The organism is Klebsiella sp. RIT-PI-d (assembly GCF_001187865.1).
GTDB lineage: Bacteria > Pseudomonadota > Gammaproteobacteria > Enterobacterales > Enterobacteriaceae > Superficieibacter.
This window is the reverse complement of the sequence record NZ_LGIT01000009.1, coordinates 749,730-864,821: the sequence shown is the minus strand read 5'-3', so window position 1 is coordinate 864,821 and position 115,092 is coordinate 749,730. Positions and strand designations below refer to the sequence as shown.

General features: G+C 51.4%; 116 protein-coding genes and 1 pseudogene (2 of these 117 running past the window's edge). 46 read left to right on the top strand and 71 right to left on the bottom strand.

The genetic code is table 11. The features are described 5' to 3' along the window. On the top strand, positions 1-549 hold the final stretch of the coding sequence (locus AC791_RS10595; protein ID WP_049840404.1) for an NACHT domain-containing protein. Its footprint begins 4,395 nt before the window's first position; 549 of the gene's 4,944 nt are visible here — the last part of the coding sequence; its start codon lies off the left edge, out of view; the stop codon is at positions 547-549. Positions 550-795: 246 nt separating this feature from the next. Here the strand turns inward: AC791_RS10595 and AC791_RS10590 are convergent, their stop codons facing one another. Continuing rightward, complete coding sequence (locus AC791_RS10590; protein ID WP_049840403.1) at positions 796-1,215, bottom strand: ASCH domain-containing protein; 420 nt, start codon at positions 1,213-1,215, stop codon at positions 796-798. A 248-nt stretch (positions 1,216-1,463) separates the two neighbouring features. After that, a complete protein-coding gene (locus AC791_RS10585; RefSeq protein WP_049840402.1) occupies positions 1,464-2,321 on the bottom strand; it encodes a MurR/RpiR family transcriptional regulator in 858 nt (285 codons plus the stop codon). Positions 2,322-2,568: 247 nt separating this feature from the next. On the opposite strand from AC791_RS10585, the gene AC791_RS10580 reads away from it, so the two are divergent. Genes AC791_RS10580 through AC791_RS10570 form a run of 3 tightly spaced genes read left to right on the top strand, consistent with a single transcriptional unit; the run spans position 2,569 to position 5,956 of the window. Then, positions 2,569-3,654 (top strand): anhydro-N-acetylmuramic acid kinase, encoded by a 1,086-nt coding sequence (locus tag AC791_RS10580; protein WP_199485514.1) that lies wholly within the window; start codon positions 2,569-2,571, stop codon positions 3,652-3,654. Continuing rightward, positions 3,578-4,606 carry an N-acetylmuramic acid 6-phosphate etherase gene (gene murQ / locus AC791_RS10575; RefSeq protein WP_416202304.1) on the top strand — a complete coding sequence of 343 codons (1,029 nt, stop codon included), beginning with the start codon at positions 3,578-3,580 and terminating at the stop codon, positions 4,604-4,606. The genes AC791_RS10580 and murQ overlap by 77 nt, the downstream gene beginning before the upstream one ends. Positions 4,607-4,636: 30 nt before the next feature. Continuing rightward, positions 4,637-5,956 (top strand): MFS transporter, encoded by a 1,320-nt coding sequence (locus AC791_RS10570; RefSeq protein WP_049840399.1) that lies wholly within the window; start codon positions 4,637-4,639, stop codon positions 5,954-5,956. Between the two features lie 60 nt (positions 5,957-6,016). Here the strand turns inward: AC791_RS10570 and AC791_RS20785 are convergent, their stop codons facing one another. Further along, on the bottom strand, positions 6,017-6,343 hold the full coding sequence (locus AC791_RS20785) for a hypothetical protein (protein ID WP_228136915.1): 327 nt from the start codon (positions 6,341-6,343) through the stop codon (positions 6,017-6,019). 27 nt (positions 6,344-6,370) lie between these two features. Between AC791_RS20785 and AC791_RS10565 the strand changes: the two genes are divergently transcribed. From AC791_RS10565 to AC791_RS10545, 5 genes are all read left to right on the top strand, one after another. Next, positions 6,371-7,441: a mechanosensitive ion channel family protein gene (locus AC791_RS10565; protein ID WP_416202293.1), complete on the top strand. Its 1,071-nt coding sequence runs from the start codon at positions 6,371-6,373 to the stop codon at positions 7,439-7,441. A 569-nt stretch (positions 7,442-8,010) separates the two neighbouring features. Then, complete coding sequence (locus AC791_RS20860) at positions 8,011-8,142, top strand: hypothetical protein (protein ID WP_265597048.1); 132 nt, start codon at positions 8,011-8,013, stop codon at positions 8,140-8,142. 236 nt (positions 8,143-8,378) lie between these two features. Then, on the top strand, positions 8,379-8,699 hold the full coding sequence (locus AC791_RS10555) for an ASCH domain-containing protein (RefSeq protein WP_077264623.1): 321 nt from the start codon (positions 8,379-8,381) through the stop codon (positions 8,697-8,699). A gap of 147 nt (positions 8,700-8,846) precedes the next feature. Beyond that, positions 8,847-9,383: an AAA family ATPase gene (locus AC791_RS19770; RefSeq protein WP_077264655.1), complete on the top strand. Its 537-nt coding sequence runs from the start codon at positions 8,847-8,849 to the stop codon at positions 9,381-9,383. Between the two features lie 180 nt (positions 9,384-9,563). Beyond that, positions 9,564-9,956 (top strand): cell envelope integrity TolA C-terminal domain-containing protein, encoded by a 393-nt coding sequence (locus AC791_RS10545; RefSeq protein ID WP_228136897.1) that lies wholly within the window; start codon positions 9,564-9,566, stop codon positions 9,954-9,956. A gap of 81 nt (positions 9,957-10,037) precedes the next feature. On the opposite strand, the gene AC791_RS10540 is transcribed toward AC791_RS10545, so the two are convergent. Further along, positions 10,038-10,664, bottom strand: coding sequence for a Vat family streptogramin A O-acetyltransferase (locus tag AC791_RS10540; RefSeq protein WP_049840398.1), 627 nt, complete (start codon positions 10,662-10,664; stop codon positions 10,038-10,040). Positions 10,665-10,767: 103 nt separating this feature from the next. Then, complete coding sequence (locus AC791_RS10535; RefSeq protein WP_049840397.1) at positions 10,768-11,166, bottom strand: MerR family transcriptional regulator; 399 nt, start codon at positions 11,164-11,166, stop codon at positions 10,768-10,770. 66 nt (positions 11,167-11,232) lie between these two features. Here AC791_RS10535 and AC791_RS10530 point away from each other — a divergent pair, with 66 nt between their 5' ends. Continuing rightward, positions 11,233-11,733: a DUF2938 domain-containing protein gene (locus tag AC791_RS10530; RefSeq protein WP_049840396.1), complete on the top strand. Its 501-nt coding sequence runs from the start codon at positions 11,233-11,235 to the stop codon at positions 11,731-11,733. A 293-nt stretch (positions 11,734-12,026) separates the two neighbouring features. Here AC791_RS10530 and AC791_RS10525 read toward each other — a convergent pair whose 3' ends face one another. Continuing rightward, the gene (locus AC791_RS10525) at positions 12,027-13,235 is read right to left on the bottom strand and encodes an MFS transporter (RefSeq protein ID WP_049840395.1); all 1,209 of its coding nucleotides are present in this window, start codon (positions 13,233-13,235) and stop codon (positions 12,027-12,029) included. A 103-nt stretch (positions 13,236-13,338) separates the two neighbouring features. Between AC791_RS10525 and AC791_RS10520 the strand changes: the two genes are divergently transcribed. Further along, on the top strand, positions 13,339-14,259 hold the full coding sequence (locus AC791_RS10520) for a LysR family transcriptional regulator (RefSeq protein ID WP_049840394.1): 921 nt from the start codon (positions 13,339-13,341) through the stop codon (positions 14,257-14,259). Between the two features lie 262 nt (positions 14,260-14,521). After that, on the top strand, positions 14,522-15,430 hold the full coding sequence (locus AC791_RS10515; RefSeq protein WP_049840393.1) for an alpha/beta hydrolase: 909 nt from the start codon (positions 14,522-14,524) through the stop codon (positions 15,428-15,430). A gap of 311 nt (positions 15,431-15,741) precedes the next feature. Here AC791_RS10515 and AC791_RS10510 read toward each other — a convergent pair whose 3' ends face one another. From AC791_RS10510 to AC791_RS10475, 8 genes are all read right to left on the bottom strand, one after another. Next, positions 15,742-16,878 (bottom strand): alpha/beta hydrolase, encoded by a 1,137-nt coding sequence (locus AC791_RS10510; RefSeq protein ID WP_049840392.1) that lies wholly within the window; start codon positions 16,876-16,878, stop codon positions 15,742-15,744. Between the two features lie 126 nt (positions 16,879-17,004). Next, positions 17,005-18,480, bottom strand: a complete 1,476-nt coding sequence (locus tag AC791_RS10505) for a TolC family protein (protein WP_049841595.1) — start codon at positions 18,478-18,480, stop codon at positions 17,005-17,007. A 14-nt stretch (positions 18,481-18,494) separates the two neighbouring features. After that, positions 18,495-20,408: an FUSC family protein gene (locus AC791_RS10500; RefSeq protein ID WP_072094332.1), complete on the bottom strand. Its 1,914-nt coding sequence runs from the start codon at positions 20,406-20,408 to the stop codon at positions 18,495-18,497. Then, positions 20,395-21,447, bottom strand: a complete 1,053-nt coding sequence (gene mdtN / locus AC791_RS10495) for a multidrug transporter subunit MdtN (protein ID WP_049841594.1) — start codon at positions 21,445-21,447, stop codon at positions 20,395-20,397. Before mdtN ends, AC791_RS10500 begins: the two co-directional genes overlap by 14 nt. A gap of 8 nt (positions 21,448-21,455) precedes the next feature. Beyond that, entirely contained in the window at positions 21,456-21,902 is a 447-nt protein-coding gene (locus AC791_RS20780) for a YtcA family lipoprotein (protein WP_228136896.1), read from the bottom strand. Positions 21,903-22,331: 429 nt separating this feature from the next. After that, entirely contained in the window at positions 22,332-23,363 is a 1,032-nt protein-coding gene (locus AC791_RS10485) for a methionine synthase (protein WP_049840390.1), read from the bottom strand. A gap of 27 nt (positions 23,364-23,390) precedes the next feature. Next, complete coding sequence (locus AC791_RS10480; RefSeq protein ID WP_049840389.1) at positions 23,391-24,368, bottom strand: DUF1852 domain-containing protein; 978 nt, start codon at positions 24,366-24,368, stop codon at positions 23,391-23,393. A gap of 458 nt (positions 24,369-24,826) precedes the next feature. Next, positions 24,827-25,210, bottom strand: coding sequence for a winged helix-turn-helix transcriptional regulator (locus AC791_RS10475; protein WP_049840388.1), 384 nt, complete (start codon positions 25,208-25,210; stop codon positions 24,827-24,829). Between the two features lie 112 nt (positions 25,211-25,322). Here AC791_RS10475 and AC791_RS10470 point away from each other — a divergent pair, with 112 nt between their 5' ends. Both AC791_RS10470 and AC791_RS10465 read left to right on the top strand, forming a co-directional pair. Continuing rightward, the gene (locus AC791_RS10470) at positions 25,323-26,372 is read left to right on the top strand and encodes an NAD(P)-dependent alcohol dehydrogenase (RefSeq protein ID WP_049840387.1); all 1,050 of its coding nucleotides are present in this window, start codon (positions 25,323-25,325) and stop codon (positions 26,370-26,372) included. A 389-nt stretch (positions 26,373-26,761) separates the two neighbouring features. Continuing rightward, the gene (locus AC791_RS10465) at positions 26,762-27,214 is read left to right on the top strand and encodes a GNAT family N-acetyltransferase (protein ID WP_049840386.1); all 453 of its coding nucleotides are present in this window, start codon (positions 26,762-26,764) and stop codon (positions 27,212-27,214) included. A gap of 180 nt (positions 27,215-27,394) precedes the next feature. On the opposite strand, the gene AC791_RS10460 is transcribed toward AC791_RS10465, so the two are convergent. Further along, positions 27,395-28,294: a LysR family transcriptional regulator gene (locus tag AC791_RS10460; protein WP_049840385.1), complete on the bottom strand. Its 900-nt coding sequence runs from the start codon at positions 28,292-28,294 to the stop codon at positions 27,395-27,397. A gap of 117 nt (positions 28,295-28,411) precedes the next feature. Between AC791_RS10460 and gstA the strand changes: the two genes are divergently transcribed. Beyond that, entirely contained in the window at positions 28,412-29,017 is a 606-nt protein-coding gene (gene gstA, locus AC791_RS10455) for a glutathione transferase GstA (RefSeq protein ID WP_049840384.1), read from the top strand. Positions 29,018-29,187: 170 nt separating this feature from the next. On the opposite strand, the gene AC791_RS10450 is transcribed toward gstA, so the two are convergent. The 4 genes from AC791_RS10450 to AC791_RS10435 form a co-directional block, all read right to left on the bottom strand. Then, positions 29,188-29,661 (bottom strand): hypothetical protein, encoded by a 474-nt coding sequence (locus AC791_RS10450; protein WP_049840383.1) that lies wholly within the window; start codon positions 29,659-29,661, stop codon positions 29,188-29,190. A gap of 687 nt (positions 29,662-30,348) precedes the next feature. Beyond that, positions 30,349-30,687: a cupin domain-containing protein gene (locus AC791_RS10445; protein WP_049840382.1), complete on the bottom strand. Its 339-nt coding sequence runs from the start codon at positions 30,685-30,687 to the stop codon at positions 30,349-30,351. Between the two features lie 90 nt (positions 30,688-30,777). Then, the gene (locus AC791_RS10440; protein ID WP_072094331.1) at positions 30,778-31,335 is read right to left on the bottom strand and encodes a histidine phosphatase family protein; all 558 of its coding nucleotides are present in this window, start codon (positions 31,333-31,335) and stop codon (positions 30,778-30,780) included. A gap of 282 nt (positions 31,336-31,617) precedes the next feature. After that, complete coding sequence (locus AC791_RS10435) at positions 31,618-31,980, bottom strand: VOC family protein (protein ID WP_049840381.1); 363 nt, start codon at positions 31,978-31,980, stop codon at positions 31,618-31,620. A 57-nt stretch (positions 31,981-32,037) separates the two neighbouring features. On the opposite strand from AC791_RS10435, the gene AC791_RS10430 reads away from it, so the two are divergent. From AC791_RS10430 to AC791_RS10415, 4 genes are all read left to right on the top strand, one after another. Further along, positions 32,038-32,754, top strand: coding sequence for a helix-turn-helix transcriptional regulator (locus AC791_RS10430; protein WP_049840380.1), 717 nt, complete (start codon positions 32,038-32,040; stop codon positions 32,752-32,754). Positions 32,755-33,027: 273 nt separating this feature from the next. Next, positions 33,028-33,603: a hypothetical protein gene (locus tag AC791_RS10425; RefSeq protein WP_049840379.1), complete on the top strand. Its 576-nt coding sequence runs from the start codon at positions 33,028-33,030 to the stop codon at positions 33,601-33,603. 178 nt (positions 33,604-33,781) lie between these two features. Further along, positions 33,782-34,678: an alpha/beta fold hydrolase gene (locus AC791_RS10420; protein WP_049840378.1), complete on the top strand. Its 897-nt coding sequence runs from the start codon at positions 33,782-33,784 to the stop codon at positions 34,676-34,678. A 324-nt stretch (positions 34,679-35,002) separates the two neighbouring features. Beyond that, entirely contained in the window at positions 35,003-36,607 is a 1,605-nt protein-coding gene (locus AC791_RS10415) for an AAA family ATPase (protein ID WP_072094330.1), read from the top strand. A 310-nt stretch (positions 36,608-36,917) separates the two neighbouring features. Here the strand turns inward: AC791_RS10415 and AC791_RS20955 are convergent, their stop codons facing one another. From AC791_RS20955 to icd, 3 genes and pseudogenes are all read right to left on the bottom strand, one after another. After that, complete coding sequence (locus tag AC791_RS20955; protein WP_072094381.1) at positions 36,918-36,989, bottom strand: DUF4113 domain-containing protein; 72 nt, start codon at positions 36,987-36,989, stop codon at positions 36,918-36,920. 34 nt (positions 36,990-37,023) lie between these two features. After that, a pseudogene (locus tag AC791_RS19760) lies at positions 37,024-37,388 on the bottom strand (DNA polymerase V subunit UmuC); the annotation flags it as partial. A gap of 54 nt (positions 37,389-37,442) precedes the next feature. Continuing rightward, entirely contained in the window at positions 37,443-38,693 is a 1,251-nt protein-coding gene (icd, locus tag AC791_RS10400) for an NADP-dependent isocitrate dehydrogenase (protein ID WP_049840375.1), read from the bottom strand. Between the two features lie 116 nt (positions 38,694-38,809). Between icd and rluE the strand changes: the two genes are divergently transcribed. The 8 genes from rluE (at position 38,810) to AC791_RS10360 (ending at position 46,666) form a co-directional block, all read left to right on the top strand. Continuing rightward, entirely contained in the window at positions 38,810-39,472 is a 663-nt protein-coding gene (rluE, locus tag AC791_RS10395) for a 23S rRNA pseudouridine(2457) synthase RluE (RefSeq protein ID WP_049840374.1), read from the top strand. A 42-nt stretch (positions 39,473-39,514) separates the two neighbouring features. Next, on the top strand, positions 39,515-39,991 hold the full coding sequence (locus AC791_RS10390; RefSeq protein WP_049840373.1) for an NUDIX hydrolase: 477 nt from the start codon (positions 39,515-39,517) through the stop codon (positions 39,989-39,991). Positions 39,992-40,029: 38 nt separating this feature from the next. Then, complete coding sequence (gene mnmA, locus AC791_RS10385; RefSeq protein ID WP_049841592.1) at positions 40,030-41,130, top strand: tRNA 2-thiouridine(34) synthase MnmA; 1,101 nt, start codon at positions 40,030-40,032, stop codon at positions 41,128-41,130. 60 nt (positions 41,131-41,190) lie between these two features. After that, positions 41,191-41,832, top strand: coding sequence for a high frequency lysogenization protein HflD (hflD, locus tag AC791_RS10380; RefSeq protein WP_049840372.1), 642 nt, complete (start codon positions 41,191-41,193; stop codon positions 41,830-41,832). A gap of 3 nt (positions 41,833-41,835) precedes the next feature. Then, positions 41,836-43,206 carry an adenylosuccinate lyase gene (gene purB, locus AC791_RS10375; RefSeq protein ID WP_049840371.1) on the top strand — a complete coding sequence of 457 codons (1,371 nt, stop codon included), beginning with the start codon at positions 41,836-41,838 and terminating at the stop codon, positions 43,204-43,206. Between the two features lie 113 nt (positions 43,207-43,319). Then, entirely contained in the window at positions 43,320-43,994 is a 675-nt protein-coding gene (phoP, locus tag AC791_RS10370) for a two-component system response regulator PhoP (protein ID WP_049840370.1), read from the top strand. Then, complete coding sequence (gene phoQ, locus AC791_RS10365) at positions 43,991-45,457, top strand: two-component system sensor histidine kinase PhoQ (RefSeq protein WP_049840369.1); 1,467 nt, start codon at positions 43,991-43,993, stop codon at positions 45,455-45,457. Before phoP ends, phoQ begins: the two co-directional genes overlap by 4 nt. A gap of 87 nt (positions 45,458-45,544) precedes the next feature. Continuing rightward, on the top strand, positions 45,545-46,666 hold the full coding sequence (locus AC791_RS10360; protein WP_049840368.1) for a cupin domain-containing protein: 1,122 nt from the start codon (positions 45,545-45,547) through the stop codon (positions 46,664-46,666). Positions 46,667-46,718: 52 nt separating this feature from the next. On the opposite strand, the gene pepT is transcribed toward AC791_RS10360, so the two are convergent. Then, positions 46,719-47,957: a peptidase T gene (gene pepT, locus AC791_RS10355; protein ID WP_049840367.1), complete on the bottom strand. Its 1,239-nt coding sequence runs from the start codon at positions 47,955-47,957 to the stop codon at positions 46,719-46,721. Between the two features lie 255 nt (positions 47,958-48,212). On the opposite strand from pepT, the gene potA reads away from it, so the two are divergent. From potA to AC791_RS10330, 5 genes are all read left to right on the top strand, one after another. Continuing rightward, positions 48,213-49,349 (top strand): spermidine/putrescine ABC transporter ATP-binding protein PotA, encoded by a 1,137-nt coding sequence (gene potA, locus AC791_RS10350; RefSeq protein ID WP_049840366.1) that lies wholly within the window; start codon positions 48,213-48,215, stop codon positions 49,347-49,349. Continuing rightward, complete coding sequence (gene potB, locus AC791_RS10345) at positions 49,333-50,196, top strand: spermidine/putrescine ABC transporter permease PotB (RefSeq protein ID WP_049840365.1); 864 nt, start codon at positions 49,333-49,335, stop codon at positions 50,194-50,196. Before potA ends, potB begins: the two co-directional genes overlap by 17 nt. Positions 50,197-50,496: 300 nt before the next feature. Continuing rightward, the gene (locus AC791_RS10340) at positions 50,497-51,513 is read left to right on the top strand and encodes an ABC transporter substrate-binding protein (protein ID WP_049840364.1); all 1,017 of its coding nucleotides are present in this window, start codon (positions 50,497-50,499) and stop codon (positions 51,511-51,513) included. Further along, on the top strand, positions 51,506-52,537 hold the full coding sequence (locus AC791_RS10335) for a FecCD family ABC transporter permease (protein ID WP_049840363.1): 1,032 nt from the start codon (positions 51,506-51,508) through the stop codon (positions 52,535-52,537). Before AC791_RS10340 ends, AC791_RS10335 begins: the two co-directional genes overlap by 8 nt. A gap of 2 nt (positions 52,538-52,539) precedes the next feature. Beyond that, on the top strand, positions 52,540-53,295 hold the full coding sequence (locus AC791_RS10330) for an ABC transporter ATP-binding protein (RefSeq protein WP_049840362.1): 756 nt from the start codon (positions 52,540-52,542) through the stop codon (positions 53,293-53,295). 129 nt (positions 53,296-53,424) lie between these two features. Here the strand turns inward: AC791_RS10330 and AC791_RS10325 are convergent, their stop codons facing one another. From AC791_RS10325 to AC791_RS10315, 3 genes are all read right to left on the bottom strand, one after another. Beyond that, positions 53,425-54,312, bottom strand: coding sequence for a VirK/YbjX family protein (locus tag AC791_RS10325; RefSeq protein ID WP_049841591.1), 888 nt, complete (start codon positions 54,310-54,312; stop codon positions 53,425-53,427). A gap of 74 nt (positions 54,313-54,386) precedes the next feature. Then, entirely contained in the window at positions 54,387-55,481 is a 1,095-nt protein-coding gene (locus AC791_RS10320; protein WP_049840361.1) for a glycosyltransferase family 4 protein, read from the bottom strand. Between the two features lie 3 nt (positions 55,482-55,484). Next, positions 55,485-56,306: a polysaccharide deacetylase family protein gene (locus AC791_RS10315; protein ID WP_049840360.1), complete on the bottom strand. Its 822-nt coding sequence runs from the start codon at positions 56,304-56,306 to the stop codon at positions 55,485-55,487. A 560-nt stretch (positions 56,307-56,866) separates the two neighbouring features. On the opposite strand from AC791_RS10315, the gene potC reads away from it, so the two are divergent. Beyond that, entirely contained in the window at positions 56,867-57,646 is a 780-nt protein-coding gene (gene potC, locus AC791_RS10310) for a spermidine/putrescine ABC transporter permease PotC (protein ID WP_049840359.1), read from the top strand. Between the two features lies 1 nt (position 57,647). Then, complete coding sequence (potD, locus tag AC791_RS10305) at positions 57,648-58,694, top strand: spermidine/putrescine ABC transporter substrate-binding protein PotD (RefSeq protein WP_049840358.1); 1,047 nt, start codon at positions 57,648-57,650, stop codon at positions 58,692-58,694. Positions 58,695-58,733: 39 nt separating this feature from the next. Here potD and cobB read toward each other — a convergent pair whose 3' ends face one another. From cobB to lolC, 5 genes are read right to left on the bottom strand one after another with little or no spacing between them, the layout of a single operon-like run. After that, the gene (gene cobB / locus AC791_RS10300) at positions 58,734-59,552 is read right to left on the bottom strand and encodes a Sir2 family NAD+-dependent deacetylase (RefSeq protein WP_072094329.1); all 819 of its coding nucleotides are present in this window, start codon (positions 59,550-59,552) and stop codon (positions 58,734-58,736) included. A 2-nt stretch (positions 59,553-59,554) separates the two neighbouring features. Then, entirely contained in the window at positions 59,555-60,478 is a 924-nt protein-coding gene (nagK, locus tag AC791_RS10295) for an N-acetylglucosamine kinase (protein WP_049840356.1), read from the bottom strand. A 17-nt stretch (positions 60,479-60,495) separates the two neighbouring features. Further along, positions 60,496-61,740: a lipoprotein-releasing ABC transporter permease subunit LolE gene (gene lolE / locus AC791_RS10290; protein ID WP_049840355.1), complete on the bottom strand. Its 1,245-nt coding sequence runs from the start codon at positions 61,738-61,740 to the stop codon at positions 60,496-60,498. After that, complete coding sequence (gene lolD / locus AC791_RS10285; RefSeq protein ID WP_049840354.1) at positions 61,740-62,441, bottom strand: lipoprotein-releasing ABC transporter ATP-binding protein LolD; 702 nt, start codon at positions 62,439-62,441, stop codon at positions 61,740-61,742. The genes lolE and lolD overlap by 1 nt, the downstream gene beginning before the upstream one ends. Further along, on the bottom strand, positions 62,434-63,633 hold the full coding sequence (lolC, locus tag AC791_RS10280; protein WP_049840353.1) for a lipoprotein-releasing ABC transporter permease subunit LolC: 1,200 nt from the start codon (positions 63,631-63,633) through the stop codon (positions 62,434-62,436). The genes lolD and lolC overlap by 8 nt, the downstream gene beginning before the upstream one ends. 262 nt (positions 63,634-63,895) lie before the next feature. On the opposite strand from lolC, the gene mfd reads away from it, so the two are divergent. Then, positions 63,896-67,342 (top strand): transcription-repair coupling factor, encoded by a 3,447-nt coding sequence (mfd, locus tag AC791_RS10275; protein WP_049840352.1) that lies wholly within the window; start codon positions 63,896-63,898, stop codon positions 67,340-67,342. 87 nt (positions 67,343-67,429) lie between these two features. Here the strand turns inward: mfd and bhsA are convergent, their stop codons facing one another. After that, a complete protein-coding gene (gene bhsA, locus AC791_RS10270) occupies positions 67,430-67,687 on the bottom strand; it encodes a multiple stress resistance protein BhsA (RefSeq protein WP_049841590.1) in 258 nt (85 codons plus the stop codon). Positions 67,688-67,927: 240 nt separating this feature from the next. Between bhsA and AC791_RS10265 the strand changes: the two genes are divergently transcribed. Further along, on the top strand, positions 67,928-68,563 hold the full coding sequence (locus AC791_RS10265; protein ID WP_049841589.1) for a TetR/AcrR family transcriptional regulator: 636 nt from the start codon (positions 67,928-67,930) through the stop codon (positions 68,561-68,563). 57 nt (positions 68,564-68,620) lie between these two features. On the opposite strand, the gene AC791_RS10260 is transcribed toward AC791_RS10265, so the two are convergent. From AC791_RS10260 to hinT, 8 genes are all read right to left on the bottom strand, one after another. Continuing rightward, on the bottom strand, positions 68,621-69,160 hold the full coding sequence (locus tag AC791_RS10260; RefSeq protein ID WP_049840351.1) for a glycine zipper 2TM domain-containing protein: 540 nt from the start codon (positions 69,158-69,160) through the stop codon (positions 68,621-68,623). Between the two features lie 292 nt (positions 69,161-69,452). After that, complete coding sequence (locus AC791_RS10255) at positions 69,453-70,757, bottom strand: NAD(P)/FAD-dependent oxidoreductase (RefSeq protein ID WP_049840350.1); 1,305 nt, start codon at positions 70,755-70,757, stop codon at positions 69,453-69,455. 236 nt (positions 70,758-70,993) lie between these two features. Beyond that, positions 70,994-71,536 carry an alpha/beta hydrolase YcfP gene (gene ycfP / locus AC791_RS10250; RefSeq protein WP_049840349.1) on the bottom strand — a complete coding sequence of 181 codons (543 nt, stop codon included), beginning with the start codon at positions 71,534-71,536 and terminating at the stop codon, positions 70,994-70,996. A gap of 34 nt (positions 71,537-71,570) precedes the next feature. Then, the gene (nagZ, locus tag AC791_RS10245; RefSeq protein ID WP_199485512.1) at positions 71,571-72,584 is read right to left on the bottom strand and encodes a beta-N-acetylhexosaminidase; all 1,014 of its coding nucleotides are present in this window, start codon (positions 72,582-72,584) and stop codon (positions 71,571-71,573) included. A gap of 14 nt (positions 72,585-72,598) precedes the next feature. Next, positions 72,599-73,429: a thiamine kinase gene (thiK, locus tag AC791_RS10240; protein WP_049840347.1), complete on the bottom strand. Its 831-nt coding sequence runs from the start codon at positions 73,427-73,429 to the stop codon at positions 72,599-72,601. Beyond that, positions 73,410-74,057 (bottom strand): penicillin-binding protein activator LpoB, encoded by a 648-nt coding sequence (lpoB, locus tag AC791_RS10235; RefSeq protein ID WP_049840346.1) that lies wholly within the window; start codon positions 74,055-74,057, stop codon positions 73,410-73,412. Before lpoB ends, thiK begins: the two co-directional genes overlap by 20 nt. A gap of 22 nt (positions 74,058-74,079) precedes the next feature. Next, positions 74,080-74,457: a YcfL family protein gene (locus AC791_RS10230; protein WP_049840345.1), complete on the bottom strand. Its 378-nt coding sequence runs from the start codon at positions 74,455-74,457 to the stop codon at positions 74,080-74,082. Positions 74,458-74,461: 4 nt separating this feature from the next. Then, on the bottom strand, positions 74,462-74,818 hold the full coding sequence (gene hinT, locus AC791_RS10225) for a purine nucleoside phosphoramidase (protein ID WP_049840344.1): 357 nt from the start codon (positions 74,816-74,818) through the stop codon (positions 74,462-74,464). A gap of 370 nt (positions 74,819-75,188) precedes the next feature. Between hinT and fhuE the strand changes: the two genes are divergently transcribed. Both fhuE and AC791_RS10215 read left to right on the top strand, forming a co-directional pair. Continuing rightward, complete coding sequence (gene fhuE, locus AC791_RS10220) at positions 75,189-77,381, top strand: ferric-rhodotorulic acid/ferric-coprogen receptor FhuE (RefSeq protein ID WP_049840343.1); 2,193 nt, start codon at positions 75,189-75,191, stop codon at positions 77,379-77,381. A 153-nt stretch (positions 77,382-77,534) separates the two neighbouring features. Further along, positions 77,535-77,963 (top strand): hypothetical protein, encoded by a 429-nt coding sequence (locus tag AC791_RS10215; protein WP_049840342.1) that lies wholly within the window; start codon positions 77,535-77,537, stop codon positions 77,961-77,963. Positions 77,964-78,026: 63 nt separating this feature from the next. Here AC791_RS10215 and ptsG read toward each other — a convergent pair whose 3' ends face one another. The 14 genes from ptsG to yceD all read right to left on the bottom strand — a co-directional run bounded on the left by ptsG (position 78,027) and on the right by yceD (position 90,480). After that, entirely contained in the window at positions 78,027-79,460 is a 1,434-nt protein-coding gene (gene ptsG / locus AC791_RS10210) for a PTS glucose transporter subunit IIBC (protein WP_049840341.1), read from the bottom strand. A 293-nt stretch (positions 79,461-79,753) separates the two neighbouring features. Then, complete coding sequence (locus AC791_RS10205) at positions 79,754-80,548, bottom strand: metal-dependent hydrolase (RefSeq protein WP_049840340.1); 795 nt, start codon at positions 80,546-80,548, stop codon at positions 79,754-79,756. Positions 80,549-80,558: 10 nt separating this feature from the next. Beyond that, positions 80,559-81,563, bottom strand: a complete 1,005-nt coding sequence (gene holB / locus AC791_RS10200; protein ID WP_049840339.1) for a DNA polymerase III subunit delta' — start codon at positions 81,561-81,563, stop codon at positions 80,559-80,561. Next, positions 81,560-82,201 (bottom strand): dTMP kinase, encoded by a 642-nt coding sequence (tmk, locus tag AC791_RS10195; RefSeq protein WP_049840338.1) that lies wholly within the window; start codon positions 82,199-82,201, stop codon positions 81,560-81,562. The genes holB and tmk overlap by 4 nt, the downstream gene beginning before the upstream one ends. Further along, on the bottom strand, positions 82,191-83,213 hold the full coding sequence (yceG, locus tag AC791_RS10190; RefSeq protein ID WP_049840337.1) for a cell division protein YceG: 1,023 nt from the start codon (positions 83,211-83,213) through the stop codon (positions 82,191-82,193). The genes tmk and yceG overlap by 11 nt, the downstream gene beginning before the upstream one ends. Further along, on the bottom strand, positions 83,210-84,025 hold the full coding sequence (gene pabC, locus AC791_RS10185) for an aminodeoxychorismate lyase (protein ID WP_049840336.1): 816 nt from the start codon (positions 84,023-84,025) through the stop codon (positions 83,210-83,212). Before pabC ends, yceG begins: the two co-directional genes overlap by 4 nt. A 115-nt stretch (positions 84,026-84,140) precedes the next feature. Continuing rightward, positions 84,141-85,382 carry a beta-ketoacyl-ACP synthase II gene (gene fabF, locus AC791_RS10180; protein ID WP_049840335.1) on the bottom strand — a complete coding sequence of 414 codons (1,242 nt, stop codon included), beginning with the start codon at positions 85,380-85,382 and terminating at the stop codon, positions 84,141-84,143. A gap of 86 nt (positions 85,383-85,468) precedes the next feature. After that, positions 85,469-85,705: an acyl carrier protein gene (gene acpP, locus AC791_RS10175; RefSeq protein WP_000103754.1), complete on the bottom strand. Its 237-nt coding sequence runs from the start codon at positions 85,703-85,705 to the stop codon at positions 85,469-85,471. 210 nt (positions 85,706-85,915) lie between these two features. Continuing rightward, positions 85,916-86,650, bottom strand: coding sequence for a 3-oxoacyl-ACP reductase FabG (gene fabG, locus AC791_RS10170; RefSeq protein ID WP_049840334.1), 735 nt, complete (start codon positions 86,648-86,650; stop codon positions 85,916-85,918). A gap of 12 nt (positions 86,651-86,662) precedes the next feature. Next, positions 86,663-87,592, bottom strand: a complete 930-nt coding sequence (gene fabD, locus AC791_RS10165) for an ACP S-malonyltransferase (protein ID WP_049840333.1) — start codon at positions 87,590-87,592, stop codon at positions 86,663-86,665. Positions 87,593-87,607: 15 nt separating this feature from the next. Next, positions 87,608-88,561: a beta-ketoacyl-ACP synthase III gene (locus AC791_RS10160; RefSeq protein ID WP_049840332.1), complete on the bottom strand. Its 954-nt coding sequence runs from the start codon at positions 88,559-88,561 to the stop codon at positions 87,608-87,610. Positions 88,562-88,567: 6 nt separating this feature from the next. Beyond that, a complete protein-coding gene (gene plsX / locus AC791_RS10155) occupies positions 88,568-89,602 on the bottom strand; it encodes a phosphate acyltransferase PlsX (protein WP_206742795.1) in 1,035 nt (344 codons plus the stop codon). Positions 89,603-89,733: 131 nt separating this feature from the next. Beyond that, positions 89,734-89,907, bottom strand: coding sequence for a 50S ribosomal protein L32 (rpmF, locus tag AC791_RS10150; protein ID WP_049840331.1), 174 nt, complete (start codon positions 89,905-89,907; stop codon positions 89,734-89,736). 51 nt (positions 89,908-89,958) lie between these two features. Further along, entirely contained in the window at positions 89,959-90,480 is a 522-nt protein-coding gene (gene yceD / locus AC791_RS10145) for a 23S rRNA accumulation protein YceD (protein WP_049840330.1), read from the bottom strand. 145 nt (positions 90,481-90,625) lie between these two features. Between yceD and AC791_RS10140 the strand changes: the two genes are divergently transcribed. Beyond that, entirely contained in the window at positions 90,626-91,210 is a 585-nt protein-coding gene (locus AC791_RS10140; RefSeq protein WP_049840329.1) for a Maf family protein, read from the top strand. A gap of 173 nt (positions 91,211-91,383) precedes the next feature. Here AC791_RS10140 and rluC read toward each other — a convergent pair whose 3' ends face one another. Then, positions 91,384-92,337 (bottom strand): 23S rRNA pseudouridine(955/2504/2580) synthase RluC, encoded by a 954-nt coding sequence (gene rluC / locus AC791_RS10135; RefSeq protein WP_049840328.1) that lies wholly within the window; start codon positions 92,335-92,337, stop codon positions 91,384-91,386. Positions 92,338-92,905: 568 nt separating this feature from the next. Here rluC and rne point away from each other — a divergent pair. Then, positions 92,906-96,262 (top strand): ribonuclease E, encoded by a 3,357-nt coding sequence (gene rne, locus AC791_RS10130; RefSeq protein WP_049840327.1) that lies wholly within the window; start codon positions 92,906-92,908, stop codon positions 96,260-96,262. A 59-nt stretch (positions 96,263-96,321) separates the two neighbouring features. Here rne and AC791_RS10125 read toward each other — a convergent pair whose 3' ends face one another. Beyond that, positions 96,322-97,257, bottom strand: a complete 936-nt coding sequence (locus AC791_RS10125) for a LysR family transcriptional regulator (RefSeq protein WP_049840326.1) — start codon at positions 97,255-97,257, stop codon at positions 96,322-96,324. Between the two features lie 107 nt (positions 97,258-97,364). On the opposite strand from AC791_RS10125, the gene AC791_RS10120 reads away from it, so the two are divergent. After that, a complete protein-coding gene (locus AC791_RS10120; RefSeq protein ID WP_049840325.1) occupies positions 97,365-98,570 on the top strand; it encodes an MFS transporter in 1,206 nt (401 codons plus the stop codon). A gap of 43 nt (positions 98,571-98,613) precedes the next feature. Here AC791_RS10120 and flgL read toward each other — a convergent pair whose 3' ends face one another. The 11 genes from flgL to flgB all read right to left on the bottom strand — a co-directional run bounded on the left by flgL (position 98,614) and on the right by flgB (position 108,478). Further along, positions 98,614-99,567, bottom strand: coding sequence for a flagellar hook-associated protein FlgL (flgL, locus tag AC791_RS10115; protein WP_049840324.1), 954 nt, complete (start codon positions 99,565-99,567; stop codon positions 98,614-98,616). Positions 99,568-99,580: 13 nt separating this feature from the next. Continuing rightward, positions 99,581-101,230 (bottom strand): flagellar hook-associated protein FlgK, encoded by a 1,650-nt coding sequence (flgK, locus tag AC791_RS10110; protein WP_049840323.1) that lies wholly within the window; start codon positions 101,228-101,230, stop codon positions 99,581-99,583. A gap of 76 nt (positions 101,231-101,306) precedes the next feature. Next, entirely contained in the window at positions 101,307-102,257 is a 951-nt protein-coding gene (gene flgJ, locus AC791_RS10105; RefSeq protein ID WP_049840322.1) for a flagellar assembly peptidoglycan hydrolase FlgJ, read from the bottom strand. Beyond that, the gene (locus AC791_RS10100; protein WP_049840321.1) at positions 102,257-103,351 is read right to left on the bottom strand and encodes a flagellar basal body P-ring protein FlgI; all 1,095 of its coding nucleotides are present in this window, start codon (positions 103,349-103,351) and stop codon (positions 102,257-102,259) included. Before AC791_RS10100 ends, flgJ begins: the two co-directional genes overlap by 1 nt. Before the next feature lie 11 nt (positions 103,352-103,362). Continuing rightward, positions 103,363-104,061 (bottom strand): flagellar basal body L-ring protein FlgH, encoded by a 699-nt coding sequence (locus tag AC791_RS10095; RefSeq protein ID WP_049840320.1) that lies wholly within the window; start codon positions 104,059-104,061, stop codon positions 103,363-103,365. A gap of 55 nt (positions 104,062-104,116) precedes the next feature. Then, positions 104,117-104,899 carry a flagellar basal-body rod protein FlgG gene (flgG, locus tag AC791_RS10090; RefSeq protein ID WP_049840319.1) on the bottom strand — a complete coding sequence of 261 codons (783 nt, stop codon included), beginning with the start codon at positions 104,897-104,899 and terminating at the stop codon, positions 104,117-104,119. Between the two features lie 13 nt (positions 104,900-104,912). Next, entirely contained in the window at positions 104,913-105,668 is a 756-nt protein-coding gene (locus tag AC791_RS10085) for a flagellar basal body rod protein FlgF (RefSeq protein WP_049840318.1), read from the bottom strand. 20 nt (positions 105,669-105,688) lie between these two features. Further along, on the bottom strand, positions 105,689-106,942 hold the full coding sequence (flgE, locus tag AC791_RS10080; protein WP_049840317.1) for a flagellar hook protein FlgE: 1,254 nt from the start codon (positions 106,940-106,942) through the stop codon (positions 105,689-105,691). Between the two features lie 13 nt (positions 106,943-106,955). Continuing rightward, positions 106,956-107,642 carry a flagellar hook assembly protein FlgD gene (gene flgD, locus AC791_RS10075; RefSeq protein ID WP_049840316.1) on the bottom strand — a complete coding sequence of 229 codons (687 nt, stop codon included), beginning with the start codon at positions 107,640-107,642 and terminating at the stop codon, positions 106,956-106,958. Between the two features lie 11 nt (positions 107,643-107,653). Next, positions 107,654-108,058: a flagellar basal body rod protein FlgC gene (flgC, locus tag AC791_RS10070; RefSeq protein ID WP_049840315.1), complete on the bottom strand. Its 405-nt coding sequence runs from the start codon at positions 108,056-108,058 to the stop codon at positions 107,654-107,656. 3 nt (positions 108,059-108,061) lie between these two features. Further along, complete coding sequence (gene flgB, locus AC791_RS10065; protein ID WP_049840314.1) at positions 108,062-108,478, bottom strand: flagellar basal body rod protein FlgB; 417 nt, start codon at positions 108,476-108,478, stop codon at positions 108,062-108,064. Between the two features lie 157 nt (positions 108,479-108,635). Here flgB and flgA point away from each other — a divergent pair, with 157 nt between their 5' ends. The 3 genes from flgA to flgN all read left to right on the top strand — a co-directional run bounded on the left by flgA (position 108,636) and on the right by flgN (position 110,221). Next, positions 108,636-109,295 carry a flagellar basal body P-ring formation chaperone FlgA gene (flgA, locus tag AC791_RS10060; RefSeq protein ID WP_049840313.1) on the top strand — a complete coding sequence of 220 codons (660 nt, stop codon included), beginning with the start codon at positions 108,636-108,638 and terminating at the stop codon, positions 109,293-109,295. A 205-nt stretch (positions 109,296-109,500) separates the two neighbouring features. Continuing rightward, a complete protein-coding gene (flgM, locus tag AC791_RS10055; RefSeq protein ID WP_049840312.1) occupies positions 109,501-109,794 on the top strand; it encodes a flagellar biosynthesis anti-sigma factor FlgM in 294 nt (97 codons plus the stop codon). A gap of 4 nt (positions 109,795-109,798) precedes the next feature. Further along, a complete protein-coding gene (gene flgN / locus AC791_RS10050) occupies positions 109,799-110,221 on the top strand; it encodes a flagella biosynthesis chaperone FlgN (RefSeq protein WP_049840311.1) in 423 nt (140 codons plus the stop codon). Between the two features lie 45 nt (positions 110,222-110,266). Here flgN and murJ read toward each other — a convergent pair whose 3' ends face one another. The 4 genes from murJ to rimJ form a co-directional block, all read right to left on the bottom strand. Continuing rightward, a complete protein-coding gene (gene murJ / locus AC791_RS10045; protein ID WP_049840310.1) occupies positions 110,267-111,802 on the bottom strand; it encodes a murein biosynthesis integral membrane protein MurJ in 1,536 nt (511 codons plus the stop codon). 109 nt (positions 111,803-111,911) lie between these two features. Then, a complete protein-coding gene (locus AC791_RS10040) occupies positions 111,912-112,838 on the bottom strand; it encodes a Gfo/Idh/MocA family protein (protein ID WP_049840309.1) in 927 nt (308 codons plus the stop codon). 2 nt (positions 112,839-112,840) lie between these two features. After that, positions 112,841-113,485, bottom strand: a complete 645-nt coding sequence (locus tag AC791_RS10035) for a YceH family protein (protein WP_049840308.1) — start codon at positions 113,483-113,485, stop codon at positions 112,841-112,843. An 8-nt stretch (positions 113,486-113,493) separates the two neighbouring features. Next, entirely contained in the window at positions 113,494-114,078 is a 585-nt protein-coding gene (gene rimJ / locus AC791_RS10030; protein WP_049840307.1) for a ribosomal protein S5-alanine N-acetyltransferase, read from the bottom strand. A 218-nt stretch (positions 114,079-114,296) separates the two neighbouring features. On the opposite strand from rimJ, the gene grxB reads away from it, so the two are divergent. After that, positions 114,297-114,944, top strand: a complete 648-nt coding sequence (gene grxB, locus AC791_RS10025; RefSeq protein ID WP_049840306.1) for a glutaredoxin 2 — start codon at positions 114,297-114,299, stop codon at positions 114,942-114,944. Positions 114,945-115,066: 122 nt separating this feature from the next. Beyond that, positions 115,067-115,092, top strand: partial view of a lipoprotein gene (locus AC791_RS10020; RefSeq protein ID WP_049840305.1) — the 5' portion only. The gene runs 535 nt beyond the window's last position; 26 of the gene's 561 nt are visible here — the first part of the coding sequence; the start codon lies at positions 115,067-115,069; its stop codon lies off the right edge, out of view.

Sequence of the window (115,092 nt, the reverse complement as noted above, 5' to 3'; positions counted from 1 at the left end):
AACGCTGATTTATTAAATCAATTACGAAAAATATTGCATGATTGCGATTATCAATATGGCGTAGCTGCAATGGCTATTTACAGCCCGCACGATTCTAGCCTGGATTGCGTTGCTAAAACATTGTTAAGTGATTTATACACACTTAGAGAGTACGCTGTACCTATAATTTTTGCTGCATCAAGATTTGAAGCAGAGCAACTTGGTGTTCTTGTAAAAAATATGATAAATCGAAGTTATACCTCTGTATGGGATTTTCAGGATAGAATTAACTATGCACTGAAATCTAGGATTGGCAGTGATAGTGAGTTTGTGAGTTTGATCAGTACGTGGCTAATATCGCATCCAACAGAAAGTGAAATTTCTAGTATATCAAGATATTTATCCTCGACAGGTAAGCTAGAAATGGATACACAAGAGCTATGTCTTAATTTACTTAACGAGAGAAATAGAAGCCCAGTAATTCCTGCTCATGGCTTTGATGCGCTATCTACATTTGTGAGACCAGTGGTTCACTCGCTACTTGATGTGCTAGCGGGGCCAATTCATTAAACGTCGGTTAGAAGTATGGCTCTATTTTTAAAATCCCCTCTACCATGAGGGGATTTATACTGTTAGTCAGTTCGACAATTTTACTATGCAGTGTTTTAAATCCTATTTATATCACAATCAGATATTTTTTTGTATTTCTAAAGATATTAATAATCATATGTATTTTTTTTCAGCTATAACGTCTGCTTCCCACTCACAGCAGACCTTACTAAGGTTACACATCCGCTCTGTGCCAGAAGCGGAATTTTACAAAATCTCGGTAAGCTCTAACTCCTCATAGACTAGTTCCATTTCCTCAGAATAAGTACCTTCACGTTCAAAATAACGTTTGTGGCCTTCCTTCCAGTATTCCAGACTTAAATCCCCTTCGCCGTCTTTGCTAGCGAGTTTGCTCGTCATTTCACAAAAGCGAATGTTCTGCAACCTGACAGTCTGAATCACGCACATTGGATGCCAGGTTCCGTCAAGAATGATATTGTAACTTCCAGCGCAGGGAGCTTCGCCTCGTTCATATTCACGCTGAAAAGAATTTTTCGAACAGCAGGTTGCTGTTTTAATCCCACTCAGAACCAGTTGAACGAGTTCGTCAGCAAGTTTTGGGCTATCGCCAAAGTGCCAGACAAGTGTACCAGGATAAATGCTTTTCAATTCCTCGAGCTTTGTCATTGTCAGCCTTTGTTAATTTAATTTTTTAGTAGAAAGTGACCTTTGTCCGATTAATATAAACTATGTAAGACAAACTTCATCTTTGTAACACCACTGCGAGCGTCAGTCCTTCGCCATGTAATACCAATGATCTGAACCGTCAAAGGTGCGCCAGGCCCTGCGCCGCCGACGTCAAATCTGCATGGCGCTGAATAACGGTCTTTTTACGTTGCCGTCCGCTGAATTACGCTGCGCGACAGACGGTACGCTTATAATTTCGGTTTCTTTAATTTTTCTACCGCTTCCCTGCTCTTGCGTACATATTCACCGGCATTCGGCTGACGTTGAGCCAGCTGAATAAACAGCAGATCGATTAACAAAAGCTGGGCATCACGCGCCGTGATTGATGATACCCGCGCTTTTTCTTCATCAGCAACGGTATAGAGACAAATATCCGCTCGTGCGGTCAGTGCGTTTTCAGTGGGTCGTGATAGCGAAATGATTGTCGCCCCCTGTGACCTCGCCACATCCGCTATTTCTATGATTTCACGACTGGCTCCGGAATGGGATAATGCCAGCAATACGTCATCTTCTGTCATTGTAGAGGCGTTAGCTATCTGAACATGACTGTCACGATCGTGAATCGCCACTCGCCCCAGTTTGAGCAATTTGAACTGCAAGTCCCGCGCGACCAGGGAGGAGGAACCTACGCCACAAAGATGAATACGCCGCGCGCCGTCAAGAATATCCAGCGCCTGTAAAATAACAGCGTCTTTATTCAGTTCGATGGTTTCCCGCAGACAATGCAGTTTGCTTCCCAGCAGCTTCAGCGATACTTCGCTCAGTGAATCACTGGCGTTGATGGTCCCGTGCAGACCCTGTTGAGCGGAGACATGTCGTCTGGCAACCGCGTTATTAACGGCCATCTTGAGCTGAGAAAAGCCAGCCAGCCCCTGTTTTTTACTGAACTTAACAATACCTGACTGGCTGGTGCCAATCACTTCAGCGAGTTCACTGGAGGTCAACTGGCAGACGCGTTCTGGCTGTTCAAGTATGAAACGCGCAATCTGTTTTTCATGAAGCGTCATGGTATCCAGCGCGGCAGAAATTCTCGTCAGGATGGTCATTTCTTCCCTCATTTATCCCATTTTAAGCACAGTAGCGTCTTTTGCCCGGCGTCTGAAGAAGCGTTTGAGACAGAGGCAATATTGTCAATGAAATGTGACGATGATCGCAATCACCATACGAATATTATATTACCTGTTGCGAGAATTTAAGAATAATTTATTTTCATTAACACGATAATACATTCAGCAATCTTCACTCTGACAGTGGCAGGTGGAAAAAGTGACCAAAGAACTTTATGTAGGGTTGATGTCCGGAACCAGTCTGGACGGCGTGGACGCGGTTCTGATGGATCTGTCCGCAACAAATCTCACAATGGTGGCCGCAGGTTTCACGGTGATGCCTGACGATCTGCGAACCGAACTCTCAACGCTGTGCCACGATGGCGTAGCATCGTTACAAAAGCTGGGTGAGCTTGATCATCGTCTGGGCGAGCTTTACGCCCGGGCGGTTAATGAACTTCTCGCCGCACAGAATATAAACGCTACAGATGTTAAAGGTATTGGCTGCCATGGTCAGACGGTCTGGCACGCCCCGTGGGGCGAGTTTCCGTTCACCATGCAGATTGGCGATGCCAACATCATTGCCGCCAGGACCGGGATCGTGACGATTGCTGACTTCCGTCGTAAAGATGTTGCTTTCGGCGGACAGGGCGCACCGCTGGTACCCGCTTTCCATGACGCGTTATTCACGCAGCCTGACGGTTTAACGGTTGTTCTTAATATCGGCGGGATCAGCAATATATCCATTCTGGAGCCCGGCCAGCCTGCGCGTGGTTATGATACAGGTCCGGGTAATCTTCTGCTTGATGCCTGGACGGAACAGCATCTTGGCGAGCGTTTTGACCGTGATGCTGCCTGGGCCAGAACTGGAGAAGTGGATCAGCGCCTGCTGGCACACCTGATGGATGAGGCGTTCTTTTCTCAGACGGCACCCAAAAGTACCGGAAGAGAGTTGTTTAGCCCGACATGGCTTAACAATAAGCTGAAAGATTTTCTGCACGTTGCGCCACGGGATGTTCAGGCCACGCTGGTGGAGTTTACCGCAGTGAGCATCAGCCGCGAGCTCGGAAAAATACCGGAAAACAGCACTACCCGGCGGCTGCTGGTCTGCGGCGGCGGGGCAAAAAATCCGTTATTAATGCAGCGGCTGGCCCTGTTACTGCCAGCATGGACGGTGGGCACCACAACCGAAAATGGCCTTGATGTCGATTATGTCGAAGCGGCCGCTTTTGCATGGCTGGCCTTCCGGCGCCTCAATAATTTGCCTGGCAATCTTCCCGGTGTTACCGGGGCTTCGCGGCCTGTTTCACTTGGAGCCATTTATCCGGCGTAATGTTTTCAATCCTCAGGAATGTAAAATGACAGAGACAAATCTGCTGCGGATCCTCGACTCACTGGTTTCCGAAAAGCGTAATGAAAAAACCCGGGATATAGACGATCTGCCTGCGCAAAGCATACTGATGCTGATTAACAACGAGGACGCACAGGTATCTCTGGCTGTAAAAAAAGAGCTGCCCGCTATTGCAGCGGCGGTTGAAAAAGCAGTCCAGTCATTGCGTAGCGGTGGACGTCTTATTTATCAGGGGGCCGGCACCAGCGGACGCCTGGGCGTGCTTGATGCTTCCGAATGCCCGCCAACCTTTGGCGTGCCTCCTGACAAGATTATCGGCCTTATTGCAGGCGGAGATCGGGCACTTCGCAATGCCGTCGAAGGTGCAGAAGACGATGCCGTTGCTGGTATGGCCGATTTACAGGATATCGGGCTGACCGGGCGCGATACGCTCGTTGGTCTTGCCGTCAGTGGACGTACGCCCTACGTTCTGGGCGGGCTACGTTATGCGAAAGAGATCGGGGCAGCAACGGTATCACTCACCTGTAACCCTGATTCAGACATGGCCCAGATTGCTGATATCGCCATCTCCCCTGTCGTCGGACCCGAAGTGCTGACAGGCTCGACCCGACTAAAATCCGGTACCGCCCAGAAACTGGTCCTCAATATGCTGTCTACCACCAGCATGATCCTGATGGGCAAGTGCTACCAAAACTTGATGGTGGATGTACAGGCGAGTAATGAAAAATTGCGCGCGCGCGCAATACGCATCGTTATGCAGGCAACTGACTGCAATGCGTCTGAGGCTGCTGATGTCCTGCAACGCGCGGACAATAATGCCAGGCTGGCCATACTAATGCTTCTGAGCGGTAAGGATCGCAATGACGCCGAGCATTTACTCAACAGCGCCCAGGGTCGGTTAAGGGATGCGATTACCCGTCAGGATCGCATCTGATCGTTTATCGGTTAAAAAAAGAGAGCGGCAATGCAAAATTCACATCTCGCTATTACTCCTGCCCAAAAGCGCGCCTTAATCGCCGGTTCGGTAGGTAATTTTATTGAATGGTACGAGTTCGCCGTATATGGCTTTCTCGCCACCGTCATTGCACAGAATTTTTTCAGGCTGGAGGGCGAAGCTGAGTTAACCGGGATTATTCTGACCTATGCCTCATTTGCTATAGCCTTTTTCTTCAGACCTCTCGGCGCCGTGGTATTTGGCAGGATGGGTGACCGGATAGGACGCAAACCGACTCTGGTGTTCGTTCTCATCATGATGACGCTTGTGACGACCGTGATCGGACTGGTCCCCACGTATGCCAGTATCGGTATTGCGGCGCCTCTTATTATCACCGCGTTGCGGATCCTGCAGGGTCTGTTTGCGGGCGGTGAGTATGGCGGTGCGGTTTCGCTGATGACTGAATTCGCCCCCAGGGGAAAGCGGGGCCAGTTTGGTGCCTGGCAGTCGTTTACCGTCGCGCTTGGGCTTCTTGCAGGCGCAGGTATTGTCGCCCTGCTCTCGGCAGTGCTCAGCACAGAAGATTTGCACTCGTGGGGATGGCGCATTCCGTTCTTCCTGGCGTTGCCCATGGGAGCGTTTGCCCTGTGGATCCGTTTCAATATGGAAGAGACCCCCAGCTTCGTGCGCCAGCAGGCGGAGCAACAACAGCCGCAAAAAACGGTGCCTGTGCGGGCGGGTGTGCATAAGACATTAAAAATCATTCTGCTGGGTATTTGTCGCGTCATGGTCTGGTCAGCGGCAGGATATACTTACCTGGTTATTATGCCGACGTATCTCCAGTCCTCACTGCACACCGGGTTTAACACTGCTTTATTGATTGCGGTTATTTCAAATCTGGGTTTTGCAGCGACAATTATTCCTGCCGGGATGCTGAGCGACAAAATTGGACGCCGAAAAGTGATGGTCATGGCGGCCTTATTACTGCTGATTCTGGCGATGCCGTTATTGAAGGTACTCCAGGCCGACACCACGCTGATGATAAAAGCGCTGGTGGTGTTTATTGCAGGCGGTATTGTCGGGCTTCTTGCTGGCCCCGGCCCCGCGATGCTCTCAGAAATGTTTCCTACCCGGGTACGTTACACCGGTCTAGGAGTGGCCTATGCCCTTTCCAATGCCGTATTTTCAGGTTGTGCCGGGTTAATAATCACCGGACTTATCAAGCAAACGGGCAATATCGACATCCCGGCGTGGTATGTCATGGTGACGGCACTTATTAGCATACCTGCGCTGATGACGCTCAATAAAGATGACCATCTGCGTTCACTGGATGAGCCTGAAGAAGCGTAAACGTGACAGAAAAGGCACAGCTAAAATTAGCTGTGCCTTGTTAATTCAGGCAGCTGAATATCACATAATCAGTCTGAGTAAATCACTGCGCCCTGCCCTCAATTTGCAGGCTAAATGGACGATGGAAAATACAACCGCCATGAGCAAAGAAATGGTCTTATGACGCGTAACAAACTTCCTCACATTGTGCTTTAATTCATACCTGACATTTTTTCGCACATGGTTATCATGCATTTTATCCAGAGTATCATGGCTTTTATTGAGGGAAACCGGGTGCTGTCGATCAGCTTCAGTCTCCTGTTGCTGGTTTTGGCCGGGATGGTCACGCACCTGCTCTGCAAGTTCTTCATTGTCAGAGTGATGAGAAGAGTCTTTTTCAGCAGCCATAAACAGGGCGTTCCGCTGGATAAAGATGTGCGTCTCTCGCAGAAGCTGTCGAATTTTGTGCCGGTCATTGTGGTTTACAACTTCCTGCAGTTTATGCCGGACCTGCCGGGAAATCTGAAAGTGGCCATTCAGACCATCTGCGGCATTCTGTTTTTTATCTATCTGTCGATCTTTTTCAACGAAGTGCTGGAGATTGTTAATAGCTCCTATTCGCGCAAATCGAAACGCAAGAATCACTCGATCAAAGGCTATATTCAGATTGGCAAAATCCTGGTGCATATCATTGCCGCGATCATGATCCTGGCGATTATGTCTAACAAGTCACCGGCCATTATTATCTCCTCGCTGGGTGCGGTCGCCGCAGTGCTGATGCTGATTTTCCAGCACACCCTTCTGTCACTGGTGGCGAATATTCAGATCTCGTCCAACGATGTTCTGCAACTGGGCGACTGGATTGAGATGCCTGACAGAAATATCAGTGGTGAGGTTATCGATATTGCCCTGCATACCATTACCATGCGCAACTGGGATAACACCATTTCACGCATCCCGACCAAGAATTTCCTCACCGAGACCTACACCAACTGGCAGGCGATGTTCTCCTCGGGCGCGCGCCGTATTATGCGCAGCTTTTATCTCGATCAGAAGTCGATAACCTTTGTCAGTCAGGAGATGCTACAGGCGATGAGCCAGATCCGCATTGCCAGCGATTCCATTACTGAGCTGCTGGATGGACGTGATATCAGCGCGGTCGGCGAGCGCTGGTTTATGGAAAACGGTATCACCAACCTGATGGTATTCCGTAAATTCCTGACCGCCTGGCTGGCTCAGCGAGAGGATATTAAAAAAGAGATGTATATCGTTGTGCGCCCGCTAAAACCCTCGCCGGATGGTTTGCCGGTAGAGGTCTACTGCTTTACCTCATCTATCTTCTGGGCCGATTATGAAAATACTCAGGCGGCGATTTTTGAGTATATCTATGCGATGGCCCGCCACTTTGAACTGCAGATATACCAGCATCCGTCTGGCTCCGATTTTGCGCGGCTGGCGCAGCCGCGTACAGAGCGCTCCGATGCCCGCGCAGGTGACCCGCAGTAATCGACGGTGACACCCTGTACGCTGTAAGCCAGACCCGGCGCTCTGGCTGGCTTAACGTCATGAACCCAGGCGGGATCGTTTTATCTGGCGGCCCGCTTGTACCAGGCGCAGAAGATGTCTACTCCTGCCAGTGTTAAAGACGGGAAGCTAGCACAGATAAAATAGCATCGAGAAGCCAATAACTTTATCGTTATCGGTTGCGACCCATGCGCAGCCACTCGCTGCGATCATCCCGGCGACGACACTTTCAGTAATTCCCATTTGCCGCATTTCTTCACGACTCAGGTGATTCTCAGTAACAGCGGTTCTGACGTCGAAAATACTTTTAACATCAGAAGGTTGAGCTTTCCTTGTGCAAATTCCCATAAGGATTTCTCCACGAATAGTAAAAAATAAATACTGGCAAATTTTAGCCCACCCAATCTGTCATTTAATCCGGGATTATGGTTTTCTGGCCCGATCAAAGTTGCTTCATGCTGTATTGGCGTCTAGCCTTACTGCCTGACAAAAAATTACTGTTTTCAACGGTAAGCTTTAAACGATGACCGACTCAATATCAGGAGAAGAGTATGAAATTCTGGATAGCGCTGGCGCTTCTTTTATCTGCGACCTGCATGACTATGGCAGCAGACGGCTGGTTTCCCGGGCCTCAACATGCCGTTGGCAATGATGCTGCCAGTTCCCAACGTACTTATTCCTGACACCTCTGAAGATGACCTGTTCCCATGTTAATTGACGCGGGAACAGGTGAGTAAGGGCATCAGGCCAGAGAATAATTTCGCACTTCCGCTTTTTGCTCAAATCGAATATTGCCACGCGCGCGAGTCCGTTTTGTGCCAGGAGTGGGCCTTCCCCTGATGAAGGTTCAAATGCGCATGATTAAAACATTCCGATAGACAGACTTAAAGGGTTAAGCGCTTTTTTAACCGGAGATAATATGTCATTGCAGAATCTTGAGATCGTGCCTCGCCTGCTGGTGGAAGTTCGCGCAGGCAGGAAGCGTCACACCATTCGATGGCGGGAATGCGAAATTGTCCCGGGCCCTATGCTCTACGTAAACACGCAGGATTCCAGCGACACGGTGATGGTATGTGTCACACACGTTGAAAACATGTCGCTTTCTGATGTTGCAGCCAGGCTTGATAAACGCGAAGAATGGCCGGATGCTGAACTGCTGGAAGGGATGCGTGAGCACTACCCGTCCATAGAAATGGATTCCGGCGTCCAGGTTATCCACCACTCACTGCCTGTGATATAAGAGGGATCTTTACCGCCAGGGCAACGGAAAACAGTATTATGAATCTCACCGTTGCGATCAACCAGTTAGTCAGGTAGCGTTGTTATCCCCTTACCATGTAATATATTTTTCTTATTGTCTGAATTTAGAAATTTTTAGGTGGCACAGGTGAGTACGACGTTATCACTGAACGACCTTGGCCCGCGCATATGCATCATGGGGCCATCAAACAGCGGTAAATCCACACTGGCAAAAGCCATTGCTTCTAAAAGGTCATTACCGTTAATTCATCTGGACCAATTGCATCATTTACCTGATACAAAATGGATCCCCCGTGCACCCGAAGATTTTTATCGGTTACATGAAGAGGCTATTCGTGGGCAACAATGGGTAATCGAGGGCAATTATACAAAATGTATTTATCACCGACTTCAATATGCTACTGGCCTGATACTGCTTAATGTGCCAGTCGCGATCGCGTTACAGCGCTATATACGCCGATGTTACTCATCAACGCCCAGGATCGGTGGTCTGACAATCCAGAAGGAGAATGTGACATGGGAAATGCTTAAATATATTGTGCATATTGCGCCTAAAAATCATGTTGTTCACAGAGAAATTTTTGAGCAGGCAACCATTCCAAAAGTATTATTGGCATCACCTCGTGATATTAATGCCTTCTATCAAAGCTGCGATATTTCCTAATCATGTCAGAGGATGGATCCGCTAATGCTTGCGGCCCTCAGCAGAGAACAAGTCAAAGCTTCATTACACGCGCGTTGCCACCAGAAAGAGCAGTTGAAAATGTATCCAGAGTAGCGGAAAACTATGCCCGTATTTCTACGTCGTTAAGTGAATGAACAGACAGCCGAAGGCACATATAACATGATAAAGAAAATTTTTATGCTGGCGATGGTAGCCAATATGGCAGCAGGTTGCGCACCGTTACACCCTGCTGGATGCCATAAAACCACTGCCACGGGTAGTTGTGGCTCTGGTAATTGGGATGATCAAGATGAGTGGGGTACGCAAGCACGGGCTATCAGAACAGCAATAACGGATCAACTTGATGAGCCACAACGCTGGAAAGGCAAAAAATGCAGGGTGCATATTGAATTTGCGCAAAATGGTACGGCTTTAAAAGTATCTACCAGTTACGGCAATAAGGCTTACTGTGAAGCACTAAAATCAGCCGCTCAGAAAGCCAAATTCCCGGCATTTACTCATCAAGAGGTATACCGCGACTTTCAAAAATCCCGTTTTGATATAGACGGTTAGCGCATTTTATACCTGCTACGTACTATCATAACTAAGGCTACAAAGACTTCAGGACTATGGAAAGCGGTGCGGTCATAGCCGTCAAGTAAGCAATGCTTCAATATCATTTGCCATTATTGCCATCATATTCTGCGTGATCTTTTCCACCGGCCAATTCCACCATGCCAGCTTTTCCAGTGTCACTATAGTTTCATCTGGAAAGCGTTTTTTAATCACTTTTGCAGGATTGCCACCCACGATAGCATAGGCTGGAACATCAGCAGTGACGACCGAACGTGAGGAAATTATCGCTCCGTTGCCAATCATCACGCCAGGCATAATCAGAGCTTCATACCCTATCCATACATCGTTACCAATCACGGTGTCGCCTTTGTAGGGTAACTCATCCGTTTGTGGAGTAGCTTTTTCCCATCCGTTCCCGAAGATATAAAATGGGAAGGTTGAGAATCCGGACATTTTGTGGTTTGCCCCATTCATTATAAATTTAACGCCTTTGGCTATGGCGCAAAAATTACCAATGATTAATTTGTCCCCAATAAAAGGAAAATGATAAAGGACGTTCCGTTCAAAATTTTCCGAGTCCTCGGGATCGTCGTAGTAGGTGAAATCACCCACTATGATATTAGGATTTTTTATCGTATTTTTAATGAAGCAAATCTGAGGAAATCCTTTCATAGGATGTGTGCTGTAGGGATCGGGTCCGTGCATAACGCCTCCTGAAATGAATAATTCTGTTGCGTCGAGGATAACACACCCTGTTTTCAAGCGTGCAGAAGCGAACACAGCGCATTATTCGGGATACGTGAATAACTTACCTGATGAGCCGCAGCCCTTTCGAAACAATTCTATTGAATTCTTCGCAGCCGGAGTGCTCAGTCTTTGTACAACATGCGACATGTTTCAGTCCCCGACTTAACAGCCGGAGTTTACGGATAGTGTCGTCAGTCTCTTTTGCACGTTGCAGAAGCTGCAAGCGGTCTAATGAAAGTGCGCCTTCTGAACTAAACATTGTGGCTATTTCACTCAGAGAAAATCCCGCAGCCTGCCCAAGCGAAATCAGCTGCAGTTTATTAATCACATTTTCATTGTACTGTCTTCTTAGACCATTACGCCCAACAGGTTTGATAAGTCCTTTCTTCTCGTAATAGCGCAACGCCGACGGGGTAATGCCCGTAAGGTCAGCGACGTGCCTGATATCCAGTTCCTTCATGGTTGACTTAAACCTCACTTTAAGTTGCACACTGACGATTATGTCATTGAACAGAAGGAATACACTGTGGATATCATTATTTTTTTTAAAATTGTTATAGCAGGAACAGGCGCAACACTGGCCATGGATACCTGGTCACTGTTTCAAAAACGCGTTTTAAAAATCCCGCCGTTGAATTATGCGCTGGTCGGTCGCTGGATTTTAGGGATCCCACACGGCAAATTCAGACACCACACTATCCTTTCAACGTCACCGGTACGTGGAGAATATCTTACTGGCTGGGTGTTTCATTATTTAACAGGAATACTCTTTGCCATTATCCCGCTTTTACTTAGTGCAATAAACTGGTTCCATGAGCCGTCTCTTATCGTCGGCGTATTGACAGGTTTGTTAACGTTGATTGCTCCATTCTTAATTTTGCAACCCGCGCTGGGCTTTGGCATCGCTGCCAGTCGCACACCTCGTCCATGGCTGGCGCGTCTATTGAGCCTGTTGACGCATCTTGCCTACGGTATTGGATTATACGGCGTCACTTTTTTTATGGCGTTAGCATCGCGCCTTTATTGAGCTGCACTTGCATCAGAACGCCCGCGTTTTTTGCCTGGAACGTTGCACTTTCAAATGATCAAGGCGGCGCACAGGCTTCCCGTTCACGCCGCCTCCTTTGATAACTGCCGGGTTAATAACAGGATGCTGATGACATCATCCGTCATCAGCACGGCATGTTCTGCCCACCTTCTCAGGTCAACCCACCACAATATCGCCACTTCTGTCAGCGTCTTACCATAGGCGCAGGCTATAGTGACTGCCGAAAAGATCAATTCAGTAATGTCTGCTATATGTCAGGAGTGGACGTTAAGCTAATCAGTAATATGCCGATCCGGCTGGATAATACGCTTAGCCAGTTTCTTTTGCAGAATAATAACGATAACTGGGAACCCTGATGCGGAAATTGCACATACCGACAGCAACGTGTTCATATTTTGTGGTGCCATGCCGCGATCGGGGAACAGAAAAGCAGACAGAAAAAATGCGACGGTGGTAATCAGATACATTATTGATGTCTGCAATGAAGAGAATCCGGCCCGTTGGCCGTTATCAGGAAACTGAATCGTAAGCGCTGAAGATGAAACCAGACGACTGTAAGCGGCACCGAGAAATACCGTAATAAACAACGCCGTATGCTTATCACCGAAGGTGGGTATTAACAAGCTCAGAATAAAGACGCTGGTTGACCCTGTAGCCAGAGCTAAAGCAGAAAAGCGAGAGGTTAACATGCCAGTGATTTTTGTAGACAGATAACCTGCAACTCCCCCGATTAAGAACAACCAGGGCAACAGGTCTTGTGAAACGCCCAACTGCTGGATCAACAATGGTACCAGGACGGGAATGACCAGCATCGGACTAAACTGTACAAACGCATTAGTGGAGGCGAAGAGTAAAGTATCCACATTGAGAGGAAGCGTGTGTAGCGTGTCGGAAGAAATCGAATCCCGGGGTATGATGAATACAATCAGCGGCAATGCCAATAAACAGAATGTACTGATTAACCACAACGCGACATGCCAGCCATAATGTGTAGACAAAAATAATATCGTGGGCATTCCTGCAATGCTTACCATCGAAAAGGACGCAATTACCGTCGCCAGCATTTTTCCACGCAACTCAGCCGGTGCATTGTTTATCACTATACTTATACCCACCCCCATTGTCGTACCGCCTACCAGACCTGCACAAAATCGTAGTGCCAGCAGAAGACTAAAACTTGAGGTGAAAGTCGTCAAAAATGTCAGTAGCCCTAATAGCACCATGTTGGTAATTAAAAAACGGTTTTTATTGAAATGACCAATCCAGTAAAAGGCGATAACGCCTGAAAGTACTGCACCAGACGTGTACATACCTGACACATAGCCGGAAAATGATACGGGAACTGCGAAATCGGCTGCCATAAATGCAAAAATAGGGTTGAACATCATATATTCCAGCGCATTAGTGAACTGCATAAAAGCCATTACCATGGCTATCCGCATAAGGGCTTTATGGTTAAACGTTTTTGTGACCAGTGGCATAGCAAGCAACCTGTGGATGAAAGATGTCCCAGTTTAACTGCTATCAATCGTGTCGATTAGATGGTAAAAGTTGCACTTATTATTATCATATATGGGATAGTTGATGCGTCCGGCTCTTGATTTTTTTAGTCTGAAAGTGTTCATTGCTGTGGTGGATAGAGAAAGTTTTGTTGGGGCATCTAAAGTCCTTGAAATGCCAACATCAAATGTTAGCCGTTGTATTGCCCAGTTAGAAGAAAAGCTGAATCTTCAGCTCATTGAACGCAGTACCCGACATATGAAACTTACCCAGGCTGGACACTTACTCTATACCCGGGCAAAGCCATTACTGGAGGCGCTTGAGCAAACTGAGACAGAATTAACGTTGCGTCAAATGCAACTCAAGGGTCCATTACGTATCTGTATTCCCAATGAAGCAGGTCCTGCCTTGCTGGGTTCTGTTATTGCCGATTTCGCCTGTCAGTACCCGGACCTGGAGATCAGCTGTGTCACAAATTTTTCAGGCCTCGAATCTCTACGAGATGATCTGGATTTAGCGATCATTATTACTCGTGGTTTGATGGATAACAGCGACTACATAGCCCGTCATCTGATGACGATACCCTGCACCATTGTTGCAGCCCCCTCCGTCATTCAGCGCTATGGCACGCCTTCTCGTATTCAGCAATTTGAAGGATTACCCTGCATTACAACAGTAAGCGCACTGAAAGGTACTCCGTGGCAGTTTGTTAATAAGAAAGGGGGATTCGAGACAATTAAAGTTAACGGGCATTATCGGGTAAACAGCGGGGAGATGGCAGGTTGCGCTGCGGTAGCAGGTGTTGGTTTTGCCATTCTTTCGAAGCAAGCCTGCCAATCCTACATTCGCGATGGGCGGTTAATCGAAATTGAGTTTGAACAATCAGCAGCGCCACTACAGTTATTCGCACTTTATTCAGATCGGCGTTACTTGCCTGCTAAAACAAGAGCGCTCATTGATTTCATGCATCAGAAATTGGACGGGGGTCAGTTAAAAACTCCCTGAAGCGGATATTCTCTAAGTCTTTATTTATCTATCTGAGGATAGTAAAACTCGAAGCATAGTCATGAAAGCACGCAAAAAGCATGATGCATTTTTTCAATTTTTCCCGAAAACGCCTCGTACAGGCCAGTATTGAGCTGAAATGACCAATGAAGATCAAGGGAACTAATATGTGCAAAAAGGAGATTGTATACACAGAAAATGATGCCTACTTCATGCCGCAAATTCACATGTCGTAAGTCTTATTTATTAAAGGATAAAAGACGTGATTGATTTCATCCGCTTTATTGATCGTTTTGAGCAGCTTAAATCCTCATCACCTTGCTCCAGTAATATTATCGAAAGTCGAATCAATGATTTATATATCAGAGTGTACGAGCCAAAAACGGTTGTGGATGAGGTTTTGATCGTATACCACGGTGGCGGGGTCAACGCAGATGCAGGCTATGACATTCTCGCACGGCATTTGAGCCACGATTTGAAAATTTGTGTTTGTCTTGTAGACATCCGTGGACATGGCCGTTCGGCAGGGATCAGGGGTGATGCTTCAAGCCCGGCTCAAATCTGGCGTGACGTTGATGCCGTCATAGATTACTTTCGCATCTCTAATGCTGATGCCAGGATTCATCTTCTTGGTCACTCCAGTGGCGCAGGCATGCTGATAAATTACCTCACTCAACACCCCGCATCGCGGACGATTGAAAGCCTGTTTCTGCTTGCCCCAGCGTTAGGGCCTTTTGCACCATCGAATCTAAACAGAGATTATTCCGTTCCTTTTGCATCCATAAATCGTTGGGCCTTCATTATCAATGGAATGAGCGCCGGTTTTCTTTGTGGACGTCGTACTGGAGTAAAACTGAATTTCCCCAATGATATTATTCATGCGAGGCCTGATTTTGTTCAACGCTATAGCGTAAATATGGCTAATGCTCTTACTCCGGGTGATCCCGTAAGTCAGCTAAAAGCGCTTTCTGTTCCAGTAACCGTCATGCTTGCTGAGCAAGATGAACTCTTTGATGTCAGTCGAATGGATGCGTTTTTCAGGCGCTGCGGGAATCAGAATTTAAGCAGTCGAGTTGTTGAGGGTAGCACGCATCTCGACTGTCTTTTCGCGTTAACGGATATCGTCAGAGAACACTTCACGGGGCTGGCTTCAATAACGCATGAGAAGTAAGAGATGTATTTCAGATCAACGGGTAACAAAGGCGCGTTGAAGCAGGATGTCTTCAAGTCAAAAAAGGGGAGCCATGACCTGAATTGGTGCTACTTGTTACGCTGGCGTCAACGGTGGCCAGCCAGGTGTTTGACCACTCCGGTTGGCAGAATACGTTTGCTATAAGTGGCAGGCGACTTACCGCTGCCGCTGTATGGCCTTTTCATCTCATCTCAGAAAACCAGCGCGGCGTAATGATGTGCCAGCAGATGATATTTTGCTCACAGCGGAAGCGGCTGATTCAATAAGACATTAGTTAGCGAGGGCCTGGATTATTTATCAGCCTTCAACCCCAGCACAAAAGGCACCGAGTCCCGCAGCGATGGATTGACGGTGCCGCTGTGATCGAGCCCCGGATAAAGATGTTCACTCACCTGGGTGCCCGCCGCGCGGACGTCGTGAGCAAACTGCTTCTGCATTGCCGTGGGCACGTTAATGTCATTACTCCCAATACCGATAAACACCGGGTGTTTAAGATGAAGCGTTGGGTATGCAAGTGAACTGATGGCGGCATTGAGCGGCGCTTCAATACCGGGCTTGAGGCTGTTGCTCATCGTCAGTTTTTCTTGCATAACACGTTCAGTTAATGGCGTGATGCACAGGTTTTTCGCCTCTTCAAGAAGATCAAGGGCTGCCGTCTGGAAATAATCTGTCGCTTTCAGGGTTGGATCCCGGTCTTTTGCAGAGTGATAAAGATAGAATGCATAAGGGATTTTCGGGTCGCCGGTTGCAGGTTTCTCCTCACCGTTATTGATAAACAGACTGGATACCTGATTTTGTGCATTGAAATAAGGCGTACCGGTAAGTACGGTACCGATGATATTGAGTTCCGGGGCGTAGTCAGGTTGATACCCGGCAGCAGAAAAGGCGGCATGAGCGCCCTGCGATTGCCCCACCAGTATCAGTTCATTTTTTAGTGGGAACGCTGTCATCGCTGCGCGTACGCTATCAAGCGTGCTCCATGCTTCAGCGCGGGCATCCAGATAGTGGTGTAATCCGGCAGAGCCCAGCCCTGGATAGTCTGGGGCAACAATGGCGTACCCCAGTGACAGCCAGGTGTTGAGGTACTGGCTGTCACGTGCGGTACGTGGATTAAGAGAAGGCGCACAGTCATGGGCAATACCGACGGTGCCGTGGGTCCACACGATCACGGGCCAGCCGCCTTCTGGCACAGGACCTTCAGGCAAGTAAACCGCGGCACTGTCGGTGCGCACCCCTTTTCCCTTTACACCATCCTGCGAGCGGTATTCCAGACGATACTGGCTGGCGGCTTCTTGTAATCCTGCCGCCTGCGCCAATTCGGTTTGCGTCACCACCTGCCCCGTTTCGACGGCAAATGCCCCCTCTACGGGGATCAGCAGTAAACAGGCTAGAAGGCTTTTTCTGAGCGACTTAGTGACATTTTTCATTAATAAATTCCTGATTAATTTCTCTATTGACCACACTATTTTAAGTGGCTGAAAAAGAACCGTAGATGAACGAAAAGATTAAAATGCTAATCGTGGGAGAAATCCTGCTACCCGCTGCGCGGATGATCACTCCGTGGTACTGGCTGCCTGGGTGATGTCTCCCATCACAAACGCCAGATTGGCTGCGGCTATCAGTACCGCAGTACGCGCGTCAGTCTCTGCCTGACGGGCAGTCAATAAATTATTGGCGGCTTCACTGGCCACGGTGACTGTACCAACACCCTGCCTGTAGGCGTCGAGGGCCGCATCGTAGGTTACCACCGCGGTATTAACCAGATTGATGGCGGCCTTATTGGCGGCAGAAGCGGACTGCAACACATCGGCTGCCACGACAATTTCCCGGGCCGCAGCGTCATGCGTCTTTTTAAAGGTTTCGTTTGCCGAGTCGGCCCGTGACCGGGCGGCCTGGACGCGTATTGCACGCATTCCCCCGTCGTACAGCGGCACCGTTACGCCTATCAGGATATTTGACGCCGAGGTTTGTTGCCCAATAGCAGGTAACCCCTGAATATCGAACTGGCCGTGGCCGCTGGCTAAGGCCCCCGCCAGATAAATTTTGGGCAAATAGTCGGCCTGAGCTGCGCTAATGCCTTTTTTAGCCGCCAGCGCTAATGAATAACTCGCTAAAATATCGGGCCGCTGAGCCAGCGCCTGTTCAATGACCGCCCGGGACGGCGGAACCACCGGTTTAAGCGTCTTATTGTAGGCAGGAAAATCAACGTTTATTCGGGTATCGGCCGGGATACCCAGCGCGGCATAAAGCCCCTGGCGGGCTTCACTTTCGCTATTATTGGCAAGCACCCGGTTTAACTCTGCCTGGGCAACTATCTGCCTGGTCTGCGCCAGTTCGACGACAGTAGCCACCCCCTGACGCCGCCGCGCTTCCACTGCCTCCAGGATTTTCTGGCTGTTGGCTAACATCTCAGCGGTGTTGGCGCTGCGGGATCGGGCTGCGCCATACTGATAATAAGTGCGCATTACATCGAAAATAATTTTTTGATGTACGCCGTTAAAGCCCATATTGGCGGCAAAAGAGACATGTTCAGCCGCATCCTTAATAGCCTGCCGCTGGCCAAAATCAAATAGCAGCCACTGAAGAACCAGGGCTGGCACTACCTGATGAGAATTGGTCTTTAAGGTGTCGCGCTCCCCGAGGGTATAGGGTAACGGTGTACGCGTATGCTGATATCCGCCCACTACGCTTGCGGTGATCATGGGTAAAAAGATGGACTCGGTTAATCCTACCGCGAAAGCCGCCTGCCGGGCCTGTTGCCAGGCAATACGGGTATCAGGATTATTTAATTGTGCCACATTGATCAACTCAGCCAGAGAGTAGGCATGTGTCGTATCAATGGTCGGCTGAGCCGGGTCCAGCGTCACTGCTGAGGATGGCGGTGGCGTAAATTCTGCCGAAGACGGTGGCACCTGCCATGGTACAGAAGACGAGGAAGGCGCACGATCCGCAGAGTCCGTTACGCAGCCATTCAGGATAAGCGCTATGCCCACGACAGCCGTCAGCCGGGCCGGGGCTTTGCTCATCATATACTGGAGCCAGCTCATTTTAATAATCTCTTAAGTTTCTGAAAGTTATGTTCTATTCTGGGATTTTCGTTACAGGCACCCGGCTGGCAATCGCCTGCGGTCGGTGCTGCATTAACCACCGGTGAAGCATCGTCAGGCAAAGCGGTCGTATCGTCGGAATCGGTATACGGCTGGATCAGCGCACTCAGGCGCAGCCGTTCATGGTGATTATTCTGCTGGGAGATAAACAGGGCGCGTCCGGTATCATTCAATACCGCCAGTATTTTTATCAGCCGTTGGTGTTCCTCTGCCCCAGGCCGTAAGTGCTTGGGTTCGAATGGCATCAATTGCAGGGTACTGCGCGCGCTGGCTATCTCTTGCTCGATACGCGCGGTTTGCATCGCGCATTGCATTCGCTCTGCGGTGGGGGTAGCCGCAAGGGTGGCTAATGCGTTCAGAGCCGCATGAATACGTTTACCCACAGCATCCACAATAGACGCAGGCCAGATCAGGCTGAAAATAAGATAGATAACCAGATTGCCCATCAGGATGCCCATAATTCTTCCGCTGGCAGGCGTCAGATCGTCGCCTGGTGAAAATCCATGTAGCACGGTTAATAAGAAGGCAAGACCAATCTGGATCCCACAGTAGGCAATGCGCTCATCGCCCGTTGAAACCCAGGCTGACAACGTTAAAACCAGAAATACCAGAATCATGAGCTGACCAATATCGCTCATGGCGGGTACCACAAATACCAGAGAGACAATGCCCAGTCCGGCCCCAATCAAACAACCGATAATCCGCAGCGTTAGCTTATGTGCCGTTTCGCCGGCAGTGCCGAGCGCCACCACGTAACAGGTGATCATTGCAGTATGAATATCCTGCCAGTCCATGATGGTGTAAGCCGCATAACAGATGACGCTGGCCAGAGTCGTTTTCAGGGCAAAATAGCAGTAGCGGGGATTGATCAGGGCGTCTTTCGCCATGAAGGACGTTTTAGCTGCTGAAGGCAGCGGACCCGAATGCGCTGAAGTAAGAGCGACAATGGCAGACGCAATTTCACTTGCCGGCCTGTCAGGGGGAGCGACAAAAGGCTCCGGCTGTTGCCGATTGTCGAGGGCGCGCGCGACGTCGCGGCAGGCATCGGCCAGCTGCTGGCGGGAAATATCAGTCAGCGTTTCAGCCTGCTCGGCAACGCCCAGCAGCAGACGGTAACTATTGTGGACTGCCGCCGTCAGCCAGATATTTTCGCTACCGCGCCCCAGATGCAGGCGCCGGATCAACATGGCCCGCTGTTCGTTATCTGCCTGACCTTCTGCCAGCGCCAGATGCACCGCGTGTAGATGTTCGCTATCGGGCGCGCGCAGCGCGGCTTCTGCTAAGCGTACGCGTTCCGCCAAATTGCCATAGAGAATTTTTACCGGCCAGCGCCCCATCACCAGGTTGAATATGATCAGTAACATCATGGGTGAGGCAACCATCAGCCAGCAGTAGAGAATGGCCCGGGTGGCTAACTCGCCGTCAGGGGCAACGCCGATAAGTCCCATAATAAAGGCAATAACCAGGGCAATAATATTACCTACCTCCCCCAGCGCAGAGGCGGCACCCAGCCATAAAAAGAAAAAGGAGCTGCCGATAAGTACCATCATACGCAGCGGAATAGATTCCAGGGTCCAGGGCAGGATCAGGAGAATAATGCCGACTACCAGCGTGACCAGGATAATAATAGCCGCCGCCATTATCATGCTGACCACCCCGTCCGGTTTCATCACAAACAGAATGAGATAACAGCTGATAGCGGACTCAGGAATGCCATAGAACATGGCCACAAAGCTCATCAATGCGCTTAATAGCCCAATCCGCCAGGCGGTGGCGAACCGCCCTGGAAAGGGACCCAGGTCGGCATTAACCTGGCGTAGCGTGCGCTTTAACATGTTACTGGCAATCATCCTGGCTTCGTACAGTCACAGTAGCCGTTGCTCCCACGCGCATTAATTCTGCCACCGGCTTATCGATGACAATACGCACCGGGAAACGTTGCTCAACCCGGACCCAGTTGAGCGATTTTGGTACGTAGGGCAGGCTGCGCGGCAGATTGATCTGGTCCTGGGAGATTACGCCCCAGCCGATGCCCTGCACCCGGCCTGTCATCATCGTACGGCGGTCCTGCATGGCGTACACCGTGGCGCAGTCACCAATCCTGATGTGGGGTAACTCGGTTTCCCGGTAGTAGGCAGATGCATACCAGCGCTGGCTATCAATCAGCGTAAAAATAGACTGATTGGGCAGTACGTTTTCTCCCGCAGCGATATTTAGCCCTACGACTAAGCCATCGTGAGGGGCGCGAATAACGGTATCGGCAAGCTGTTTTTCGGCAATGGCCAGCGCAGCGCGGCGTGCCCGTACCAGAGCCTGGGAGGCATCGGTATTACTTACCAGCGCATCCGCAGCAACATTCTGTTTTTTTGCCTGCTGCAGCATAATTTCAGCATTACGTTTTGCCGTCGCCGCATCATCAAGCTGCTGGCGGGTGACATAGCCTTTGGCCTCCAGCGGCTGCAAGCGGGCGAGCGTCTGGGTAGCCAGGTTGAGGTTTGCCTGGGCGCTGCTTATCTGATCCTGAGTAATACCGGAGTTAGAGCGCTCGGCCACTACCGTGCGGTGCTGGGTGCTCATCGTGGCTTCTGCTATTTCTAAATCGGCGCGGGCCTGGTCCACCGCCATCTGATAGATGTAAGGGTCGAGAGTAAAAAGGACGTCGCCTTTTTTAACCCGCCCGTTTTCCACCGCATTCAGTATAATAATGCGCCCTGGTACGGAACTGCTGATATTAACAATATTGGCATTAAGTACCGCATCTTCAGATAGCGGGTTAAGCCGGCTGGTTTTTAGGGTTAGCCAGCCGAAGAAGCAGGCCGCCAGAATAATGACTGCGGCAATAACGAGGGCTATTTTGCGTTTGATTGCGGAGTGTTTTATAGTGGCCATCATAAAGCCTATAAAAAGAATAACGAAAAAATAAAAGTCAGCGTCAGCATCAGACAGAAATAGACCACCAGCCGGACAGGCATGACATCATCTATTCCCCATTTGATAAATACAACGCGAATAACAATGGTCAGGATCAGGGCCAGGGCAACGCAGAATATCCAGTAAGGAACAAACGAACCTATAAGGGATAAAGCGGGTGCCCCGGCCTGCACACAGCCTGTCAGACTCGCCACCATGCTGAAGAGTAATGCATGCAAGGCGGCACGCCCTGGCGTAATCACCGGACCATATTTTTGAAAAAATGCTAACTGGCGAACCATCGGTTCAGCTCCTTGACCACAACTCATCGCGCGGGTTAAACATACTCGCCAGGTGCTATATAAGGGTAGAGCGTTATATATACCTGCAAACGGGCACTTAAAACGTACTTTGCTACCGATAAATGCCAGCACCAGGATAAATCTTTAGGAAAGTCATACAGAACCTGGCAACACCAGCCGATATTAGATCAGTAACAGAATAAGCAATAATAATTTCCGCATTAGTACCATCAATAATTAAATAATATCACAGGCGTGCGGCGATAAAAATAAACCGCGCTGAAACAGCCCTGTGGTTTTATAGATATAAAGCCTAATAATATCAGAAAGGAATCAATCAGTGAGTCGTTCAGGACCTGGGTTGAGCGCCGCAGGCTGAGCACAATGGCCCGAAAAGCAGCAATTCGCAATGCAAGAACAGGCAGTGAATCAACGATAGCGAACAGCAGGCCGCCGCGCGCTATCCAGGCATAGTATACCTGAACCAGGACAAAGCTTTCAGAGTGTCTGGCGAACGTGCCGGTCGCCAGACAGGTTTATTATTTTCGTCGTGCGTCAGATTTATCTATCCAGAATCTCGCGGCGAATAATATCCGCGCCTGCGCTTAAGGCCTTAAGTTTGCCGTTGGCGACTTGACGCGACAGTGGAGCCATTCCGCAGTTGGTGCAGGGATAGAGCTTATCGGCATCGACGAACTGCAGCGCTTTACGCAGCGTATCAGCAACCTCCTCCGGGGTTTCAACCGCACTGGTCGCCACATCAATAGCCCCGACCATCACTTTTTTGCCACGAATCAGTTCAAGGAGATCCATTGGTACCCGGGAGTTATGACACTCCAGCGAGATAATATCGATACCTGAGGCTTGCAGTTTCGGGAACGCCTGTTCGTACTGACGCCATTCTGAACCCAGCGTCTTTTTCCAGTCGGTGTTGGCTTTGATCCCATAGCCATAGCAGATGTGTACGGCGGTTTCGCACTTAAGCCCTTCGATAGCTCTTTCCAGGGCGGCAATGCCCCAGTCGTTGACCTCATCGAAAAACACATTAAACGCCGGTTCGTCGAACTGGATAATATCCACGCCTGCCGCCTCTAATTCACGGGCTTCTTGATTGAGAATTTTAGCAAACTCCCAGGCGAGCTTTTCACGGCTTTTATAGTGATTATCGTAAAGGGTATCGATCATCGTCATCGGCCCCGGTAACGCCCATTTGATTGGCTGGTTCGTCAACTGGCGTAAATAGCGTGCATCTTCAACAAATACCGGTCTCTGACGCTCCACGGCACCCACAACGGTCGGGACGCTGGCATCGTAACGATTACGAATTCTGACGGTTTCGCGTTTCTCGAAATCGACGCCGCTCAGATGTTCGATAAAGGTGGTGACAAAGTGCTGACGGGTCTGCTCGCCGTCGCTGACAATATCAATTCCGGCCCGTAACTGTTCATCAAGAGACAAGCGCAGCGCATCCTGTTTGCCGGCGATAAGTTCTTCTTTCTGCAGTTTCCACGGCGACCAGAGCGTTTCAGGCTGGGCCAGCCAGGAGGGTTTAGGCAAGCTGCCGGCGGTAGACGTGGGGAGCAATGTTTTCATAGCAGGTGACCTTATATTTTTAATAAATCAAAGCGGGCAGCGGGCGGACCATTGCGCAAGAATATCCCTGTAGGGTTCGATAAAATGTTTTTCCGTAAACTTGCCCTGCTCAATCGCCAGCTGGCTACGCTCTTCGCGATCGTAAACAATTTTGGTTAATGAGTGATCCTGATTATTCAGGTTGGGCTGATAATGCAGGCCCGCTGCGGCGTTTGCGTTATAAATCTCCGGGCGATAAATCTTCTGGAACGTTTCCATCGTGCTGATAGTGCTGATAAGTTCCAGATTGCTGTAATCACTAAGCAGATCGCCAATAAAGAAGAAGGCGAACGGCGCAACGCTACCTGACGGCATGAAGTACCGCACCTGCAGGCCCATTTTTTTGAAATAGGTTTCAGTCAGCGATGTGCCATCCTGCTGGTATTCGAATCCCAAAACAGGATGGTGATTTCCGGTGCGATAATACGCGTTTTTATTGGACACACTCAGGCAGATCACCGGTGGTTTTTCAAACGCATTTTTGTATTTATCAGAGCTGACAAAATGCTTGAATATTGTGCCGTGCAGGTCACCAAAATCATCCGGAATAGTGAATGCTGACTGGTTTTTATTATGGTCCAACAGACGCACGCTAAAGTCATAATCGCGCACGTAGGAAGAGAAATTATTACCGGTAATCCCTGCGATGCGCCGATCGGTTTTTTTATCGACGATCGTGGTGTTCAATATTTCTATTGCCGGAAAGGTGTTACCACTACCGTCGATATTCATCGTCACGGAAATAATATCCAGTTCAACGGCATAACGATCGCTTTCAGGATTATCCCAGCTGGCTAAGCTGTTAAAACGATTGTTGATCATCGCCAGAGTATTACGCAGATTCTGCTGACGATTCTGACCTCTTGCCAGATTGGCAAAGTTAGTGGTGATACGCGTACTTTCGGAGGGGTTATAATGTTCGTCAAAACGCCCGCTCTTAATCGTGAAAGTGAATTGTGTAGTCATAGAACCCGCATCCGACGTCTGTTATAAAATTGTAGCGCCTCTGTACTCGACATAATTCGAGTCAAGCAAGGGTGGCAAGTAAGCAGATCCCCGGCGCGTACAGGCGTACTTGTCCGGAGGGGCGCGAGCCCTGGCAATGCATGTGCAACGTGAAGTGTTACCGTTACCCTTCCGCTATAGTTTTGCCAGAAACGCGAAGCAAGAGGAAGTGACCATATCTCAAGGTAACGTGAATCTCTTTCATGATCGGATGCAGTGCAGGTCAGCTGTTGCGGTCTGTTCATGTCCAATAGAGTCTGACCAGCACTCTGGACATATTTTGTATGGCTGCGGATGATACAGAAGCCCCCCAGACTTTCATCTACACCGAGACGCTTAATTGCGGCTGTCTGGCGGTGATTGGGCAGGGGTCAATGTCCGCTGTTCGCTCATAGCAGCATAATGGTGTTGCAAAGCGGTTAACTGGACGCCGCCTGATAACAGGTTTCCATTTCATCGAGTGCAGCCTGGTTTTCTAACCCCCATTGGTACATTTGCTCAATAGGTTCGGCAAAGGTTCTGCCCAGGGGGGTCAGTCGGTAGTCGACTTTGGGTGGGATCACGTCGTACACATGGCGGATAATCAAACCTCGCAGTTCTAACTCTTTCAGCGTCTGGAACAGCATTTTCTTAGAAATTCCCTGCAGGCTACGCTGTAACTCGCCGGTACGCGCGCGTTCATCCGGCCAGTGATACAGCGCGTGGAGCACCATTGTGCTCCATTTACCGGAAAAGAGTTCCATCAGACGGCGCGGCGGCGAGTCCGCATAGAAATAAAGTTTACCTTCAACCCAGGCTGGCACTGTTCTGTCCTCTGCTTATGGTAACCAAATGGTAACTACTATCAATATGGGATCCTGTTGACTATAGTCTGCCTCCTTGAGTTAGCCTAAACCAGCACATTCTTGAGGTGAGATGAAAATCAATGCATTAGTAGCACATGACGCGACACAACCCTTACTATCAGGCCAGATTTCGCTGCGCCCGTTACAGAAGCAGGATGTCAAAATTGAGATCCTCTATTGCGGCGTGTGCCACTCCGATCTCCATATGGCGCGTAACGAATGGGCAGTAAGTCAATATCCACTAGTGCCAGGGCATGAGATTGTCGGGCGAGTGATAGACGTTGGCGACGAGGCCACCCATTTTAAACCCGGTGATATCGTCGGTGTGGGCGTGATGGTCGACTCTTGCCGCGAATGCCATTTCTGCAAGAACCATGAAGAACAGTACTGTGAAGCCGGCTTTACGGCTACTTACAATGGCATGGATAAATATACCGGCGAAAGAACCCGGGGCGGCTATGCCCAGAGCGTGATTGTCGATCAACATTTTGTTGTTTCTGTACCGCGTAACCTGTCGCTTGCCGGGGTTGCTCCGCTGTTATGTGCGGGTGTGACTGTCTGGTCTCCGCTGCGCCATTTCAACGTTACTGCAGGCGATCGCGTTGGTGTTGTGGGCCTCGGAGGATTAGGCCATATGGCCGTGAAGCTGGCCAGTGCGATGGGGGCGGAAGTGACGCTGTTTACAACCTCCCCGGAGAAGGGAGAAGATGCCCGTCGTCTGGGAGCAAAACGGGTCGTGGTATCGCGCGATGCCACGCAAATGGCGGCCTGCCAAACCTCGCTGGATTTTATCATTGACTGCGTGGCGGCACCGCACGACCTGAATCCTTATCTGGCTACGCTGAAAACCAATGGCCGCCTGGTGTTGGTAGGTATTCCAGACCAGCCACACGACTCGCCGAATATTACGTCCATGGTGTTTCGGCGTTTAAGCATCAGCGGCTCGTCAATTGGCAGCATTCAGGAAACCCAGGAGATGTTGAACTTCTGCGGCGAGCATAATATTACCGCCGATATTGAAATGATCGGTGGCGAGGACATTGAGGCTGCCTTCGCCCGTATGCTTAAAGGAGACGTTAAGTATCGCTTCGTCATCGATATGCAGGCCACGCGCTGGTAGTGGAGCGACAGGCCCATAGCCGTTCCGGGCGGCAGCGCGGCCTGGCAGGAGTCACATAGACAACTGATAAGATGGTCGCTTTTAATGCAAAATTTTACGCCTCGCTGGGTTTTAAAATAGTAGAGGGCGAATCGTGCCCGCTCCACCTGGCACGCCAGAAAGAAGAGGAAAATAAACTGGGTTTCGATCCGGCGCGGCGCACAGGAGTGCGGTTGGACTTTTAAGGTTGTGCCACAAGCACTAACGGCCATGTCCGCCAGCGCTTCGCTTACAGCGGACCTTCTGCTCAGTTAGTTCGGCTGCTGTGTGCCAGGAGCGATCTTTTAACAAGATTTGATGTACGGTATTGGGCGATTCGTATAGCAGCAACGACAATGAGAGCCAGACTTATGAATTACTTTATTCGACCAGCTACGCCTGACGATATTAATAAAATCATCGAATACACTACTCAGGAAGCGCAAGAATCAGAAGGTTCAGTGATTGACCTTGTTGCTGTGGGGCGTGGTGTAACGTCGGCGTTCAGTGAAAACCCTCATTCAAAATATTGGGTCATGGAAGATTCTTCAGGAACGGTGATTGCCAATACCTCTGTCGTAAAAGAATGGAGTGATTTCCATGGTAATGACTACTGGTGGATCCAAAGCTTTTATATCGCCCCGGAGCATCGTGGAATGGGATTAGCTGATGAGCTCATCAAACATCTTACAAAAGAAGCCAAATCAGAAAAGGCACTGGAGCTTCGCTTGTATGTCCACGGAGATAACGGGCGTGCGATTCGTGCTTATGAGCGATGTGGTTTTACTGAATCTCCGTATACCATTATGAAAGTGGGTTTATAACTTCGCCAAATACAGCACTTCTAATGCTCTATCCGAAATCGGGACACAATGCCGCGCAAGCGGCATCTTTCATTCCAGCGATGCTCTTGAACGTTCCAGGCACATAACGTCCACTTCATGCTACCCATTGAAATCCCTTTTGTGGGCGGCCTGGTGCCAGGAGCGGACGTTCAACAAATTTTAGATTTCATATTTTCCTGCTGAACCATCCCTGTTATGCAAACTTTCTAACAGCGCATGAACCGCAGGCGAAGACCTGCCCTCTGATGAGCAAACCAGACCAAACTCCCTGTAAACAGAGGGTACTACCGGTGTAACACATAATCCATGCAGTTCTCCGGGCAGAGCTGACTGAGGTATGAGTGCGACCCCCATTTTTTCCCGCACCAAAAGGCTGGCACTGACCCAGTCCCGGACTGTCATGCGCACATCAGTCAGTTGAAGACCTGCCTGTTCGATCAGGCTTTTTGCATTAACTGCACAACCGCCGGTAGCAAGGATAAATGCCTGACCTGCCAGATCCTCAAGTGTTATGTTGTGCAATGTGCCACCACGGACCAGAGTGTGACCCGCTGGCAGTACTGCAACCCATTCATCCTTCCCTAATATAAAATCCGCACGTCCTGAAAGGGGATTCATAACGACGCCAAGATCAACCGTATCCGCCGCAAGCCATTCTTTAACTTCCTCATCAGTTCCTTCCAGTACAATCACCTCAATTCCCGGATGGAGACGTTTGAAGGCTCTCAACAGCCCGGGCAGAAATGTCGATGTTACAGATGGAAAGCTGCCAAGGCGGACACGCCTGCCCTGTAGGCCACGACTCTCCTCAGAAAGCCTGCGAATAGCGTCCAGTTGTGCAAGCATAAGCCTCGCATGTTTTGTTACTTCATCTCCTAGCGCAGTGACGCTGATGTTGCGCCTTTCTCGTACAAACACCTGAAATCCCAGCAAAGCTTCTAACTGGGCGATAGCCTGACTGGCACCAGACTGAGTCATTCCAACCCGCTCAGCGGCACGTGTTATGTTGCCTGAGTCAGCTACGGCAGCCAGCAAACGCCAGTGTAAAAGATTCATCATGATTATCAGTAGCTCAACTAATGGCAGGATTATTAATCATTAATTTTACATTGTAACCGGCAGTGCGCACAGTGTATTCAACCCTCTATTGTGTTCACTGGCTTTAACGGAGAAATGATGAAACTTTATTACGCGCCGAATACCTGCTCGCTTTCGCCACATATCGTACTGCGTGAACTTGAGCTTGAATTTGAACTGGTAAAAGTAGACAACAAGAGCAAACAAACCTCTGATGGACGCGATTTTTTATCCATTAACCCTAAAGGCTATGTCGCCGCTCTTGAACTGGAAGACGGAGAAATTCTGACGGAGGGACCGGCCATCGTGCAGTTTCTGGCTGATCTAAAACCTGATAGAGCGCTGGCACCATTAGCGGGAAGCTGGGACAGGGTACGCCTGCAGGAATGGCTGAACTTCATCACCAGTGAAATACATGCGGGGTCAGCTCTCCTCTTTAGCCCCCGACTGCCTGAAGAGGTAAAATCGCTTTTACGGGAGAAGCTGCTCAGGCGGTTTGATCTGCTTGAGGAAACGCTCTCAAGGAAAGCTTTTCTGACGGGGGCCTTTTTCACTGTTGCGGATGCTTACCTTTATACCGTACTGAGATGGTGTAAATATTTCGCTATTGAGCTGAAAAACTGGCCCGTATTGACGGCTTACATTGCACGAATTAATGAACGTCCCGCAGTGCAGGCTGCATTAATTGTCGAGGCATCCTGTTAATGCTGAGGTGAGCTACGTTCTGCATCTGATGCCTGACGAAAGCCAGGAAATTTCAGTCTTCTTTGTTCACTGATGCTCTTATCTGCCATTAGCATCTGTTTTATGCCAGAAGTAGTTGCTGAGCTCTTCATTATGGCCTGGCGGGATTATCCTTTGCAGACTGAGAACATTTAAATACCTTTTGACCGTGTTGCGAAGAAGACAACCGCTGCACCGAAAGCAACGATGAGTGTATCTTCAATCATGCCACTTCTGGTCTGCCCAATTTCTGCCATGGCTTTTTTGCGGGCCGCCAGTGTGACATAGGCAAGTGGTACGGCAGCAGAGATAGCGATCGCTGCCCCGGTTTTTTCTTCTCCCGTGGGTGCCAACGCGGCACCCGCAATTCCTGCGCTGGCTACTCGTGCTGATAAGCCCAAAAACACGGTGCGGTCTGGCGCTGACTTCATCTTGTCGCCAAACAGCTCACCTGCACCCATCGCTAACGCACCATATTTGAATAGCGGACGGTCCAGTAGCAGAAGACAACCTGATGTGTCGCGTCTGGCAAGGCGTGCTGCAGCGAGGGCCGCCATAGGCGTCATAGAACGGCAACTGGCGACAACGCCAATTAAGGCGGAATAAACAAACTTACTTATTTTCATTAATTTCTCCCGGATAAATAGGATTTTATTGTTTCTCAGGCTTTCTGGGGTGCAAGTCGGGAACTCCCGGTTTATTCAGCGCATTTACATGGTCACGTTATTTAAACGCTTTTCCTCTGAGCACTGAGTTGCATCCTGGAATGCCTTGAGCATCTTTTGCAGCCTGTGCGCTTCATGTTTTCTCACCACAATGAGAACGTTGACCACGGCGCGACCTCATGTGCAAACTTCCACCGCATAGACAGTATAGATGAACGCGGTCTGAGACAGCGGAGATGACAGAATTGGTAGGCTCAGGAATGTGGACCGCAACTGATTGCCCGATCAGACCCTGGCGTAATTTATTCGGAGGTGTAACCGTCAGGGCTGGCAGATTCGTGCTTACTACATTAACTGGCATCACCGTTCGTCATAAAAAAACTCATGCCGAGAGTCGGCTTCTCGCTTATAGCGGACATTAGCTTTTCCCAACGTCCATTCCGTGCCAGAAGCGGACATGGCTACCCCTGGAATACACTAATCAATATCGAGCAGGTGACAGTACATAACCATGCAACCGCATCAAAATCATCAGAGCATTTTTCAGGATGCTGGCAAATTCAAAAGTGACGGAAACGCCCCTTGTACCTCAAAATGGCTCTGAGGCGTTGTAACTAGCGCGGGTAATGACTCTTTGTTAAATTATTGTCAGGTAAGGTCTGTTCGATCCTCGCGTGGTGTTGGATGTGAGATGACGATAAACTCGACCGCAGAATTAGAGTCATTTCTGGCCTGATGCTTTGAGCCTGGGGGAATTTCAATGCCCTGCTGAGCGACGATCCGATACTCATTCCCTTCCAGTTCCATGGCCAGAACCCCATCAAGAACGAAAAAAAACTGTCTCGATACGGAATGGTAGTGTCGCTTTTCGTACGTTTTTGGCGGCATTTTTTCGTGAATAACCAGCATGTCTTGTCGGTTTACCAGATACCAACCATCGCACTTGTCAGCCCATACGTAATGCTCAGCATTAGCCTTAGAAATCATTGTTTTTTTACCTGTTGCTCGATTAAAAATTTTAGAACTGATGCTACGGCCAATGTCTGGAGACGCCGGATATGTATACAAGATATCCGCTTACAGAAGCCTGTAGATACTCGCGTTCCAGTAACCATTACCCTGACAACAATATTCTTTGAAACCCAACGACCTTAGTTCTCTTGCAATTAGCCGATTCATTACCCCGTGTCCCATAAGAAGTACGGAGCCGTCAGATCTTTTTGCAAACGCTATGAGGATATTCGTAGCCTGAACAGCACGTTTCTTTGCTATTTTCAAACGCTCCGCATTACGGGATATACCGCATAACCACATGACGCGGAAAAGAGCTGCCCACACGGACGGGGATAATCTGAAACCGGGCATGTGAAATACCGGTAGATCTGCTTCCCTGAAAACCTCATGAATAACATCCGGTTCAAGCCCTAATGCTTTCAGAGAAGAAAGTGCTCTGGGAAGAGGACTACTTATGATTCGAGATGCGCTGAATGCTAATGATTTACTGGACTCAGGCGGTATATCTTCTCCTGTATCAGAAAGATCATATTCTGCAATCCAGTTGGACATTTCACGGCTCGTTACTTTCGCAGACCCTGCAAAAGTGGGCTTTCCATGACGCATTAAAATAATTTCCATACAGAGCTTCTTATTTGTGGTCCTTTCCAGGCAGACAGACTAGCGTAATAAAGACAGGACGCACGACTACCATATCTAAAGTTGACACTGATTGCTGAGATGATGTGTCAGGTGAGAATCAAGGTGTGAATAAGTAAATACATTAATACAGTCATCACACCTCTCACAGTCCTGATGTCCGCTGTTCGCTCATAGCGGACCTTCAGTTCCAAGTGGTTATTCGCCTGGTGCCAGAAGCGGACGCTTCAGGTTTAAACATGGGCAGATAAGAGTCTTTACTTATTAATCCGGTATACACACCCGTATACGGTGCCCGTCAGGATCTAGCGCAACGAACGTCTTGCCAAAAACGGCTTGCTTGGGCTCCTGTTCTATCTGCACACCGCTGTCTGACCACTGCTGATAAAGTACATCAACTTCCTGAGTATCTTTAACCATAAAACTCAACTCAGTACGGTTACCTTCACCGCAGGATACAAAGTCACTCGCCGTCGTTGACCATAGTCCAAGGTTCAGACCGTTATTGAAGGAAAAAGCCGCCCACGTCGGAAGCTTCACATCTGGTTCTTTATTGAACAGCTTCTGGTAAAATTCGCTGCTGGCAATCGGGCTGTTAACATAAAGGATGATTAGGTTAGGTATCATGAGTCTTTCTCATTAAAATGAATGAGACTTCACTATCGCAGGGAGCATTGACAGAACATGTCAGCATCGGGACCGAAGCGTGCAGAGCGCCTACTCAATCTTCTACAGATTTTATATCAGCATCGCTATCCTGTAAGCGGACACTGCCTTGCACAAGAACTTTCCGTCAGCCTTCGCACCCTTTACCGAGATATTGGCGCGCTACGTGCTCAGGGAGCTGACATTCAGGGAGAAGCCGGGACGGGGTTTATCCTCTCACGAAGCCATCATTTGCCGCCTGTGATGTTCACCCCTGAGCAGCTCGACGCACTGGCACTCGGCTTGCGCTGGGTAGCCGCATATGGTGATGCAGGTATTGCAAAAGCGGCTTCTGAGGTAAGGGGAAAGATCCGGCAAGGTCTGCCCGTACAGTTAAAGACGCTGTTTGATGACTCGACACTATTCGTTGGAAAGACTCAGGTTGCCCATCACAATCCTGATAATCTGAACTTTCTTCGAAGCGCCATCAGGCGGAGACAGAAGATCCGGACAGGTTATACAGACAGATTGAGTAATGTGAGTGAAAGAACGATATGGCCTTTCGCTTTAGGTTATTTCTCCGGTGATATTGTGCTTGCGGCATGGTGTGAAAAACGTAATGCCTTCCGCCATTTCGACGTAACGCGTTTAACCTCTGTTCAGCTTGTGCAGGAAGGATATCCCCATTCCCGGAATCGTTTACTCCGCATGTGGCGCAGTGCGGGTCTGGATAACATCATCCCTGGACGTAACTGAACTGAATGCCAGTGTCCCAGAATATTAAGGCCTGCCCATATCTACTGATATGTCCGCTTTTCGCTCACAACGGACCTTCTGTACAGTGACTTTGGCCGCTTCGTGCCAGAAGCGGAAGTTGGAGTGCCGGAAACTATCTAATAGCGGAACGGTAGTTTTGCAAGGATGTTAACGCTGATATTAAGATGGTAATGGGGTATGCTCAATTTGCACCGGATCGTCTCAATGAAGCCATCCACTTGCGCCTCTTAACAATAAGGATTGAAAGACGCTATGGAAAATAACTACAAACATGACCTTCACGAAATTCTTTGTTTGAAAACGTTTGGTGAATCTTTCGAGGTTTATCGCGTCGATGATTATGACAAGATGATCATTGAGTGGGCAGAAAGAGAGCTACTCTGCGGCAATAGTTCTGAATCATTGTTAATTTTAGCCTCCCTCAATTTAGATAAACGTCCTGATTCAGGTGAAATTGAGCGCTATCTTGATGCATATATGCTTGAACAAAACATCGTTATGCCCAGCATTAACGCTAGTGCAATGACGTGGCTAAGAATCAAAGCTTGGTTTCTGATGCATGCCGAGACTTCCAAAGAATTAGAGTTACGGCTGCATCAAATCCCTGCGTTTCACCCATCTCCGGGTTCTCGTATCCTCAGCAACATCGGCTGGCAGTTTTACCGCATATACGGTGATCTCTATGATGATTGGGGGCCTGGCTACCCCTCTAAGGCCTCAGCGATGAGCGAAGCAGATATTCTTGATTTTGTGAAATGCCGCGTGAAACCTTTCTATCGTGTTCTCTGTAGCTCCGATTGGGCCTGGGTTCTGTCCCGAGCAGTATAAGCAATCTCATGACTGCAAAGTGCCAGGAGCGGAAGTTGAAGATCAGGATCAAGAAAGAAGTTAGGAGGAGTTTTTTTTGAAAAAATCCGCTTAGTATGAGTTTTGGAGAAAAAAACAGTGCATACTTTGAGCAATACATTCTTAGGATACCGATCTTCATCTGCATGGATTTTTTGACGTGATTGATTTCATAAATTTTAACGACCGCTATAAACAACTCAGAACTTTATTACCACATGCTAATAATGTGGCTGAATATTTGATAGCAGGATTAAATATTCGCATCTTTGAACCCGCAAGCGCAGTTGAGGATGTTCTTATCGTTTACCACGGTGGTGGAGTCAACTCAGATGCTGGTTACGATATTCTTGCTCATCAGATAAGTCATCGTGGTTCTATTTGTACATGCCTCATAGATATCCGTGGGCACGGGCGCTCATTGGGTAACAAAGGTAGCGTTTCTAATCCGGAGCAGGTCTGGCAGGATATCGACACTGTTCTTGAACATGTTCGCGTAAAGTTCCCCTGGGCCAGAGTTCACTTGCTTGGTCATTCAAGCGGAGGGGGGATGTTGATCAATTATTTTACTCGCTTCACCCCCTCTCAACAAAGTGACAGCCTGATTTTACTTGCGCCTGAGTTTGGGCCTTTTGCGCCAGCTAAAATTTGCAGAAGAACAATGGTTCCATTCGCGTCGGTGAGCAAGTGGCCTTTCGTACTAAATGCGCTCAGTGTGGGATTACTATGCGGTAACCGTTATGCAGTTACTCTTAATTTTCCCAATGAGGTTATGCTATTAAGACCTGAATTTGTTCAGCGATACAGCGTGAATATGGCGAATGCTTTGACACCGCGTCAACCTGCAAGACAAATTGCAGCATTGCCATTACCTGTAACTGTTCTGATAGCTGAAAAGGATGAGCTATTTGATGCAAGACAAATGTCAGAGTTTGTAGAAGGATGTGGTAACCCGAATTTACATATTAGAATTATTGAGCACAGTAAGCATTTAGACTGCATCTTTGATATTAGTGAAGAAATTCTTCAACATTTGAATAGATGTACGTCAAATTAAAGCATATCGTGAGTATTTAGCTCTGCTCAACACGTACAGATCATTATTGAAAACTATTCCCGAGTCCGCTCCTCGCTCGATGTGGACGTTTGTTAACGCAGACTGTCCGTTTCGTGCCAGGAGCGGACGTTACTTGCACATGATATATTATTTTAAGGGGGGCTGAGCAGAGGAGGAAAATCTCCTTTGATAAAAAAACGTGGCTGGATATGTCAATTAGCAAATCAACGTGGTATATATAGTTTTATGGTAAATAGAGCCTTCATATTGATAAATTGAGGTTTTATTTTATTTTCATCTATTATGAATAAGAAAGGAATGTAAATGGATTTTAAAGTACCTACAGATACAGGTAATCTAACCATAGGCATTGATTTTGGCGGGGCTGTTGTTTTTGTTGGTGCTAATGGCAGTGGAAAATCACGGCTTGCTATAAACATCGAAGAGTCTCTTGGGGAACAAGCTCATAGAATATCTGCTCATCGCGCATTGAATTTAAACCCGGACGTTCCAAAAATAAGTGAAGATAAAGCCCTGAGAACTCTCCGGTATGGAAGTGATTGGGAAGGTATATCTATTGGCAATCGTAATAACCAGCGGTGGCAATCTAAAGCCAGTAGTTTTTTGCTTAACGATTTTGACTGTGTTATTCAGGCACTTTTTGCTGAGCAATCTAAAACGGCACTTGGTAGTCATCATATTTTAATGGGTAAAGTCAGCGGCGAACCCAAGAAAACTAAATTTGAGAAATTAAATGAAATATGGGGGAATTTAATCCCCCACAGAGAGTTAGTTATTGATGGGGATAATATTCAGGTAAAAATACCTGGTAATAATTCAACTTATAGCTCCGCTGATATGAGTGATGGTGAGCGAGCTATTTTTTATCTAATTGGACAAGTTTTAGTCGCTGCTACTAACTCTGTTCTCATTATTGATGAACCTGAACTCCACATCCATCGTTCTATAATGAGCTCACTTTGGGATCAGCTTGAAAGTGCTAGACAAGATTGTGCTTTTATTTTCATTACTCATGACATTGAGTTTGCTTCAAGCCGAATTGCTAAAAAAATAGCAATTAAAGATTATCAACCAAATGGCCCTACTTGGGGGTTGGAAGAGATACCAGAAGGAACTGGTTTTTCTGAAGAGTTAACAACTCTTATTTTAGGTAGTAGAAGGCCGATTCTTTTCGTTGAAGGTGATGACAATAGTTTGGATAAAGCATTGTACCGCAGCATTTACCCAGGGTGGACTGTTATACCTAGAGGATCTTGCCAAAATGTGATTCATGCTGTAGTTACACTTAGAGCAAATCAAAGTCTCACACGTGTAAAGTGTGCCGGTATTGTTGACGCTGACGGTCATAGCGATGAAGAGGTAGAGGCATTTAATGAACTTGGGGTTAAAGTTCTTCCAGTTTCTGAAATTGAAAACGTTTTCCTCATTCCCTCTGTTAGTCGCGAGATTGCTATCAAAGAAAACTATCCTGAAGATGAAATAATTAGGAAATTAGATATCATATTGGACGATGTTATTGCGTTAATAAATCAAGGCGATAACTTTGAAAAATGCATTCGTATGTATTGTCAAAGAAGAATAGATAGATACCTTAAACTAGTAGACATCAGTGCTAGCAATAGCATTGGTGAAATGAAAACATTATATCATGATAAGACTAATTCATTAGATGTCGAGCTAATATATAACACTCATGCTAATGATCTAAGGACGGCAATTCAGGAAAGAGACATCGGTAAAATTCTTTCTATTTTTGATAATAAAGGTATGCTAGCCAAAGCTGGATTGACGCTAACAGGGAAAAGCAAGATTCAGTTTGAAAATTGGTTGATCAGAACCCTTACTAGCGAATCACATAGTGGAATAGTCAGCGCTGCGAGGGCTGCTTTACCGGAGATTAGGCCCTAATTTCTCCCGTGAGACTAGACAACCTATATCATATAACAGCCCTCTATGATAGAGGGCTGTTTTTTGCAGCAAGCACAGAACTAGACATAATACATCTCTCTTTAAGCCAATACAAACAGCTCCCCCTCTCACGTGTGCCACCGTGACTGGTTCAGATCCACCTGCTCCCTTTTGATTAAAACATTCAATGTAACGCGCTTAGTTGTTGGGATTGCGAACTTCCGCTCTTCGCTCATAGCGGACCAAAGCCCTGCGTAAGCAGGGCCAGAATAAACCATCCGGAAGCTACAATAACTCCTTTCACGAATCGTCATTTCGCCCATACGAGCGGTAAATCGGACCACCGCGTCATATAGCTGGGTGACAACCTCTCCCGCTTCATCTTCCATGACTACTGTATGCCCTGCCCGGCAAAATATCGCCTGGCTCATCGCTACATACCCGTTAATTTCCTCTCCGAAGGAACGACTGCACACCAGCTCCTGTTTGACCGGAGCAAACTCCTCAAGTTCAAGACAAGGCTCGCCGCGTAGCCTCCTTACTGTGCGCTCAAGAACAACGTTGAAATATTTACGGATAAACCTGAGTAGGCATCAGCCAGCTGCAGGACATTTTTAATGCCCATTGCCTCACGCTTTTTTCCGATGCGCCGGCCCACGCCCCAAACTTCATCGACGGGCATTATCGCCATCAACTTGCGCTGACGCGTTTCGTTCGATAAATCCACCACGCTGCCCGTTTTCTTCCATCGCTTTGCAGCATTTTTGGGGAAGGAAATTAAATAATAAAAAACGGGAGCACTCAGGCTCCCGTTGTAATTTTACACCATCAGAAATTACATATTTTCGATGATCGCGTCGCCAAACTCTGAACATTTCAGCAGCTTAGCGCCTTCCATCAGACGCTCGAAGTCATAGGTCACGGTCTTCGCCGCGATAGCGCCTTCAGTGCCTTTAACGATCAGATCTGCGGCTTCGAACCATTCCATATGACGCAGCATCATTTCTGCGGAGAGGATAATCGAACCTGGGTTCACTTTGTCCTGACCGGCGTATTTCGGTGCGGTTCCGTGGGTGGCTTCGAACAGTGCGCATTCATCACCAATGTTAGCGCCCGGTGCGATACCGATACCGCCAACCTGTGCCGCCAGGGCGTCAGAAATGTAGTCGCCGTTGAGGTTCATACAGGCGATAACATCATATTCTGCCGGACGCAGAAGGATCTGCTGCAGGAACGCGTCGGCAATGACATCTTTAACGACGATCTCTTTACCGGTTTTTGGGTTTTTGATTTTCAGCCACGGGCCGCCGTCGATCAGTTCACCGCCGAACTCTTCACGCGCAATCTGGTAGCCCCAGTCTTTGAACGCGCCTTCGGTAAACTTCATAATGTTACCCTTGTGAACCAGGGTCAGTGAATCGCGATCGTTGGTGATGGCGTATTCAAGCGCCGCACGAACCAGACGCTTAGTCCCTTCTTCAGAACACGGTTTAATACCGATACCGCAATGTTCCGGGAAGCGAATTTTTTTCACGCCCATTTCTTCACGCAGGAACTTGATCACTTTCTCTGCGTCGGCAGAGTCGGCTTTCCACTCTATACCCGCGTAGATATCTTCGGAGTTCTCACGGAAGATAACCATATCGGTCAGTTCAGGATGTTTAACCGGGCTTGGCGTGCCCTGATAATAACGAACCGGGCGCAGGCAGACGTAAAGGTCCAGCTCCTGACGCAGCGCAACGTTAAGGGAGCGAATGCCGCCGCCAACCGGAGTGGTCAGAGGGCCTTTAATGGCGACGCGATATTCACGGATCAGATCGAGTGTTTCAGGGGGTAGCCAGACGTCCTGGCCATAAACGTGGGTAGATTTTTCACCGGTATAAATCTCCATCCAGGAGATCTTACGCTCGCCTTTATAGGCCTTTTCAACGGCGGCATCGACCACTTTCAGCATGGCTGGCGTGACGTCAACACCGATGCCATCACCTTCAATGAAGGGGATAATCGGGTTATTCGGAACGTTTAGCTTGCCGTTTTGTAGGGTGATTTTACTACCTTCCGCCGGAACAACTACTTTGCTTTCCATTCACCTCTCCTTCGAGCGCTTCTGGTTGTTACTGATTTTTGTTAATGATTTGTAATAAGCCAATCAATACTACCTGATACTTTGGTTCCATGAAAGGCATTCATCGTTACGCTATAATGCGTCAATTGATAACGACTGAAAATACTATGCGCAAAACTTCTGTTACAAATCACCGCCTTAAGCGATTCAGCTCACAGCGAAACGCCAGAAAACCCCGGGAAAAGCTGCCGCAGCGCGTGATCCTGTTCAATAAACCCTTTGATGTCCTGCCGCAGTTTACTGATGAAGCCGGGCGCAGTACGTTGAAAGATTATATTCCGGTGGCGGGTGTGTATGCTGCCGGACGCCTCGATCGTGACAGCGAAGGGCTGCTGGTCCTGACCAATGACGGTGCATTACAGGCCCGGCTCACTCAGCCGGGGAAACGCACCGGGAAAATTTATTATGTTCAGGTGGAGGGTGAGCCGACTCAGGCGGCGCTGGCGGCGCTGCGTGAAGGCGTCACGCTGAATGATGGCCCTACTCTACCCGCCGGTATTGAGCAGGTGACAGAGCCTGAATGGTTGTGGGCGCGTAATCCACCTGTTCGCGAGCGAAAATCAATTCCCACCAGCTGGCTTAAAGTGACGCTGCATGAAGGCCGTAATCGTCAGGTCAGGCGTATGACGGCACATGTCGGCCACCCTACCCTGCGCCTGATCCGCTATGCTATGGGCGACTATACGCTGGACGGACTGGAAAACGGCGCGTGGCGCGACGTCGCAGCGCCTGGCGCATAACCGGTTAGTACTTATTTGACAGTAAAGATTAAGGAGTTGCGCATGTTTAAACCTCACGTCACCGTGGCCTGCCTCGTTCATGCAGAAGATAAATTCCTGCTGGTCGAAGAGACAATAAACGGCAAAGTGCTGTGGAATCAGCCTGCCGGGCATCTTGAAGCGGATGAAACGCTGGTTCAGGCCGCCAGACGCGAACTGTGGGAAGAGACCGGGCTCGTGGCAGAGCCGCAACATTTTATTCGTCTTCATCAGTGGATTGCGCCTGATAAAACTCCGTTCCTGCGCTTTCTGTTCTCCATTGAGCTTAACGAAATGTGCGCTACTGAACCGCATGATAGCGATATTGACCGCTGCCTGTGGGTCAGCGCTGAGGAAATCCTCACTGCCAGTAATCTGCGCTCACCGCTGGTGGCTGAGAGTATTCGTAGCTGGCAGCAAGGGCAAAAATATCCTCTGGCCCTGATCGGTGAATTTAACTGGCCGTTTACAGAGGGTGTCAAGTCAGGGGTGGCGTGCTAAAATACGCCGCCTCGAAGTTCAATGTTGTGAGTATTCCTATGTCTGAAAGCCCAAAAAAAGTGATCGTCGGTATGTCCGGCGGTGTCGATTCTTCTGTTTCCGCTTATTTGCTCCTGCAACAGGGCTATAAGGTAGAAGGCCTGTTCATGAAGAACTGGGAAGAAGACGATGGCGAGGAATATTGTACCGCAGCGGCCGACCTGGCAGACGCTCAGGCGGTCTGCGACAAGCTCGGCATTGAACTGCACACCGTTAATTTTGCCGCAGAATACTGGGATAACGTCTTCGAGCATTTTCTCGAAGAGTATAAAGCGGGGCGCACGCCGAATCCGGATATTCTGTGTAATAAAGAGATCAAGTTTAAAGCCTTCCTTGAATTTGCCGCTGAAGATTTAGGCGCAGATTACATTGCCACCGGCCACTATGTGCGTCGTGCCGATGTTGACGGCAAAAGTCGCCTGCTGCGTGGTCTTGACGGTAATAAAGATCAGAGTTACTTCCTGTATACCCTTGGCCATGAGCAGATTGCACAAAGCCTGTTCCCGGTGGGTGAACTGGAAAAGCCGCAGGTGCGTAAAATTGCTGAAGAGCTGGATCTTATCACCGCGAAGAAAAAAGACTCTACCGGCATCTGTTTCATCGGCGAGCGAAAATTCCGCGAGTTTCTCGGCCGCTACCTGCCTGCACAACCGGGAAAAATCATCACCGTTGACGGTGAGGAAATTGGTCAACATCAGGGGTTGATGTACCACACCCTCGGCCAGCGTAAAGGGTTGGGTATTGGCGGTACCAAAGAAGGAAGTGAAGATCCCTGGTATGTCGTGGACAAAGACGTTGAGAAAAATATTCTGATTGTTGCCCAGGGTCACGAGCATCCGCGCCTGATGTCAGTGGGGCTGATTGCGCAGCAGCTGCATTGGGTTGATCGTCAGCCGGTACGTGGCACGCTGCGCTGCACGGTAAAAACACGCTACCGTCAAAGCGATATCCCCTGCACTATTACCGCGCTGGACGACGAGCGTATTGAGGTTCGCTTTGACGAGCCGGTTTCGGCAGTAACGCCGGGGCAGTCTGCCGTTTTTTACAGCGGAGAAATCTGTCTGGGCGGTGGGATTATTGAGCAGCGCTTGCCGCTCTAATAGCATGTGATGAAGTCAACCCGGTGCATCGTGAATGCGCAGGGATAACAAGGAGTGAGCGTGGCGAAGAACTATTATGACATCACCCTGGCGCTGGCAGGGATCTGCCAGTCGGCACGCCTGGTGCAACAACTGGCCCATCAGGGCCACTGCGATAGCGACGCGCTGCACGTTTCGCTCAACAGCATCATCGATCTCAACCCGGATTCAACGCTGGGGGTTTTCGGTGGTAGCGAAGCGAATCTGCGCCTTGGTCTTGAAACGCTGCTTGGCGTACTGAATGCCAGCAGCCGTCACGGTCTTAACGCCGAACTCACCCGCTATACCCTCAGCATGATGGTGCTGGAGCGCAAACTTGCCAACACCAAAGGCGCAATGGACACCCTTGGCAACAGCATTTCTGGCTTACAGCGCCAGCTTGAGCATTTTGATTTACAGTCTGAAACCCTGCTCAGTGCGATGGCCGGGATTTATGTCGATGTGATAAGTCCTCTGGGACCTCGCATCCAGGTTACCGGCTCTCCCGCTGTGCTGCAAAGCCCGCAGGTTCAGGCCAAAGTTCGCGCCTCGCTGCTGGCCGGTATCCGCGCGGCAGTGCTCTGGCACCAGGTCGGCGGTGGCCGCCTGCAACTAATGTTTTCTCGTAAGCGCCTGCTAACTCAGGCCAAACACATTCTTGCTCATTTAACTCCGGAGTTGTGATCTATGGAATTATCCTCACTGACCGCCGTTTCCCCCGTCGATGGACGCTATGGCGATAAAGTCAGCGCGCTGCGCGGCATTTTCAGCGAATATGGTTTGCTGAAATTTCGCGTCCAGGTAGAGGTGCGCTGGCTGCAAAAGCTGGCCTCGCACGCAGCGATTAAGGAAGTTCCTTCATTTGCTGCCGACGCAAACGGTTACCTTGATAAAATCGTCGCAGAGTTCAGTGAAGAAGATGCTCAGCGCATCAAAACCATTGAGCGCACGACGAATCACGACGTCAAAGCCGTTGAATACTTTCTCAAAGAAAAAGTCGCCGATATTGCGGAGCTGCACGCGGTCTCTGAATTTATCCACTTCGCCTGTACCTCTGAAGATATTAACAATCTTTCTCACGCGCTGATGCTGAAAACCGCCCGCGAAGAGGTGATCCTGCCCTACTGGCGCAAACTGATTGATGCGGTGAAAGATCTCTCTGTTCAGTATCGTGATATTCCCCTGCTCTCCCGTACCCACGGTCAGCCCGCCACGCCCTCTACGCTGGGTAAAGAGATGGCCAACGTCGCATACCGTATGGAGCGTCAGTATCGCCAGCTGGAGCACGTTGAGATCCTCGGTAAAATTAACGGTGCGGTCGGTAACTATAATGCCCACATCGCTGCTTATCCGGAAGTAGACTGGCATCAGTTCAGCGAAGCGTTCGTTACATCATTAGGGATCCAGTGGAACCCGTATACCACTCAGATCGAACCGCATGACTACATTGCTGAATTATTTGATTGTATTGCTCGCTTCAACACCATTCTGATCGATTTCGATCGTGATGTATGGGGTTATGTGGCGCTGAACCATTTCAAACAAAAGACGATAGCCGGCGAAATCGGTTCTTCAACGATGCCGCATAAAGTTAACCCGATTGACTTTGAAAACTCTGAAGGCAACCTCGGTCTTTCGAACGCAGTGTTACAGCACCTTGCCAGCAAATTGCCGGTTTCCCGCTGGCAGCGCGACCTGACGGACTCTACCGTGCTGCGTAACCTCGGCGTCGGCATCGGCTATGCGCTGATCGCCTATCAGTCTACCCTTAAGGGCGTCAGCAAGCTGGAAGTTAATCGCAAGCGCCTGCTGGATGAGCTGGATCACAACTGGGAAGTGCTCGCTGAGCCAATTCAGACCGTAATGCGCCGGTATGGCATCGAAAAGCCGTATGAAAAATTGAAAGAGCTGACGCGCGGCAAACGTGTCGATGCTGAAGGTATGAAACAGTTTATCGACGGTCTTGAACTGCCGGAAGAAGAGAAAACGCGCCTGAAAGCCATGACGCCGGCCAATTATATCGGCCGGGCCGCATTGATGGTTGATGAGCTGAAATAATCTTCTTTTTCGCCCTCTTTTTCGTCAAAAGAGGGCATTTTTTACTTTCTGGTTGAACGACTATTTAGCTCTTTGCGTTACACTATTGCCGATCGTAATGTGAGGAAAAAGTTATGCGCGTACTGGTTGTAGAAGATAATCCCCTGCTGCGTCACCATCTGAAAGTTCAACTCCAGGAAATGGGGCATCAGGTTGATGCTGCCGAAGATGCTCGTGAGGCGGATTATTATATTGGCGAGCATTTGCCTGATGTTGCGATTGTTGATCTGGGGTTGCCGGATGAAGACGGCTTATCGCTGATCCGCCGCTGGCGCAGTCACAGCATTACCCTGCCATTGCTGGTGCTGACCGCTCGCGAAGGCTGGCAGGATAAAGTAGAGGTATTAAGCGCAGGGGCTGACGATTATGTGACTAAGCCTTTTCATATTGAAGAGGTGGTGGCCAGAATGCAGGCGCTGCTCAGGCGTAACAGCGGTCTGGCTTCGCAGGTCATTTCTCTGCCGCCGTTTCAGGTTGATCTTTCCCGACGCGAGTTATCCGTTGAGGATGAAACCATCAAGCTTACGGCCTTTGAATATACCATTATGGAAACGCTGATCCGTAATCACGGTAAAGTGGTAAGTAAAGATGCGCTGATGCTACAGCTATATCCCGATGCCGAGCTGCGGGAAAGCCACACCATTGATGTGTTGATGGGTCGTCTGCGCAAAAAAATCCAGACGCGTTATCCGCATGAGGTTATTACGACCGTGCGCGGACAGGGCTATCGCTTCGAACTCCCGGCATGAAACGACTACTGCGGCATTTTCTGCCGCTTTCTCTACGCATCCGCTTTTTGCTAGCCACCGCAGCGGTGGTGCTGATCCTGTCGCTGGCGTACGGCATGGTTGCGCTGGTCGGCTACAGCGTTAGTTTTGATAAAACAACGTATCGTCTGCTGCGCGGCGAAAGCAATTTATTCTATACCCTCGCGAAGTGGGAAAACGGGGCGTTAAGCATCGATCTCCCGGAGAATCTGGCCCAGCAAAGCCCGTCTGTCGCCCTGATCTATGATGATGACGGAAAGCTTCTATGGGCACAGCGTAAACTTCCGGGGCTGGTAAAGCGTATCCATCCCGACTGGCTTAAGGCCAACGGCTTCCAGGAGATTGAGGCCGATGTCGATTTCAGTAGCAGTCTGCTGCGTGATGACCGTGAGGGGCAGGATAAGCTTGAGGAAATGCATCGGGAAGCCGATCCTGATGATGAAATGACCCATTCCGTTGCGGTGAATATCTACCCGGCGACGGCCAGAATGCCGCGTTTAACCATTGTCGTTGTCGACACCATCCCGATTGAGCTGAAAAGCTCTTATATGGTCTGGAACTGGTTTTTCTATGTTCTGATTGCCAATCTGCTGCTGGTGCTGCCACTGCTGTGGCTCGCGGCATGGTGGAGTTTACGTCCGCTGGAAGCGCTGGCAAAAGAGGTGCGCGAACTCGAAGAACATCATCGTGAAGCGTTAAATCCTGAAACGACACGTGAATTAACGCATCTGGTACGCAATCTTAACCGGCTGCTAAAAACTGAACGCGAGCGTAATGAAAAATATCGCACCACGCTAACTGATTTAACCCACAGCTTAAAAACGCCGCTTGCCGTACTGCAAAGTACGCTGCGCTCGCTGCGCAGCGAAAAAATTAGCGTAGCTGAAGCTGAACCGGTCATGCTGGATCAAATCAGCCGTATCTCACAACAAATTGGTTATTTCCTGCATCGCGCCAGTATGCGCGGCGGCAATATCATGCTGAGCCGCGAACTGCATCCGGTGGCTGCGCTTCTGGACAACCTGACCTCCGCAATGAATAAAGTCTATCAGCGTAAAGGGGTGAGCATTACGCTGGATATCTCCCCGGAAATCAGTTTCGTCGGGGAGAAAAATGACTTTATGGAAGTGTGCGGCAATGTACTGGACAACGCCTGTAAATATTGCCTTGAATTCGTCGAGATTACCGCCCGCCAGACTGATGAGCATCTGCACATTATTATTGAAGATGATGGTCCTGGTATTCCCCTTAATAAGCGCGAGCTGGTTTTTGATCGCGGTCAGCGTATCGACACGCTGCGCCCCGGACAGGGCGTGGGGCTTTCCGTGGCCCGGGAAATTGTTGAGCAATATGATGGTAAAATCATAACCCACGATAGCGCGCTGGGGGGAGCCCGCATGGAAATCGTCTTTGGCCGCCAGTGTCCCGGCCATCAAAATAGCTGACGCCGGGGTTTTTGTGTTTTCTCCTGCACCCTAACGGTTCAGCATCCGTTATACTCCCCCTCAGTTACGAGGCTGTGGGAAACTATTATGGATTATCAATTAGCACTAAACTGGCCCGATTTTATTGCGCGCCACTGGCAAAAGCGGCCGGTGGTACTGAAACGGGGTTTCGCGAATTTCGTCGATCCTATCTCTCCCGACGAACTTGCCGGTCTGGCGATGGAAAGTGAAGTCGATAGCCGCCTGGTCAGTCATCAGGAAGGCAAGTGGCAGCTTAGTCACGGTCCTTTTGAAAGCTACGATCACCTCGGTGAAAATGACTGGTCCCTGCTGGTGCAGGCAGTCAATCAATGGCATGAGCCGACGGCAGCGCTGATGCGGCCTTTCCGCGAACTGCCGGACTGGCGAGTGGACGATTTAATGATCTCCTTTTCCGTGCCCGGTGGCGGCGTAGGCCCGCATCTTGACCAGTATGATGTGTTTATCATTCAGGGCACCGGCCGCCGCCGCTGGCGCGTAGGTGAGAAAGTGGCAATGAAGCAACATTGTCCCCATCCTGACCTGCTGCACGTCGACCCTTTCGAGGCGATTATCGATGAAGAGCTGGAGCCGGGTGATATCCTCTACATTCCGCCGGGATTCCCGCATGAAGGGTATTCACTCGAAAACTCAATGAACTACTCGGTCGGTTTTCACGCGCCGAATGCCAGAGAGTTGATCAGTGGCTTTGCCGATTATGTTCTTCAGCGCGAGCTGGGCAGTTTCCGTTATAGCGATCCAGAGATCCCTTCTCGCGATCGTCCGGCCGATATCCTTCCTCAGGAGCTGGATAAACTGCGCGGCATGATGCTGGATCTGATTAATCAACCGGAACATTTTAACCAGTGGTTCGGCGAATTTATTACTCAGGCCCGCCACGAACTTGATATTGCACCGCCGGAGCCACCTTACCAGCCAGACGAAATTTACGATGCGCTGAAACAGGGTGATAAGCTGGTCCGGCTTGGCGGTTTGCGCGTGCTGCGCGTGGGTGACGACGTTTTTGTTAACGGCGAGAAAATCGATTCTCCTCACCGCCCGGCTCTCGAAGCGCTCTCCAGCCGTATTGTATTGTCCGCTGAACATTTCGGCGATGCGCTGGAAGATCCCTCTTTCCTCGCGATGCTGGCCGCGCTGGTTAACAGCGGTTACTGGTTTTTTGAGGATTAAATTGTAACGCCTTACCTGTTCTGCCGGGCGGCGCAGGCTTGCCCGGCCTCTATTATGCCGCGTTTGCGCCATGCTTTGTGGTTAATTCCGCAATCCGTACGATGACCCGGACGGCTTTTTCCATTCCTTCAAGAGACACAAACTCGTGTTTACCGTGGTAATTATATCCCCCGGTGAACAGGTTCGGGCAGGGTAATCCCATGAACGATAGCTGAGCGCCATCGGTGCCACCACGAATAGGCTTCATATCGGGTTCGATATCACAATCAAGCATCGCCTGTCTGGCGATCTCAATGATATGCGGATGTTCACTCACCTTTTCCTGCATATTGTAATAGCTGTCTTCAATGATCAGCTCAATATAACAATCCGGGTGCAGCCCTTTACCCACTTTTTTGGCGATTTCCATCATTTTGCGCTTACGCGCTTCAAACTGTTTGCGATCAAAATCGCGCACGATGTAATGCATTTCAGCGCGATCAACCGTGCCTTTCATACTGGTAAGATGGTAAAAGCCTTCGTAACCTTCCGTATGCTCAGGGCTTTCATCTGCGGGAACGTCAGCATGAATGCGGGAAGCCAGCGATAGCGCATTCACCATTACGCCTTTGGCCGTACCGGGATGCACGTTATTACCCACAATTTTAATGGTCACCGATGCGGCATTAAAATTTTCAAATTCCAGCTCGCCCACGCCGCCGCCATCAACGGTATAGGCCCAACGGGCGTCGAACTGAGCAACGTCAAAATGCTTAGCGCCTTTGCCTACTTCTTCATCCGGCGTAAAGGCCACGCGAATATCACCGTGAGAAATATTATTCTCCGTTAACACTGACAGAGCCGTCATGATTTCGGCAATGCCTGCCTTGTCGTCCGCGCCCAGCAGCGTTTTGCCATCGGTGGTGATGAGCGTCTGCCCCAGCATCTGATGCAAAACCGGGAACATGACCGGAGAGAGAATTTCATCGCCAACGCCCAGGGCAATGTCACCGCCGCGATAACCTTCGATGATCTGCGGATTCACATTTTTGCCGCTAAAGTCCGGGGCCGTATCGACATGGGAAATAAAACCGATTGCCGGAATGTCGCCTTTTACATTGGCAGGCAGTGTTCCCATCAGGGTGCCTTTATCACTCAACGTCACATTGATGAGGCCCATATCCTCAAGCTGGGTTTTGAGCAGCTGCAATAGCTTCCATTGTCCTTCAGTACTCGGTACCTGACGTGCGCCAGGCCTCGATTGCGTATCCAGTGAAACGTATTGCAAAAAACGCTCAAGTAATTTTTCCATGCGGTCACCCTCACTTTTTGTGACAACATTATCAATAAGCACGAAAACAGAGATATTGCGTCAGGTCACTTTTAGGCGGGCAAACGAAAATTTTTTCGTTATGCCAGCCCGGTTATCATCAAGGTAGCGTACCATTACGACATCAAGGATTGGCGATTTCAATGGTTTGCCGTAGAATGCCAGCCCTTAATCATGTGCAGAACCCAAAGGTGGTTAATCACAAACCCCGTATCGGCAGCGTCCCGATACGTCTACATGGGACAGAGTCATAAATTGAATACACAACCGCATTCGCTTTCACCACTGGTGCAACTGGCGGGAATTAACAAAAGTTTTGATGGTAAGAAAGTTATCGCAGATTTTAACCTTACCATCAACAACGGCGAGTTCCTTACCCTACTTGGCCCCTCTGGCTGCGGTAAAACCACCGTTCTGCGCCTGATTGCCGGCCTGGAAAATGTCGATACCGGCTACATTCGTCTTGAAGATCTGGATATTACCGATGTTCCGGCTGAAAATCGTCATGTCAACACGGTGTTTCAAAGTTACGCCCTGTTTCCGCACATGACCGTCTTCGAAAATGTAGCATTTGGCTTACGGATGCAAAAAACGCCTGCCGCAGAGATCGCCCCTCGCGTTAACGAGGCATTGCATATGGTTCAACTGGAAACCTATGCCCAGCGTAAACCACATCAGCTCTCAGGTGGTCAGCAGCAGCGCGTCGCCATTGCACGGGCGGTGGTTAATAAGCCTCGCCTGCTGCTGCTTGATGAATCTCTTTCGGCTCTGGACTATAAACTGCGCAAACAGATGCAGAACGAGCTTAAGGCCCTGCAACGCAAGCTCGGTATCACCTTTGTTTTCGTCACCCACGATCAGGAAGAAGCCCTGACGATGTCAGATCGTATTGTGGTGATGCGCGAAGGACGTATTGAGCAGGATGGCACGCCGCGTGAAATCTACGAAGAGCCAAGGAACCTGTTCGTTGCAAGCTTTATCGGTGAAATCAATATTTTTAATGCGACGGTGATTGAACGCCTTGATGAGCGTCGGGTGCGCGCCAGCGTCGAAGGACGTGAATGTAACATTGACGTTAATTTTGCCGTTGAAAAGGGCCAGAATCTGAACGTCCTGCTGCGTCCGGAAGATTTACGCGTCGAAGAGATCCACGACGGCAGCGATGTCGAAGGCCTGGTTGGCTACGTCCGCGAGCGCAACTATAAAGGCATGACGCTGGAATCGGTAGTTGAGCTGGAAAACGGCAAGATGGTGCTGGTCAGCGAGTTCTTTAACGAAGACGATCCGGATTTCGATCACTCGCTGGATCAGAAAATGGCCATTAATTGGGTAGAGAGCTGGGAGGTTGTGCTGGCTGATGAAGAACACCAGTAAATTCCAGAATGTGGTAATTGCCACTGTCGTAGGTTGGCTTGTGATCTTTGTTTTTTTGCCCAACCTGATGATCATCGGCACCAGCTTTTTGACCCGCGACGATACTAATTTCGTTAAGCTGGTTTTTACGCTGGATAACTACACCCGGCTGCTGGATCCGCTCTATTTCCAGGTGCTACTGCACTCTCTTAATATGGCGCTGATTGCCACTGTCGCCTGCCTGGTGCTGGGATATCCCTTCGCCTGGTTTCTGGCAAGGTTGCCTGCCAAAGTCCGGCCGTTATTGCTCTTCTTGCTGATTGTCCCTTTCTGGACCAATTCTTTGATCCGTATCTATGGTCTGAAAATATTTCTCAGCACTAAAGGGTATCTGAACGAGTTTTTGCTCTGGCTGGGCGTGATTGACACGCCGATCCGCATCATGTTTACCCCCAGCGCGGTGATCATTGGCCTGGTCTATATTCTTCTGCCGTTTATGGTGATGCCGCTGTACTCCAGCATTGAGAAGCTTGATAAACCGCTGCTTGAGGCCGCGAAAGATTTGGGTGCTAATAAGGCCCAAACGTTCTTTCGAATCATATTGCCGCTGACCATGCCGGGAATTATTGCCGGCTGCCTGCTGGTAATGCTGCCCGCCATGGGTCTGTTTTACGTTTCTGACTTAATGGGCGGGGCGAAAAACTTGCTGATCGGTAACATTATTAAGAGTCAGTTCCTGAATATTCGTGACTGGCCGTTCGGCTCGGCCACCAGCATTACCTTAACGGTAGTCATGGGATTGATGCTGCTGGTTTACTGGCGTGCAGCACGGTTGCTGAACAAAAAGGCAACAGAATTAGGCGATTAAACGTTATTTTTGGCACATAAATGAGAATAAATCGTCCGCTTATAGCCGCCAGTTAATAAAGTCAAACATATGAGGTTCACTTCAGGCAGGCGGCTTAGAGGCAGACAATGTATCTGGCTGTATTCCATAATATCAATCTCTTCGTCAGGTGCTGGTGCTGAGAAATAAAACCTCAAATTGCCGGTCTGTGACGGCAATGACTGGCACCTGATTTCTCAATTGTTTGTAAACGGACATATTGACAAAATAACGATCCAGACATGATAATGTTACGTTATAACATAACGTTTATGGTGAGCTATGCAGCTGTTTTCAACTCTATTCATATCTGCAATCCTGTCACTAAATTGCGTAACAGCAATGGCGACGGCATTTCCATTGACCGTCCATAATTGTGGATCCACAGAAACATTTCAGCATCCGCCCGCTAAGGTCGTGACGATTGGTCAACATGAAACCGAACTGATGCTATCACTTGGGCTGGAGAGCAAGATTGCCGGTACCGCCGTCTGGTTCGGTAAATTACCGTCTGAACTTGAGCAATCTGGCAAAGATCTTAAGCGTATTGCGGAGAACTCTCCGGGTTTTGAAGCCGTAGCGGCGCTACATCCAGACCTCGTGATGGCCCAATACAGCTGGCACGTTGGCCCTCAGGGTGAGGTTGCGTCACGTCAACAGTTTGAGTCGCTGGGCATAAAAACGTGGATTTCCCCGGCAGATTGCACAGGAAAATCCGTCACCCCTACATCAAATGGTGATGGTGCCCGGACAACGCCCTACTCTCTCAACACCCTTTATGACGAAATCACCCAGATTGCGGCGATCTTCGACGTAACGCCGCGCGGCGAAGCGCTGAAAGACGCCCTTATTCAGCGCGTAGAACAGGCGCAAAAACACGCGAAAAAACGCAACGGCAAGCCGCTTAACGTTGTGTACTGGTTCTCCAGCACGCGCCTGCAGGGCGATCCGTGGATTGCTGGTAACATGGGGGCACCCGGCTGGATCACACACACTCTCAATCTGAAAAACATCATCGATTCTTCCGAGGAGTGGCCCGCGGTTCCGTGGGAGCATATCGCCCGGTCGCAGCCCGATATCATCGTTATTGCCCGTATGGACAGGAGACTGTATCCCGCTGACGACGTTGCGGTTAAAAAAGCGTTTCTGCAAACAGATCCTGTTACGCGTGAAATGAATGCCGTTAAGCAAGGGCACATTGTGGTAGTTCCGGCCATGTACCTGAATCCCTCGCTGGGCAACGTTGATGCGCTTGAACTGATAAGCCAACAAGTAGCAGCCTTCAACGAACATGAGTAGCGCCAATGACAGCGCGCTGATAAAACGCGCGCTCCTGCTGCTGGCGGGATTATGCAGCCTTCCGATGATGATGATCTACTCAGCCTCCATCGGCGATGTGCCGATTTCATTCTCGACCACATCGAGCGCCATTCTTAATGGCCTGGGTCTGACAAGCTACGATCTTAATGCGGTTGAGGCAGGGATTGTCTGGCAATACCGCATGAGCCGCGCTCTTATGGCGACCTGTAGCGGCGGCGGTCTGGCGATATGCGGCCTGGTGTTACAATCTCTGCTGAAAAATCCGCTTGCTGAGCCTTATTTACTGGGAATTTCCGCGGGGGCCTCTACGGGCGCAGTTCTGGTCATGCTGTTGGGGATTGGTAGCGGCGCGATCACCGTAGGCGGCGGCGCCTTTCTGGGGGCCTGCCTGGCCTTTGGCATTATCCTGCTCCTTTCCGGCGGTATGAACGGTAAGACCGGGCGTATTATTCTGGCGGGCGTGGCCGGTACTCAGCTTTTCAATGCCCTGACCGCCTATATCGTCAGCACTTCAGCCAACGCAGAGCAATCGCGCGGCGTGATGTTCTGGTTACTGGGTAGCCTGAGCGGTGTGCGCTGGGCTGATGCCATACTCTGTTCTGCGATCGTACTGGTAGGTTTATTGATAGTGCTGGGCTATGCGCGATCGCTCGATACATTTGCTTTCGGTAACGAGGTGTCGGCGACGCTCGGAACGCATATTCAACATGTTCGTATTATTCTCTTGCTGATCACAGCCCTGATCACCGCCACCATTGTCAGTGCCATCGGTGCGGTCGGGTTTGTGGGTCTGGTGATCCCCCACGCCACGCGGATGCTGGTCGGCCATCGGCATCTCATCACATTACCAGTGGCATTTATTGCAGGCTGTCACTTTATGATGCTCGCAGATCTGATGTCCAGAATGCTCATTGCTCATCAGGTCCTGCCGATAGGTGTGGTTACCGCCCTGGTCGGCGCACCTGCTTTTGCCTGTATTCTCTACCGTCATAAAGGAAACTAAGTGTGGCTATTTCAGTCGAGAACCTCAGCGTCCAGCTCCAGTCAAAAGACATCCTGTCCGGGATCAGCTTCAGGGCGGCGCAGTCACAGACCGTCGGTTTACTGGGCCCTAACGGCTCGGGTAAATCAACGCTAATGAGAACACTGGCCGGGCTGATTCCGGCCGCCAGCGCCAGCATCTGCATTAGCGGGGATCCATTGAGCGAATTACCCCGCAGAAAACTTGCTCGCAGGCTGGCCTTTGTCCCTCAACATGCTGACGCTGAAGATGAATTGACGGTAAGAGACATTGTTGCTCTTGGCCGTACACCCCACCGTCGCGCGTTTGATTTCTGGACCGCCGAGGACAGTGCAGCGGTGAATGAGGCTATTGCCTCTATGAAACTGGAAAATCTTCTCCACAGAACGTGGCATCGCTTGTCAGGCGGCGAGCGGCAGCGGTGTCACATCGCCCGCGCGCTGGCGCAAAAGCCGGATGTATTGCTACTGGATGAGCCGGTTAATCATCTGGACATTGAGTTTCAACTTGAGCTGATGAAGTTAATTACCGCCCTTCCGGTTACCGTTGTAATCGCGCTGCACGATTTAAACCTGGCAGCGAAATACTGCCAGCAATTGATCATACTGAAGCAGGGAAAAGTGATCGCAACCGGTTCACCCGACAGCATACTGACGCCTGAACTCATACAAAACACATGGCGCGTTAAGGCCCGGATCAATCAAACCGCTTTCGGAACACTGAATATTCAGTATGCCTGAGCGGCTCTCAGTTTCAGGTCGGCAGGAAAAGAATGCCAGCCTGCGACAGACATCCATAAAATGACAGCGCTGGAGTACGTCGTGTAGCAGTACAAAAGTGTCGGTATCCGCTGTCGCTTTATTTCCTGGTCAGTTTAATACTATTTCAGTTCTCTTTTCATGAAAAAGAGAGGTAATTTCTTCCTGAATATGCTCCAGCAAAGCATAGCGTTTACGGTATTCCGAGCGTTTTTTACTGGCAATTTCATCCAGCGATTTCCGCTCGGTATGAACCGGTAAACGATACCAGTTACCGTACGGGCGACCCGCTACCGATTCCCAAAATTCACTGTATATCGCGACAAAGGTTTTACGTTTTTGATAGCGATATCGTAGTTGTCGGAACACATGGCTGTGTTCACTGACCGCCAGAATATCCGTTACGCCACAATTGTCCATCAAGGAACAAAGCGTCTCAAAAATTATACGCTTAGGAAATAGCCCATAACATGCTTTCGTTGCATCGCGAATAACTTCAGGACCGATATTTTTTGGTGCGCCCTGTAAACCGCCAATAAACGCACAATAGCCTTTTTTAGTCGGGGTAACCGAAAATGACAGCCGGGCTAACGGTACATTATCGCAGTAAAGTGACAACATTAATTCGCCTTCACGATCGAAATTGCAGGAAGAACAATCGATATGAAAAACTTCACCATGCTTGCCAACAAATTGAGTCAGCGGCATACTTTTACGCGGAAGTAAAAACGACTGAAACTCCCCAGGTAAACTCTGAACAAAACGGTAGTGCCCAATAATATTTTGCCCGCGAGTCCAGGCCCTTCCTCCCTTATGCAAATAAGGACGATGGATTTTTGCAGGTAACGTGGGCTGCATTTCCAGGATCGTATCCAGCGATTTTAATGAATGTAATCCATAATAATAGCGAATGCTGGCAACAGGATTCACCATACATCTCAAAAGATACATCATCCGAAATTTTCTGTGCTGCCATTTACCGTGCAGGTCGCGACCCATGACAACATTTTTCAGAAAACCAGTAAATGATAAATAATTCACAACATGCTCCAGAGTTAATACTTTTGAAATTTTTATTTGCTGTTTTTTAAGCCAGGAATGCTTAAAGCTGTTCTGTTAATATCGAAACGTTCTTCCACATCTTTTTTTGCCTGACGTGCCATTTGACAGAAATGTTCAGGGCAATCCAAAAATCTATTTATCGCCTTTACCCAGGCCGATGCATCCCCTCCGGGTAATAGTGTGCCGGTCCGGTTATTCTGAATAATATCCGGAAGCCCTCCGACCTGACTGGCAAGCACAGGAACAGAAAATACCGATGCTTCCGCAACCGCCATACCAAACGATTCATTTTCCGAGGGCATCACGAGCAGGTCGGCAATCTCATAAATCGAATACACCGGAAAAACGTTACCCGCAATTAAGACCTCATCCTGCATTCCCAACGCATTGATCAGAGACTGCAAGCGCTTCACACTTTCATGACACCCTCCGCCGACAATCAGCCAGCAAAATTTGCGGCCTTCCTGCTTCAGGCGGTGAAGAACGTTCAACATGAATTCATGTCCCTTTTCGGGGCGTAGCATGCCAATCTGGACGATAACCGGAACATCCCCTACAGAGGCTAACCAGTCCTGTATATGAGCCGGTACCGGGCTACGCGCGTCTTCATGAAGCTGATGAAAATCAAAACCGGGCGGCACAACCGTGACGCGGGTTCGGATCCCACTCTCAATCAGATGTTTTTTCATCGCGTTTCCAGGAACGATGACCTGATCGCATAAGTAATTTAATGATAATTTTTTGGTTTTACTGGTCAGGTACGTTTTTTGTCTGATAATACTGAACCTGGATCCCCAGTGAAATAGCCGGGCTAAACCAACAATATTACTGTCATGCCCGCTATGACAAATAACAAGGTCGGGATTAAAGTGGTCACTAACCCAAAGTAACTTTAATATCGAAGGTATATGAAAACTATTTCTGAACGGGATAAAGATAACCTTTATTCCTCGCTTCGCTGCTTCTGCCGCTATTTTACTTTTTTCCCTACAGGCTAATAAAACGGAGTGGCTTTTCTTTTGCAGTGCATCCATTTGTGCTAAGGCCTGTAACTCCTGCCCACCAATATTAGGTGAGGACTCAGTGAATAATATATTTAGCTTCATACTTTAATCATCAATTAGTCGAGGCCCCTTGTGCAGGGCAAGCAGAGAAGAAAAAACGGGCGTTGTATAGTAGAAAAGCCGTCGTTTTAGCCACGCGGAATGTTCCCGCTCTTTCGTACTGATCCGTCCCAGCCGTAAAGTGCCGTTTGCCGGACAGTTCATTCTTCTTTCTGTGGTATACAGGTAAGTAAAACCCAGTTCTTTGGCGACTTCTATATAATCTGCGTTGTAATAACCTTCGGGCCAGCACAGATGTTTATCGCTAATACCTGTTTTTTCCGCCAGACATCTCTTACTTTGCTGAATATCGTCCCTGAGACGTTGACACTGCTCCTCCCGGGACGTTAATACTTTATCCCAACGGGTATGGCTGTGCGTATGAACATGAAATTCTACCAGTCCCGATTCTCGCATCTCATTGACTTCCGACCAGCGCATCATGACATCATCCGCATGCCCCTGAGCAATCAGCTCCTCACAATCCCGATGAGAATATTCTCGGTCCTGAGAAATACGAGAAGGTCCATCACCAATAAGACCAGTAATCAAAAAAATATGCGCCCGCAGATTAAACTCTTTCAGCACGGGATAGACCTGAAGCCAGTTATCTAAATAGCCATCATCAAACGTCAACATCACGCTCTTACGGGGTAATCTTCCCCCTTCGTAAAAAAGCTCCACATCTTCAGACGTCAATGTTTTCCAGTTATTTTGCGCTAGCCATTGCATCTGTTCACGAAATGTTTTAGGTGACAGCGTAACCAGCCCCGGATACTGACTTACATGGTGATACATTAAAATGGGTATATGCCGTGCATTCAACATTATCTTTTTCTTATCGTTTGTGAATATGAGTGAAATACCATGAAAGATACCTTATGCGTCTTATCCTACGACACGAACTTTATACGCTTGTTAAACGACATACGATTCTCGTTTATTATGCGCACCTTTTAAAAATCACATCCCAAATAAAAAAGTTAACGATAATGAGTATTATAATTAACACTAAATTAATAATTTAGTATAATAATAAGGGGGGTAATCATCGCCAATATGGGTAAGCCGCAGGGTGTTACTACACAATGCTACCCGGTACCGGGCGGTGAGTTAAAAACGCTGGCTGACCACAGGATTCCTTCTGTTCTGCTTGCGACAACGCTTTACCGGCACAAAACGGGATAGCGCCAGGCGGATAAAAAAGCCTTTCAGTTCCCGATTAGCTGAAAAAATGATGTAAAATGCGCGGCCTGTCATTCTGATACTGCATATTCAGTGTCCGGTTTCGTGGATACGCTACGGAGGGGTTTTGGAGAGGGTAAAAAATTGTTATTTTTCAGCATCCTGAATCATAAACGTCTTTTGAATAAAAAAGGGGCGCTGATATGATCGGCCGACTGCTGCGCGGCAGTTTTATGACTGCCATCTATGCTTATCTTTATATTCCGATCATCATCCTGATCGTAAACTCGTTTAACAGTTCGCGTTTTGGCATTAACTGGCAGGGCTTTACGACTAAGTGGTATAGCCTGCTGATGAATAATGACAGCCTGCTCCAGGCAGCCCGGCACTCGCTGACTATGGCAGTGTTCTCGGCAACGCTGGCAACGCTGATTGGCTCATTAACCGCCGTGGCGCTTTATCGCTATCGCTTTCGCGGTAAGCCGTTCGTAAGCGGTATGCTGTTTGTGGTCATGATGTCGCCCGATATCGTGATGGCTATTTCGCTGCTGGTGCTGTTTATGGTACTGGGGATTGAGCTGGGCTTCTGGTCGCTGCTGTTTTCGCATATAACCTTTTGCCTGCCCTTTGTGGTGGTGACGGTCTATTCGCGCCTCAAAGGGTTTGATGTGCGTATGCTGGAAGCGGCAAAAGATCTGGGCGCCAGCGAAATGACGATCCTGCGCAAAATTATTCTCCCGCTGGCGATGCCTGCGGTTGCCGCCGGCTGGCTGCTTAGTTTTACCTTGTCAATGGATGATGTCGTGGTGTCATCATTTGTGACCGGTCCGGCATATGAAATTCTGCCGCTGAAGATTTATTCGATGGTAAAAGTTGGCGTATCGCCCGAGGTGAACGCGCTGGCAACAATTTTACTGATCCTATCGCTGGTTATGGTGATTGCCAGCCAGCTTATTGCACGTGATAAAACAAGGGGACGTTAAGATGATGAAATGGTCACGCCACCTGCTGGCTGCGGGCGCACTGGCCTTCGGCATGAGCGCCGCCCACGCCGATGATAGCAAAACGCTGTATTTTTATAACTGGACCGAATATGTTCCGCCAGGCTTGCTGGAACAGTTCACTAAAGAGACCGGCATCAAAGTTATCTATTCGACCTATGAATCGAACGAAACCATGTATGCCAAGCTTAAAACGTATAAAGACGGCGCGTACGACCTGGTGGTCCCTTCCACCTATTTTGTCGATAAAATGCGTAAAGAAGGCATGATCCAGAAGATCGACAAGTCGCAATTAAGCAACTTTAAAAACCTCGATCCTGAGGTGCTTAATAAACCTTTCGATCCAGGTAACGATTACTCCATTCCCTACATCTGGGGCGCAACGGCAATTGGTGTTAATAGCGACGAAATCGACCCTAAAAGCGTGACCAGCTGGGCCGATTTATGGAAACCGGAATATAAAAGCAGCCTGCTACTGACCGATGATGCTCGTGAAGTCTTCCAGATCGCCCTGCGTAAACTGGGCTATTCCGGTAATACTACCGATCCAAAGGAAATTGAAGCCGCGTATAGGGAGCTGCAAAAGCTGATGCCTAACGTAGCCGCCTTTAACTCAGATAACCCGGCTAATCCGTATATGGAAGGTGAAGTGAACCTGGGCATGGTCTGGAACGGCTCGGCGTTCGTTGCCCGTCAGGCAGGCACCCCATTACAGATTGTGTGGCCAAAAGAGGGCGGTATTTTCTGGATGGATAGCCTCGCGATCCCGGCAAATGCGAAAAATAAAGAAGGTGCGCTGAAACTGATTAACTTCCTGCTGCGTCCGGATGTCGCGAAAGAAGTTGCTGAAACCATTGGTTACCCAACGCCAAACCTGGCGGCACGTAAGCTGTTAAGCCCGGAGGTTGCCGGTGACAAATCACTGTATCCGGATGCTGAAACCATCAGTAAAGGTGAATGGCAGAATGACGTAGGTGATGCCAGTGCGATTTATGAGCAGTATTATCAGAAGCTGAAAGCAGGACGCTAGTTGCCAGCAGGCGGAGCGTGATGCTCCGCCTGAACTGACTTACAGACCTTTAATCAACTTCTCAACAAAGGCCGGTACCACTTCACTGGCCAGGCCATAATGTTTCTCTTCGAACTCGCTGCCAACCTGGCTCTGTTCGAGATTCAACTCCACGGTGTGCGCCCCGTGAAGCCGCGCTTCATGAACGAAACCCGCAGCGGGATAAACATGCCCGGAGGTGCCGATAGCGATAAAAATGTCGGCCATCGCCAGCGCGTTGTAAATTTCATCCATGCCAAGCGGCATTTCGCCGAACCACACAACGTGCGGACGCAGCGGCGCAGGAAACTGGCAGCAGTGACACTTATCGTCAGGTGTCACATCACCGGTCCACTCCAGTACCTGACCGCTCCATGAGCAACGAACCTTGAGCAGTTCACCGTGCATATGAATGATGTGGTGATTACCCGCACGTTCATGCAGGTTGTCGATGTTTTGAGTGACCAGCAGAAAACGATCGCCAAGGGCTTCTTCAAGCCTGGCCAGCGCCAGATGCGCCGCATTAGGCATGATGTCATTTTGCTGAAGCTGCTGGCGTCGGGCATTATAGAATGCCTGCACCAGCGCCGGATCGCGAGCGAACCCTTCTGGCGTGGCTACGTCTTCTACCCGATGCTCTTCCCATAAGCCATCCGCCGCACGGAAAGTGCGAATACCTGACTCGGCTGAAATACCGGCCCCGGTCAGCACCACAACTCTTGGTTTTTCCATCTCTCCTGGCACCCTGTCTCTGAAGAAAATGCGTTGACGCAGACGTTCATGAAGTCGGCGTTTATTACGGCGAAAACGGCTTAATCGGAGTAGACGGCGCGTGTGCATAATTACCTCTGTGGAGAATCAGTAAGATGAAGGAACGCCGCGCCGCGCATTCCTCCTGCATCACCGTGCCGCGCGCGCGCAATGCGCGGCACGCTGGCAACCGGTAATAGATGACGCGGTAACCGCGCCGCGAGTCCTTCAGCTATAGCACTAAAGTTAGACAATCCACCGCCAATCACCACTAAATTGGGATCAACAATGGTCAGAATATTGCCAAGGCACACCGCCAGCAGATCAAGATAGCGCTCAACATGCAGACGCGCCCTTTCATCGCCCTGCTGCCACAACGTCACGATCTCTTCGGCACTCAGCGTCTGATGGTAATAATGTTGATAGAGCCAGGCAAAACCGCGGCCCGAAAGATAATTTTCAATGCAGCCGAGCTGACCACAGCCGCAGCGTCGCAGTGGAAAATCAAAGCCCATCAGGGTAAATGCATCTACCGGCAGACGTATATGGCCGAACTCACCGGTAATGTAGCTGCGCCCGGTAATGGCTTTACCGTTAATCACCAGCCCGCCGCCGACCCCGGTACCGAGGATAAGCCCCATCACCAGCGGATACTGAATAAATTCCTCATCCCAGGCTTCAGAGAGGGCAAAGCAGTTGGCGTCATTATCCAGACGCACATCGCGGTCCAGCAGACGGCTAAGATCGGCGCGCAGCGGCTTACCGCTGGCGGCCGGCACATTGGCGGCATACAACGTGCCGTCATCGGTTTCCGGCATACCCGGGATCCCGATGCCGACCGAGCCAATACAGTCAAAACGCGCATCGGCCTCGGCCACCAGATCGGTAACCGCCTGTAAAAATGCTGTATAACTTTCTCGTGGGGTGGCGATTCGCTTTTCCCATTGCAGACGTCGCTCAGTATCAAATACGCCAAGCGCAATCTTACTGCCACCGATATCAAATCCGTAATACATCGCCACTCCTTGTTAAATTATTGCCCGCTTAATACCCTTGCAGGATCAATGTTACTGGCACGTCGCGCCGGATACCAGCTTGCCAGCAGGCTCAGCAACAATGCCGTCACCAGCACATACAGTACGTCCAGCCAGTGTAATTCTGAAGGCAGGAAATCGATAAAATAGATATCTCCTGACAGGAACTGATGGCCTATTAGTTTTTCAATCCACGCGATAATCGCGGTTAATTGCAGCGCGCCAATAACGCCAATAATAACCCCGATAACGCTGCCCAGCAGCCCGGCAAGCAAACCGTACCAGACAAAAATGGCGCGGATAAGGCCATCTTTCGCCCCGAGCGTACGCAGCACTGCGATGTCGCTGCTCTTGTCTTTCACTGCCATTACCAGCGTGGAGACAATGTTAAAGCAGGCCACGCCAATCACCAGAATCATGGCCAGATACATAATGGCACGGATCATCTGGATATCACGGTACATATAACCGTAGGTGCCGACCCAGCTTTTGATATAAACGTAGTCGTCCGTCACTTCGCCTGCTGAACGCACCAGCGCCTGGGCATTAAAAACGTCGTTTACCTTAAGCGCAATCCCGGTCACGCTGCTACCCATGTCCAGATACTGCTGGGCATCCTGCATTGGCACCATGGCAAAGCTATGATCGAGCTGGCCGCTCAGCTGCAAAATGCCAACCACCTGAAGCCGGATGCGTTTCGGCTGAAGCAATTTATGATCGGTGCTGGCGTTGGGGATCATAATGGATACTGAATCCCCCTGTTTGACTTTAAGCGCGTCGGCGACACCTTTGCCGATAATGATTTGCTGTTCACCCGCCTTAAAGTTTGCCCATGCGTTGCCCTGAACATAGTGAGGCAATGCGCTAAGCTGGCTTTCCTGCTGCGGGTCAACGCCTTTAACCTGAATGGCCCGGATGTTGGCCCCGCTTTCCACCAGACCGGTGAAGTCCACATATGGCGCTGCGGCCACAATACCGGGGACTTTCTCGATTTTACCCAGCTTGTCCTGCCAGCCGTTCCACGGTTGATTAACCGGTTCGATCTGCCCGTGCGGAACCACGGCTAAAATCCGGTTATTTAATTCACGTTCGAAGCCGTTCATCGCGCTCAGCCCGATAATAAGCACGGCAACACCCAGAGCAATACCGATGGTAGAGATAATCGAAATAAGCGACACCATGCCGCTGCGACGGCGGCCACGGCTAAAACGCAGCCCAATAAGAAGCGATAAAGGCGAGGCCATTACTGTGCTCCCATCAGGCTCAGTTCTGCACTCAGATGGCCATCGCGCATCTCCATCTGGCGGGACATCCGGCGCGCCAGCTGCAGGTCATGCGTCACCACCAGAAAGGCCGTTCCCTGCGACTGGTTCAGCTCGCCGAGCAGTTTGAAAATACTGTCGGCATTGCGCGCATCAAGGTTACCGGTTGGCTCATCCGCCAGCACCAGCCGGGGGTTATTGACCAGGGCACGGGCAATCGCCACGCGCTGGCGCTCGCCGCCTGAAAGCTCGGAGGGGCGATGGCTGGCACGATGATCCAGCCCTACCGCCTTCAGCATATCCCGCGCGCGCTGGTTAATTTCAGCCGGTTTTTTCTTGCCGATCAACAGCGGCATCGCCACATTTTCCAGGGCGGAAAAATCGGGGAGCAAATGGTGAAACTGATAGATAAAACCCAGATTCTGGTTGCGCAGATCCGCTTTGGCCGCCGAGGAAAGTTTACTCATCGACTGGCCGCTAAAAATCACATCGCCGGAGGTTGGGGTGTCCAGGCCGCCAAGCAGGTGCAATAGCGTACTTTTACCGGAACCCGAGGTACCAACAATCGCCATCGTCTCGCCCTCTCCCACGCTGAAGCTGACATTGTGCAGGACATCAGTTTGCACACTGCCTTCCTGATAGCGTTTGCACAGGTTGTCGCATTGCAACAGGATCTTATTCATAACGTAAAGCCTCAGCGGGTTGAGTGGCGGCAGCGCGCCATGAAGGATAAAGCGTGGACAATAGCGCAATCGCCATTGCGACCAGGGCTATAACGACGATTTGTAGCGGTTCAATGGCCACCGGAAGCGCGGCACCGTCAAGGAAAGCACCGATGATCGGCATTAAATTATCAAGCTGACTGGCAAGTAGCGTGCCCAAAGCCGCGCCCAGCAGCGCGCCGATAATCCCGGCGCTTGCCCCCTGCACCATAAACACCGCCATAATTTGGCGCGGCGTCAGGCCCTGCGTTTGCAGAATAGCTACTTCACCCTGCTTCTCCATCACCATCAATCCCAGTGATGTAATGATGTTAAAAGCAGCGACGGCGACGATGAGGCTCAACAGCAGCCCCATCATGTTCTTTTCCATGCGTACAGCCTGGAACAGCTCACCTTTGCGCTCGCGCCAGTCCTGCCACTGAGTGCCTTGTGGAAGCGGCTGCTGACTGAGGGTGTCGACCTGTAAAGGCGCATCAAGCCACAACCGCCAGCCGGTAATATTACCTGCGGGGTAGCGCATCAGGCGCGACGCATCCTGGATATTGACCAGCATCTGGTAGCCGTCAACTTCGCTGTTGGCGGCAAAGGTGCCAATCACCTTAAATAAGCGCTGGCTGGGAATACGGCCCATCGGCGTAAACTGGCTGGCCGATGGCACCATCACACGGAGTGAATCCCCCCGGTTAACGCCCAGCTGCCCCGCCAGCTGCTCACCAAGAATGACGTTATACGCGCCCGGCTGGAGATCGGTTTGCTTCACATTGACTAAATAGCGTGAAAGCGGATCGTTTTGTGCCGGATCAATACCCAACATCACGCCGACGGCAACGCTACGCGCGCTTTGAAGGACCACGTCACCGGTTGTGATTGGCGCAACGCGATTGACGCCCTGAAGCGTAACCGCCTTTTCAGGTATTTTTTGCGGATTAAGCGACCCCTGGGAAGAAGAGAGAATGGCCTGCGGCATCAGCCCCAGAATGTTGTTTTGCAGCTCACGTTCAAAGCCGTTCATCACCGAAAGCACCGTCACCAGCGCCATGACGCCAAGCGTGATGCCGATAGTCGAAAGCCATGAGACAAAGCGACCGAAGCGGTCCGCTGCGCGCCCACGCATGTAGCGCAGGCCGATAAATAGTGCGACAGGTTGATACATGTAATCCGTCTGGTTGCTGTGGCAGAGGAGGAAGTATATAAGCGAAAGCGCACAGCGTAAATGAGGGAAACCGTAACAGTACGTCATCAGACATTCAAAAATATCAGATAAATCAATTTGCTATTATTCATTCATTTGTACTGATGCAGAGTGCTATACCCTTTGCTAATGTAAATTGAACGCGGATAATAATCTGCATTGAGAATCAGCGAGTTGACCCCATATCTTCTGGGCACACCTATCAGAGACCGCGACACGAACTATGCCTGAACAACATCGTTATTCCTTGCCTGTTAAAGCAGGCGATCAACGTCAACTGGGAGAGTTGACCGGTGCGGCCTGCGCGACAGAGATCGCCGGGATCGCCGAACGCCACGCAGGGCCGGTGGTGCTGGTGGCACCTGACATGCAAAACGCGCTGCGTCTGCACGACGAGATTTCCCAGTTCACCGATAACCTGGTCATGAATCTTGCCGACTGGGAAACCCTGCCTTACGATAGTTTTTCACCGCATCAGGAGATCATCTCCTCGCGTTTGTCGGTGCTCTATCAGCTTCCCACCATGCAGCGCGGCGTCCTGATCCTGCCGGTCAGCACCCTGATGCAGCGTGTCTGCCCGCACAGCTACCTGCACGGCCACGCGCTGGTGATGAAAAAAGGCCAGCGGCTTTCCCGCGATGCATTACGGGCGCAGCTGGATGCCGCAGGCTATCGCCATGTCGATCAGGTTATGGAGCACGGCGAGTATGCGACGCGCGGCGCGCTGCTGGATCTCTATCCAATGGGTAGTGCGCAGCCCTACCGCCTTGACTTCTTTGATGACGAGATTGACAGCCTGCGCCTTTTTGATGCGGATACTCAGCGTACTCTGGAAGAGGTTGAGGCCATTAATCTCCTGCCGGCGCACGAATTTCCAACGGATAAAGCGGCGATTGAACTGTTCCGCAGCCAGTGGCGCGATAAGTTTGACGTTAAACGCGATGCCGAACATATCTACCAGCAGGTAAGCAAAGGCACGCTGCCCACCGGTATTGAGTACTGGCAGCCGCTCTTTTTTAGCGAGCCGCTGTCACCGCTATTCAGCTATTTCCCGGCTAATACGCTTATCGTCAATACCGGCGATATTGAGAGCAGCGCCGTTCGCTTTCAGACCGATGCCCACGCCCGCTTCGAAAATCGAGGGGTGGACCCGATGCGTCCGCTGCTGCCGCCAGAGTTATTGTGGATGCGCACCGATGAGCTACTCGGTGAATTAAAACGCTGGCCGCGAGTGCAGTTAAAGACCGACTCGCTGGCGGATAAAGCCGCATTTACCAATCTCGGCTATCAAACCCTGCCCGATCTGTCGGTACAGGCACAGAATAAATCGCCGCTGGATAACCTGCGCAAGTTCCTCGAATCCTTCGACGGTCCGGTGATTTTTTCCGTTGAAAGTGAAGGCCGCCGCGAAGCGCTCGGTGAACTGCTGGCGCGTATTAAGCTTTCGCCAACGCGCATTCTGCGACTCGATGAAGCCGCTGAGAGCGGACGTTATATTATGATTGGCGCAGCCGAGCACGGGTATATCGATACCCTGCGTCAGCGGGCGCTGATTTGTGAAAGCGATTTGCTCGGCGAGCGCGTTGCGCGTCGCCGTCAGGATAACCGTCGCACCATCAATCCGGACACGCTGATCCGCAACCTGGCTGAACTGCATACCGGCCAGCCGGTGGTGCATCTTGAGCACGGCGTGGGCCGCTATGCAGGCATGACAACGCTTGAAGCGGGCGGCATTAAAGGTGAATACCTGATGCTGACCTACGCCAACGATGCCAAATTATATGTTCCGGTTTCTTCTCTGCACCTGATCAGCCGCTATGCCGGTGGAGCAGAAGAAAATGCGCCGCTGCATAAGCTTGGAAGCGATGCATGGACCCGCGCCCGGCAAAAAGCCGCCGAGCGCGTGCGCGATGTGGCGGCCGAGCTGCTGGATATCTACGCGCAGCGCGCGGCAAAAACGGGTTTTGCTTTCAGGCATAATCGCGAGCAATACCAGCTTTTTTGCGACAGCTTCCCGTTTGAAACCACCCCCGATCAGGCCCTGGCTATTAATGCGGTATTAAGCGATATGTGCCAGCCACTGGCAATGGATCGTCTGGTTTGTGGCGATGTGGGTTTCGGTAAAACTGAAGTCGCCATGCGCGCCGCGTTTCTCGCTATCGAGAACAATAAGCAGGTCGCCGTGCTGGTGCCTACTACCCTGCTCGCCCAGCAGCACTTCGATAACTTCCGTGACCGCTTCGCCAGCTGGCCGGTGCGCATCGAAATGCTGTCACGCTTTCGCAGCGCGAAAGAGCAGGCGCACATTCTTGAGCAGGTAGCCGAGGGTAAAATTGATATCCTGATCGGCACGCACAAACTTCTTCAGCCGGACGTTAAATTACGCGACCTCGGGCTGCTGATTGTTGATGAAGAACATCGCTTCGGCGTGCGGCATAAGGAGCGTATCAAAGCGATGCGCGCCGACGTCGATATTCTGACGCTTACCGCAACGCCGATCCCGCGTACGCTTAACATGGCGATGAGTGGGATGCGTGATTTATCGATTATCGCCACTCCGCCCGCGCGCCGCCTGGCCGTCAAAACCTTCGTGCGGGAGTATGACAATCTGGTTATCCGTGAGGCGATCCTGCGTGAAGTGCTGCGCGGTGGGCAGGTTTACTACTTGTTCAATGACGTCGAGAATATCCAGAAAGCCGCAGAACGCCTGGCAGAACTGGTGCCTGAGGCGCGTGTCGCCATCGGCCACGGTCAAATGCGCGAGCGTGAGCTGGAACGGGTAATGAATGATTTTCACCACCAGCGCTTTAACGTCCTGGTCTGTACCACCATTATTGAGACCGGTATCGATATTCCTACCGCCAACACGATAATTATCGAACGGGCAGATCATTTTGGTCTGGCGCAGCTTCACCAGTTACGCGGCCGTGTTGGCCGTTCGCACCATCAGGCCTATGCCTGGCTAATGACGCCGCACCCGAAAGCGATGACCACCGATGCGCAAAAACGTCTGGAAGCCATCGCCTCGCTGGAGGATTTGGGGGCAGGTTTCGCGTTGGCCACCCACGATCTTGAGATCCGCGGTGCAGGTGAACTGCTTGGAGAAGATCAGAGCGGACAAATGGAAACCGTGGGCTTCTCGCTGTATATGGATCTGCTGGAAAACGCTGTCGATGCGCTGAAAGCCGGACGCGAGCCGTCGCTTGAAGATCTTACCAATCAGCAAACCGACGTTGAGTTGCGAATGCCGTCACTGCTGCCGGATGATTTCATTCCTGACGTGAATACGCGCTTGTCATTCTATAAGCGTATTGCGAGCGCAAAAGACGAAAATGCGCTGGAGGAAATCAAGGTAGAACTGATTGACCGTTTCGGTCTGTTACCCGATGCGGCGCGAACTCTGCTGGACATCGCCCGATTACGCCAGCAGGCCCACAAGCTTGGGATCAAAAAACTGGAAGGTAATGAAAAAGGCGGCACCATTGAATTTGCCGAAAATAATCATATCAACCCGGCCTGGCTAATTGGCCTGCTGCAAAAAGAGCCCCAGCATTTCCGCCTTGATGGCCCCACCCGGCTTAAATTTATGCGCGATTTGAGCGAGCGTAAAACGCGCATGGAATGGGTTAGCCAGTTTATGCGCCAGCTTGAAGAGAACGCTGTCGCCTGAGCCTGCTCTTTCTGATATTGCAGGAATAAAAAAAGCCCCACGATAATCATCGTGGGGCTTCCTGTAAGTATCAGGCAGAGGGTTATTTTATTTATAAATTACAGCCGTTCCGTGCAGGGTATTTGGACCGCTTACGGAGGTAATACGGTAGGATTTTGCGCCCATCTCATCGGCTTTTTGCGCCAACTGCGCTTCAAGCGAACTTAGATTTGTTCCGGCATCGGCAGAAATAACACCTGCTTTATGCTGATCTACCGGGGTGGACTGCACCTGGACGGCGGCAAAGCTTGCAAAAGAAAGTGAACTTAATACGGCGGCGGCGATGACGTTTTTTACGTTTTTCATAATAATGACCTTATGCAGATAAAGGGTGAATCGCATTAACTTAACGATCGATAGGTAAATGATAATTGTGATCTGCATCACAGTCAAACACATTTTTATAATGACCGTTATAATAAATATAAAATTATTATCTTTCATATAGATAAGCTTATGAATTTTTTTCAGGTCGTAGTGGTAGCACCGGAGTATATTTATTTTTATAATGGTTATTCATTTAACGTAAATCAGGTAAACGGCATCATGACAACTGACGTTCAACGTTGCACAAAAAAAAGCCGTGGCCGACCGAAAGTGTTCGACAGGGAAGCGGCGCTGGATAAGGCCATGACACTCTTCTGGGAGCACGGGTATGAAGCAACTTCGCTTGCCGATCTGGTAGAAGCGACAGGCGCTAAAGCGCCAACCCTTTATGCTGAGTTCGTTAATAAAGAAGGGTTATTTCGTGCCGTGCTCGATCGCTATATCTCGCGCTTCGCTGCCCGCCATGAAGCCGCGCTATTCAATGAAGAACAATCCGTAGAGCAGGCGCTTCGTGACTATTTCACCGCGGTAGCCACCTGCTTTACCAGCAAAGATACGCCTGCGGGCTGCTTTATGATCAATACTTCTGCGACGCTCGCGGCCTCGTCAAAAGAGATCGCCCGGACGCTCAAAACTCGTCACGCACGCCAGGAGCAAATACTGTGTCAGTTCCTTAGCGATCGCCAGCAGCGCGGTGAGATCCCTCAACAAAAAGCGATCCAACCGCTGGCGCAGTTCCTGAACTGTCTCCTGCAGGGCATGTCAATTAGCGCCCGTGAAGGGGCAAGTTTTGATGATTTGCAGCAGATTATCGCCACAACGTTTAGCCTGTGGCCAAAAATGCTTACGCTTTGAGCAATAAAAAAACCCCTCAGCCTGAGCGATGAGGGGCAAACAGCAGATAACGCTTTTTTATGCTTTGTTATTCAGGATCAGCTGACCGTTATTATCGAGCGGGATCTGCGTACCCGGATCGTTTTTCATCCGAATTTTACCCTGCTGATCGCCGATTTTATACGTTACGTCATAACCAAGCATATTTTCTGACTTGTCATACACCGTTTTACAGCGTTGCTGCGTGGTGGTGTAAGTGTCCGCTTCCTGCATTGATCCCTGGAGCTGGTTGCCGGCATAGCCGCCGCCGAGCGCGCCAGCGATAGTCGCGATATCTTTACCGCGACCGCCGCCGAACTGGTGTCCAACGACACCGCCTGCGACTGCACCCAATACTGAGCCGGTAATGCGGTTCTCATCCTGCACCGGGCGACGGTGCGTAACATTCACGTTACGGCACTCTTTGCGCGGCGTTTTTATCGTTTCCTTGATAGGCGTTGCGGAAACGACCTGCGCATACTGCGGGCCACGTTGAAAAACGTCCAGACCGGCTACTGCCGCTACACCCAGCGCAGCGGCTACGCCAATCCCTATACCCGCCAACATTGATTTATTCACGGGAGATCCTCCTTTATTGCTATTGCTAATAATTTTGCAGCGCGGGGGCTATTTCGCCAATCAGACCAGCGCTTAAAAACAGGCGATCAGGACGATATCAGGTTGGATTCAGAGGAGTCTTAGGGCCTTAACCCTTTTTCACAGGATTATATCCCGCCAGGAGGGAATTATGGACACCGTACTGCGATTATCAGGCTTGCGGAGTGACGCTATACGCCTGGATTGTGCAAACGGTAAAACCTGGTTTTTTGCAGGCCGGGCAAGCTCGCGCTGCCCGGCAGGTCGGGACGACTTAGTGCAGTTTGAGGCGCGGACGGATAACGCGGTTAATACTGCCGACCAGCATCATCAGGCCGGTTTTAAAGTAGCCGTGCAGCGCAATCTGATGCATACGGTAGAGCGAAATATAAACAAAGCGTGCAATGCGCCCTTCAATCATCATGGAGCCGCGCGTCAGATTACCCATCAGGCTGCCGACGGTTGAAAAGTTAGATAACGATACCAGCGAGCCGTGATCCTTATACTGATACGCTTTGAGTGATTTGCCTTTCATCTGGGCCAGAATATTATCCAGCGCGCAGGAAGCCATCTGGTGTGCAGCCTGAGCACGTGGAGGGACAAATCCGCCTTCCGGACGCGCGCAGGAAGCACAATCGCCAATAGCATAGATATCGGGATCGCGGGTCGTTTGCAGCGTAGGCTCCACCACCAGCTGATTAATACGGTTGGTTTCCAGACCGCCCAGATCTTTCATAAAATCAGGCGCTTTGATACCTGCTGCCCAGACCATCAGGTCGGCTTTAATGTACTCGCCTTCTTTGGTATGTAGCCCGCCTGCATCGGCACTAGTGACCATCGTTTGGGTCAGAACACGGACGCCAAGTTTAGTCAGCTCATTATGTGCTGCACCGGAAATACGCGGCGGTAACGCAGGCAGAATGCGTTCGCCCGCTTCTACCAGGGTGACATTCAACGCTTCATTGGTCAGTCCCTTATAGCCGTAGCTGTGCAGTTGCTTTACCGCATTATGCAGTTCAGCAGATAGCTCTACACCTGTTGCTCCACCGCCAACGATAGCAATATTGACTTTACCGCTCGCGCCCAGATTGGCAGAGAACTTGAGGAACAGGTTAAGCATTTCCTGATGGAAGCGGCGCGCCTGATGCGGGTTATCAAGGAAGATGCAGTTTTCTTTCACGCCTGGCGTATTAAAGTCGTTAGACGTACTGCCAAGCGCCATGATCAGAGTGTCATAAGCAAGCTTACGCTCGGGAACCAGTAATTCACCTTTTTCATCGCGCAGCTCCGCCAGGGTGAGCGTCTTACTTTCGCGGTTAAGATCGACAACCGATCCCAGCTGGAACTGGAAGTCGTGGTTACGCGCGTGGGCCAGATAGCTCAGCGCATCCACACCCTCATCCAGCGAACCGGTCGCCACTTCATGCAGCAGCGGTTTCCACAGATGGCTATGGTTACGATCGACCAGCGTAATTTTCGCCTTTTTGCCACGTCCCAGCTTTTTGCCCAGCTGCGTTGCCAGCTCAAGACCGCCAGCACCGCCGCCCACAATCACAATCTTTTTCAATGGTGTAGTCAACGTGACCCCCTAAAATTATTAACCAATTGTTAACTAAAAGTTATTAAAATAACGTTTAATTAACAACAAGTTACTGTATTGAAACCCTATCTACACCACGAGAATAACACGTCAGGGTCATTGGTCATACCAAAATTGATATACATCAAGTTTTGATGCTGAAAAGTTGAACAGCTGTAGACAACGGCCAAAAAAAAGGCCATCCCGGGGGATGACCTGATAAAAGCCCGTGACTACTAGCCCAGGGTTTTAAAGGCTTTAATGCGCTGTAAATGCATGGAGATATTTTTGAATTTATGCGTTTGCTCTTCATCCCAGACAATTTCATACCACGGGCATAACATTTCTGCACTGCGCTGGCTGTTAAGGGCCTCATCCTGACGGGAGAGGATCGCCATACAGCGGTCGCGGTTTTTCTCGCGGAAATTACTCACGCATTTGGTTGTAATATCCTCGTACTCTTCCGGACGATCGATTTTGCCTTCCATATTTTCTGCCGGAAACAGATTGGGGTTAAATACGACCTGGCGAATATCGCAGAGAAAGCCAATGCGCTCTGCCCAGAAACCGCCCAGCCCGACGCCGCAGATCAGCGGGCGGTCGTCAGCACTAAGCTGGAGCATCTTGTCCACTTCTTTAAGCAGATGCTGCATATCATGCTTCGGGTGAAGAGTACTGTAACTGATCAGCCGGACATCAGGGTCAATGAACTGAAGCTGTAACACTTTTTCGTGATTGCCCGGACTGTTTGAATCAAAACCATGTAAATAGATAATCATTGCATCCTCACACTACTTCGTATCCCCGAAGGGATTAATGGATTGCTTTGTATTCCTGCCAGCGCTCATGCAACTGTTCCAGCTGCGCACTTACTGTTTTCCAGCGTGGGGAATCCATTAGCTCCTGACGAGTGAAAGCTCCCTTATGATACAATTGCGTAACACGCTGCGCATTGATCGGCGACAGATTATCCAGAACACTGGTCATTCCTTTACGATCGTTGCACACCAGGATCATGTCGCAACCGGCATCCAGCGCTGCCTGACCGCGCTCGGCGTAGCTGCCCATAATCGCTGCCCCTTCCATCGAAAGATCGTCAGAGAAAATGACCCCATTGAAGTTAAGCTCGCCGCGCAACACGGTTTGCAACCACCAGGGGGAACCGCTTGCCGGGCGCGGATCTATCTGACTGTAAATAACGTGCGCCGGCATAATAGCGTCGAGGCGATTTTCGTTAATCAGGGTGCGGAATATCGTCATATCTCTGGCGCGGATCTCCGCCTCAGAACGGGTGTCATGCGGCGTCTCTTTGTGCGAGTCGGCGGTGACTGCACCGTGACCAGGAAAGTGTTTACCGGTGGTTTTCATCCCGGCCGCGTGCATTCCATCAATGAAACAGCGGGCCATTGCCAGCGCTTTTTGCGGATCGTCATGATAGGCACGCTCGCCAATCGCCGCGCTGATATGACCGACATCGAGAACCGGCGCAAAGCTGATATCAATGTCCATGGCAATCATTTCACTGGCCATCAGCCAGCCAGCCTCTTTCGCCAGCCTGCCGCCCTCTTCCATTCCGTGCAGTTCAGCGAAGGACTGCGCAGCAGGCAGTTGGGTAAAACCGTCACGAAAACGCTGGACCCGTCCGCCTTCCTGATCGACAGCAATCACCAGCCGATGGTGTGAGGCAGCACGAATTTGACGAACCAGCTCGCGCAGCTGCGCGGGATCGTGATAGTTGCGGCTAAAAAGAATTAATCCGCCCACCAGCGGATGCGCGAGGATCTCACGCTCTTCTGCATCCAGTTCAAAACCTTCGACATTCAACATTACCGGACCCACGCTTACCTCTCCTGTGATTTGTGTAGCTGTTTCCATATTTCATCGGCCAGGGCAATAAACTGCCCCTCACCGGTTTGCTGCCAGCGGCATTCAAACCAGCCTGCCATTAACATCAGCACCCATGGTCGCCAGCGTCTGACCTGCTGCCCTAGCTGCGAAGGCATAATGTGTGCGGCTGCCGCGTAATCGTTAATAAGCTGGCGTCTGAGCGCATCTTCTGGCATCCAGACTGACGCAAGTTCGAGCGCAATGTCCCCGTCCCCGGCATATTCCCAGTCGATTAGCCGTATGCCGCCTGCGGTATACACCAGATTACCGGCATGGACATCCATATGCAGCGGCGCTAAACGCAGCGGCTGGGGTTCACCTTGTCGTTTAAGCCGGGCGAGTTGCCGAAGCCAGAAAGGAGTACGCCGCGCGGGGGAACACGTTTGCCAGTAACGTTCAAGCAGCGGCGTAAGCGTTATACGCCAGCCAAAATGCCGCTGCTGGTGCAGATGATACAGCACCTGCGCCAGTTCGGCAGTCTCAGGAAGTGTGCTTTTTACCTCACCGTGCAGATAATCGACAACCATCCATCCACGATGGTAAAGAAAGGCTTTCGGGGCGAGGGTAACAGGCAGCTGCCGGAGCGCGTGATAGTGACGCAGAAAGTGATACTCAGAGGACTGAGGATCGTAGTGCTGACGCAGCACCCGCCGCTGTTGACCCTTTTCAATGATGCAACTCCCGCCGCCGAGCCCTGAGGAGGGCTTACGGGCGGCGGGATGATAGCCTGGTAAAAAGCGCGACAATAGCTGGTCACGCGACAGCTTATTGCTGTTGAACGGCACCTTTACCGGACCAGATAATTTCGCCCGTCTGCACCAGCATCAGCTGCATCTGAAGCGCCGGTGAATTCACATTTCCCGTAGCGTTTGAATACAACACATAGTTTGCGCCGACGTTGCGGGCAATACCAATTGCCTTACTGCGGCTGCCGAGGCTGTCCTGCGGTGAAAGTCCCAGCTGCTGTTTCGCCATTGACAGTTGCTGGGCCGATACCAGGGTAAATTTACCGTTATTGGCTAAGGCATTACGCAGCGCTTCCGTTGCTTCACTGGCGTTCAGCGAACCGTTAGTGCGGTTATTAACGCTGTCTACCAGCAGTACGCTACCGCTGTTAACCCCATCCGCCTGCAGCATTTTAGCGGACAGCGGGGCAATCGCGCTGCTCCAGTCATAGTGACGTTCACGCGGCGCAGGGGCTGCGGTGTTGTCCGGTTCTTCAATCGGTCCTGGCTGCGTCGGAACCGTCGGAACGTCAGGAACCGTTGGTACGGGCTGCGGCTGGACAGGCTGCGGCTGCTGAGTGCCCGGCTGCGCGGTATCAACCGGTGCAGGCTGCTGCTCTTTCGTTACGCACCCGGCAAGAAAAATCGCCAGAGCACTGATTAGCGCGAAACGACGTACAGTTATCATTGAGGTTTACTCCGTTATATTTTTATAAATAGAGATAAAGTCTGACTTTACGCGCACCCAAACCGTTTGCTGTTCCATGCAGCGTTACGGCGGAATTTCCCGGAATAATCACGCTGCGTGGCGCTTCCAGCGGGTGCATTTCCAGACCTCTGTCGTCATACCAGTAGAAACGATAGTGTAAAGTGACAGGTTCGCGCCGTTCATTGTATAAAGCAGAGGACGCGCTGGCCTGAATATCAGAATGTTTAACTTCCGGCGCCTCAGCACTAATCCCGGCCGCCAGTACTGTTGCTTCCATCACCAGCGTCTGGTTATCGCCAACGGGAATTTCCGGGCGCGGAGAGCCGCAGCCCGCCAGCAGAACTACCGTTAATAATGCAGCGTAGCGTCCTCTTCCCATGATATTAGCCTTTATGCGCAAGCATTGGGCCTAGCACGCGGCCGCCCAGCAGGTGCATATGAATGTGGTAAACCTCCTGACCACCGTGTCGATTACAGTTCATAATCAACCGGTAACCATCTTCAGCAATTCCTTCCTCACGCGCGATTTTGCCTGCGACAGTCATCATGCGTCCAAGGGCCTGTTCATGTGCTGCGGTCGCATCATTAATCGTTGGGATCAGGATATTGGGAATGATAAGGATATGGGTAGGCGCCTGCGGGGAAATATCACGAAACGCTGTTACTAACTCATCCTGATACACAATATCAGCGGGAATTTCGCGACGAATAATTTTACTAAAAATAGTCTCTTCAGCCATGACCTTTTCCTTAATTCATTTTGTGTGTCCGCCACCCGGCCGGTTTACAACCTGCCTGACATACAGAATACAACATCTATAAGAGTATGAGCGACTTACTCACGCTCTTTCAACTTTATCCGACGTTTTCTTTCCCTCTTCGCGTTTAGCCGCTGAGGGTTTACGCATAAAGCCCATCTAAACCGGTTAAGTATGGCTGAAACATTGTTCCGGAAACCCTTGTTACATCTGTTTACAGCGCGAACATAAATGCGTATATTTCGCATTTGCATTTACATGCGCGAATGCAATTCAGAATCATTACCTTGTACTTATTCCCGGCATCGCATCGGGATTAAGTCAAAATAGCAAACATAACAAAGGGTTCAACATGTCTTTCACTCATTCAACCAGGGACGCCCGGTACTCGTCTGCCGCCACCCCAACGCGTCTGGCCGTCTGCATTGCATTCGCCCTGATCCCTTCCGCCGTTTTCGCTGCTGATGCTAAAAAAGAAGATACGATTGTTGTCGATGGTGCTGCGGCCGGGGCAACTGACAATTCCGACAACCGGGATTACAGTGTCAAAGTCAGCACTGCGGGTACCAAAATGATGCTTGTGCAGCGTGATATACCGCAGTCGGTCAGCATTATTAGCGAGCAGCGCATGGAGGATCAGAATCTTCAGTCTCTGGGGGATGTGCTGAGAAATACTACCGGGATCAGCGAGACGTTTGCGGATTCCGACCGCGCCAGCTATTACGCGCGCGGTTTTGCCATCGATAACTATATGGTCGATGGTATTCCGACCCTGTTTGAATCCCGCTGGAACCTCGGCGACGCGCTTTCCGATACCGCCATCTATGAGCGTATTGAAGTTGTGCGCGGCGCGAATGGCCTGACCACGGGTTCCGGCAACCCGTCTGCCGCCATTAACATGGTACGTAAACATGCCGATAGCCGCGAGTTCAAAACCAATGTTTCAGCCGAATATGGCAGCTGGAATAAGCAGCGTTATGTCGCCGACCTTTCCACGCCGCTGACAGAAGATGGCCGAATTCGCGGTCGTATGGTAGCGGGCTACCAGAATAATGATAGCTGGATCGACCGTTACAATCAGGAGAAAAAATTCTTCTACGGCGTGGTCGATGTTGATCTGACCGACGCCACGCGCTTTTCTGTCGGTTATGACTATCAGGAAACCAATGTTGATAGCGCCACCTGGGGTGGCGCGCCGCGCTGGTACACTGACGGCAGCAAAGTTAACCCGGATCGTAGTTACAGCGCCGCGCCTGACTGGGCTTACAACGATAAAGAGTCTAAACGTACCTTCGCCACCCTGAATCAGAAGCTAGGCGGCGACTGGCAGTTGACCGTTAACGGTACGCATACCGAAATGAACCTCGACAGCCAGCAGCTGTACCTGGATGGGTTGGTGGATAAAACGACGGGGATGATGGTCAGCCCGTACGGTGCATCCTATCCTTACGTCGGCGGTACCGGTTATAACACCGGTAAACGCAAAGTTGATGCGGTAGATACCTTTGCCAACGGCTCTTATGAACTTCTGGGTCGCCAGCATGAATTGATGATTGGTACCAGCTATACCCGGCAGAATAATACCTACTACAGCTCATGGGCCAATATTGGCGATACCGAACTGGGTAGTTTCTATAATTATGATGGTAACTTCCCTGAGACTCACTGGAACCCGTTAGACCTGGCACAGGAAGATACGGTTCATCAGAAATCAGCCTACATGGCGACGCGTATCTCTCTGGCCGATCCGCTGCATGCGATTATTGGCGCACGTTATACTAAATATAATCTTGATACGCTGAATCAGCATCTGGAGAAAAATAACACCTCTCCTTACGCCGGGCTTATCTTTGATATTAACGATACCTGGTCAACTTATGCCAGCTATACGTCGGTATTTAAACCGCAAACCCAGCGTAATATCGAAAGTAAATATTTGTCGCCAATCACCGGCAACAACTACGAAGCGGGTCTTAAAAGCGACTGGATGAATAGCCGACTGACCACGTCTTTAGCCATCTTCCGCATTGAGCAGGATCATCTGGCGCAGTCTACCGCCGCCATTATTCCGGGTACCAGCGGTGAAACGGCCTATAAAGAGGTTGATGGAACCGTCAGCAAAGGCGTTGAGTTCGAAGTCAACGGCGCACTGACCGACAACTGGCAGATGACCTTCGGCATCACCCGTTATGTCGCTGAAGACAGCGAAGGCGAGGCGGTGAACCCGAATCTGCCGCGCACCAGTGCGAAGCTCTTCACCAGCTATCGTATCCCGGAATTGCAGGCGCTGACCGTAGGCGGCGGCGTCAACTGGCAGAACCATGTCTGGTCTGACGTGGCGGTTCCGGACGGCACTTATCGTTCTGAACAGGGCAGCTTCGCGCTGGTGGATCTGTTTGCCCGTTACAACGTCACAAAAGCCTTTTCCGTGCAGGCGAATGTGGATAACCTGTTCGACAAGAAATATGATACCAACGTAGACAGCCGCGGTGTGGTTTACGGCGAGCCGCGTAGCGTCTCCGTCTCCGCAAACTACAGCTTCTGATTAGCGTTTTCTCAGGGGGCCGCCCGGTCCCCTGTTCTTCTCTTAGTAAACCCACTAATTTTTGACGTTGTTCACGCTTATCCTTTCAGGGGATACTCTTCTGCTTTAACTCTGCCTCAACATTGTGCAGGGATTTATTTAACAGGAGAGTCTATGTTTCGTTTTATCATCGCCGTTCTGGGTTCATTTATGCTGATGCAATCTGCGTTCGCAGAGGCGCCGCGCCCTGAAATTGCGCAATATGTTAAGGGTTATACCGGTGGAGAAGGCGTGCAGGTCTGGACGTTACGCATCGGTCCTAAAGAAGATAACGAGTCGCTGGTACAAGTGGTCAACGTTGATAACGCCATGGATAAGAAAATCATCCGCTGCAAAATGCAACCTGCCAGCGGCGGTGCCACCAGCTATAAAACGGAAATTGACGGCAAATCGTGGGAATTGCTGCGGGTAAAAGATGGCTCAGGTGAGCTTTATCTGCCGGGTGAATCCTCATCGACCTGGGTCGCCTACGATCGGTCCCTGTCTCAGGAAGGAAATGCCGAACATTTTCTGACAGATTATCTGGCGCAGGAAGGGAAATAACCGTTCTGTACGGCATAAAAAAAGGCAGCGATTACGCTGCCTTTTATCTCCCCAACTTACCGATTAGCTTTGACGGATATACTCATCCATCTCCGTTTTCAGGTTGTCAGATTTAGTACCGAAAATAGCCTGCACGCCAGAGCCTGCAACCACAACCCCTGCCGCACCCAGACGTTTCAGGCCAGCCTGATCGACTTTAGCAACATCAGCCACGCTCACGCGTAAACGCGTAATACAGGCATCAAGGTTAGTGATGTTTTCTTTACCGCCGAAGGCGGCAACCAGGGCCGGAGCCATTTCGCTGGTTGCTCCTGCTTTCACATCGTCAGTATTGTCTTCACGACCCGGGGTTTTCAGATTCAGCGCTTTGATTAGCACGCGGAAAACCGTGTAGTAGACAATCGCATAGCAGATACCGACAATTGGGAACAGCCACAGCTTGCTGCTGTTACCGGACAGGACGATAAAGTCAATCAGACCGTGAGAGAACGACGTACCGTCACGCATACCCAGCAGGATACAGATTGGGAAAGCCAGGCCCGCCAGAATAGCGTGGATAATGTACAGGATCGGCGCAACGAACATGAAGGAGAACTCGATCGGCTCGGTGATACCGGTCAGGAACGAGGTCAGCGCGGCGGAGATCATGATACCGCCCACTTTTGCACGGTTCTCTGGTTTAGCAGAGTGCCAGATGGCAATTGCAGCAGCCGGCAGACCGTACATTTTAAACAGGAAGCCGCCGGACAGTTTACCCGCAGTCGGGTCGCCTGCCATATAACGCGGGATATCACCGTGGAACACCTGGCCGGCTGCGTTGGTGTATTCACCAATCTGCATCTGGAAAGGAACGTTCCAGATATGGTGCAGACCAAACGGCACCAGGCAGCGCTCAATAAAGCCGTAGATACCGAACGCCACTACCGGGTTCTGATAGGCAGCCCACTGAGAGAAGGTCTGGATAGCGGTACCAATCGGTGGCCAAATGAAGGAGAGCACGATACCTAAAAAGATCGCGGTCAGACCAGAAATGATCGGCACAAAACGTTTACCGGCGAAGAAGCCCAGATACTCAGGCAGCTTGATACGGTAGAAGCGGTTAAACATGTACGCCGCAATCGCACCGGCAATAATACCGCCTAATACCCCGGTATCCGCAAGGTGCTTAGCGGCGATCTCTTCAGGTGGCAGATGCAGCACCAGTGGCGCAACCACGGCCATGGTTTTTACCATGATGCCATAGGCGACTACAGATGCCAGCGCAGATACGCCGTCGTTATTGGTAAAACCTAATGCCACGCCGATTGCGAAGATTAAAGGCATATTAGCAAAAACAGAACCGCCTGCTTCTGCCATGACATGAGAAACAACTTCTGGCAGCCAGCTGAAGTTAGCCGAACCGACGCCAAGCAGGATACCTGCGATAGGCAGTACGGATACCGGCAACATCAGCGATTTACCGACCTTTTGCAGGTTAGCAAATGCATTCTTAAACATAGTGAGAGTGCTCCTGAGTATTTGTGCTTTTTTTACGCTTTCGCGCCTGAATGAGGGGGGAGAACCTCATTGTGAACCAGGTCTCTTAGGACCTTTATTTATTACACAGAGTAAAATAAATCACAGAATTTTTGTTTGACGACAATCACGTTTCCGCCATGAATGGTTAGCGAATTTTCATATATTTACGAAATATGTGCCAGTAAAGCTTATATGATGACTTCACCGCCCATTTTTAGGCGGTGAACTTTACTCGCTTCGGTCATTAATTACGAGTACTAAAAAAAAGATTATCAGGCGCTTTGCAGGCGAAGAGGATCGATATGAAACAGGCTGGCGAAGTTCTGTGTAGTATGCTGCGCCAGTTGCTCAAGCGTCACCCCTTTCAGCACGGCCATATATTCAGCGACATCACGCGTCATTGCCGGCTGATTTTCTTTGCCCCGATGCGGTACGGGGGCAAGATAAGGGGAGTCCGTTTCCACCAGCAGGCGATCGAGTGGTATATAGCGCGCGGCATCACGCAATTGTTCGGCGTTACGGAAGGTGACAATGCCAGAAAAGGAGATGTAAAAACCCATATCCAGTAACTTTCCCGCTGTTTCACGATCTTCCGTAAAACAGTGTAGTACTCCACCGCAATCCGTCACCTTTTCTTCACTCAAGATCTGCAATGTATCAGCGCGTGCATCGCGGGTATGCACAATGACTGGCTTATTCAGCTCACGTCCAATGCGAATGTGATCGCGAAAAGAGCGCTGTTGACGCGCTTTTGTTTCAGGAGTGTAAAAATAATCAAGGCCGGTTTCACCCATGGCAACGACGCCTTCTTCGGCTGCCAGGGTGCGTAGTTCGTCTGCGTCATACGTCTCATCCTGATTCAGCGGGTGAACGCCACAGGAAAATACGACGTTATTGCGACAGCCCACCAGCGCGCGCATGCTACGGTAACCCGGCAGCGTGGTCGCTACCGCAAGACAAAATTTCACATCGCGGGCTGCCGCTTTTGCCAGCACGTCGTCGACGTCTTTATGCAAAGATTGATAATCGAGGCCATCAAGATGGCAGTGTGAGTCGACTAAAAACATAATGTCTCTCTCAGAGGTGTGAAACAGGGAGTGCCACGCCGGGTTGCAGATAATGCTCCCAGCGTAGCAAACGATCGGTCAGCGTCAATTCGCGGTTGAGGCTGGGGACGGTCAATAATTGTTCGCGACAATAACAAATTTCCTGAGCAATAGCCCGTAATCTGCCGGCGGACAGCTCGTTTGCCAGACGCGTGACCAGCGGGATGGCATCAGCATTCGTCAACCAGGTGATGTGCTGCTTTATTTTTTGCGCGTCGAGCAACAGCGTCGCCAGCCAGTGCAGACGCATCGCCACATCTTCATGATTAAGGGTCGGCAAAAGCAATAGCCAGTCGTGCCGGGTCAGCGCCACGTCCAGTTCCTGACAAAGCTGCTGCCGGGTTTTCAGGGTGTCAGCCTGGAGAAGTTCGAGTGCTGCCGCAGGCGCATTTCCGCTCAGGCGCAGGCTGGTCAGCAAGACTTCCTGTGACGCTGTCACTTCCCTTGCCAGCCACGCCAGTGCATATGACTCCGCTGGTGGCGCAAGATGATGCAGTCGACAGCGGCTACGCAGGGTTGCCAGCAGATGCGCAGGCTCACGACAACCCAGTAAAAACCAGGTATTTGCCGGCGGCTCTTCGAGCGTTTTAAGTAACGCATTGGCGGCGGCATCCGTCAGTAACGCAGCATCATTGAGCCAGACAACTTTAGCCCCGCCCAGCCGGGCATGTTCATAAAGCTTTTCGCTTAGCTCACGCACAGCATCAATTCCCAGCGAACTTTTCCCTTTTTCAGGGGCCAGAACATAGTAATCCGGGTGCGTTCCCGCCTGCATCAACTGGCAACTGTGGCATTGCCCGCAGCTCTTATATCCTTGCGGACGCTGGCACATCAAATAGCGGCTAATAGCATACAGTAGCGAATCCGCTCCCATTCCGGGCAGCGCATGGAGCAACAAGGCATGATGACCCCGCCCGGCCTGATAGCTGGCAATCAGCGATTCTAAGTGGGGGCGCAGCCACGGATACCATTTCATTCCCCCTGCTCCTGTACCCAGGCGGTAATAGTTTCACGAATATCATGCATCACGTTTTCCAGCGGTTGTGTCGCATTAATAGTGATAATGGTGTTATCTGCGGCGGCCAGCTCCTGATAACGTGCACGCGTGCGGTTGAAAAAGTTAAGCGATTCCTGCTCAATGCGATCTAATTCGCCGCGCGCGCGGGCGCGCGTGAGGCCCACTTCAGGCGTTACATCCAGGTATAGCGTCAGGTCCGGACGAAAGTCGCCCAGTACCGCATTGCGCAGGGTGGCCAGCATAGTACGATCTACGCCGCGTCCCCCCCCCTGGTAAGCCTGAGTCGAGAGATCGTGCCGGTCACCAATGACCCACTTTCCGCTGGCCAGCGCAGGTTTGATCACCGTCTCAACCAGCTGTACGCGGGCAGCATAGAACATCAGCACTTCCGCTTTAACATTGATTTTTTCATCGCCAGTGGACTGGATGTCGAGTACCAGGCTGCGCAGTTTCTCAGCCAGAATCGTGCCGCCAGGTTCGCGTGTGAACAGTAAATCAGCGATCCCCTGCTCCTGCAATGTCTGCACCACGACGTCACGCGCGGTCGTTTTACCCGCGCCTTCCAGCCCCTCAATGACAATGTATTTACTGCGCATTTTTTTCCTTTCTTGCTTTCAGGTAGTCCTGCACCGATCGATTATGGCCGGCAAGGTTAGTATTAAAGGTATGCCCGCCTTTACCATCGGCAACAAAATAGAGATACGGCGTTTTTTCCGGGTGCGCGGCGGCGTTAAGTGAAGCTGCGCCCGGTACGGCAATTGGGCCTGGCGGCATTCCGGCAATCACGTAGGTATTATACGCGGTTGGCGTCTCCAGATCTTTACGCGTCAGGTTGCCATTATAACTCTCGCCCATCCCATAAATCACCGTTGGGTCGGTTTGCAGACGCATGCCAATGCGCAGGCGATTGATAAAGACGGAGGCAACACGCGTGCGTTCGCTGGCCACGGCAGTCTCTTTCTCAATGATGGAAGCCATGGTCATAAGCTGATTTTTATCTGTGAAAGGTAGCCCCTCCGCACGTCCCTCCCAGGCTTTATCGACTGCGGTAAGCATTTTGTGATGCGCGCGCTTAAGCAAGGCTACATCGGTAGTATTGGCGGTATACATCCAGGTATCTGGCCAGAACCAGCCTTCCACCCAATCCGCATGTTCCAGTTTCAGCGCCTCAGCCACGGTTGCATAACTGTCATCTTTTAGAGTGTGTTGAATGTAGGGCGCGTCACGAAGCTGTCGCAGATAGTCGCTGACCCGCATTCCCTCAACCAGGCGCAGGGGAAACTGTGCTTCTTTACCACTTTCCAGCAGCATGAGCATATCACGCACGCTCATATCCGGCGTAAAACGATAAGTTCCGGCTTTAAAGTGTGAAAGATCGGGCTCAATGCGCAGTAGCCACTGGAAAACGCGCGGGCGATTAATGACTTTCTCATTGTAAAGTTGCTCACCCAGCGCCATTCGGCCAGTGCCGGCGTTGAGGGTAAAGATTACATCCTCTTTAATCAGCAGTTTACTGCTCGCCAGATGGCGAACTTTCCACATACCTGCACCGGCGGCGATCCCCAGCACAACCAGTAACAGAAGGATAAGACATAATAATTTCTTCATGATGTAATCAATGGCTCACAACGTGGGAGTAAAAATTGATAAAGCTCGCGTGAAGGCCACTCAGTTCCTTCCCAACAACGAACCGGGACCAGCGGCAGAAGCGCATTACAGATAATAACTTCATCGGCGTCAACCAGCTCTGTTACCGACGCCTGAACTTCTCTGATGAGATAGGCTGAGGTCGACAAATGCTGCAGACAATGTTGACGCATAATACCCGCCACGCCTGCACTTTCAAGACGCGGCGTAAAAATCGTCTGGCCTTTGCGCCAGAAGATATTGGCGGCACAGCATTCCGTTAACCAGCCTTCACTATCAAGCACCAGCGCCTCATCAGCATCAGTTTGTTCAAGCTGCGTACGGATCAGAACTTGCTCAAGGCGATTGAGGTGTTTAATACCTGCCAGATGTGGATTACGCCCCAGACGCACAGGGCTAAGCGTCAGGGTGATACCTTCATCGCGCCAGCGAGAAAAATGGGCAGGATAGTCAGAAACGGCAATGATGCGTGTCGGAGTGTGGCACGCCGCCGCACTGTACCCCCGCCCGCCCGGGCCGCGGGTAACGATCGCTTTGAGCACCCCCTCGCCTTTTACGGTAGCGCACTGCTGCATTTCTTGACGCAGATCGGCCCAGTTCTCAAAGGGTATCCACAGCCGTTCGCAGGCAGACCGCAGACGCTGGATGTGAGCATCCAGCAGTGCAATTTGTCCCGCCGCGATCCTGGCCGTAGTAAAACAGCCGTCGCCAAATTGTATGGCCCGATCTGCAACGTCTAAGGTGTGATGTTTTTTACCATTTGTTAAGAACATGGGGGCTCCTTTTGAGCCGGACAGTCTGGCAGGATGGCAGCCGAAGAACAAGCGGAGAAAACGGAATTGAAAAAGCCCGCCAAAGCGGGCTTTTAAAGAGGGTCTCTGACGTCTTTTAGATCTTTTTAAAGATCAGCGAACCGTTAGTACCGCCAAAGCCGAAGGAGTTGCACAGGGCATACTCCAGTCCGCTAACCTGACGAGCCTCATGCGGGACGAAGTCGAGATCGCAACCGTCATCCGGATTATCCAGGTTGATGGTCGGCGGAATAGCCTGATCGCGCAGTGCCAGAATAGAGTAGATGGATTCTACTGCTCCGGCGGCGCCCAGCAGGTGGCCTGTCATCGACTTCGTCGAGCTGACCATTACGCTTCGCGCTGCATCACCAAAGACCGTTTTCACCGCCTGAGTTTCTGCTTTGTCACCGGCAGGTGTGGATGTGCCGTGAGCGTTCACATAGCCAATCTGGCTGGCGTCGATACCGGCATCGCGAATGGCATTAGCCATTGCCAGCGCAGCACCTTCACCATTCTCAGGTGGAGAGGTCATATGATAAGCGTCGCTGCTCATGCCGAAACCGATAATTTCCGCATAAATTTTAGCGCCACGCTTTTTGGCATGTTCGTACTCTTCAAGCACGATAATACCGGCACCGTCGCCCAGCACAAAACCGTCACGGTCTTTATCCCACGGGCGACTTGCCGCCTGCGGATTATCATTGCGGGTAGACAGCGCACGCGCTGCGCCAAATCCGCCTACGCCCAGCGGCGTACTGGCTTTTTCAGCACCGCCTGCCAGCATGGCATCAGCATCACCGTACGCAATCATACGCGCGGCCTGGCCGATGTTATGCACGCCGGAGGTACAGGCAGTCGCAATTGAAATACTTGGCCCACGTAGTCCCAACATAATCGTCAGGTGACCTGCTACCATGTTAACGATGGTAGACGGCACAAAAAACGGGCTAATCTTACGAGGACCACCGTTGAACAACGAGGTGTGGTTATCTTCGATAAGACCGAGACCGCCGATGCCGGAGCCGATAGCAGCGCCGATACGGGATGCATTCTCTTCCGTCACAACGAGGCCAGAATCCTGCATGGCCTGCCAGCCCGCAACAATTCCATATTGAATGAAGGCATCCATCTTGCGCTGTTCTTTGCGCGAGATGATGTCATCACAGTTAAAATCCTTTACTAAGCCAGCAAATTTCGTTGCATAGGCGCTAGTATCGAAATGGTCGATCAGGCTGATGCCACTCTGACCGGCAAGGAGAGCTTTCCAGGTAGACTCTACGGTATTGCCGACAGGAGACAACATGCCCAGTCCGGTCACAACTACACGACGCTTAGACACGGTTGTCCTCCAGGGAGGGAAAAATGATTCTAGTGGGACAAAAAGATAAAACTCAGGCGGTCGAATGACCGCCTGGAGATGTTCACTTACGCCTGGTGACCGTTGATGTAATCAATGGCAGCCTGAACGGTAGTGATTTTCTCAGCTTCTTCGTCCGGAATCTCAGTATCAAACTCTTCTTCCAGAGCCATTACCAGCTCAACGGTGTCAAGAGAATCTGCGCCCAGGTCTTCAACGAAGGAAGCATTGTTGGTCACTTCTTCCTGCTTAACGCCCAGCTGCTCGCCGATAATTTTCTTAACGCGTTCTTCGATAGTGCTCATACTCTTAAATTTCCTATCAAAACTCGCTTTCGCGATGGTTTTCGTAGTGTATAAAATGTTGAAAAATTTGCAACTAAATCCCGGCAGTTCTTACCACGATTTTACGCTATTTTGCGGGTGAACCCCTCAATAACGCAAACTATTTTGCACCTGTTTATGCTTAAAAACGTGCGGTTTGCGCGGTTCATGAGCATTCCGGGTGCATTGTGGTTAAACCATGTACATTCCGCCGTTGACGTGCAGGGTCTCACCAGAGATGTAACCCGCCTCGTCAGAGGCTAAAAATGCAACCGCACTGGCGATTTCTTTTGCATCACCAAGACGACCCGCCGGAACTTGCGCCAGAATACCCGCACGCTGCTCCTCAGAGAGCGCACGCGTCATGTCCGTTTCAATAAAGCCCGGAGCAACAACGTTTACCGTAATACCGCGGGACGCAACTTCACGTGCCAGCGATTTACTAAAGCCGATCAGACCCGCTTTTGCCGCAGCATAGTTAGCCTGACCCGCATTTCCCATGGTCCCAACAACAGAACCGATGGTAATAATACGCCCATGACGCTTTTTCATCATAGCGCGCAATACCGCTTTTGACAGACGGAATACCGATGAAAGATTCGTTTCGAGAATGTCATTCCACTCATCGTCTTTCATGCGCATTAACAGGTTATCACGTGTAATGCCTGCATTATTCACCAGAATGTCAACTTCACCAAATTCTGTGCGAATATTTCCCAGAACAGATTCGATAGATGCTGGATCGGTCACATTCAGCATAAAACCTTTACCGTTACTACCCAGATACTCGCTGATAGCCTGCGCGCCATTTTCGCTGGTCGCGGTGCCAATCACTTTTGCGCCGCGTGCAACCAGCGTTTCCGCGATTGCACGGCCAATGCCACGGCTTGCACCGGTAACCAGCGCGACTTTTCCTTCAAAACTCATGGTATTCCTCTTTTATTGTGCAATCGCCGCTGACAGCGCCTGCGGCTCATTGAGTGCCGAGGCGGTCAGGGTGTCAACAATACGTTTGGTCAGGCCGGTAAGCACCTTGCCTGGACCGACTTCATAGAGATGCTCAATGCCCTGAGAAGCCATAAATTCAACGCTTTTGGTCCATTGTACCGGACTGTAAAGCTGGCGCACCAGCGCATCACGAATTGCGTCAGGCGCGGTTTCACACTTAACGTCAACGTTATTAACAACCGGTACAGAGGGTGCGTTAAAGGTGATGTTTTTCAGCTCGGCCGCCAGTTTTTCTGCCGCCGGTTTCATCAGCGCGCAGTGGGACGGTACGCTGACAGGCAGCGGCAACGCACGCTTAGCGCCTGCGGCTTTACAGGCAGCACCGGCACGTTCAACGGCATCTTTATGTCCGGCGATAACCACCTGTCCTGGCGAGTTGTAGTTCACCGGAGAGACAACCTGATCCTGCGCGGACTCTTCACACGCTTTGGCAATCGCCGCATCGTCAAGACCAATGATGGCCGACATCGCACCGACACCCGCAGGAACCGCTTCCTGCATAAATTTGCCGCGCAGCTCAACCAGACGTAGTGCATCTGCGAAGTCAATGACGCCAGCACAAACCAGCGCCGAGTATTCACCCAGGCTGTGTCCAGCCATCAGCGCAGGCGCTTTACCACCCTGCTGTTGCCACACGCGATACAGCGCAACGGATGCGGCCAGCAACGCAGGCTGCGTCTGCCACGTTTTGTTCAGCTCTTCAGCCGGACCATTCTGCGTTAACGCCCAAAGATCGTAACCCAGCGCCGCAGAGGCTTCACGGAACGTCTCTTCAATAACCGGGTGAGCGGCGGCCATTTCAGCCAGCATGCCAACGGCCTGCGAACCCTGTCCCGGAAAAACGAATGCAAATTGCGTCATGTTATTATCCTTTATTTAGAAGCGAACCAGCGCTGAGCCCCAGGTAAAACCGCCGCCGAATGCTTCCAGCAGCACCAGTTGACCGCGTTTGATGCGCCCGTCGCGAACGGCTTCGTCCAGTGCACACGGCACTGATGCAGCGGACGTGTTGCCATGACGATCAAGCGTAACGACAACGTTGTCCATCGACATTCCGAGCTTTTTCGCCGTGGCGCTAATAATACGCAGGTTAGCCTGATGCGGTACCAGCCAGTCGAGCTGAGAACGTTCAAGATTGTTAGCTTCCAGCGTCTCATCAACGATGTGCGCAAGTTCAGTCACCGCAACCTTAAAGACTTCATTACCGGTCATAGTCAGGTGGACAGGATTATCTGGATTAACGCGATCCAGATTCGGCAGCGTTAACAGTTCGCCATAGCGACCGTCGGCATGAAGATGAGTAGAAATAATCCCCTGCTCTTCAGACGCGCTCAGCACCACTGCGCCTGCGCCATCACCAAAGATGATGATCGTACCGCGATCGGTAGGATCGCACGTACGGGCCAGGACGTCAGCGCCAATGACCAGAGCATGTTTTACGGCACCGGATTTGACATACTGATCGGCAACGCTCAGCGCATACGTAAACCCTGCGCAGGCTGCACCAATATCAAATGCCGGACAGCCTTTGATCTTCAGCATATTCTGGATCTGGCAGGCTGCACTGGGAAAAGCATGGGTCGCCGAAGTTGTGGCAACAATAATTAGTTCAATCTGTCCGGCATCAATGCCCGCCATGTCCAGCGCACGCTTTGCCGCCTCGAAGCCCATTGTCGAAACGGTTTCATTCGGCCCAGCAATACGGCGTTCACGGATACCTGTACGGGTGACAATCCACTCGTCAGACGTGTCGACCATTTTTTCCAAATCGGCGTTAGTTCGCACTTGTGCGGGCAGATAACTGCCGGTACCAATAATCTTCGTATGCATGTACGCTCAGTCACTTTTCGCTAATACAGATTTCAGGCGAGCGGCAATCCGCTGGGGGACTTGTCGCTGCACCGCCTGCACTGCCTGTTCAATCGCGACGCTAAACGCGCGCTGATTGGCTGCACCATGACTCTTAATCACCGTACCGCGTAATCCTAACAGACAGGCACCATTATACTGGTCGGGGTTGAGGTGACTGAATCGCCTTGTCAGGCTTTTTTGTAACCAGTGTTTTAATAACCACAGCCACCACGACCTTTTTTTCCCTTCACCCTGTGATTTCAGCAGCGAGAGAAACATTCTTACAACACCTTCCATGGTCTTCAATGTGACGTTGCCCGTAAAGCCGTCACAGACCATAACATCGGTTTTCCCGGTTAACAGTTCATTGGCTTCAAGGTAGCCAATATAGTTTATCGAGGGCACTTTTTTGAGTAATTCTGATGCCTGGCGGATATTATCCAGCCCTTTAGTTTCTTCTTCACCAATGTTTAGCAGCGCAACACGCGGCTGGGTAATGCCAATGACCTCTTCCGCCATCACCGCACCCATCACGGCAAACTGCGCCAGCATTTTACTGTCGCAGTCTACGTTGGCTCCCAAATCGAGTACCACCGTTTTTCCTTTTTGCTGATGAGGAAGGATCGTCACCAGCGCCGGGCGCTCAATACCCTCAATGGGTTTGAGCAATAATTTCGCCAGCCCCATTAGCGCGCCGGTATTGCCCGCACTTACACAGGCTTCGGCACGCCCTTCTTTCACCAGTTCCAGCGCAATACGCATGGAACTGCCCCGGCTGTTACGTACAGCCTGCGAGGGGCGGGCATCACTGGCAATAACTGACTGCGCAGGAACAACCTGCAGACGTGAACGTTGTTCAAAGTCAGCTCTGGCGAGTAATGGCGTGATAGCGTCGGGATCGCCGACCAGGAGGAGTATGAGTTGCGAATTAGAGTTCAGTGCCTGCAAAGCTGCAGGCACTGTCACGGAAGGACCAAAATCGCCCCCCATGACATCTAACGCCAGGGTTAGATGAGTCAAGATATCGTCGCTGCCCGGTTTGGTAATCCCCGCGTACACGGGGAGTTCCTCACTAAGCTTCACCACGCTTACACTCGTCAACGTTCTCGTGGCAGCGAACTGCAATGATAACGTCGTTGAGTATCGCGTGATTACTTAGCGATAACCTTGCGGCCACGGTAGAAACCGTCGGCAGTCATGTGGTGACGCAGGTGGGATTCACCAGACGCTTTGTCTACAGACAGGCTGGTAACTGCGGTCAGAGCGTCATGAGAGCGACGCATGCCACGTTTGGAACGGGTTGGTTTATTTTGTTGTACGGCCATGGACCTTACTCCTCAATTACGGTTTTTCCCCAGGTTAACGGGAAGCACCAATTACTTACGCTTTAAGCTGGCTAATACGGCAAATGGATTTGGTTTTTGTGCCTCTTCAGGCAGTTCGCCAAAGACCATGTCCGCGTCGGACACTTCACAGTGTTCAGAATCATGCACCGGAACTACCGGCAAGGAGAGGATGATTTCATCTTCTACCATCGCCAGCAGATCGATTTCACCGAAATCGTTAACCTCAATCGGCTCATACGCTTCCGGGAGTGCTTCAGCCTGTTCGTCGGAACGAACGGGGCTAAAACAATACGTTGTGTGAACGTGACGTACAAACGGTTTCCCGCAACGCTGACACTCAAGCGTTACCGTAACCTTCGCATCACCGGTAATGACCGCAAGACGCTGGTTATCGATAGCGAATGACATCGTGCATTCTACATCACTGTCCACACTGACAACAGACTCGGCGACGCGCTCCGCCAGATCGGGAGTATAAATACCCTGGTAATCGAGGCGTTTTTGAGCCGTACGAACCGGGTCAAGAGTCAGGGGTAATTTTACCTTTTGCATAGGGCGCGCATATTAACTTTGTAATGTCATAGAGTCAAAGAAAAAGGCAACCTGAGGATGCCTTTTGCCAATAATTCGCACACATTGCGGCCTATAGTTTAAAATGAGGCCATCCGATACGCTATATGTGAATGAAAAAATATATATGAGCCGACTTATTCTTGCATCGACTTCACCGTGGCGGCGTACGCTACTTGAAAAACTGGGGATGGCGTTTGAGTGTGCCGCACCGGATACTGACGAAACGCCGTTGCCGGGTGAAACACCGCGTCATCTGGTACTGCGTCTGGCCCAGGCTAAAGCGCAGTCGCTGGCAAAACGTTTCCCGCAGCATTTAATCATTGGATCAGATCAAGTCTGTGTGCTGAACGGAGAAATAGCCGGTAAACCCCTTACTGAAGAAAAAGCGCGTCAGCAATTACTGTACGCCAGCGGTAATATCGTCACCTTTTATACCGGGCTGGCGCTTTATAATTCGGCGACCGGACATTTACAAACTGAATGCGAGCCATTTGATGTTCATTTCCGTCATTTAAGCGAACAGGAGGTCGGCGATTATGTCCGCAGAGAAAATCCACTCCAGTGCGCAGGCAGTTTTAAAAGCGAAGGACTCGGGATTGCCCTCTTTGAAAGGCTGGAAGGCCGCGATCCGAATACGCTGGTCGGTCTGCCGCTGATTGCGCTATGCCAAATGCTGCGCCGTGAAGAGATGAATCCACTGTTAGGATAAAAGAACTGTGGGGATGAGGGCATATCCGGCTGCGGTGCGCTATATCGCGGCTTCGCCTTATCCGGCCTACAAATAGCGGTATCGTCGGGCTTTGTACCCTGTGAATGATGGTATCGCTGAGCCTCGGTCGCAGGCCCGGCAAGCGCAACACCGCCGGGCCTGGGTACTTATGTTTACTTCGCGCTACGCAATACCTGCAGGCACCGTTTAAGCCCGTCATCCAGCGGCGCTTCAATGCGCAATACGTCACCGGTACCCGGATGGGTAAATTTCAGCGCGGCGGCATGAAGAAACAGTCGGTTAAGCCCGGTTCCGGCCAGCTGTTTGTCAAATTCGCGGTCGCCGTAGCGATCGTCAAACGCAATCGGGTGACCGGCGTGCAGCGTATGCACGCGGATCTGGTGCGTACGTCCGGTGACCGGACTGCAACGCATCAGGGTGGCATGCTCGAAACGTTCTTCCACTTTAAAACGGGTTTCAGACGGCTTGCCCTCCTGATTAACCCGCACAATACGCTCGCCACTTTGCAAAATATTTTTCAACAGCGGAGCCTGAATGGATTTTACATGCGACTGCCACTGACCGCGTACCAGTGCCAGATAATCCTTCTGCATGCCTTTGTCGCGCAGTTGTTCATGCAGTGAACGCAGCGCCGAACGTTTTTTCGCAACCAGAAGCACGCCAGAAGTGTCACGATCCAGACGATGCACCAGTTCCAGGAAGCGCGCTTGCGGACGCAGAGCACGTAAACCTTCAATCACGCCGAAACTCAGGCCGCTGCCGCCGTGCACCGCCGTCCCCGATGGCTTGTTAAGCACCAGAATATGGTCATCTTCATAAAGAATGACATTCTCCAGGGCCGCGACTTTTTGCAGATGCGGTGAAACGGCGGCATCTTCACGTTCTGCCACTCGCACCGGAGGAACGCGAATTTCATCGCCCTCTTCCAGCTTATATTCAGGTTTTATGCGTTTTTTATTTACCCGTACCTCACCTTTACGCAAGATGCGATAAATCATGCTCTTTGGCACCCCTTTCAACTGGGTGCGCAAAAAGTTATCAATTCGTTGCCCGGCTTCATCAGCCGTTATAGCAATCATTTTTACGGAGGGATTCTCATTTTTCATAACCGGCGATTTTAATTAGCCATCCGCATTAGCGCCACTCATTTTTCTGTGCTTATATTTAACATCATCCAATCTCACCGCGTTTTCATGATGTTTCGTGGTTGTTATTAGAACAATCTCACTTCGAAGTGAAAAAACTGTGAGTAAGCGGGTGATAAAAGGTAAAAGCCAGCTTGCTATAATAAGGTTAGCAATGGAATAATGGTGCTGTTTTCCGTGTTGAATCTTGTTAAGACAAGGAATTTTGCGGAATTACCAGTTTTGTCTGTCCGATCATCAACGCAGCAATGGCGTAAGACGTATTGAACTTTCAGACAGTTAGCGGGCTACGGGTTGTAGTCCTTACCGGTAAATGGAATCGACCCTGGAGAGTTTTCCCAGGCTGTTTCCCAGTTAATTGCGCTGTATTTCCGTATGAAACGCAGGCAACCGACACTCTGCGCCTCTTAAGCGAGCGACAACCGTGAGGTTGGCGACGTGAACAGACACGAGGCCATCGGTCATCCCCGGAAAGGCAATACTCTGCCCGTAGCTTAGTCGTCAATGTAAGAATAATGAGTAAGTTACGATGAAAAGAATGTTAATCAACGCAACTCAACAAGAAGAGTTGCGTGTCGCCCTTGTTGATGGGCAGCGTCTGTACGACCTGGATATCGAAAGTCCTGGCCACGAACAGAAAAAAGCGAACATCTACAAAGGTAAAATCACCCGTATTGAACCGAGCCTTGAAGCCGCATTTGTTGACTATGGCGCTGAAAGACACGGTTTCCTTCCTCTTAAAGAAATCGCTCGTGAGTATTTCCCTGCCAGCTATAACTCCCATGGTCGCCCTAACATCAAAGATGTTCTGCGCGAAGGCCAGGAAGTCATCGTTCAGATTGATAAAGAAGAGCGCGGCAATAAAGGCGCTGCGTTAACGACGTTTATCAGCCTGGCAGGCAGTTATCTGGTCCTGATGCCGAACAATCCGCGTGCCGGGGGGATTTCCCGCCGCATCGAGGGTGATGACCGTACCGAGCTTAAAGAAGCGCTGGCAAGTCTTGAGCTGCCGGATGGCATGGGTCTTATCGTTCGTACCGCGGGCGTGGGTAAATCTGCCGAAGCATTACAGTGGGATTTAAGCTTCCGTCTTAAGCACTGGGACGCCATCAAAAAAGCCGCTGAAAGCCGCCCTGCTCCGTTCCTTATCCATCAGGAAAGTAACGTTATTGTTCGCGCATTCCGTGATTATCTGCGTCAGGACATTGGCGAAATCCTCATCGATAACCCGAAAGTCATGGAGATGGCGCGTCAGCATATTTCTGCACTGGGCCGTCCGGATTTCAGCAGCAAAATCAAATTGTACACCGGTGAAATTCCGTTGTTCAGCCATTATCAGATTGAATCGCAGATCGAATCCGCTTTCCAGCGTGAAGTGCGTCTGCCTTCCGGCGGCTCGATTGTTATCGACTCCACCGAGGCGCTAACCGCCATTGATATCAACTCTGCACGCGCTACGCGTGGGGGCGATATCGAAGAAACGGCGTTCAATACCAATCTTGAAGCCGCAGACGAAATTGCCCGCCAGCTGCGCCTGCGTGACCTGGGCGGTCTGATCGTTATCGACTTTATCGACATGACCCCGGTTCGCCACCAGCGTGCGGTTGAAAACCGTCTGCGTGAAGCCGTTCGTCAGGACAGAGCACGTATTCAGATAAGCCACATTTCCCGCTTTGGTCTGTTGGAAATGTCGCGTCAGCGCCTGAGTCCTTCACTGGGCGAGTCCAGTCATCATGTCTGCCCGCGCTGTAGCGGTACTGGCACCGTGCGTGACAATGAATCCCTGTCGCTGTCTATTCTGCGCCTGATCGAAGAAGAAGCGCTGAAAGAAAATACCCAGGAAGTACATGCTATCGTGCCGGTTCCGATTGCATCCTACCTGCTCAACGAAAAACGCACCGCGGTTAATGCCATTGAAACCCGTCAGGGCGGCGTACGTTGCGTGATCGTCCCTAACGATCAGATGCAGACTCCGCACTATTCGGTACTGCGCGTGCGCAAAGGCGAAGAAACGCCGATGCTCAGCTATCTTCTGCCGAAACTGCATGAAGAAGCGATGGCGCTGCCGTCTGAAGAAGAGACGTCGGAACGTAAGCGCCCGGAACAGCCTGCGCTGGCAACCTTTGCCATGCCGGATGTACCGCCTGCGCCACCGGCTGCTGAAGCGCCCGTTACTGCGACGCCAGCAGTACAAACAACTGCGCCTGCGGCCAGCCCAGCAGCAGAAGGTCCAGGTCTGTTCTCTCGCTTTATGACCGCGCTGAAGAAGCTGTTTGCTACAGAAGAAAGCAAACCTGTTGAACAGCCAGCGGTTACGGTTGAAGAGAAACCGGAACGTTCTCAGGAACAACGCCGTAAGCCACGTCAGAATAACCGCCGTGACCGTAACGATCGCAGCGATCGCAATGAACGTAACGATCGTCGTGATAACCGTAACGAGCGTAATGACAGCAGCGAATCTCGCGAAACGCGCGAAGATAATCGTCGTAATCGCCGTGAAAAGCCGCAGAACGCTGAAACACGCGACCTGCGTCAGACTGTCGTAAGCGAAGAAGCCGATAAGCCTAAAGCGCGCGAAGAACAGCAGCCGCGCCGCGATCGCAACCGTCGCCGTAATGACGATAAACGTCAAAACGTGCAGGATGTAAAAGTTGCCGACCGTGAAGTACAGCCGGTTCAGGAGACAGAACAGGAAGAACGCGTTCAGACGATGCAGCGCCGTAAACCGCGCCAGCTGAATCAGAAAGTGCGTTTTGACGTTGCGCCAGAGGTTGTTGAAAACGTCGAGCCGTCAACGCCTGTCGCAGAGCAGCCTCCAGTGGCCGCAGAGCCGGTACAGAACACGTTCGCTGAAAGCACTGAGCTGGCAAAACGCGATCTGCCAGCGGTTGTTGAAACTGCGCCAGAGCAGCATGAAGAGCACAATGATAACCGCGATAACAACGGTATGCCGCGCCGCTCTCGTCGCTCACCGCGCCACCTGCGCGTGAGTGGCCAGCGTCGTCGTCGCTATCGTGATGAGCGTTATCCTGTTCAGTCCCCTATGCCGCTGACGATTGCCTGCGCATCACCAGAAATGGCCTCGGGTAAAGTGTGGATCCGTTATCCGGTTGCTCGTCCTCAGGAAAATGAAGTTGAACAGCAGGAAGCATCAGCGCCAGTCGTTGCTGAAGTTGAACAGGCTATTGTGGCAGTAATGGAAGAAGCTCAGGTTGAAGCGAAAGCGCAGGCTGAGGTAGAAACTGTTGAGCCGCAGGTAACGGTTGATGAGCCACAAGCACCAGCCATCGATACCGCGCATCCGGAGGTTATCGCCGCCCCGGTTGACGAGCAGCCGCAGCTGATTGCCGATGCCGATGAAGCCACGGCAAAAGAAACAGCCGCAGCAGCAACGCCTGCCGGGCCGGTAGCAGAAGAAGTATCTGGTGTGCAGGAGGCGATTGAGGTAAAACCTGCTCAGGAGCCTGAGGCTTCTCCAGCAGCAGCCCCTGTAGCGGTTGAGACGCAGTCTGTCGCTACTGAAGCTAAAGTTGAAGCTGAAAACATGGCAGTGGGATCTGCGCCGGTGGTAACACCTGCGGCTGAGCCCGTACCTGTCGTTACGCCAGTGGCTGAAACGGTCCCGGTTGCCACGCCTGCAGTTGAAGACGTGCAGAGTGCGTCATCTGCGACCGTTGTGAAGAAGTCCAGCGCTGAAGGTAAAGCGCGTAGCCATGCAACCGCACCAATGACCCGCGCGCCTGCGCCGGATTATGTGCCGGAAGCACCGCGTCAAAGCGAATGGGTTCGCCCGTCATTTGATTTCGATGGCAAAGGCGCAGCGGGAGGCCACAGTGCCACCCACCACGCTTCGGCAGGACCAACGCGTCCGCAAGCCGCAGAGTAATACGCCACAATAAAAGCCGACCTCAGGGTCGGCTTTTTTACGTCTGTAGTCAGGGGATGTTACAGGCTTTCCGGCAGACGCATCCCCGTTACGCCGGGCATCACCTCACGCATCAGCGCCAGAAAAGTGCGTAATCGCGTCGGGTAATAGCGCGCCCACGGATATACCAGATGCACAGGCAGCGCGGCCGCCTGCCAGTGCGGTAAGACTTCCACTAACTGGCCGCCAGCCAGCTCCTCTTCTACTGTCCAACTTGAAACTAACGCCAGTCCCAGCCCGGCCAGCGCAGTATTGCGCGCAACGTACAGGCTGTCGGTACTTAATCGCGGCTGAATAGCGACAACGCTCCGTTCCCCGGTATCTGCCTGCGTGACCACAATTTCGTGACGGTAAAAGGTACTGACAGCTATCCATGGCATAGCGGACATCTGTACTGGATGGCTAATTTGCGGATAGCGCGCCAGCAGTTCCGGTGCGGCCACAATACTGCGCGGCACTTCAGCCAGCAACACCGAAACCGTGGTGACATCGACTTCACCGCCCACCCGAATGGCACAATCAATATCATCGCTGAGAAAATCCACCGTCTTATCATTGAGCATCCACTCTACCGCGAGCCCCGGATAACGCTGAAGAAAGCTGACCAGCGGAGTCAACAGTTGCTGTTGACCGAAAGCGTGCGGCGCACGTACTTTCAATACGCCGACAGGATCCTCTTCTGCGCCATGAAGCTCCTCTTCCAGCGCCAGCCACGCATCAATAACTTTTTTGGCATGTTGATAACAGCGCTCGCCGTCATCGGTCAACTTCATCGCATGGGTACTGCGCAGAAGAAGTTTGGTTCCTAACAACGTTTCAAGCGACTGTAAACGGCGGCTTATAGTCGCCTGAGTTGTTTTCATCCGTACGGCCGCTGCCGATAACGATCCGGCCTCAATAATGCGCACAAAGGTGCGCATTAACTCAACACGGTCTATACGCTCAAGTTTATTCACATCTAATCTGACATACGTTAAACGTATAACCGTTTTACCACCTGGCTATCTACCACGCCAGTTGAATGTTGTTAAAAATAGCGGCATACGTAATTGAGGACATCCTGATGAAAGAAAGTACGCTGGCACCCGACACGATCCGGGGGATCATATTTATCTTCGCGCTGGGCGCAGGTTTTAGTGTGGCTGCCATTTATTACTGTCAGCCTCTGCTGCCGCTGATCGGAGCCGATTTGAAGCTCAGCATTAGCAGCATGGGACTGATACCGACCCTGACTCAGATCGGTTACGCTCTGGGCATCCTGCTCCTGCTGCCGTTAGGCGATCGTTATGACCGACGTATTCTGATTCTGGTGAAAAGCGCCGTACTGGCTGTACTCCTGTTGTTATGCAGTCTTAGTGATGGACTCCATACCCTGTTACTGATCAGTTTGTTTATCGGAATGGCGGCTACCATGGCGCAGGATATTGTTCCCGCCGCCGCCATTCTTGCCCCTGCAGGTAAACAAGGAAAAATGGTTGGCGCGGTAATGACCGGCTTGCTTTTGGGAATACTGCTCTCCCGTACCGTCAGTGGCCTGGTGGGGGCAGCCTTTGGCTGGCGGGCTATGTATCAGGTCGCCGCGGTGAGCATCGCGCTAACCGGGGGATTATTGTGGAAAGTTCTGCCGAATTTTAGCGGTCAATCAACGCTTTCTTATACAGCGCTACTGCGCTCGATGGCGCAACTCTGGCAACATTACCCGACGCTACGCCGTGCAGCGCTGGCGCAGGGCGCACTGGCTGTGGCATTTAGCGCATTCTGGTCAACCCTTGCCATTATGCTGCTTGAACAGTTTCATATGGGCAGTGCCGTAGCTGGCGGTTTTGGTATTGCAGGGGCCGCCGGGGCGCTGGCCGCTCCACTGGCGGGCAGTCTGGCCGATAAAATCGGTACTGCCAAAGTGACCCAGCTGGGCGCTCTGCTGGTGACGGTATCTTTCGCGTTAATGTTTCTGCTGCCGACACTATCGGTACACGGTCAACTGGCGCTGATAGCCATTTCTGCCATAGGCTTTGATTTAGGTTTACAGTCCAGCCTCGTGGCGCATCAGAATCTGGTCTATAGCCTGGAGCCGCAGGCGCGCGGGCGTCTGAATGCCCTGCTGTTCACCGTGGTATTTATCGGAATGGCGCTGGGTTCGGTACTGGGAAGTAAACTCTATGCACTGACCGGCTGGATCGGCGTTATTACGCTGGCGACGTTGATGGGAGCCTGTGCACTGGTTATCCGCCTGGTGGACAACCGTCGCGTTATAAATGCCGCAGGATAGGCTGAAAAAGAAATCGCTCCGGTCACCCGGAGCGATATCAGGATTATTTATTCATCTGGAACAGAGACATTCCCTGCATATCGCTGAACGTCTTATATGAGGCCTGAAGTGACGCCTGCTGCATCATGTAAGAAGAGATGGCGGCATTCCAGTCGACATCCACCAGATTACTTATCTGCTGCGACTGGGCCAGGGCCCGATCGTCACCCAGCGAATCCAGTGACTCCAGCTCGTTAAGCTGCGTACCCAGCTCTGCACGTACGCTTAGTACATTGTTAAGCGAGTTTTTCAGACCGCGGTTAGTTTTATCTACCGCCGCCTGGGCAAGGGCCTGCGCCTCTTCGTCATCGGCCACCGGCGTTTTGAGTGCGCCGATCGCGCTGTCGAGCATAACAAACACGTTGCTTTCAGAAGCGGCACCACCAGGCTCAGCGACGGCATTACTGGTCAGGCTGTCAAAGATTTGGCTACCGGTATGGCCGATAACCATTGTGCGTGCAGCGTCAACCTGCTGAGTCACGCTGGTTTTGCCGCCGGTATAGGTACCATTGTCCTGAGAAAAGGGCGCTTTGTCGGTATTATAGCCGGCAAAAATATAGCGCCCGTTGCCATCGGTGGAATTCGCCAGGTTCATGATCTGGTCGCGGATGCCCTGTAAGTCGGTGGCCAGTGAAGCCCGGTCATCATCGCTTAAGGTTCCGGTACCGGCATTAACGATCTTTTCCTGAGCGGTCTGAATCGCTTTCGTCACCTGATCGAGCGTACTCTCTTCCAGCGATACCCGCTGCGTGGCAAAGGTACGTGCCAGACCATATTGACTGTTTTGCGCCTGCGCCTGCGAAACGACAACTGCCTGCGAAGCGGCAATTGGATCGTCCGACGGCTTGCTAACCCGTTTGCCGGTTGAAATCTGTTCGCCCGATTTCAGCCATTCAGTTTGCGAGCTGGAGATGCCACGCATATTTTGCTCGTACATCATTTGAGTGCTAACACGCATTGTTCATCTTTCCTTAGCGCATGTTGAGAAGCGCGTCGAATAGCGTCGAGGCCGTTTTCATCACCTGCGCATTCGCCAGATAATACTGCTGGAAACGTTGCAGATTTCCATATTCTTCGTCGAGGTTTACCCCGGAGATTGACTGCTGCTGATTGCTCAGCTGGGTAACCACGTTAGTTTGAGTCGTGCTGCTGGTTTTGAGCGTTGAGGTTTTATTACCAATATCGCTCACCAGAGTCGCATACGCATCGTTAAACGTTTTGCTGCCGCCAACTTTTTTGGCACTCTGTAGATCCAGCAATGCCTGACCGTTCCGGTTATCGCTCTCGCCGCTGGCATCATCATCCAGCCCCATGGCAATTTTGGCCGGATCTTTAATCGCCGTGCTCATGTTGACAATGGCATCGCTAACAGGCTTCACCACAAAGCTGTCATCTTTTTTAGCGCTGGTGCCGCTGATAGATACGTTCAGTCCGTCAAAACTCAGGGAATTCGTGCTCTTGTCCAGCGTTGCCGTAAATGTGGTGTTGTCAGCCAGGCGCGTCACCTGCCAGTTAGTACCATCATAAGCGACTTTATAATCGGTAGCCTGTACGCGGGTGCTGTCACTGACCGAAGCGGTCAACGTTGCGCCGCCGGTATTGCGGCTGTTACTGACTACTGCCGGGCTGCCAATAGTAAAGAAATCGCCGCCCGCATCGCCATTGACGTCGATCCCTTTCCCGTGCTGCTGATTGAACGCGTCAGCAAAGGTCATCGCCATCTGGTTCAACGTATTGCGGGTTTGATCGAGGTCCTGCGAGCGGAAGGTGAGCATGCCGCCAAGAGAGCCGCTGGTCAGCATCTTCTCAGGAATTTCGATATTACCGGCCGTCGGATCGACATACGCGACGGTAATACGTGACGGATCGGCACTGGATGGTACGGCGGCCAGTTGACGCGCCGACGAGCCTTGTACCAGGGTATAGCCGTTTGCCATCGACAGATTATAGGTTCCGCTGTCCTGAACGCTGACTTCAACGCCGACCACTTTATTCAGTTCAGAAACCAGCCGGTCGCGCTGATCCAGCAGGTCGTTAGGCGAAGCGCCTGCGCCGACACCGGTCAGTCTTGAAATCTGATCGTTCAGATTCGCTATCTGCTTACTGTAGTTATTGATCTGCTCAACGCTGGAGCCGACGGCAATATTGACCTGCTTGTCCTGATCGCGCAGATACTGATCGGTGACTTTAAACTGATTCACCAGCCCCTCGGCTTTCCCAATTACCGCCTGACGCGCCGCCGGATCTTCCGCATTACTCACCAGCGTTTGCATTGAGGAGAAGAAATTTTGCAGGGTAGTCGAAAGTGTATTGGTATTGCTGGAGAGCATATCGTCAATTTTTGACATTTGCTCATAGCGCGTGGTCAACCCGGCACTCTGGTTCTGCGCCGAGCGCAGCTGATTGGTAATAAACGCATCGTATTCGCGCTGCACACCGGACACCTGCGCGCCGTTGCCAATCCAGCCACCTGCCCCGAGGGTACTATTCGATTGCGCAAATACCGTCGTTTGACGGGTATAGCCCGCAACGTTATAGCTGGAAATATTATTACTGACGGTATTGAGCGCGGTTTGCGCTGCGCTAAGCCCGCTCATGGCGCTATTAATCAAACTGGACATGGAGGTTCCTTTTTACACTTTCAGACATGAGTCCCGCTAACAGTTATCGGCAGGAGCGTGCTGAACTTGAGAAATTTCAGAACAGATTTTCGAGATCGCTGCCGTAGGCTTTACTGACCTTTTCGCTCATCCCTTTTAACTGCTGGATCATGCTGGTCAACTTACGGGCGTAGGCCGGATCGGTGGCGTAACCGGCATTCTGCAATGCCTGTGCGCCCTGCTCGGCGGAAGACGCGGTGGTAACAGCCGCGTAACGCGGGTTACGGGTCAGCAGCCCGACATAATCGGAGAGCGCCTCCAGATAAGAGCCATATACGCGGAATTTGGCTTTCACTTTCTTCGCTTCGCCATTTTCGAATTCGGTGGTGGTAATTTCCGTTACCGCTCCTTTCCAGCTGGATGACGCTTTAACCCCAAACAGATTAAAGCTTGGCTCACCGTTTTCACGCTTAATCTGCCGCTGTCCCCATCCAGACTCCAGCGCCGCCTGCGCCAGGATCAGGTGATGCGGAATACCGCTTTGCTCACTGGCAAGCCTTGCCGGTAATGAAAGCTGGGCAAGAAAATCTTTACTGTCGCCGGAAAGCGCGGTGTCGCTGGTGTCGGGCGCTTTTGGCAATGCCTTGCTGACCATCTGCTTCAGCGTTTGATTTTGATAGCGGGTGACCGTTTCAAGGTCAAAAACCATGGGCGTCTGCGGGATTTGCTCTGACGGTTCAGACTGTCCGGCTGCCATTTGTTTGACCATCATATCGGCCAGCCCCAGCCCCTTTCCGGCCGTCATCTGCTGCGCGATTTGCTGATCGTACATACTGGTATACAGCCGGGTTTGATCGCTGCCGAACAATCCCTCTTTCGGCAGCGCATCACGCATACTTTTGAGCATCATCTGCACAAACATACCTTCCACCTGACGCGCAACCGGCCGCAGGTTAGCCTGCGGATCCTGACCGGTTTTATTTTTAAGCTCATTCAGCGATTGCGCGTCCCACGCGGCGCTGGCCAGCAGTTTGCTATCGCTCAGCATTAAATGATTTCCACTTTCGCCCGCAGGCAGCCTGCACTTTGCATCGACTGAAGAATGGACATCAGTTCCATTGGCGTGGCTCCCAGCACATTCAGGCCGCGAATAACGCTGTTCAGGTTGGCACTGGCATTCACACTTTGCAGCGAGCCTCCGCTCTGGCGCAGATCGATTTGCGTTTGCGGCGTGACCACGGTTTGACCGCCGCCAAACGGCGTATCCGGTTGACTCACATTAGCCTGACGGTTGACCGTCACCGACAGATTACCCTGTGCCACAGCACAGCTATCCAGCGTCACCTCCCGGTTCATCACCACCGAACCGGTACGGGAATTGATGATCACTTTGGCATCCTGAGGAGTCACATTCACGTTCATGTTCTGAATGTCTGCCAGCGCACGCACCTGCGAGCTATTGTTCGCCGGGACGCGTACCTGTACGGTGCGCGCATCGAGGGCGGTGGCCCCATAGCCGCCATTACGGTTGATGGTATCCGCCACCTGCTGTGCCAGGGTGAAATCGTCCTGGTTAAGCTGGAGGTTAATCGTATTACTGGAGCCAAACTGGGTGGCTATTTCGCGCTCAATTACCGCGCCACCGGTGATACGGCCACCGTTGAGCTGGTTAACCTGTACACTGCTGCCGCCGGCTGATGCGCCTGCGCCGCCAACCAGAATGTTACCCTGAGCCAGAGCGTAAACCTGATTATCGACACCTTTCATCGGGGTCATCAGCAGCGTACCGCCGCGCAGGCTTTTGGCGTTGCCCATAGAAGAGACAACGATGTCAATCGCCTGTCCCTGACGGCCAAACGGCGGATATTTCGCCGTAACCATGACCGCCGCCACGTTTTTAAGCTGCATGTTGGTGCCCGCAGGCACCGTAATGCCCATCTGGGATAACATGTTATTCAGGCTTTGAGTAGTAAACGGCGTTTGCGTCGTCTGGTCGCCCGTTCCGTCAAGCCCGACCACCAGCCCGTAGCCAATCAGGGAGTTATCGCGTACGCCCTGCACGCTGGTGAGGTCACGAATACGTTCCGCCTGTCCCGCACCTGCCATCAGGATCAGCGCAATACCGATCAGGGATTTAAACATAGTCACCTCGCTTACATCGGCGATAAATTAAGGAAGAAACGCTGGAGCCAGCCCATATTCTGCGCTTCGTTGATATAGCCGTTGCCGACATACTCAATACGCGCGTCCGCCACCTGGGTAGAGGAAACAGAGTTGCTGCCGCTAATGGTTCGTGGATTGACGACCCCGGAGAAGCGGATGAACTCAGTGCCCTGGTTAATGGCAATCTGTTTTTCACCCACCACATGTAAATTGCCGTTGACCAGAACCTGATCAACCGTCACCGTCAGCGTACCGCTAAAGGTATTGCTGGCATTGGCACCGCCTTTACCATTGAAGGTATTGCCGCCGGCGCTTTCAACATCTGCCCGGCCGTTACCAAACAGGCCTTCCAGATAGCGCGGCGTGGTGCCGAAGCCGAAGTTGGTTTTGCCATCGCGGCTGGCATTAGCCGACGAGCTTTTGCTCGCGCTGACGTTTTCCTGAAGCACGATGGTCAGCGTATCGCCGATGTTACGCGGACGACGATCTTCGAAAAGCGGCTGATAGCCGTAGTTCACCGGCTGCGCCGACTGAAAAATAGAACCATTGGCAATAGGTAACGGTCCGGGCACCGGCTGCGCCGATGTCGCGCCCTGCACCAGCGGTGTCGAAGGGATCAGAGCACATCCGGTCATAGACATCACCAGAAACGCCAGAAGTGAGTAATGGTACGCCGCGTATTTTTGCATTGCTTTCATCTTTAAAATCAGAGCGCCGGCATGACAATCTCACCCCGGCCGCATCTTAGAGTTGCGTCAGTTTTTGCAGCATCTGGTCGGTCGTTGACACGGCCTTACTGTTGATTTCATAGGCGCGCTGAACCTGGATCATGCTGACCAGCTCTTCCGCCACGTTGACGTTAGAGGTTTCAACATAGCCCTGATACAGCAGCCCCGCGCCATTCAGCCCTGGCGTGCTTTCATTCGGCGTGCCTGAGGATTGCGTCTCGGCGTACAGATTCTCACCCATACTTTCCAGCCCGCTATCGTTCATAAAGGTGGTCAGGTTAAGCTGCCCCACCTGCACTGGCGCAGCCTGACCCTGCTGCGTAACGCTGACAACGCCATCGCGACCAATGGTAATGCTCAGCGTATTAGCCGGGATGGTGATCGCAGGCTGAACCTGGAAACCGCCCGCCGTCACCAGCTGACCATTCTGATCGACCTGAAAAGATCCGTCGCGGGTATACGCCGAGGTGCCGTCCGGCAGCATCACCTGGAAAAAGCCCTGGCCTTTGATCGCCACATCTTTGGTATTGTCAGTCTGCGACAGGTTGCCCTGGCTGTGCAAACGCTCGGTGGCTACCGGACGTACGCCAGTACCGATTTGTAAACCGGAGGGCAGCGTAGTTTGCTCCGAAGACTGCGCGCCGGGCTGACGAATGGTCTGGTACAGCAAATCCTCAAAAACTGCGCGCTGACGCTTAAAGCCGTTAGTGCTGACGTTGGCCAAGTTGTTGGCGATCACGTCCATGTTGGTCTGCTGTGCGTCGAGGCCGGTTTTTGCGATCCATAAAGAACTGTTCATAGATATCCTGCTATTAGCTCATTGACAGCAACTGGTTAGCCCGCTGCGCGTTCTCATCCACGCTGCTGATAACCTTCATCTGCATTTCAAAACGACGGGCGCTGGCGATCATATCGGTCATCGCCGCCACCGGTTTCACGTTACTGCCTTCCAGTACGCCGGACATCACGCGGATACTGGCATCGGCCTGAAGCGTGGCACCGCGCGTTTCCTGCGCCACCTGAGTCAGACGGAACATGCCGTCATCGCCACGCTGCACGTCAACGCCGTCGGCTTTAACCAGCTTCAGTTTGCCGACCGGCGCGATAGTATTGGCCGGATCGCCAGGGTTAAGCGCCGACAGTGTCCCGTCAGCGGCAATGGTAATTTCAGCGCCTTCCGGCACCACCAGGGGACCGGCTTCACCGATCACCGGATGCCCCTGAATGGTCAACTGTCCGGTCGGGCTAACCTGAATATTACCGTTGCGCGTATATCCTTCGCCGCCGTCGGCGGTTTGCACTGTCAACCAGCCTTCTTCCTGCACCGCCACATCCAGCGGACGCGAGGTGTAATCCATCTGACCCGGCGTCATATCTGCACCCGGCGTGGATTCCGTAACCAGCGTACGGGTATCGAGCGACAAGCCGGTCACCGGCACCGCACGCAGGGCATTAAGCTGGGCGCGAAAACCCGGCGTGGAAGCATTCGCGAGGTTGCTGGCCGTGACCGCCTGCTGATTCATGGTCTGACTGGCCGCACCCATCGCGGTGTATATTGCGTGATCCATTAAGCTATCCCGTCAGGCGCTTAGCGCAGGTTAACCAGCGTGTTGAGGATCTGATCCTGGGTTTTGATGGTCTGCGCGTTGGACTGATAGTTACGCTGCGCGACAATCATATTCACCAGTTCTTTACTCAGATCGACGTTCGATGCTTCCAGCGCGCCGTTGGTCAGGGTGCCGAAGTTACCGCTGTTAGCCGTACCCAGCAGCGCCACGCCAGATGCCTGGGTTGCTGCCCAAATGTTATCGCCCTGGGAGGCCAGGCCTTCGTTGTTAGCGAAGTTTGCCAGCACGATCTGCCCGAGAACCTGCGACTGTTCGTTGGAATAGTTGCCGACAACGGTACCGTCATCGTTGATCTGATAGCTCACCAGATCGCCCGGCTTGTAACCATTTTGCGAGCTGGCCACCACGTTGTTCGCGCCGGTATTCTGCTGCATGGAATTAAAGAAGCTGAGGGCAAAGGTCGCAGGCGTTGCGCCGTTCATGGCACCCGTCTCAACGTTGATTTGCGGCTGCGGGTTAGCATCGGTGCTCAGAACACCCGCGGCATTGTAGTTAAACACGCCGTCCAGTTGACCGTTGTTATCGAAGCTCATCTGTGCGGCTTTGTTGACCGGCGCGTTAGCAACGCTGGAGTCCTGAGTCCACACATCCCATTTGTTGTTTGCCGTTTTTACGTAATAGACGTTAACGTCGTGAGCGTTACCCTGGGTATCAAATACGGTAATGGCGGATTTCTTGTTGTAGGTATCCGCATCGCTGACGTTAAAGGTGGTTTTTGCCGGTACGGCATCCGAAGAGTTCAGGTTGATCTGGATCGCCGCGGTGGTCGTGGTTTTAGCCGACATCAGCGTGTTTGGAATTGAGATCCCGGTCGGGTTGGCGCCCTGCTGCACCGTTGGCGGCGTGCCGGTTGCCGGATAGCCCGTTAACTGAAGCCCCTGCATGTTGACCAGATTACGGTTTTCATCCAGTTTGAACTGCCCGTTACGGCTGTAGTAAACAGAACCGTTGGTATCCACCATGCGGAAAAAACCGTTCTGGCTGATCGCCACATCCAGCCCACGGCCCGTATTGGTGGTGGTACCGTCGTTAAAATCCTGGGTGATGCCTGCCACTTTTACGCCCAGACCGACTTTAGAACCGGCGAACATATCGGCAAACGATGCCGTGCTCGACTTAAAGCCGTAGGTGGCGGAGTTGGCAATGTTGTTACCAATAACGTCGAGGTTAGAGGCTGCAGCGTTCAGGCCGCTAACCGCTTGAGAAAAGGCCATAACTTACTCCTGATTAAATAATCTGCCGAACTTCATCGAGTGTGGTCGTGCCGTAGGTTCCCAGGTCAAGCAGGCTGCCGTTGCTGCCGCGCGTCACGCCCTGAACCAGTGCGAATTGCAAAGGCTGCGCCACCAGTTGGGTGCTGCCATTGCTGGCTGCAATACTCACGTTATACGCACCGTCCGGTGCCGCCGTGCCTTCTGTCGTAAGGCCATCCCAGCTAAAGGTATGCACGCCTGCGGTTAATGCGCCAATATCCATCGTACGGATAACTTTGCCGCTCTTATCGGTAACGGTGGCAGTCACTTTATCCGCCGCCTGTTGCAGTTCCACGCCAAACGGTGTGGTGGTGCTTTTCCCCGCCAGCACGCTGGTCCCCGGGATCATCACGCCGCGATCGATAAGCGATGTGGCCTGTAAAGACTGATTGTTGTTGATCTGTCCGGAAATTGACCCGAGGGTGGTATTCAGCTTTTCAATTCCGCTAACGGTATTGATCTGCGCGAGCTGGGTGGTCAGCTCGTTATTTTCCATCGGATTGGTCGGGTCCTGATTTTTTAACTGCGCAACCAGCAGCGTTAAAAAGCTGCTTTGCAGGTCGGCGGCGCTATTACCGCTGGCCGCGCCGGTGCTGGTTTTGGTGCTGGTTGCACTGACGCCAGTGTTGGTTGGGTCGTTTAAATTTACAGCGATAGACATGGGCCTTTCCTTTATTGTCCGAGCGTCAGGGTTTTCAGCATCATGCTTTTTACGGTATTGAGCACTTCAACGTTGGCCTGATAGCTGCGGGAGGCAGACATGGTGTTGACCATCTCACCGACGACGTCCACGTTTGGCATCCGAACATAGCCCTGGGCATTAGCCAGCGGATTGCCCGGCTCATACACCAGCTTATCCTCTGCCTGGCTTTCAATGACGCTGGCGACTTTAACCCCGCCGGTCGCCGCACCCGCAGGCGCATCGACCTGAAACACAACCTGCTTCGCGCGATAAGGCTCGCCGTCCGGACCGGTAACGCTGTCGGCGTTTGCCAGGTTACTGGCCGCCACGTTAAGACGCTGCGACTGCGCGGTAAGCGCGGATCCGGCAACGTCGAAAATATTGAGTAACGCCATGGATTAGTTCCCTTGTTGCAGCACGCTCATCATGCTTTTGATTTGTCCGCCGAGCACCGTCAGCCCGGTCTGATATTTCAGGCTGTTGTCGGCAAACTGGGTTCGCTCCCGGTCCATATCAACGGTGTTGCCATCCAGCGAAGGCTGATCGGGAATGCGGTACATCAAATCAAGAGACGGTGCCGAAGCGGTCTGGGCAGGGATATGGCGGGCAGATGTTACCGCCAGCTGCATCCCCGAGCCTTCAGCGCGTCCACGTTCCATAACTTTGTTCAATTCACCGGCAAAATCCAGATCGCGCGCCTGATACCCGGGGGTATCCGCATTGGCAATGTTGGCAGCCAGCACTTCCTGGCGCTGCGCGCGTAAGTTCAGCGCTTCCTGCTGGAAGCGTAACGCGGCGTCGAGTCTATCGAGCATATCTCCTCCGCTGATGGCAAAATTTCAGCCAGTAGCTTAATTCCCCTTACGCGCGCGTTATCGACGGAATAAACGCATAATGCGTCGCTATTTGTTGCGTTGATAGAAAGCGACAACAGGTAAAATCCTCGCATTCCTGAATCGGCTGGAGTTTGCCATGTCCGCCCTAAAAGGCACCGTTGCTGCCGTTCTCATTACGCTGTGCCCCCCGGCACTGGCGCAAGATCTTACTGCTCAACTTTCGGCTTTTTTCGCCCAGCGGCTGGCGGGATTCAGCGATGAGGTGGTAGTTAAGGTTAAAACGGCGAGCACGCTATTACCGCAGTGCGAACAGCCCGCGCTAAGTGTCCAGGGCAACGCCAGACTGTGGGGTAACGTCAACGTACTGGCGCAGTGCGGCAGTGAAAAACGGTATATCCAGGTAATGGTTCAGGCCAGCGGAAACTATGTGGTTGCCGCCGCACCGCTGGCGCGCGGTACGACGCTTTCGCCCACAAGCGTCACGCTTAAGCGCGGGCGTCTCGATCAGTTGCCGCCGCGCACGCTGCTGGAAACGCAACAGGTTCAGGACGCAGTTGTCCTGCGTGATGTTGCCGTCGGACAACCGATCCAGCAATTCATGCTGCGCCAGTCGTGGCGGGTAAAAGCCGGACAGCGCGTTCAGGTGATTGCCAGCGGAGACGGTTTTAGCGTGAACAGCGAAGGTCAGGCGCTGAATAATGCCGCCATTGCGCAGAATGCCCGGGTACGCATGTCATCCGGCCAGGTGGTGAGCGGCGTGGTCAGTGCGGACGGGAATGTTCTGATTAACCTGTAGTTAAAGAGATGGTACACCCTGTTATCCGGGAAAACGCGACGTCAGGCACTCGAAAAGAGGCACAGCCCGGCGGTTGCCCCGATGACATACGGCGTCTTTATCATCATGCAGATAATGTTTTAAAGAAATAGCGGCGTCTGCCGATACTTAGCTAACAATTGATGATAGACAGTAGCAGCACCCTAACCTCGATGAGGACAGCAGAATGAGCATTGATCGTACATCATCCCTGAAGCCAGTGAACACTGTTCAGCCCCGCGAAGCCAGCGATATGACTGCGGCGAAAGCACGTGCGGAGAAATCCACCAGCGTGAACAGCACCAGCGTCACCCTGAGCGATGCCCAGGCAAAACTCACCCAGGCGGGCAAAGATGACATCAACGTTGAACGGGTCGAAGCGTTGAAGACAGCAATTCGGAATGGCGAACTGAAGATGGATACCGGTAAAATCGCCGACGCGTTAATTCGTGAAGCACAGAGTGATTTGCAGAGTAAATAATCGTATGAGTCGTCTGCCAGAGATACTGGACCAAATGACCGACACCCTTAACGTACTCAAAGACGTTATGGATGCCGAACAGCAGCAGCTTTCCGTTGGCAGCGTCAACGGCAGCGCGTTGCAACGGATTACCGAGCAAAAAAGTTCGCTGCTGGCGACGCTCGATTACCTTGAAAGCCAGCGTCGCCTTGAGCAGGATACACAGCGCAGCGCTAACGATGACGTTGCACAACGCTGGCACAACATTACTGAAAAAACCGTGCAGCTGCGGGAGTTGAATCAGCACAACGGCTGGCTGCTCGAAGGCCAGATCGCCCATAATCAGCAGGCGTTACAGGTGTTGAAACCTCATCAGGAACCCGGCCTGTACGGTGCTGATGGGCAGGCATCATCCGCCAGTCGCGGCGGTAAAAAATTCTCTATCTGATGATTTTATGCAGGGAGCGGCCATCCAGGCCACTCCCCCGTTTTCTTACACCGTCCGGCGTGCAAACTCTTTCACTTTAAAACCCAGTAGCGCAAGCGTCGCAAAATAAGCCACCGCGCCGGTAGCCACTACGCCCATCAAACGAAGAATACGCATCGGCATGTCACCCTGTGACCATTCGGGCATCAGGTACATCACGCCAGTCAGCACCGCAGCCATGATCACCACGGCAATCATCAGACGCAGCAGAAAACGGCCCCAGCCCGGCTGCGGCGCAAATATTTTTTGTCTGCGTAACTGCCAGTACAGTAGTCCGGCATTCAGGCAGGCTGCCAGCCCAATAGACAGTGATAATCCGGCATGTTTTAACGGGCCAATAAACGCCAGGTTCATGACCTGGGTAATGATCAGCGTCACGATGGCAATTTTAACCGGCGTCTTAATGTCCTGACGAGAATAGAAACCCGGTGCCAGCACTTTTACCACTATCAGCCCCATCAAACCGACGGAATAGGCAACCAGCGCGCGCTGCGTCATCGCGGCGTCGAAGGCGGTGAATTTTCCGTACTGAAACAGGGATACGGTCAGCGGTTTCGCTAAAATCCCCAGTGCCACCGCGCTCGGCAGCGCCAGCAGAAAGCACAGCCGCAGCCCCCAGTCCATCAGGCGGTTATATTCATCATGATTGCCGCTGGCAAAACTTTTGGACAGTGATGGCAGCAGAATAGTCCCCAGCGCCACGCCCAGCACGCCGGATGGAAACTCCATCAGCCGGTCGGCGTAATACATCCAGGAAACGGAACCGGAGACCAGAAACGAGGCGAAAATAGTGTTGATGATAAGCGAGATTTGGCTAACGGAGACCCCGAGGATCGCCGGCCCCATCTGCTTGAGCACCCGAATAGAGCCGGCATCTTTAAAATTAATGCGCGGCAGGACTAACATGCCAATTTTCTTCAGGTGCGGTAACTGATAGAACAGTTGCAGTACCCCCCCAACCGTTACCGCCCATGCCAGCGCCAGCACCGGCGGATGAAAATAGGGTGCCGCAAACAGCGCAAAGCCTATCATGCTAACGTTCAGGAACGTGGGGGCGAATGCCGGGACGGAAAAACGATTCCAGGTGTTTAAGATTGCGCCCACCAGCGAGGCCAGTGAAATCAGCAAAATATAGGGGAAAGTAATTTTTAGCAGCTGCGTGGTCAGCTGGAATTTGTCAGCCGTGTCGGCAAAACCAGGAGCGGTAATGGTAATTACCCAGGGCGCGGCCAGCATCCCAAGAACCGTGACAACCGTCAGCGCCAGCGTCAACATCCCCGAAACGTAGGAGACAAAAATCCGCGTAGCCTCTTCGCCCTGCTTGCTTTTATACTCGGCAAGGATCGGCACAAACGCCTGGGAGAATGCGCCTTCGGCGAAAATACGCCGCAGCAAGTTGGGCAGTTTAAACGCCACAAAAAAAGCATCCGTTGCCATGCCTGCACCAAAAACGCGCGCCACGATAGCATCGCGGGCAAATCCCAGCACGCGAGAAAACATAGTCATAGAGCTGACAGCGGCCAGCGATTTTAATAGGTTCATTAATGTGTTTTCCACAACACAGAGCAAAACGCCTGCAATGCAGGCGCTGGAAAAGGCGAGTAGTCTACCCCGATTGCAATGAATTACTACTGCCAGATGTTACAGCCAGTTATCCCTGCGCCTGCTCACGCCACAACTTTTCGATCAGCGTTTGCGCCAGAATCGCCTGCTCGCCCGCCGTTTGCGGAACAGTCTGATTTTTTACGCACTGGATAAAATGGTGCGCGCAGCCGACAAAGCCTCGCTGTTCAAGCGTGCTCTGCCAGCCGGGAATGGCGCGCGTGACCACGCCTGCGCCCCGCTCTTCACGCCATTCGCGCATGTCGGTAATGTCCAGCAGCGCGCCGTCAGTAACCGCCTGGATCGATTCACGCTGGCTGCCCGCTCGCCGGTGCATACTGGTGGTGATCTGCAACTGACGCTGGCTAAAGTGATGTTCGGCATAGAGCATTTGGCCCTGCGCCGTGGTCTCTATCACGCCGCCGGTCAGCGAGGGCTCACCACCCGCCAGCCACAGGGCAGTGTCCACAACGTGCAGATAATCATCCAGCAGGGTAAAGCGCACATCATGCGGACCGACGCTGTTACTGCGATGTTTATCCATACGCAGTGAAAATGCCGCTCCCATACTCTCTTTCAGCTCCTGGTAGAGCGGCGAGAAGCGTCGGTTAAAACCGACCATCAGGGTTAAATGTTTACGCTCTGCCAGCGCAATAAGCCGCATAGCGTCGTCAAGATTATCCGCCAGCGGTTTATCAACACAAACGTGAACGCCTGCATTCAGCAGTTCGCTGACCACGGCATAGTGCGATGCTGTTGAGGTGTGAACAAATACCGCATCGCACTGAGCGGCCAGATGCATGAGCGAGTCGGCACACGGCAGCCGATAATGCTCGCAGATCCGCTGCGCTTTCTCAGTATTGGGTGACCACGCCGCCTGCAGCGTCCACTCGCTGGCGACACTTAATACCGGCAGCCAGGCTTTTTGCGCGATCCCACCCAGCCCGACGATGCCAATACGTAATGATTTGCTCACGGTTATTCCCCCAGGTGTGCCAGCAGCGATGACAGGCGCTGCTTCAGTTCTGCGACCTCGCCTTCCAGCGCCTCAACGCGTGCGCTCAGGTCGTCGGTCGACGACACGGTATCAGGTGCAGTAATGTCTGCATTCCCTTCGCCGCTAAACAGGTGCATGAAGCGGCTTTCCCGCCGCCCCGGCTCGCGTGCCAGACGCACTACAAATGGCCCGTCTTCGCGGCTGGCAAGTGTTTCCAGCGCGGTCTCGGTTTCATTCATGTCGCTAAACTCGTGCATGCGCTGAGCGCGAGTGCGTAACTCTCCCGGCGTCTGCGCGCCGCGCAGCAGCAGCGTGGCAACCAGCGCTACTTCCGCCGGAGTCAGTTTTAAATCGCCGAATTCTGAGTTACAAAACCGCTGCTCGTATTTGATGACCCGATTGCCAAACCCGCTAACGGTACGTAAATAATGCCGCTTCACCAGCGCATCCAGAATCTCCTGAACGTCGTGTTCACTCAGCGACATCACCGGTTCGCGGTTGGTCTTTTGATTACAGGCAGTCACCACGGCATTCAGCGATAAAGGATACTGTTCCGGGGTAGTGACCTGCTTTTCCAGCAGGCAACCAATGACCCGCGCTTCCTGGGGCGTTAATTGATATTTCATATTTTTCCTTAGCGACCGGCGGTCCATTGTGGCGTAGTCAGTGCCGTCAGAACGTGATCGCGCCACTCGCCATTAATTAATAAGTAGTCTTTTGCGTACCCTTCTTTTTCAAAACCCAGCCGCGCCAGCAGGCCACCGCTGCGCTGATTATGCGGCATGTAATTCGCCATAATGCGATGAATATGCTGGGTCCGCTGCATGTAGCGAATGGCGGCAGTCAGGGCTTCAAACATCAGCCCCTGCCCCTGCCATTTCTGGGCAATGGAATAGCCCAGATAACAGGCATGAAACGAGCCGCGCACGACGTTGGAAAAGTTAGCGATGCCGATGATTTCTTTCTCTTGCGGATCGAGCAGCGCGAAATAGAAGGCTGAACCTTGTTTATGAAATTCGTTGATCATGCCGAGGCGGGCCTGCCAGCCTGACGGATAGCAGTGGCTGTCGTCGCGCACAGGCTCCCAGGGTTTCAAAAACTGTCGATTTTCTGCGTAATAATCCGCCAGCCGCCAGGCATCGCGGTCATGAACCAGGCGTACAACCAGCCGGTCCGTCTTCAGATGGACTTTAGGCACATTGCTGCGATAGCCAAACATTCCTTACTCCTGTACATACATCTTGCCCCGGTCGCTTCACTATACCTGCCCTCAGCCCCTTAGTGAAAACAACAACCTGGCATTTTCTGCGCCATATCCCTGTTTGATGAAAAAAACATCGCGGCCGGTAATAATAGCGCCTCGTCACGGGCTAATTTGATAAGCCACTGTTTCTCTTCCATACTAAAGGTCTGGATGGCAATACCTGGAGGAGAAACGTGAAGCTTTATATTTATGACCACTGCCCTTACTGTGTAAAAGCCCGAATGATCTTCGGCCTCAAAAATATCCCGGTTGAGTTAATTACTCTGCTTAGCGATGATGAGGAAACGCCAGTCAGAATGATTGGCCAGAAGATGGCTCCGATCCTGCAAAAAGATGACAGTCGTTATCTGCCTGAAAGCCTCGATATCGTTCACTATGTAGATGGCGTTGATCGTAAGCCGCTGCTGACGGGCAGCCGTAATGCGGCAATTGAAGAGTGGCTGCGCAAAGTGAACGGCTACGTTAATCGGCTACTGATCCCGCGTTTTGCGAAATCACCGTTTGATGAGTTTTCCACGCCAGAAGCGCGTCGTTACTTCACGGAGAAGAAAGAAGCACAGATTGGCAGCTTTGCCGATCATCTTTCCCATTCTGCCGGCCTGATTAAAAACATCAGCGACGATTTGCGCGAGCTGGACAAACTTATCGTGCAGCCTAACGCGGTTAATGGTGAACTTTCGGAAGATGATATCCACCTGTTCCCGCTACTGCGTAATCTGACGATTGTTGCCGGCATCAACTGGCCAACCCGGGTTGCCGACTACCGCGACAATATGGCGAAACAGACACAAATCAATCTGCTGTCATCTATCGCTTCATGACCTTCAGGCGGACGGGAAATCGTCCGCCCTCATTTTTAAGCCTTTTCCTCTGTTAATTTCTGGGCTGACAGCAGATGCTGCCTGTGTCAGGATAGAAGGCAGGCATAATGCAGAGGAATCCCATGAAAAAGATTATTGTTGCCGCCGC

What these genes read in the sequence shown, in the direction of transcription:
- AC791_RS10590 (WP_049840403.1), bottom strand. Translation starts at nt 1,215, where the DNA reads ATGACAAAGCTCGAGGAATTGAAAAGCATTTATCCTGGTACACTTGTC.
- AC791_RS10585 (WP_049840402.1), bottom strand. Translation starts at nt 2,321, where the DNA reads ATGACCATCCTGACGAGAATTTCTGCCGCGCTGGATACCATGACGCTT.
- AC791_RS10580 (WP_199485514.1), top strand. Translation starts at nt 2,569, where the DNA reads ATGTCCGGAACCAGTCTGGACGGCGTGGACGCGGTTCTGATGGATCTG.
- AC791_RS10570 (WP_049840399.1), top strand. Translation starts at nt 4,637, where the DNA reads ATGCAAAATTCACATCTCGCTATTACTCCTGCCCAAAAGCGCGCCTTA.
- AC791_RS20785 (WP_228136915.1), bottom strand. Translation starts at nt 6,343, where the DNA reads ATGGCTGCTGAAAAAGACTCTTCTCATCACTCTGACAATGAAGAACTT.
- AC791_RS20860 (WP_265597048.1), top strand. Translation starts at nt 8,011, where the DNA reads ATGAAATTCTGGATAGCGCTGGCGCTTCTTTTATCTGCGACCTGCATG.
- AC791_RS10555 (WP_077264623.1), top strand. Translation starts at nt 8,379, where the DNA reads ATGTCATTGCAGAATCTTGAGATCGTGCCTCGCCTGCTGGTGGAAGTT.
- AC791_RS10545 (WP_228136897.1), top strand. Translation starts at nt 9,564, where the DNA reads ATGATAAAGAAAATTTTTATGCTGGCGATGGTAGCCAATATGGCAGCA.
- AC791_RS10540 (WP_049840398.1), bottom strand. Translation starts at nt 10,664, where the DNA reads ATGCACGGACCCGATCCCTACAGCACACATCCTATGAAAGGATTTCCT.
- AC791_RS10535 (WP_049840397.1), bottom strand. Translation starts at nt 11,166, where the DNA reads ATGAAGGAACTGGATATCAGGCACGTCGCTGACCTTACGGGCATTACC.
- AC791_RS10525 (WP_049840395.1), bottom strand. Translation starts at nt 13,235, where the DNA reads ATGCCACTGGTCACAAAAACGTTTAACCATAAAGCCCTTATGCGGATA.
- AC791_RS10520 (WP_049840394.1), top strand. Translation starts at nt 13,339, where the DNA reads ATGCGTCCGGCTCTTGATTTTTTTAGTCTGAAAGTGTTCATTGCTGTG.
- AC791_RS10510 (WP_049840392.1), bottom strand. Translation starts at nt 16,878, where the DNA reads ATGAAAAATGTCACTAAGTCGCTCAGAAAAAGCCTTCTAGCCTGTTTA.
- AC791_RS10505 (WP_049841595.1), bottom strand. Translation starts at nt 18,480, where the DNA reads ATGATGAGCAAAGCCCCGGCCCGGCTGACGGCTGTCGTGGGCATAGCG.
- AC791_RS10500 (WP_072094332.1), bottom strand. Translation starts at nt 20,408, where the DNA reads ATGATTGCCAGTAACATGTTAAAGCGCACGCTACGCCAGGTTAATGCC.
- mdtN (WP_049841594.1), bottom strand. Translation starts at nt 21,447, where the DNA reads ATGGCCACTATAAAACACTCCGCAATCAAACGCAAAATAGCCCTCGTT.
- AC791_RS10485 (WP_049840390.1), bottom strand. Translation starts at nt 23,363, where the DNA reads ATGAAAACATTGCTCCCCACGTCTACCGCCGGCAGCTTGCCTAAACCC.
- AC791_RS10480 (WP_049840389.1), bottom strand. Translation starts at nt 24,368, where the DNA reads ATGACTACACAATTCACTTTCACGATTAAGAGCGGGCGTTTTGACGAA.
- AC791_RS10470 (WP_049840387.1), top strand. Translation starts at nt 25,323, where the DNA reads ATGAAAATCAATGCATTAGTAGCACATGACGCGACACAACCCTTACTA.
- AC791_RS10465 (WP_049840386.1), top strand. Translation starts at nt 26,762, where the DNA reads ATGAATTACTTTATTCGACCAGCTACGCCTGACGATATTAATAAAATC.
- AC791_RS10460 (WP_049840385.1), bottom strand. Translation starts at nt 28,294, where the DNA reads ATGATGAATCTTTTACACTGGCGTTTGCTGGCTGCCGTAGCTGACTCA.
- gstA (WP_049840384.1), top strand. Translation starts at nt 28,412, where the DNA reads ATGAAACTTTATTACGCGCCGAATACCTGCTCGCTTTCGCCACATATC.
- AC791_RS10450 (WP_049840383.1), bottom strand. Translation starts at nt 29,661, where the DNA reads ATGAAAATAAGTAAGTTTGTTTATTCCGCCTTAATTGGCGTTGTCGCC.
- AC791_RS10445 (WP_049840382.1), bottom strand. Translation starts at nt 30,687, where the DNA reads ATGATTTCTAAGGCTAATGCTGAGCATTACGTATGGGCTGACAAGTGC.
- AC791_RS10440 (WP_072094331.1), bottom strand. Translation starts at nt 31,335, where the DNA reads ATGGAAATTATTTTAATGCGTCATGGAAAGCCCACTTTTGCAGGGTCT.
- AC791_RS10435 (WP_049840381.1), bottom strand. Translation starts at nt 31,980, where the DNA reads ATGATACCTAACCTAATCATCCTTTATGTTAACAGCCCGATTGCCAGC.
- AC791_RS10430 (WP_049840380.1), top strand. Translation starts at nt 32,038, where the DNA reads ATGTCAGCATCGGGACCGAAGCGTGCAGAGCGCCTACTCAATCTTCTA.
- AC791_RS10425 (WP_049840379.1), top strand. Translation starts at nt 33,028, where the DNA reads ATGGAAAATAACTACAAACATGACCTTCACGAAATTCTTTGTTTGAAA.
- AC791_RS10415 (WP_072094330.1), top strand. Translation starts at nt 35,003, where the DNA reads ATGGATTTTAAAGTACCTACAGATACAGGTAATCTAACCATAGGCATT.
- icd (WP_049840375.1), bottom strand. Translation starts at nt 38,693, where the DNA reads ATGGAAAGCAAAGTAGTTGTTCCGGCGGAAGGTAGTAAAATCACCCTA.
- rluE (WP_049840374.1), top strand. Translation starts at nt 38,810, where the DNA reads ATGCGTCAATTGATAACGACTGAAAATACTATGCGCAAAACTTCTGTT.
- AC791_RS10390 (WP_049840373.1), top strand. Translation starts at nt 39,515, where the DNA reads ATGTTTAAACCTCACGTCACCGTGGCCTGCCTCGTTCATGCAGAAGAT.
- mnmA (WP_049841592.1), top strand. Translation starts at nt 40,030, where the DNA reads ATGTCTGAAAGCCCAAAAAAAGTGATCGTCGGTATGTCCGGCGGTGTC.
- purB (WP_049840371.1), top strand. Translation starts at nt 41,836, where the DNA reads ATGGAATTATCCTCACTGACCGCCGTTTCCCCCGTCGATGGACGCTAT.
- phoP (WP_049840370.1), top strand. Translation starts at nt 43,320, where the DNA reads ATGCGCGTACTGGTTGTAGAAGATAATCCCCTGCTGCGTCACCATCTG.
- phoQ (WP_049840369.1), top strand. Translation starts at nt 43,991, where the DNA reads ATGAAACGACTACTGCGGCATTTTCTGCCGCTTTCTCTACGCATCCGC.
- AC791_RS10360 (WP_049840368.1), top strand. Translation starts at nt 45,545, where the DNA reads ATGGATTATCAATTAGCACTAAACTGGCCCGATTTTATTGCGCGCCAC.
- pepT (WP_049840367.1), bottom strand. Translation starts at nt 47,957, where the DNA reads ATGGAAAAATTACTTGAGCGTTTTTTGCAATACGTTTCACTGGATACG.
- potA (WP_049840366.1), top strand. Translation starts at nt 48,213, where the DNA reads ATGGGACAGAGTCATAAATTGAATACACAACCGCATTCGCTTTCACCA.
- potB (WP_049840365.1), top strand. Translation starts at nt 49,333, where the DNA reads ATGAAGAACACCAGTAAATTCCAGAATGTGGTAATTGCCACTGTCGTA.
- AC791_RS10340 (WP_049840364.1), top strand. Translation starts at nt 50,497, where the DNA reads ATGCAGCTGTTTTCAACTCTATTCATATCTGCAATCCTGTCACTAAAT.
- AC791_RS10335 (WP_049840363.1), top strand. Translation starts at nt 51,506, where the DNA reads ATGAGTAGCGCCAATGACAGCGCGCTGATAAAACGCGCGCTCCTGCTG.
- AC791_RS10325 (WP_049841591.1), bottom strand. Translation starts at nt 54,312, where the DNA reads ATGGGTCGCGACCTGCACGGTAAATGGCAGCACAGAAAATTTCGGATG.
- AC791_RS10320 (WP_049840361.1), bottom strand. Translation starts at nt 55,481, where the DNA reads ATGAAGCTAAATATATTATTCACTGAGTCCTCACCTAATATTGGTGGG.
- AC791_RS10315 (WP_049840360.1), bottom strand. Translation starts at nt 56,306, where the DNA reads ATGTTGAATGCACGGCATATACCCATTTTAATGTATCACCATGTAAGT.
- potC (WP_049840359.1), top strand. Translation starts at nt 56,867, where the DNA reads ATGATCGGCCGACTGCTGCGCGGCAGTTTTATGACTGCCATCTATGCT.
- potD (WP_049840358.1), top strand. Translation starts at nt 57,648, where the DNA reads ATGATGAAATGGTCACGCCACCTGCTGGCTGCGGGCGCACTGGCCTTC.
- cobB (WP_072094329.1), bottom strand. Translation starts at nt 59,552, where the DNA reads ATGCACACGCGCCGTCTACTCCGATTAAGCCGTTTTCGCCGTAATAAA.
- nagK (WP_049840356.1), bottom strand. Translation starts at nt 60,478, where the DNA reads ATGTATTACGGATTTGATATCGGTGGCAGTAAGATTGCGCTTGGCGTA.
- lolE (WP_049840355.1), bottom strand. Translation starts at nt 61,740, where the DNA reads ATGGCCTCGCCTTTATCGCTTCTTATTGGGCTGCGTTTTAGCCGTGGC.
- lolD (WP_049840354.1), bottom strand. Translation starts at nt 62,441, where the DNA reads ATGAATAAGATCCTGTTGCAATGCGACAACCTGTGCAAACGCTATCAG.
- lolC (WP_049840353.1), bottom strand. Translation starts at nt 63,633, where the DNA reads ATGTATCAACCTGTCGCACTATTTATCGGCCTGCGCTACATGCGTGGG.
- mfd (WP_049840352.1), top strand. Translation starts at nt 63,896, where the DNA reads ATGCCTGAACAACATCGTTATTCCTTGCCTGTTAAAGCAGGCGATCAA.
- bhsA (WP_049841590.1), bottom strand. Translation starts at nt 67,687, where the DNA reads ATGAAAAACGTAAAAAACGTCATCGCCGCCGCCGTATTAAGTTCACTT.
- AC791_RS10265 (WP_049841589.1), top strand. Translation starts at nt 67,928, where the DNA reads ATGACAACTGACGTTCAACGTTGCACAAAAAAAAGCCGTGGCCGACCG.
- ycfP (WP_049840349.1), bottom strand. Translation starts at nt 71,536, where the DNA reads ATGATTATCTATTTACATGGTTTTGATTCAAACAGTCCGGGCAATCAC.
- nagZ (WP_199485512.1), bottom strand. Translation starts at nt 72,584, where the DNA reads ATGTTGAATGTCGAAGGTTTTGAACTGGATGCAGAAGAGCGTGAGATC.
- lpoB (WP_049840346.1), bottom strand. Translation starts at nt 74,057, where the DNA reads ATGATAACTGTACGTCGTTTCGCGCTAATCAGTGCTCTGGCGATTTTT.
- AC791_RS10230 (WP_049840345.1), bottom strand. Translation starts at nt 74,457, where the DNA reads ATGGGAAGAGGACGCTACGCTGCATTATTAACGGTAGTTCTGCTGGCG.
- hinT (WP_049840344.1), bottom strand. Translation starts at nt 74,818, where the DNA reads ATGGCTGAAGAGACTATTTTTAGTAAAATTATTCGTCGCGAAATTCCC.
- fhuE (WP_049840343.1), top strand. Translation starts at nt 75,189, where the DNA reads ATGTCTTTCACTCATTCAACCAGGGACGCCCGGTACTCGTCTGCCGCC.
- AC791_RS10215 (WP_049840342.1), top strand. Translation starts at nt 77,535, where the DNA reads ATGTTTCGTTTTATCATCGCCGTTCTGGGTTCATTTATGCTGATGCAA.
- ptsG (WP_049840341.1), bottom strand. Translation starts at nt 79,460, where the DNA reads ATGTTTAAGAATGCATTTGCTAACCTGCAAAAGGTCGGTAAATCGCTG.
- AC791_RS10205 (WP_049840340.1), bottom strand. Translation starts at nt 80,548, where the DNA reads ATGTTTTTAGTCGACTCACACTGCCATCTTGATGGCCTCGATTATCAA.
- holB (WP_049840339.1), bottom strand. Translation starts at nt 81,563, where the DNA reads ATGAAATGGTATCCGTGGCTGCGCCCCCACTTAGAATCGCTGATTGCC.
- tmk (WP_049840338.1), bottom strand. Translation starts at nt 82,201, where the DNA reads ATGCGCAGTAAATACATTGTCATTGAGGGGCTGGAAGGCGCGGGTAAA.
- yceG (WP_049840337.1), bottom strand. Translation starts at nt 83,213, where the DNA reads ATGAAGAAATTATTATGTCTTATCCTTCTGTTACTGGTTGTGCTGGGG.
- pabC (WP_049840336.1), bottom strand. Translation starts at nt 84,025, where the DNA reads ATGTTCTTAACAAATGGTAAAAAACATCACACCTTAGACGTTGCAGAT.
- acpP (WP_000103754.1), bottom strand. Translation starts at nt 85,705, where the DNA reads ATGAGCACTATCGAAGAACGCGTTAAGAAAATTATCGGCGAGCAGCTG.
- fabG (WP_049840334.1), bottom strand. Translation starts at nt 86,650, where the DNA reads ATGAGTTTTGAAGGAAAAGTCGCGCTGGTTACCGGTGCAAGCCGTGGC.
- fabD (WP_049840333.1), bottom strand. Translation starts at nt 87,592, where the DNA reads ATGACGCAATTTGCATTCGTTTTTCCGGGACAGGGTTCGCAGGCCGTT.
- AC791_RS10160 (WP_049840332.1), bottom strand. Translation starts at nt 88,561, where the DNA reads ATGCATACGAAGATTATTGGTACCGGCAGTTATCTGCCCGCACAAGTG.
- rpmF (WP_049840331.1), bottom strand. Translation starts at nt 89,907, where the DNA reads ATGGCCGTACAACAAAATAAACCAACCCGTTCCAAACGTGGCATGCGT.
- yceD (WP_049840330.1), bottom strand. Translation starts at nt 90,480, where the DNA reads ATGCAAAAGGTAAAATTACCCCTGACTCTTGACCCGGTTCGTACGGCT.
- AC791_RS10140 (WP_049840329.1), top strand. Translation starts at nt 90,626, where the DNA reads ATGAGCCGACTTATTCTTGCATCGACTTCACCGTGGCGGCGTACGCTA.
- rluC (WP_049840328.1), bottom strand. Translation starts at nt 92,337, where the DNA reads ATGAAAAATGAGAATCCCTCCGTAAAAATGATTGCTATAACGGCTGAT.
- rne (WP_049840327.1), top strand. Translation starts at nt 92,906, where the DNA reads ATGAAAAGAATGTTAATCAACGCAACTCAACAAGAAGAGTTGCGTGTC.
- AC791_RS10120 (WP_049840325.1), top strand. Translation starts at nt 97,365, where the DNA reads ATGAAAGAAAGTACGCTGGCACCCGACACGATCCGGGGGATCATATTT.
- flgL (WP_049840324.1), bottom strand. Translation starts at nt 99,567, where the DNA reads ATGCGTGTTAGCACTCAAATGATGTACGAGCAAAATATGCGTGGCATC.
- flgK (WP_049840323.1), bottom strand. Translation starts at nt 101,230, where the DNA reads ATGTCCAGTTTGATTAATAGCGCCATGAGCGGGCTTAGCGCAGCGCAA.
- flgJ (WP_049840322.1), bottom strand. Translation starts at nt 102,257, where the DNA reads ATGCTGAGCGATAGCAAACTGCTGGCCAGCGCCGCGTGGGACGCGCAA.
- AC791_RS10100 (WP_049840321.1), bottom strand. Translation starts at nt 103,351, where the DNA reads ATGTTTAAATCCCTGATCGGTATTGCGCTGATCCTGATGGCAGGTGCG.
- AC791_RS10095 (WP_049840320.1), bottom strand. Translation starts at nt 104,061, where the DNA reads ATGCAAAAATACGCGGCGTACCATTACTCACTTCTGGCGTTTCTGGTG.
- flgG (WP_049840319.1), bottom strand. Translation starts at nt 104,899, where the DNA reads ATGAACAGTTCTTTATGGATCGCAAAAACCGGCCTCGACGCACAGCAG.
- AC791_RS10085 (WP_049840318.1), bottom strand. Translation starts at nt 105,668, where the DNA reads ATGGATCACGCAATATACACCGCGATGGGTGCGGCCAGTCAGACCATG.
- flgE (WP_049840317.1), bottom strand. Translation starts at nt 106,942, where the DNA reads ATGGCCTTTTCTCAAGCGGTTAGCGGCCTGAACGCTGCAGCCTCTAAC.
- flgD (WP_049840316.1), bottom strand. Translation starts at nt 107,642, where the DNA reads ATGTCTATCGCTGTAAATTTAAACGACCCAACCAACACTGGCGTCAGT.
- flgC (WP_049840315.1), bottom strand. Translation starts at nt 108,058, where the DNA reads ATGGCGTTACTCAATATTTTCGACGTTGCCGGATCCGCGCTTACCGCG.
- flgB (WP_049840314.1), bottom strand. Translation starts at nt 108,478, where the DNA reads ATGCTCGATAGACTCGACGCCGCGTTACGCTTCCAGCAGGAAGCGCTG.
- flgA (WP_049840313.1), top strand. Translation starts at nt 108,636, where the DNA reads ATGTCCGCCCTAAAAGGCACCGTTGCTGCCGTTCTCATTACGCTGTGC.
- flgM (WP_049840312.1), top strand. Translation starts at nt 109,501, where the DNA reads ATGAGCATTGATCGTACATCATCCCTGAAGCCAGTGAACACTGTTCAG.
- flgN (WP_049840311.1), top strand. Translation starts at nt 109,799, where the DNA reads ATGAGTCGTCTGCCAGAGATACTGGACCAAATGACCGACACCCTTAAC.
- murJ (WP_049840310.1), bottom strand. Translation starts at nt 111,802, where the DNA reads ATGAACCTATTAAAATCGCTGGCCGCTGTCAGCTCTATGACTATGTTT.
- AC791_RS10035 (WP_049840308.1), bottom strand. Translation starts at nt 113,485, where the DNA reads ATGAAATATCAATTAACGCCCCAGGAAGCGCGGGTCATTGGTTGCCTG.
- rimJ (WP_049840307.1), bottom strand. Translation starts at nt 114,078, where the DNA reads ATGTTTGGCTATCGCAGCAATGTGCCTAAAGTCCATCTGAAGACGGAC.